This is a genomic window from Streptomyces sp. NPDC014882, assembly GCF_043081325.1.
GTDB lineage: Bacteria > Actinomycetota > Actinomycetes > Streptomycetales > Streptomycetaceae > Streptomyces.
Map to the genome: position 1 here is coordinate 57,672 of NZ_JBIBWL010000001.1, position 114,409 is coordinate 172,080.

97 protein-coding genes and 1 riboswitch (2 of these 98 only partly in view) are annotated in these 114,409 nt (G+C 72.7%); of the genes, 22 read left to right on the forward strand and 75 right to left on the reverse strand.

Annotation, left to right across the window (positions count from 1 at the left end):
- The 4 genes from ACF09K_RS00225 to ACF09K_RS00240 form a co-directional block, all read right to left on the reverse strand.
- A protein-coding gene (locus ACF09K_RS00225) for a M50 family metallopeptidase (protein WP_392240232.1) crosses the window boundary here: on the reverse strand, positions 1–604 show its beginning. It extends 701 nt beyond the left edge of the window; the window shows 604 of its 1,305 coding nt (coding positions 1–604); the start codon lies at positions 602–604; its stop codon lies off the left edge, out of view.
- Positions 601–1,857 carry a 1-deoxy-D-xylulose-5-phosphate reductoisomerase gene (gene dxr / locus ACF09K_RS00230; protein ID WP_392240233.1) on the reverse strand — a complete coding sequence of 419 codons (1,257 nt, stop codon included), beginning with the start codon at positions 1,855–1,857 and terminating at the stop codon, positions 601–603. The genes ACF09K_RS00225 and dxr overlap by 4 nt, the downstream gene beginning before the upstream one ends.
- A gap of 107 nt (positions 1,858–1,964) precedes the next feature.
- On the reverse strand, positions 1,965–3,899 hold the full coding sequence (locus ACF09K_RS00235; protein ID WP_392240234.1) for an acyl-CoA dehydrogenase family protein: 1,935 nt from the start codon (positions 3,897–3,899) through the stop codon (positions 1,965–1,967).
- Between the two features lie 111 nt (positions 3,900–4,010).
- Entirely contained in the window at positions 4,011–4,820 is an 810-nt protein-coding gene (locus ACF09K_RS00240) for an endo-1,4-beta-glucanase (RefSeq protein WP_392240235.1), read from the reverse strand.
- A gap of 246 nt (positions 4,821–5,066) precedes the next feature.
- On the opposite strand from ACF09K_RS00240, the gene ACF09K_RS00245 reads away from it, so the two are divergent.
- Together ACF09K_RS00245 and ACF09K_RS00250 are read left to right on the forward strand one after the other, a co-directional pair.
- Entirely contained in the window at positions 5,067–6,080 is a 1,014-nt protein-coding gene (locus tag ACF09K_RS00245; RefSeq protein ID WP_392240236.1) for a LacI family DNA-binding transcriptional regulator, read from the forward strand.
- Between the two features lie 252 nt (positions 6,081–6,332).
- Positions 6,333–8,381 carry a TIM-barrel domain-containing protein gene (locus tag ACF09K_RS00250; protein ID WP_392240237.1) on the forward strand — a complete coding sequence of 683 codons (2,049 nt, stop codon included), beginning with the start codon at positions 6,333–6,335 and terminating at the stop codon, positions 8,379–8,381.
- A 106-nt stretch (positions 8,382–8,487) separates the two neighbouring features.
- Here ACF09K_RS00250 and ACF09K_RS00255 read toward each other — a convergent pair whose 3' ends face one another.
- From ACF09K_RS00255 to ACF09K_RS00285, 7 genes are all read right to left on the reverse strand, one after another.
- Positions 8,488–9,201: a hypothetical protein gene (locus ACF09K_RS00255; protein WP_392240238.1), complete on the reverse strand. Its 714-nt coding sequence runs from the start codon at positions 9,199–9,201 to the stop codon at positions 8,488–8,490.
- A gap of 71 nt (positions 9,202–9,272) precedes the next feature.
- Positions 9,273–11,465, reverse strand: coding sequence for a glycoside hydrolase N-terminal domain-containing protein (locus ACF09K_RS00260; RefSeq protein WP_392240239.1), 2,193 nt, complete (start codon positions 11,463–11,465; stop codon positions 9,273–9,275).
- Positions 11,462–13,483, reverse strand: a complete 2,022-nt coding sequence (locus ACF09K_RS00265) for a beta-galactosidase (protein ID WP_392240240.1) — start codon at positions 13,481–13,483, stop codon at positions 11,462–11,464. The genes ACF09K_RS00260 and ACF09K_RS00265 overlap by 4 nt, the downstream gene beginning before the upstream one ends.
- A complete protein-coding gene (locus ACF09K_RS00270; protein ID WP_392240241.1) occupies positions 13,483–15,732 on the reverse strand; it encodes a 1,4-beta-glucanase in 2,250 nt (749 codons plus the stop codon). The genes ACF09K_RS00265 and ACF09K_RS00270 overlap by 1 nt, the downstream gene beginning before the upstream one ends.
- 193 nt (positions 15,733–15,925) lie before the next feature.
- Entirely contained in the window at positions 15,926–16,852 is a 927-nt protein-coding gene (locus ACF09K_RS00275) for a carbohydrate ABC transporter permease (RefSeq protein ID WP_392240242.1), read from the reverse strand.
- A complete protein-coding gene (locus ACF09K_RS00280; RefSeq protein ID WP_392240243.1) occupies positions 16,849–17,928 on the reverse strand; it encodes an ABC transporter permease in 1,080 nt (359 codons plus the stop codon). The genes ACF09K_RS00275 and ACF09K_RS00280 overlap by 4 nt, the downstream gene beginning before the upstream one ends.
- A complete protein-coding gene (locus ACF09K_RS00285; RefSeq protein ID WP_392240244.1) occupies positions 17,928–19,616 on the reverse strand; it encodes an extracellular solute-binding protein in 1,689 nt (562 codons plus the stop codon). Before ACF09K_RS00285 ends, ACF09K_RS00280 begins: the two co-directional genes overlap by 1 nt.
- A gap of 383 nt (positions 19,617–19,999) precedes the next feature.
- On the opposite strand from ACF09K_RS00285, the gene ACF09K_RS00290 reads away from it, so the two are divergent.
- Positions 20,000–22,861: a glycoside hydrolase family 3 C-terminal domain-containing protein gene (locus tag ACF09K_RS00290; protein ID WP_392240245.1), complete on the forward strand. Its 2,862-nt coding sequence runs from the start codon at positions 20,000–20,002 to the stop codon at positions 22,859–22,861.
- A gap of 315 nt (positions 22,862–23,176) precedes the next feature.
- Here the strand turns inward: ACF09K_RS00290 and ACF09K_RS00295 are convergent, their stop codons facing one another.
- The 3 genes from ACF09K_RS00295 to gabT form a co-directional block, all read right to left on the reverse strand.
- Positions 23,177–24,640 carry an aldehyde dehydrogenase family protein gene (locus ACF09K_RS00295; protein WP_392240246.1) on the reverse strand — a complete coding sequence of 488 codons (1,464 nt, stop codon included), beginning with the start codon at positions 24,638–24,640 and terminating at the stop codon, positions 23,177–23,179.
- 361 nt (positions 24,641–25,001) lie between these two features.
- On the reverse strand, positions 25,002–25,670 hold the full coding sequence (locus tag ACF09K_RS00300) for a phosphatase PAP2 family protein (protein ID WP_392240247.1): 669 nt from the start codon (positions 25,668–25,670) through the stop codon (positions 25,002–25,004).
- 685 nt (positions 25,671–26,355) lie between these two features.
- Positions 26,356–27,690, reverse strand: coding sequence for a 4-aminobutyrate--2-oxoglutarate transaminase (gene gabT, locus ACF09K_RS00305; protein ID WP_392240248.1), 1,335 nt, complete (start codon positions 27,688–27,690; stop codon positions 26,356–26,358).
- A 267-nt stretch (positions 27,691–27,957) separates the two neighbouring features.
- On the opposite strand from gabT, the gene ACF09K_RS00310 reads away from it, so the two are divergent.
- Both ACF09K_RS00310 and ACF09K_RS00315 read left to right on the forward strand, forming a co-directional pair.
- On the forward strand, positions 27,958–30,495 hold the full coding sequence (locus tag ACF09K_RS00310; protein ID WP_392240249.1) for an ATP/GTP-binding protein: 2,538 nt from the start codon (positions 27,958–27,960) through the stop codon (positions 30,493–30,495).
- Positions 30,496–30,719: 224 nt separating this feature from the next.
- A complete protein-coding gene (locus ACF09K_RS00315; RefSeq protein ID WP_392240250.1) occupies positions 30,720–32,354 on the forward strand; it encodes a PucR family transcriptional regulator in 1,635 nt (544 codons plus the stop codon).
- A 65-nt stretch (positions 32,355–32,419) separates the two neighbouring features.
- On the opposite strand, the gene ACF09K_RS00320 is transcribed toward ACF09K_RS00315, so the two are convergent.
- The 6 genes from ACF09K_RS00320 to ACF09K_RS00345 all read right to left on the reverse strand — a co-directional run bounded on the left by ACF09K_RS00320 (position 32,420) and on the right by ACF09K_RS00345 (position 39,645).
- On the reverse strand, positions 32,420–33,853 hold the full coding sequence (locus ACF09K_RS00320) for an NAD(P)/FAD-dependent oxidoreductase (protein ID WP_392240251.1): 1,434 nt from the start codon (positions 33,851–33,853) through the stop codon (positions 32,420–32,422).
- Between the two features lie 51 nt (positions 33,854–33,904).
- Positions 33,905–34,705 carry an ABC transporter permease gene (locus ACF09K_RS00325; RefSeq protein ID WP_392240252.1) on the reverse strand — a complete coding sequence of 267 codons (801 nt, stop codon included), beginning with the start codon at positions 34,703–34,705 and terminating at the stop codon, positions 33,905–33,907.
- Positions 34,705–35,634 carry an ABC transporter permease gene (locus tag ACF09K_RS00330; protein ID WP_392240253.1) on the reverse strand — a complete coding sequence of 310 codons (930 nt, stop codon included), beginning with the start codon at positions 35,632–35,634 and terminating at the stop codon, positions 34,705–34,707. The genes ACF09K_RS00325 and ACF09K_RS00330 overlap by 1 nt, the downstream gene beginning before the upstream one ends.
- Position 35,635: 1 nt before the next feature.
- A complete protein-coding gene (locus ACF09K_RS00335; protein ID WP_392240986.1) occupies positions 35,636–36,787 on the reverse strand; it encodes an ABC transporter ATP-binding protein in 1,152 nt (383 codons plus the stop codon).
- A gap of 4 nt (positions 36,788–36,791) precedes the next feature.
- Positions 36,792–38,039: a spermidine/putrescine ABC transporter substrate-binding protein gene (locus tag ACF09K_RS00340; protein WP_392240254.1), complete on the reverse strand. Its 1,248-nt coding sequence runs from the start codon at positions 38,037–38,039 to the stop codon at positions 36,792–36,794.
- A 61-nt stretch (positions 38,040–38,100) separates the two neighbouring features.
- Positions 38,101–39,645 carry a gamma-aminobutyraldehyde dehydrogenase gene (locus ACF09K_RS00345; protein WP_392240255.1) on the reverse strand — a complete coding sequence of 515 codons (1,545 nt, stop codon included), beginning with the start codon at positions 39,643–39,645 and terminating at the stop codon, positions 38,101–38,103.
- 211 nt (positions 39,646–39,856) lie between these two features.
- On the opposite strand from ACF09K_RS00345, the gene ACF09K_RS00350 reads away from it, so the two are divergent.
- Positions 39,857–40,414, forward strand: a complete 558-nt coding sequence (locus ACF09K_RS00350; protein ID WP_392240256.1) for an NADAR family protein — start codon at positions 39,857–39,859, stop codon at positions 40,412–40,414.
- 34 nt (positions 40,415–40,448) lie between these two features.
- Here ACF09K_RS00350 and ACF09K_RS00355 read toward each other — a convergent pair whose 3' ends face one another.
- On the reverse strand, positions 40,449–41,309 hold the full coding sequence (locus tag ACF09K_RS00355) for a DUF4190 domain-containing protein (protein ID WP_392240257.1): 861 nt from the start codon (positions 41,307–41,309) through the stop codon (positions 40,449–40,451).
- A gap of 521 nt (positions 41,310–41,830) precedes the next feature.
- On the opposite strand from ACF09K_RS00355, the gene ACF09K_RS00360 reads away from it, so the two are divergent.
- The 3 genes from ACF09K_RS00360 (at position 41,831) to ACF09K_RS00370 (ending at position 45,153) form a co-directional block, all read left to right on the forward strand.
- Positions 41,831–42,940, forward strand: coding sequence for an adenosine deaminase (locus tag ACF09K_RS00360; RefSeq protein WP_392240258.1), 1,110 nt, complete (start codon positions 41,831–41,833; stop codon positions 42,938–42,940).
- A gap of 38 nt (positions 42,941–42,978) precedes the next feature.
- Positions 42,979–43,665, forward strand: coding sequence for a glycerophosphodiester phosphodiesterase (locus ACF09K_RS00365; RefSeq protein ID WP_392240259.1), 687 nt, complete (start codon positions 42,979–42,981; stop codon positions 43,663–43,665).
- Positions 43,666–43,959: 294 nt separating this feature from the next.
- Complete coding sequence (locus ACF09K_RS00370; RefSeq protein ID WP_392240260.1) at positions 43,960–45,153, forward strand: serine hydrolase domain-containing protein; 1,194 nt, start codon at positions 43,960–43,962, stop codon at positions 45,151–45,153.
- Here ACF09K_RS00370 and ACF09K_RS00375 read toward each other — a convergent pair.
- A complete protein-coding gene (locus ACF09K_RS00375) occupies positions 45,146–45,670 on the reverse strand; it encodes a hypothetical protein (RefSeq protein ID WP_392240261.1) in 525 nt (174 codons plus the stop codon). The two genes, ACF09K_RS00370 and ACF09K_RS00375, sit on opposite strands and share 8 nt — an antisense overlap.
- Positions 45,671–45,841: 171 nt before the next feature.
- Here ACF09K_RS00375 and ACF09K_RS00380 point away from each other — a divergent pair, with 171 nt between their 5' ends.
- Both ACF09K_RS00380 and ACF09K_RS00385 read left to right on the forward strand, forming a co-directional pair.
- Positions 45,842–46,777, forward strand: coding sequence for a hypothetical protein (locus ACF09K_RS00380; protein ID WP_392240262.1), 936 nt, complete (start codon positions 45,842–45,844; stop codon positions 46,775–46,777).
- Positions 46,778–46,883: 106 nt separating this feature from the next.
- Positions 46,884–48,179: an SLC13 family permease gene (locus ACF09K_RS00385; RefSeq protein ID WP_392240263.1), complete on the forward strand. Its 1,296-nt coding sequence runs from the start codon at positions 46,884–46,886 to the stop codon at positions 48,177–48,179.
- Positions 48,180–48,562: 383 nt separating this feature from the next.
- Here ACF09K_RS00385 and ACF09K_RS00390 read toward each other — a convergent pair whose 3' ends face one another.
- From ACF09K_RS00390 to ACF09K_RS00410, 5 genes are all read right to left on the reverse strand, one after another.
- Positions 48,563–49,099, reverse strand: coding sequence for a hypothetical protein (locus tag ACF09K_RS00390; RefSeq protein ID WP_392240264.1), 537 nt, complete (start codon positions 49,097–49,099; stop codon positions 48,563–48,565).
- A complete protein-coding gene (locus ACF09K_RS00395; RefSeq protein ID WP_366059817.1) occupies positions 49,083–49,574 on the reverse strand; it encodes an RNA polymerase sigma factor in 492 nt (163 codons plus the stop codon). The genes ACF09K_RS00390 and ACF09K_RS00395 overlap by 17 nt, the downstream gene beginning before the upstream one ends.
- Positions 49,571–50,194 carry a class F sortase gene (locus ACF09K_RS00400; protein ID WP_392240265.1) on the reverse strand — a complete coding sequence of 208 codons (624 nt, stop codon included), beginning with the start codon at positions 50,192–50,194 and terminating at the stop codon, positions 49,571–49,573. The genes ACF09K_RS00395 and ACF09K_RS00400 overlap by 4 nt, the downstream gene beginning before the upstream one ends.
- On the reverse strand, positions 50,191–50,562 hold the full coding sequence (locus ACF09K_RS00405; RefSeq protein WP_392240266.1) for a sortase-dependent protein: 372 nt from the start codon (positions 50,560–50,562) through the stop codon (positions 50,191–50,193). The genes ACF09K_RS00400 and ACF09K_RS00405 overlap by 4 nt, the downstream gene beginning before the upstream one ends.
- Before the next feature lie 372 nt (positions 50,563–50,934).
- Positions 50,935–52,383, reverse strand: coding sequence for a gamma-aminobutyraldehyde dehydrogenase (locus ACF09K_RS00410; RefSeq protein WP_392240267.1), 1,449 nt, complete (start codon positions 52,381–52,383; stop codon positions 50,935–50,937).
- A 171-nt stretch (positions 52,384–52,554) separates the two neighbouring features.
- Here ACF09K_RS00410 and ACF09K_RS00415 point away from each other — a divergent pair, with 171 nt between their 5' ends.
- The 6 genes from ACF09K_RS00415 (at position 52,555) to ACF09K_RS00440 (ending at position 58,594) form a co-directional block, all read left to right on the forward strand.
- Positions 52,555–53,070, forward strand: a complete 516-nt coding sequence (locus ACF09K_RS00415; protein WP_392240268.1) for an Lrp/AsnC family transcriptional regulator — start codon at positions 52,555–52,557, stop codon at positions 53,068–53,070.
- Between the two features lie 19 nt (positions 53,071–53,089).
- On the forward strand, positions 53,090–54,454 hold the full coding sequence (locus ACF09K_RS00420; RefSeq protein WP_392240269.1) for an aspartate aminotransferase family protein: 1,365 nt from the start codon (positions 53,090–53,092) through the stop codon (positions 54,452–54,454).
- 231 nt (positions 54,455–54,685) lie between these two features.
- Positions 54,686–55,426, forward strand: a complete 741-nt coding sequence (locus ACF09K_RS00425; RefSeq protein WP_392240270.1) for an ABC transporter ATP-binding protein — start codon at positions 54,686–54,688, stop codon at positions 55,424–55,426.
- Entirely contained in the window at positions 55,408–56,832 is a 1,425-nt protein-coding gene (locus ACF09K_RS00430; protein ID WP_392240271.1) for a hypothetical protein, read from the forward strand. The genes ACF09K_RS00425 and ACF09K_RS00430 overlap by 19 nt, the downstream gene beginning before the upstream one ends.
- A gap of 198 nt (positions 56,833–57,030) precedes the next feature.
- Positions 57,031–57,450 (forward strand): VOC family protein, encoded by a 420-nt coding sequence (locus ACF09K_RS00435; protein ID WP_392240988.1) that lies wholly within the window; start codon positions 57,031–57,033, stop codon positions 57,448–57,450.
- Between the two features lie 382 nt (positions 57,451–57,832).
- On the forward strand, positions 57,833–58,594 hold the full coding sequence (locus tag ACF09K_RS00440; protein ID WP_392240272.1) for an LAETG motif-containing sortase-dependent surface protein: 762 nt from the start codon (positions 57,833–57,835) through the stop codon (positions 58,592–58,594).
- Positions 58,595–58,646: 52 nt separating this feature from the next.
- On the opposite strand, the gene ACF09K_RS00445 is transcribed toward ACF09K_RS00440, so the two are convergent.
- The 11 genes from ACF09K_RS00445 to rpsB form a co-directional block, all read right to left on the reverse strand.
- The gene (locus tag ACF09K_RS00445; protein ID WP_392240273.1) at positions 58,647–59,453 is read right to left on the reverse strand and encodes a maleylpyruvate isomerase family mycothiol-dependent enzyme; all 807 of its coding nucleotides are present in this window, start codon (positions 59,451–59,453) and stop codon (positions 58,647–58,649) included.
- A 25-nt stretch (positions 59,454–59,478) separates the two neighbouring features.
- A complete protein-coding gene (locus ACF09K_RS00450) occupies positions 59,479–60,495 on the reverse strand; it encodes an ABC transporter ATP-binding protein (protein WP_392240274.1) in 1,017 nt (338 codons plus the stop codon).
- Positions 60,495–62,132, reverse strand: a complete 1,638-nt coding sequence (locus tag ACF09K_RS00455; RefSeq protein WP_392240275.1) for an ABC transporter permease — start codon at positions 62,130–62,132, stop codon at positions 60,495–60,497. Before ACF09K_RS00455 ends, ACF09K_RS00450 begins: the two co-directional genes overlap by 1 nt.
- A gap of 56 nt (positions 62,133–62,188) precedes the next feature.
- Positions 62,189–63,277 (reverse strand): thiamine ABC transporter substrate binding subunit, encoded by a 1,089-nt coding sequence (locus tag ACF09K_RS00460; RefSeq protein WP_392240276.1) that lies wholly within the window; start codon positions 63,275–63,277, stop codon positions 62,189–62,191.
- A gap of 81 nt (positions 63,278–63,358) precedes the next feature.
- Positions 63,359–63,466: riboswitch (TPP riboswitch) on the reverse strand.
- Between the two features lie 57 nt (positions 63,467–63,523).
- Positions 63,524–64,630 (reverse strand): 23S rRNA (adenine(2503)-C(2))-methyltransferase RlmN, encoded by a 1,107-nt coding sequence (rlmN, locus tag ACF09K_RS00465; protein WP_366059829.1) that lies wholly within the window; start codon positions 64,628–64,630, stop codon positions 63,524–63,526.
- Positions 64,631–64,673: 43 nt separating this feature from the next.
- Positions 64,674–64,850 carry a hypothetical protein gene (locus ACF09K_RS00470; protein ID WP_392240277.1) on the reverse strand — a complete coding sequence of 59 codons (177 nt, stop codon included), beginning with the start codon at positions 64,848–64,850 and terminating at the stop codon, positions 64,674–64,676.
- 96 nt (positions 64,851–64,946) lie between these two features.
- Positions 64,947–66,173, reverse strand: coding sequence for a phosphatidate cytidylyltransferase (locus ACF09K_RS00475; protein WP_392240278.1), 1,227 nt, complete (start codon positions 66,171–66,173; stop codon positions 64,947–64,949).
- Positions 66,173–66,730, reverse strand: coding sequence for a ribosome recycling factor (gene frr, locus ACF09K_RS00480; RefSeq protein ID WP_327318142.1), 558 nt, complete (start codon positions 66,728–66,730; stop codon positions 66,173–66,175). Before frr ends, ACF09K_RS00475 begins: the two co-directional genes overlap by 1 nt.
- Positions 66,731–66,925: 195 nt before the next feature.
- Complete coding sequence (gene pyrH, locus ACF09K_RS00485) at positions 66,926–67,687, reverse strand: UMP kinase (RefSeq protein WP_392240279.1); 762 nt, start codon at positions 67,685–67,687, stop codon at positions 66,926–66,928.
- A gap of 185 nt (positions 67,688–67,872) precedes the next feature.
- Positions 67,873–68,709 (reverse strand): translation elongation factor Ts, encoded by an 837-nt coding sequence (gene tsf, locus ACF09K_RS00490; protein ID WP_392240280.1) that lies wholly within the window; start codon positions 68,707–68,709, stop codon positions 67,873–67,875.
- Between the two features lie 155 nt (positions 68,710–68,864).
- Positions 68,865–69,809 carry a 30S ribosomal protein S2 gene (gene rpsB, locus ACF09K_RS00495; RefSeq protein ID WP_392240281.1) on the reverse strand — a complete coding sequence of 315 codons (945 nt, stop codon included), beginning with the start codon at positions 69,807–69,809 and terminating at the stop codon, positions 68,865–68,867.
- Positions 69,810–70,089: 280 nt separating this feature from the next.
- On the opposite strand from rpsB, the gene ACF09K_RS00500 reads away from it, so the two are divergent.
- Positions 70,090–70,749: a murein hydrolase activator EnvC family protein gene (locus ACF09K_RS00500; protein ID WP_392240282.1), complete on the forward strand. Its 660-nt coding sequence runs from the start codon at positions 70,090–70,092 to the stop codon at positions 70,747–70,749.
- 71 nt (positions 70,750–70,820) lie between these two features.
- On the opposite strand, the gene ACF09K_RS00505 is transcribed toward ACF09K_RS00500, so the two are convergent.
- The 17 genes from ACF09K_RS00505 to ACF09K_RS00585 form a co-directional block, all read right to left on the reverse strand.
- The gene (locus tag ACF09K_RS00505; RefSeq protein ID WP_392240990.1) at positions 70,821–71,411 is read right to left on the reverse strand and encodes a TetR/AcrR family transcriptional regulator; all 591 of its coding nucleotides are present in this window, start codon (positions 71,409–71,411) and stop codon (positions 70,821–70,823) included.
- A gap of 168 nt (positions 71,412–71,579) precedes the next feature.
- Positions 71,580–72,422 carry an RNA polymerase sigma factor WhiG gene (gene whiG, locus ACF09K_RS00510; RefSeq protein WP_392240283.1) on the reverse strand — a complete coding sequence of 281 codons (843 nt, stop codon included), beginning with the start codon at positions 72,420–72,422 and terminating at the stop codon, positions 71,580–71,582.
- 286 nt (positions 72,423–72,708) lie between these two features.
- Positions 72,709–73,869, reverse strand: coding sequence for a DNA-processing protein DprA (gene dprA, locus ACF09K_RS00515; protein ID WP_392240284.1), 1,161 nt, complete (start codon positions 73,867–73,869; stop codon positions 72,709–72,711).
- Complete coding sequence (locus ACF09K_RS00520; RefSeq protein ID WP_392240285.1) at positions 73,866–75,485, reverse strand: YifB family Mg chelatase-like AAA ATPase; 1,620 nt, start codon at positions 75,483–75,485, stop codon at positions 73,866–73,868. The genes dprA and ACF09K_RS00520 overlap by 4 nt, the downstream gene beginning before the upstream one ends.
- A 1-nt stretch (position 75,486) precedes the next feature.
- Positions 75,487–75,888 carry a YraN family protein gene (locus ACF09K_RS00525; RefSeq protein WP_392240286.1) on the reverse strand — a complete coding sequence of 134 codons (402 nt, stop codon included), beginning with the start codon at positions 75,886–75,888 and terminating at the stop codon, positions 75,487–75,489.
- 113 nt (positions 75,889–76,001) lie between these two features.
- Positions 76,002–76,310 (reverse strand): DUF2469 domain-containing protein, encoded by a 309-nt coding sequence (locus ACF09K_RS00530; RefSeq protein ID WP_003965949.1) that lies wholly within the window; start codon positions 76,308–76,310, stop codon positions 76,002–76,004.
- A 56-nt stretch (positions 76,311–76,366) separates the two neighbouring features.
- The gene (locus tag ACF09K_RS00535) at positions 76,367–76,900 is read right to left on the reverse strand and encodes an NUDIX hydrolase (RefSeq protein ID WP_392240287.1); all 534 of its coding nucleotides are present in this window, start codon (positions 76,898–76,900) and stop codon (positions 76,367–76,369) included.
- The gene (gene lepB, locus ACF09K_RS00540; protein WP_392240288.1) at positions 76,890–77,672 is read right to left on the reverse strand and encodes a signal peptidase I; all 783 of its coding nucleotides are present in this window, start codon (positions 77,670–77,672) and stop codon (positions 76,890–76,892) included. The genes ACF09K_RS00535 and lepB (ACF09K_RS00540) overlap by 11 nt, the downstream gene beginning before the upstream one ends.
- 89 nt (positions 77,673–77,761) lie before the next feature.
- Positions 77,762–78,742: a signal peptidase I gene (gene lepB / locus ACF09K_RS00545; RefSeq protein ID WP_392240289.1), complete on the reverse strand. Its 981-nt coding sequence runs from the start codon at positions 78,740–78,742 to the stop codon at positions 77,762–77,764.
- A complete protein-coding gene (lepB, locus tag ACF09K_RS00550) occupies positions 78,630–79,724 on the reverse strand; it encodes a signal peptidase I (protein ID WP_392240290.1) in 1,095 nt (364 codons plus the stop codon). Before lepB (ACF09K_RS00550) ends, lepB (ACF09K_RS00545) begins: the two co-directional genes overlap by 113 nt.
- Positions 79,717–80,451 (reverse strand): signal peptidase I, encoded by a 735-nt coding sequence (lepB, locus tag ACF09K_RS00555; RefSeq protein WP_392240291.1) that lies wholly within the window; start codon positions 80,449–80,451, stop codon positions 79,717–79,719. Before lepB (ACF09K_RS00555) ends, lepB (ACF09K_RS00550) begins: the two co-directional genes overlap by 8 nt.
- Positions 80,452–80,496: 45 nt before the next feature.
- A complete protein-coding gene (gene rplS / locus ACF09K_RS00560; protein ID WP_010353847.1) occupies positions 80,497–80,847 on the reverse strand; it encodes a 50S ribosomal protein L19 in 351 nt (116 codons plus the stop codon).
- Positions 80,848–80,982: 135 nt separating this feature from the next.
- Entirely contained in the window at positions 80,983–81,816 is an 834-nt protein-coding gene (trmD, locus tag ACF09K_RS00565) for a tRNA (guanosine(37)-N1)-methyltransferase TrmD (RefSeq protein ID WP_392240292.1), read from the reverse strand.
- Positions 81,816–82,430 carry a ribosome maturation factor RimM gene (gene rimM, locus ACF09K_RS00570; protein ID WP_392240293.1) on the reverse strand — a complete coding sequence of 205 codons (615 nt, stop codon included), beginning with the start codon at positions 82,428–82,430 and terminating at the stop codon, positions 81,816–81,818. The genes trmD and rimM overlap by 1 nt, the downstream gene beginning before the upstream one ends.
- Before the next feature lie 136 nt (positions 82,431–82,566).
- The gene (locus ACF09K_RS00575) at positions 82,567–82,806 is read right to left on the reverse strand and encodes an RNA-binding protein (protein ID WP_005479813.1); all 240 of its coding nucleotides are present in this window, start codon (positions 82,804–82,806) and stop codon (positions 82,567–82,569) included.
- A 5-nt stretch (positions 82,807–82,811) separates the two neighbouring features.
- A complete protein-coding gene (rpsP, locus tag ACF09K_RS00580) occupies positions 82,812–83,231 on the reverse strand; it encodes a 30S ribosomal protein S16 (RefSeq protein ID WP_392240294.1) in 420 nt (139 codons plus the stop codon).
- A gap of 339 nt (positions 83,232–83,570) precedes the next feature.
- The gene (locus tag ACF09K_RS00585; RefSeq protein WP_392240295.1) at positions 83,571–84,167 is read right to left on the reverse strand and encodes a hypothetical protein; all 597 of its coding nucleotides are present in this window, start codon (positions 84,165–84,167) and stop codon (positions 83,571–83,573) included.
- A 706-nt stretch (positions 84,168–84,873) separates the two neighbouring features.
- On the opposite strand from ACF09K_RS00585, the gene ACF09K_RS00590 reads away from it, so the two are divergent.
- Complete coding sequence (locus ACF09K_RS00590) at positions 84,874–85,776, forward strand: SAM-dependent methyltransferase (RefSeq protein WP_392240296.1); 903 nt, start codon at positions 84,874–84,876, stop codon at positions 85,774–85,776.
- A gap of 102 nt (positions 85,777–85,878) precedes the next feature.
- Here ACF09K_RS00590 and ftsH read toward each other — a convergent pair whose 3' ends face one another.
- The 6 genes from ftsH to ACF09K_RS00620 all read right to left on the reverse strand — a co-directional run bounded on the left by ftsH (position 85,879) and on the right by ACF09K_RS00620 (position 95,857).
- Positions 85,879–87,819, reverse strand: a complete 1,941-nt coding sequence (gene ftsH, locus ACF09K_RS00595) for an ATP-dependent zinc metalloprotease FtsH (protein ID WP_392240297.1) — start codon at positions 87,817–87,819, stop codon at positions 85,879–85,881.
- A 225-nt stretch (positions 87,820–88,044) separates the two neighbouring features.
- Entirely contained in the window at positions 88,045–89,595 is a 1,551-nt protein-coding gene (ffh, locus tag ACF09K_RS00600) for a signal recognition particle protein (RefSeq protein ID WP_392240298.1), read from the reverse strand.
- Between the two features lie 231 nt (positions 89,596–89,826).
- A complete protein-coding gene (locus ACF09K_RS00605) occupies positions 89,827–92,334 on the reverse strand; it encodes a [protein-PII] uridylyltransferase (protein ID WP_392240299.1) in 2,508 nt (835 codons plus the stop codon).
- Between the two features lie 26 nt (positions 92,335–92,360).
- Entirely contained in the window at positions 92,361–92,699 is a 339-nt protein-coding gene (locus ACF09K_RS00610) for a P-II family nitrogen regulator (RefSeq protein ID WP_007493361.1), read from the reverse strand.
- Entirely contained in the window at positions 92,696–94,036 is a 1,341-nt protein-coding gene (locus tag ACF09K_RS00615) for an ammonium transporter (protein WP_392240300.1), read from the reverse strand. The genes ACF09K_RS00610 and ACF09K_RS00615 overlap by 4 nt, the downstream gene beginning before the upstream one ends.
- 327 nt (positions 94,037–94,363) lie before the next feature.
- Positions 94,364–95,857: a hypothetical protein gene (locus ACF09K_RS00620; RefSeq protein WP_392240301.1), complete on the reverse strand. Its 1,494-nt coding sequence runs from the start codon at positions 95,855–95,857 to the stop codon at positions 94,364–94,366.
- 447 nt (positions 95,858–96,304) lie between these two features.
- Here ACF09K_RS00620 and ACF09K_RS00625 point away from each other — a divergent pair, with 447 nt between their 5' ends.
- The gene (locus ACF09K_RS00625) at positions 96,305–96,961 is read left to right on the forward strand and encodes a bifunctional DNA primase/polymerase (protein ID WP_392240302.1); all 657 of its coding nucleotides are present in this window, start codon (positions 96,305–96,307) and stop codon (positions 96,959–96,961) included.
- Positions 96,962–97,166: 205 nt separating this feature from the next.
- On the opposite strand, the gene ftsY is transcribed toward ACF09K_RS00625, so the two are convergent.
- From ftsY to ACF09K_RS00650, 5 genes are all read right to left on the reverse strand, one after another.
- Positions 97,167–98,366 (reverse strand): signal recognition particle-docking protein FtsY, encoded by a 1,200-nt coding sequence (ftsY, locus tag ACF09K_RS00630; protein ID WP_392240303.1) that lies wholly within the window; start codon positions 98,364–98,366, stop codon positions 97,167–97,169.
- Positions 98,367–98,713: 347 nt separating this feature from the next.
- The gene (locus ACF09K_RS00635) at positions 98,714–100,132 is read right to left on the reverse strand and encodes a sugar porter family MFS transporter (RefSeq protein ID WP_392240304.1); all 1,419 of its coding nucleotides are present in this window, start codon (positions 100,130–100,132) and stop codon (positions 98,714–98,716) included.
- Positions 100,133–100,384: 252 nt separating this feature from the next.
- On the reverse strand, positions 100,385–104,032 hold the full coding sequence (locus ACF09K_RS00640) for an AAA family ATPase (RefSeq protein ID WP_392240306.1): 3,648 nt from the start codon (positions 104,030–104,032) through the stop codon (positions 100,385–100,387).
- Positions 104,033–104,255: 223 nt separating this feature from the next.
- The gene (locus tag ACF09K_RS00645; protein ID WP_073491170.1) at positions 104,256–104,459 is read right to left on the reverse strand and encodes a hypothetical protein; all 204 of its coding nucleotides are present in this window, start codon (positions 104,457–104,459) and stop codon (positions 104,256–104,258) included.
- 377 nt (positions 104,460–104,836) lie between these two features.
- The gene (locus ACF09K_RS00650; protein WP_392240307.1) at positions 104,837–105,118 is read right to left on the reverse strand and encodes an acylphosphatase; all 282 of its coding nucleotides are present in this window, start codon (positions 105,116–105,118) and stop codon (positions 104,837–104,839) included.
- Between the two features lie 252 nt (positions 105,119–105,370).
- Here ACF09K_RS00650 and ACF09K_RS00655 point away from each other — a divergent pair, with 252 nt between their 5' ends.
- Positions 105,371–106,531 (forward strand): CAP domain-containing protein, encoded by a 1,161-nt coding sequence (locus tag ACF09K_RS00655; RefSeq protein WP_392240308.1) that lies wholly within the window; start codon positions 105,371–105,373, stop codon positions 106,529–106,531.
- A 136-nt stretch (positions 106,532–106,667) separates the two neighbouring features.
- On the opposite strand, the gene ACF09K_RS00660 is transcribed toward ACF09K_RS00655, so the two are convergent.
- Positions 106,668–107,258: a flavodoxin family protein gene (locus tag ACF09K_RS00660; protein ID WP_392240309.1), complete on the reverse strand. Its 591-nt coding sequence runs from the start codon at positions 107,256–107,258 to the stop codon at positions 106,668–106,670.
- 134 nt (positions 107,259–107,392) lie between these two features.
- Here ACF09K_RS00660 and ACF09K_RS00665 point away from each other — a divergent pair, with 134 nt between their 5' ends.
- Positions 107,393–107,794, forward strand: coding sequence for a winged helix-turn-helix transcriptional regulator (locus tag ACF09K_RS00665; protein ID WP_392240310.1), 402 nt, complete (start codon positions 107,393–107,395; stop codon positions 107,792–107,794).
- Here ACF09K_RS00665 and mutM read toward each other — a convergent pair.
- From mutM to recG, 8 genes are all read right to left on the reverse strand, one after another.
- Positions 107,767–108,651, reverse strand: a complete 885-nt coding sequence (gene mutM, locus ACF09K_RS00670; RefSeq protein WP_392240311.1) for a bifunctional DNA-formamidopyrimidine glycosylase/DNA-(apurinic or apyrimidinic site) lyase — start codon at positions 108,649–108,651, stop codon at positions 107,767–107,769. The genes ACF09K_RS00665 and mutM overlap by 28 nt on opposite strands.
- A gap of 83 nt (positions 108,652–108,734) precedes the next feature.
- The gene (gene rnc, locus ACF09K_RS00675) at positions 108,735–109,559 is read right to left on the reverse strand and encodes a ribonuclease III (protein WP_392240312.1); all 825 of its coding nucleotides are present in this window, start codon (positions 109,557–109,559) and stop codon (positions 108,735–108,737) included.
- 19 nt (positions 109,560–109,578) lie between these two features.
- Positions 109,579–109,752, reverse strand: coding sequence for a 50S ribosomal protein L32 (gene rpmF / locus ACF09K_RS00680; RefSeq protein WP_007493396.1), 174 nt, complete (start codon positions 109,750–109,752; stop codon positions 109,579–109,581).
- A gap of 2 nt (positions 109,753–109,754) precedes the next feature.
- Positions 109,755–110,408, reverse strand: coding sequence for a YceD family protein (locus ACF09K_RS00685; RefSeq protein WP_392240313.1), 654 nt, complete (start codon positions 110,406–110,408; stop codon positions 109,755–109,757).
- A 153-nt stretch (positions 110,409–110,561) separates the two neighbouring features.
- Complete coding sequence (locus ACF09K_RS00690) at positions 110,562–111,650, reverse strand: cell division initiation protein (RefSeq protein ID WP_392240314.1); 1,089 nt, start codon at positions 111,648–111,650, stop codon at positions 110,562–110,564.
- 99 nt (positions 111,651–111,749) lie between these two features.
- Complete coding sequence (gene coaD / locus ACF09K_RS00695) at positions 111,750–112,229, reverse strand: pantetheine-phosphate adenylyltransferase (RefSeq protein WP_392240315.1); 480 nt, start codon at positions 112,227–112,229, stop codon at positions 111,750–111,752.
- A 26-nt stretch (positions 112,230–112,255) separates the two neighbouring features.
- On the reverse strand, positions 112,256–112,843 hold the full coding sequence (gene rsmD, locus ACF09K_RS00700; RefSeq protein WP_392240316.1) for a 16S rRNA (guanine(966)-N(2))-methyltransferase RsmD: 588 nt from the start codon (positions 112,841–112,843) through the stop codon (positions 112,256–112,258).
- A 349-nt stretch (positions 112,844–113,192) separates the two neighbouring features.
- A protein-coding gene (recG, locus tag ACF09K_RS00705) for an ATP-dependent DNA helicase RecG (RefSeq protein WP_392240317.1) crosses the window boundary here: on the reverse strand, positions 113,193–114,409 show its 3' portion. 988 nt of this gene lie beyond the right edge of the window; the window shows 1,217 of its 2,205 coding nt (coding positions 989–2,205); the start codon falls outside the window, past its right edge; it ends in the stop codon at positions 113,193–113,195.

Here is a 114,409-nt window from a genome sequence, read left to right on the forward strand (position 1 = left end):
CGGCGAAGGAGAGGATCCTGTCGCCCTTCCGCATGCCGGCGGCGGCCGCCGGGGAGGCGGGGTCGCCCTTCTCGCAGGTGTCGCGGTTCTCGCTCTGGGAGATGACGCAGGGCGAGACGGAGGCGACGGACGTGGTCTGCTGCTGGATGCCGAAGCCCATCAGGACCGTGAAGAAGAGGGCGACGGCGAGGATCAGGTTCATGAAGGGGCCCGCGAACATCACGATGACCCGCTTCCACGGCTTGCGCGTGTAGAACATGCGCGTCTCGTCGCCGGGCCGCAGTTCCTCGTACGCCGCCGAGCGGGCGTCCTCGATCATGCCGCGCCAGGGCGAGGTGGAGCGGGCCGTGACGCGGCCGTCGTCACCCGGCGGGAACATGCCGATCATGCGGATGTAGCCGCCGAACGGGATCGCCTTGACGCCGTACTCGGTCTCGCCCTTGTGGCGGGACCAGAGGGTGGGGCCGAAGCCGACCATGTACTGCGGGACGCGGATGCCGAAGAGCTTGGCGGTGGACAGGTGCCCCAGCTCGTGCCAGGCGATCGACACCAGCAGTCCGAAGGCGAAGACCACTATGCCGAGGATGAACATCAGGGTCGTCATGCACGGGCCTCCGCCGTCTGTGCCGTCAGTTCCCGGGCCCGGGCGCGCGCCCAGGTCTCCGCTTCGAGGACGTCCGGCACGGTGAGCGAGGTTCCCGCGCGCGGGGTGCCGTGCTCCTCGACGACCCGCGTCACGGTCTCCATGATCCCGTTGAACGGCAGCGCGCCCTCGCGGAACGCCTCCACGCACTCCTCGTTGGCGGCATTGAACACCGCCGGGGCCGTGCCCGCGAGCTCGCCGACGTGCCGGGCGAGGTTCACGGAGGGGAAGGCCTCGTCGTCGAGCGGGAAGAACTCCCACGTCGACGCCTTGCTCCAGTCGAACGCGGGCGCCGCGTCGGGGACCCGCTCGGGCCAGCCGAGGCCGATGGCGATGGGCCCCCGCATGTCGGGGGGCGTCGCCTGCGCCAGCGTCGATCCGTCCGTGAACTCGACCATCGAGTGGACATACGACTGCGGGTGCACGACCACCTCAATGCGGGAGAAGGGAATGTCGTAGAGGAGGTGCGCCTCGATGACCTCCAGGCCCTTGTTGACGAGGGTCGCCGAGTTGATCGTGATGACCGGGCCCATGGCCCAGGTGGGGTGCGCGAGGGCGTCCTCGACGGTGACGTGCGCCAGCTGGTCCCTGGTGCGGCCGCGGAAGGGGCCGCCGGAGGCGGTGACGACGAGCTTGCGGACGTCGGCGCGGGTGCCGGCCGCGAGGGCCTGGAACAGCGCCGCGTGCTCGGAGTCGACCGGGATGATCTGGCCGGGCTCGGCGAGCGCCTTCACCAGCGGGCCGCCGACGATGAGCGACTCCTTGTTGGCGAGCGCGAGGGTGCGGCCCGCCTCCAGGGCGGCGAGGGTGGGCGCGAGGCCGATGGAGCCGGTGATGCCGTTCAGCACGGTGTGGCCGTCGGAGGCGGCGAGGAGGGTGGCCGCGTCCGGTCCGGCGAGGATCTCGGGAAGCGGCTCGCCGGGGCCGTACGCGCTGCTCAGGGCTTCCCGCAGGGCCGGTACGACGTCCTCGCGGGCGACCGCGACGGTCCGCACCCGCAGCCGGTGGGCCTGCTCGGCGAGGAGGGCGACCCGTCCGCCGTTGGCGGACAGGCCGGTCACCCGGAAGCGGTCCGGGTTGCGCAGCACGAGGTCGATGGCCTGCGTGCCGATCGACCCGGTGGACCCGAGGACCACCACGTCCTTGGGGCCGTCGCCCGCCACGGGGTCGTAGACGAGATGCGGGTCGGCGAGTGGGGCTGGACTGTCGCTCATGACCCCATTGTTGCCGCACCGCACGGGCGGACGGACAGGGTGTCCCCCCACGGCCCCCCTCACGAGGGGGCTCGGGGCGGGACACCCGTGGCCCGGTGGGCGCGGTCTCACCCGATCGTGCGGTGGACGTTCTCGTGTTCGGACGGCCCCGCGGTGGTGTCGGCGATCCAGGGGCCCTCGCCCGAGGGGTCGAGGACGCCCTGCTCCAGCCACGCGTAGGTGCCTGTGAGGACGCCCTCGACGACCTTGCGGTCGAGGTCGTCGGTGTTGGACCACAGGCGCGAGAAGAGTTCCTCGACCCGGATGCGGGACTGGCGGCAGAACACGTCGGCGAGCTGGTAGGCCTCGCGGCCGTGCTCACCGCGGGAGCGCAGCAGTTCGGCGCGTACGCAGGCCGCGCTCATCGCGAACAGTTCGGCGCCGATGTCGACGATCCGGCCGAGGAAGTTCTGCTTGGTCTCCATGCGGCCCTGCCAGCGGGACATGGCGTAGAAGGTGGAGCGGGCCAGCCTGCGGGCGTGCCGCTCGACGTACCGCAGGTGCGGGGAGAGGTCGACCTCGTGCCGGAACTCCGTGAAGGAGTTCGGGAGCTGGCCGGGTCCCGTGAGCAGCTTCGGCAGCCACCTGGCGTAGAAGGCGCCGGCGTTCGCGCCCGCCCTCGCCTTGTCCTGGAGGGACGTGTCGGGGTCGATGAGGGCGCCGGCGACCGAGAGGTGGGCGTCGACGGCCTCGCGGGCGATCAGCAGGTGCATGATCTCCGTCGAGCCCTCGAAGATGCGGTTGATGCGCAGGTCGCGCAGGACCTGTTCGGCGGGGACCGCCCGCTCGCCGCGGGCGGCGAGGGAGTCGGCGGTCTCGAAGCCGCGGCCGCCGCGGATCTGGACCAGTTCGTCGGCCATCCGCCAGCCCATCTCGGAGGCGAAGAGCTTGGCCAGGGCGCCCTCGATGCGGATGTCGTTGCGGTTCTCGTCGGCCATCTGCGAGGACAGGTCGAGCACGGCCTCCAGGGCGAAGGTGGTCGCCGCGATGAAGGAGATCTTCGCTCCGACCGCCTCGTGGGCGGCGATGGGCCTGCCCCACTGCTCGCGGGCCGCCGACCACTCGCGGGCGATCTTCAGGCTCCACTTGCCGGCCGCCACGCAGGAGGCGGGCAGCGAGAGCCGGCCGGTGTTGAGGGTGGTCAGTGCGATCTTCAGACCGGCGCCCTCGGGGCCGATGCGGTTCGCGGCGGGGACGCGGACCCGGTGGAAGCGGGTGACGCCGTTCTCGATGCCGCGCAGTCCCATGAAGGAGTTGCGGTTCTCCACGGTGATGCCGGGCGAGTCCGCCTCCACGACGAAGGCGGTGATGCCGCCCGGGTGGCCCTCGCTCCGGGGGACCCGGGCCATGACGACCAGCAGGTCGGCGACGACGCCGTTGGTGGTCCACAGCTTCACGCCGTCGAGGACGTAGTGGTCGCCTTCGGGTACGGCGCTGGTGGCGAGGCGGGCCGGGTCGGAGCCGACGTCCGGCTCGGTGAGGAGGAAGGCGCTGATGTCGGTGCGGGCGCAGCGCGGCAGGAACCGCTGCTTCTGCTCGTCGGTGCCGAACAGTTTGAGCGGCTGCGGCACGCCGATCGACTGGTGTGCCGAGAGCAGCACGCCGACCGCCGGACTGACCGAGCCGACCAGGGCCAGCGCCTTGTTGTAGTACACCTGGGTCAGGCCGAGCCCGCCGTACTTGGGGTCGATCTTCATGCCGAGGGCGCCGAGTTCCTTGAGGCCGGTCACGACCTCGTCGGGGATGCGGGCCTCGCGCTCGATGAGGGCGCCGTCGATCCGCGTCTCGCAGAACTCGCGGAGCTTGGCCAGGAACTGCTCGCCGCGCCGCACGGCCTCGTCGGCGGGGAGGGGGTGGGGGTGGATGAGGTCGAGGCGGAAGCGGCCCAGGAACAGTTCCTTGGCGAAGCTGGGCTTGCGCCAGTCCTGTTCCCGGGCGGCCTCCGCCACCTGCCGGGCCTCACGTTCGGTGACGACGGGCTTCTTGAGGGGTGGTGCGGACATGAGGCTCACCTCGCCGCGAATCGGGGCATCGGACCGCATCGGTTGCCGATGGGTGCTACCCGATCGTTGGTACCCGATCCGGGGCGGACCCACCACCCCTCGCGGGCCCGTTCAGGCGATGGTGACCGCGTACGCCTTCGTGTCCAGGCGGCCCTTGCCCTTGAAGACCTCGGTGCCGGACTCGATCCCGGAGACGTACTTGTCGTCGCCCAGCAGCTTGCGCCGGACGAGTGTCCGGGTGAAGTCGTCGGGGTTCAGCGTGGCCCCGGTGGTGTCGGTGCGGCGGACGAAGGAGTGGACGTTCCAGCCGATGTCGCCCCGGTAGAGGTCCCGCATGGCGCCGCCCAGGCTGACGCTGCCGTACCTGGTGCCCAGCGGGCCCGCGCCGCCCTGGCGGTTGAGCCAGATCATGACCTCGTCGGTGGGCTGGTCCTGCCGGTCGGCGGTGTTCTTGTCGTGCGGCCACAGGTCGTGGGCGACGTTCATGACGCCGGGGTTCGCGGAGACGGAGAAGTCCCAGCTCACGGTGACCTTCCTGCGGTCGCCGACCCGGATCGGCAGCCCGGTGCTCGCCTTGCCGGCCCTCCAGCCCCCGTGCCGGCCGAGGACGGTGCCGACGTAGGACTTCACGCCGTGGTCCTTGCCGGTGGCGCTGTCGGCCCAGTCGTAGGACGTCCCCCGGGAGATGGCCGAGCCGGTCCGGGAGTTGTCCCGGACGCACTGGCCGCCGACGGCCTTCTCCTGGTTCCAGAGGTTGTCGTTCACGTAGTACTCGCCGAGCGTGACGGTGTCGAACGCCGCGCACTTCCCGCTCGGCTCGCCCGCCCGGGCGACGGTGACGCCGGCCGCGGCCGCGAGGGCGACCGAGGCGGCGACGAGGCCCTTCGCCGTCCGGGAGAGGCGGGGTCCGCGGTGTTGCACCGGGGGTCCTTCCGGGGGGACGGTTCGTGTACGTCCTCCCCGTGGTCGCGGCGGGCGTGCGAGGTCGCCGCGGCCCGCGGAATCCGGACCGCGGGACCCTGCCGGGGAAACGCCGGAGAAACCCAGTCGAAGCGCTTCGACAACCTATGGACACCCACTCCCGCTAGAGCTACTGTCAAAGCACCCTCACCCGCCCCTGTTCCCCCTGCGCACTGTCGAAGCGCTTCACACATCTTGGAGAGCTGGATGGTCACCCTCGCCGAGGTCGCCCAGCACGCCGGAGTCTCGGCGAGCACGGTGAGCTATGTCCTCAGCGGCAAGCGGTCCATCTCCGCGACCACCCGGGAGCGGGTGGAGCAGAGCATCCGCCAGCTCGGCTACCACCCGAACGCGGGCGCGCGGGCCCTGGCCAGCAGCCGGTCGAACATCATCGCGCTGATGGTCCCGCTGCGCACCGACATGTACGTGCCCGTGATGATGGAGATCGCCATCGCGGTCGCCACCACGGCCCGCACGCACGGCTACGACGTCCTGCTGCTCACCGGGGAGGAGGGCCCCGACGCGGTGCGCCGGGTCACCGGCAGCGGGCTCGCCGACGCGATGATCCTGATGGACGTCCAGCTCGACGACGAGCGGCTGCCGCTGCTGCGGGGCACTCACCAGCCGTCGGTCCTGATCGGGCTGCCCGCCGACACCACGGGCCTGACCTGCGTGGACCTCGACTGGAGCGCGACCGGCGCGCTGTGCGTGGAGCACCTGGCGACGTTCGGCCACCGCGACGTCGCCGTCATCGGCGAGGCGCCCGCGGTGTACGAGCGGCATACCGGCTTCGCCGAACGCACCCTCGACGGGCTCCGCTCCCGCGCGAAGGAACTGGGCCTGCGCGTGCTGCACCGCCCCTGCGAGAACGGGTACGACGCCATGGCGGTGACGCTGGCCCGGATCCTCGACGAGCGGCCCGGCACGACCGGTTTCGTCGTGCAGAACGAGTCGGCGGTCGAGCCGCTGCTCGCGCTGCTGCGCCAGCAGGGCCGGGCCGTCCCCGAGGACGTGTCGGTGGTCGCCATCTGCCCCGACCAGGTGGCCGTGCAGGCCTCGGTACGGCTGACGTCGGTCGCCGTCCCCGCGCAGGAGATGGGGCGGCGGGCCGTGGAGCGGCTGGTCGCCAAGCTCGACGGCCGGGGCGAGGACGACGTGGTGCTGCTCACCCCCGAGCTGACGGTCCGCGCGAGTTCGGGCCCCGCGCCGGCCGCTTCCTGACCGGGCGGCCGCGGCGCCCCCGCACGCCGCCGTCGGTCCCGCGCGCCCGCCCGACCCGCGCGCCTGCCCGGTACGCCCCGTACGCCCGCCCGACCTGTACACCCCGCACACCCCGTACACCCCGCACGCCTCAGCTCGCCCCGGCGTCCGCCGGCCGCACCGGCGCCGCGTCCGTGGCACCCCCATGCCTTTTCCTCCCCCGTCCCTTCTTCCCCCATGACTCACTCCTCCAGGAGCACAGGAGCACGCCACGTGAATCAGCCCGCCGAAAACCAGCCCCAGGTCAGCCTGGCGCAGTCGTCTCCCACCGTCGGCACCTTCCGCGAGCGGGACGGCGCGCTGGAGTGGAGCGGCCGCCAGGAGACCGTCCGTGTCGAGCCGTGGGGTCCGGACGGGGTCCGGGTCCGTGCGCGGCTGGGCGGTCCCGTCCTCGACGGGCTGCCCGGCGCACTGCTCGCCGAGGCGCCGCCGGCCTCCGCCACGGTGAGGATCGAGGACGGGCGGGGCCGGCTGACGGTCGGCGCGCTCACCGTCGAGGTGGACGCCGAGGGCCTGATCCGGTTCCTGGACACCGCCGACGGCCGGGAACTGCTGGCCGAGGAGCGCGCCCACTTCTGGTGGCCCGGCCCGCGGCTCTACACGGCCGTCGGAGGCGGCCACCACCGCCTGGAGCAGCGGTTCGCCGCCTACGACGACGAGAAGCTCTACGGCCTGGGCCAGCACCAGCACGGGCGGCTCGACCAGAAGGGGCTGGTGCTGGACCTGGTCCAGCGCAACGCCGAGGTCGGCATCCCGGTGCTCACCTCCAGCCGGGGCTACACCCTGCTGTGGAACAACCCGGCGATCGGCCGGGTGGAGCTGGCGCACAACGGCACCCGCTGGGTGGCCGACGCGGCCCGCCAGATCGACTACTGGGTCACCGCGGGCACCCCGGCCGACGCCCAGCGCCGCTACAGCGCGGTGACGGGCCGCACGCCGATGCTGCCGGAGTGGGCGGCCGGCTTCTGGCAGTGCAAGCTGCGCTACCGCACCCAGGACGAACTCCTGTCCGTGGCGAGGGAGTACGAGCGGCGCGGGCTGCCCCTGGACGTCATCGTGTGCGACTTCTTCCACTGGACGCACCTGGGCGAGTGGAAGTTCGACCCCGCGGAGTGGCCGGACCCGGCCGCGATGGTCCGGGAACTGGACGAGCTGGGCGTCAAGCTGGTGGTGAGCGTCTGGCCGTCGGTGTCCCCGCTGTCGGAGAACCATCCGGTGATGGAGCAGCGCGGCTACTTCGTCGGCACCCAGTACGGCCCGATGGCGCACGCCGACTGGCCGGACAAGGAGGTCGCCACCCCGGTCCAGGTCGCCTTCTACGACGCCACCAACCCCGAGGCCCGGGAGTTCGTGTGGTCGCGGATCCGCGACAACTACCTGGCCCCGTACGGGATCACGGCGTTCTGGCTGGACGCCTGCGAGCCGGAGCTGAAGCCGGGCTTTTCGGAGAACCTGCGGTACTGGGCGGGGCCGGGCCTGGAGGTCGGCAACCTGTATCCGGCCGAGAACGCCCGGACCTTCTACGAGGGCCTGCGCGCGTCCGGTCATGGCGACGACGAGATCATCACCCTCAACCGCTCGGCGTGGGCGGGCAGTCAGCGTTACGGCGCCGCCCTGTGGTCGGGTGACATCGGCACCGACTTCGCGACCCTGCGCCGGCAGATCGCGGCGGGCCTCAACACCGCCCTGTCGGGCATCCCGTGGTGGAACACCGACATCGGCGGCTTCCACGGCGGCGACCCGGACGACCCGGAGTACCGCGAGGTGATGGTCCGCTGGTTCCAGTTCGGCGCGCTGTCGCCGCTGATGCGCCTGCACGGCTTCCGCGACCCGGGCATGCCGCTGGGCCCGGAGATGACGGGCGGCCCCAACGAGGTGTGGTCGTACGGGGAGGAGGCCGGGGCCGTCCTGGAGAAGTACCTGCGGCTGCGCGAGCGGCTGAAGCCGTACGTGCTCCACGTCATGCGGGAGGCGCACGAGGAGGGGCTGCCGGTGATGCGGCCGCTGTTCCTGGAGTTCCCCGACGACCGGGCGGCCTGGTCCGTCGACGACTCCTACCTCCTCGGCCGTGACCTGCTGGTCGCCCCGGTGCTGACGGCGGGCGCGACGGTCCGGACGGCCTACCTCCCGGCGGGCGCGCGCTGGACGGACGCCTGGACGGGCGAGACGTACGAGGGCGGTTCGGCCGTGACGGTCGACGCCCCGCTGGACCGGATCCCGCTGTTCCTGCGGGACGGGGCGCGGCTGCCCGTGGCCGGGTAGCCGCGGGGGACGAAGAGGCGCGGCCGGTCCCGGGGAGGAGGGACCGGCCGCGGCGCGGCGGCGGGGCCGGGGCCTCACGGACTCCGTGAGGCCCCGCCCCGCCCGGTCAGCTGCCGGCCACGGTGAGGCTGTTGGCCTGGAAGTTCAGGCCGCCCGCGGACGAGGTGATCTCGAAGCCGAACTGGACGTCGCCGATGGTCTCGTTGCCCATCCAGCCCTTGGTGTCCTTGATCCACTTGAGGACGGGCAGGATGTTCACGGTGCCGGACGACGAGTTCGAGGTGCGGACGAAGGAGAACACCTCGTTGGCGCCGTTGCTGCCCTTGTGGACGTTCCAGGTGTGGCCGCCCAGCGTCACGGTGCCCTGCGAGGTGCCGAGGGGGCCGACGGGCCCGGTCTTGTTGACCCAGAGCATGATCTCGTAGTCGTGGTCGGTGTCCCAGATGTCGTACGAGGAGTTGTGGGCGCCGGACGACGGGACGGTGACGTCGTAGCTGCTGGTGAGGGAGGAGAGTGAGGTGATCGACTTGTTGATCACCTTCTTGGCGTTCGGGTAGGACTTGATGCCGCCGGTGTTCGGGTGGTCGGCCCAGACGCCCCAGTTGGTGCCGGAGTTGGCCCAGACGCACTGGCTGCCGGCGCCGGAGCCCCAGATGTTGTTGTACAGGGTGTAGCCGTCGAGGCCGGTGTTGCCCCACTGGTCGCAGGAGCTCCAGACGGCCGCCTGGGCGGGGGCGGCGGCGAGGCCGACGGTGGCGCCGAGCGCCAGGGCGGGGGCGAGCAGGGCCCTGGTGAGCCTGCCGAGGGTGCGAGGTGCCATGGTGTCCCTTTCCACGGGTGGGGGGATCGCGGGGTAAACCGCGTGGGGAATCACGGGAGTTGCGCGGGGAGCTACCACGTCCCCAGGGTGAGGACGCGGTCTTCTCCGGCGACGAGGTCGAGCGGCTCCGTGCCGGAGGAGGTCAGGACGTCGATGCGGTGCGTGCGGTGCGGCCGCAGGACGGCGCGGGCTCCGTCGGGGCCCCAGGCGAGGTCGAGTTCGGCGCCGAACCGGGTCCGCACGCCCCGCAGTTCGCCCGCCGGCAGGGCCGGGACGGGGGCGGGCAGCAGGACCAGCCGGTCGGGGGTCGACTGGACGAGTGCCTCGATGACGACGGCGGGCAGGGTGTGGGCGGCGTCCGCGTTGTAGACGTCGCGGTGGGGGTAGTGGGCGCTCATCAGGGAGGTGTGGAAGAAGTCGCCCTCCAGCACGCGGGCGAGCGCCTCGCCGACGCGCCGTCCGTCGCGCAGCCGGGCCGCGATCAGCGCGTGGTGGAGGTGGCCGTGCGCGGAGTCGTTCTCGGGGCCGCGCAGTTCGAGCGCGCGGTGGGCGGCGGCCGCGAGCGCGGGCGTGTCGTAGGGGTTGACCTCGTCGAGGGGCCAGACGGCGTACAGGTGGCTGAGGTGGCGGTGGTCGTAGGTGTCGCCGAGGCCGGGCCAGGCCCATTCGGCGAGGGCGCCGTCGGCGTTGGTCCGGTGCGGCGGGAGCCGGTCGGCGAGGGCCCGCAGGCGGTCCGCGCGGTCCGGGTGGTAGGCGGCGGCGGTGCGCAGGGCGTGCCGGGCGGCGGAGAGGTCCATGGCCGCGTTGACCGCGCCCCAGCTGCCGCCCGCGGGCCGGTTCTCCGGTGAGTAGGACGGCACGACGACGAGGTGTCCGCCGGCGTCGGTGCGGGTGAGGAAGTCCTCGTAGAACAGGGCGGTCTCGGCGAGCGCGGCGGCGGTGCGGGGGTCGTGCCCGCCGTGCGTCTCGTCGTGGTCGACGAGCGGCTTGAGCAGCCAGTCGGCGCCGGCCGTCCACAGGTGGAGGGGGTACTCGCGGCTGAAGTGGTAGGTCAGTCCCGACTCGCCGTCGGTGTGCGGCGGGGCGACGATCCCCCGGGCGCCGAAGATCGCGCGGGCGTTCTCCCGCCAGTCGTCGCGCTGGCCGTGGACGAGGGCGGCGAGGGCCGCGGTGACCTCGGGCAGGGCGGCGGCCGCCGCGGACGCCGTCTGGAGGTTGAGGTTGGCGTCGGTGGTGAACGCGCCGGCCCAGGCCGTGTCCCAGTCGCCGGTCCACAGGCCGGTGAGGCGGGGCGGGAGGAGGCCGCTGGCGCTGAGGAGGTGGTAGCGGCCGGCCGCGAAGAGGCGTTCCAGGAGCGCCGTGCCGCCGGGGCGCGCGAGCAGTTCCGAGCCGGGCAGGGCGCGTTCGTCCGGGTCGGCGGCGAGGTCGAGGGCGACCCGCTCGTAGGCGGTGCGGTGGAGTGCCGTGTGGCGGTCGCGGAGGTCGTCGTACGTCCGTCCGGCGAGGACGGCGCGCAGGGCGCGGGTCTCCTCGGTGACGTCGAGGTCGCCGGTGTGGCGGCGGACGCGGGTCAGGAGCAGGACGGAGCCGGCGCCCTCGACGCGGGCGCCCGGGGCGGCGAGGGAGAGCCGGCCGCCGGTCACCGCGACGAGCGTGACGCCGGTGTACCGGCGGTCGCTGTCCGGGTAGCGGGCGCGGAGGCTGAGGACGGCGCCCTCCGGGGTGAGGAGCGCGCCGTGGCCGACGCCCAGGCGGGCGGGCGCGTTCGGGAGCCGGTGGTCCAGGGTGATGTCGAGGGTGAGTGCCGGGCCGGTGACGTGCTGGACGATGACGTCGTCCGCGCGGGAGACGAGGACGCGGCTGGTCCAGTCGGCGGTGGCGGTGGTGACCTCGCCGGTGCGGAAGTCGACGGCACGGCGGTAGTCGCGGGCGTCGGCGTCCGGCCGCCGGAGCCGGAGCTGGAAGGCGGGGTGGAAGGGCTGCACCCATTGCAGGGGGCGTCCGTCGGTGAAGTCCTCGGCCGCCGTGAGGTCCCCGGCGAGCAACCGGTCCTGGAGGCCGGGGAGTTCGGCGGCGAGTCGCGGGGGTGCGGCGTGTTCGGCGCCGTTGGGGCGGACGAGGGTGTGGTGGGTGACGACGACGCGCTCGTCGTCCTGGGCGCCGAACACGAGGGCGCCGTGGTGGCCGTTGCCGCTGAGGAAGCCGTCCTCCCAGCGGGCGGCCGGGCGCGGCTCCCAGGTGCCGTGGACGGGGCCGGCGGTCATGACGAGAGCACCGCGACGCCGTAACGGCCGAGGGTGATCCGGTCCGTCACCTCGGCGCCGGTACCGGTGCCGGTGCCGGTGCCGGTGCCGGTGTCGGTGTCGGTGTCGGTGTCGGCCAGGAGGTTCCGGTGGGTGCCGGGCACCTCGACGGTCACGGCCTCGCGCCCGTGGTTGAGCAGGAACAGCAGGTCGCCGCGGCGGACGGCCTCGACCCGGGCGGGCAGGTCCGCGAGCACCGGGGCGGCTCCCGCGCCGGCCGCGATCCGGGCGAGCAGTTCGCGCAGGGAGCCGGGTTCGGGGAGCGTCGAGACGTACCAGGCGCGGTCCCTGCGGAGCACGGCGGGCAGGCCGTCGAGGTCCCCGCCCCGGTAGGAGGCCTCGACCACGGCGTCGTCGGTCTCCTCGATCTCCTCCGACCACAGGGTGCCGCGGAAGCCGTCGCACGCGGCGTGCTCCCCGGGGTCCAGCGGCCACCACTCGTGCAGGGTGCGGATGCCGAACAGTTCGCGCAGCCGGGCGTCCATGCCGCCGGGACGGACCCGGTCGTCCTCGTCGGCGACGCCGGTCAGGAAGCCGCTGACGAGGGTGCCGCCACCGCGGACGTAGGCGAGGAGGTTGTCGATCGCGGTGTCGGTGAGGAGGTAGAGCTGCGGGACGACGACCAGCTTGTACCCGGCGAGGTCGTGTTCGGGATGGGCGACGTCGGTGGTGAGGTGGGACTCCCACAGGGCGCGGTGCCAGGCGTGCAGGACGTCCGCGTGCTCGACGTGGGCGGAGGGCCGGGCCTCCTGGGAGCTCGCCCACCAGGCGTGCCAGTCGTGCAGGACCGCGATGTCGTTGACCGTGTGCCGGCCGGCCACCCGCGCGGAGATCCTGGCGAGGTCGGCGCCGAGCCGCTTGACCTCCTGGTAGGTGCGGCCCTCCTCCCCCGCGTGGCCGACCATGCCGGAGTGGAACTTCTCCGCGCCCTGGCGGGACTGGCGCCACTGGAAGTAGCAGACGGCGTCGGCGCCGCGGGCCACGGCCTGCAGGGACCACAGGCGGTTGAGGCCGCGCGGCTTGGGGTGGTTCACCCCGCGCCAGTTGACCGGGCCGGCCGCCTGCTCCATCAGCATCCAGGGACCGCGGGCCTGCGAGCGGGTCATGTCCTGGACGAGGGCGCCGTGCTGGGCGCCGAGCGGGTCGCGCGGGTCGGGGTAGAGGTCGACGGAGACGACGTCCTCCTCCGCCGCCCAGCGCCAGGCGTCCTGGCCGGCCCACAGCGGCATGAAGTTGCTGGTCACGGGGAGGTGCGGGGTGGCCCGGCGGACGATGTCCCGTTCGGCGGTGAAGCACTCCAGGAGCATGTCGGAGGTGAACCGCTTGAAGTCCAGCACCTGGGTGGGGTTCTTCAGGTAGTGGGCGCGGCGGGGCGTGTGGACCTCGGCCCAGTCGCCGTAGCCCTGGCTCCAGAAGGCGGTGCCCCAGGCCTCGTTGAGGGCGTCGAGGGTGCCGTACCGGGCCCGGAGCCAGTGGCGGAAGCGGGCGGCGGCCTCGTCGCCCCAGTCGTAGGTGCAGTACTCGTTGTTGATGTGCCACATGGTCAGGGCCGGGTGGCCGCCGTAGCGGGCGGCGAGGTCCTCGGTGATCGCGGCGGCGAGGCGTCGGTAGGTGGCGCTGGAGTGCGAGAAGTGCTGGCGCCCGCCCCACCACTCGGTGCGCCCGTCCTGGTCGACGGGGAGGGTGTCCGGGTGGAGGTGGCCGACCCAGGGCGGCGGAGAGGCGGTCGGGGTGGCCAGGACGACGCCGACGCCGTGGGCGTGCATCACGTCCATGAGCCGGTCGAGCCAGCCGAACTCGCGTGCTCCCGGCTGCGGTTCGATCCTCGACCAGGAGAAGACGCCGAGGGTGACGGAGTTGACGCCGGCGTCCTTCATCAGCCGGACGTCCTCCCGCCACGTCTCCTCGGGCCACTGCTCGGGGTTGTAGTCGCCGCCGAAGAGGATGCGGCCGTTCGTCACCGTGTCCAGGCCGGGCATCAGACGGGCTCCCCGTACTGGATGCCGCGCCCGTTGGTGGCGAGGTAGACCCGGCCGTACACCCGCGGGTCGCCGGTGATCGTCTCGCCGGTCCAGCCCCACTGGTGGGCGTCGTCGTTGATCCGCACCCAGCTCCCCGCCTCGTCGTCGGAGCGGTACACGGCGGTGATCGCCCCGACGGCTCCGACCAGGTAGACCGCCGGGTAGGCAGCGCCGTCGGCCGCCTTGCCGAAGCCGAGGGTGTACGAGGCCCAGGGGCCGGCGACCTTCGAGAAGGCCGCGCCGCCGTCCGTGGACCGGTACAGCCCGTTCCCCTTGGTGCTCAGCCACAGGTCGCCGGACCGGCCGGGCGCCGCCACCAGCTCGAACTGGCTGTCGCCGGAGGGCAGTCCGGTGGCGCGCGGGGTGAAGGTCAGACCGCCGTCGGTGCTGGCGAAGAGCGTCCCGGTGTCGGTGTCGTACGCGTAGAAGCGGGTGGGGTCGGCCGGGTCGGCGACCGGTGTGGCGCCCTGGGGGAAGGAGGGCACCTCGGACCAGGTGGCGCCGCGGTCGGCGGAGCGGTGGGCGGGGTACCTGGTGCCGTCCCAGTGCACGAACACCCACAGCAGCACGCCGCCGTCGGTGCTGACGGCGATCGGGCCCGGCGCGTCCCTGCCGAGGGCGGGCTGGGCCGCGAAGGGCGTCCAGGTCCGCCCGCCGTCGTCGGAGTGGGCGCCGTTGCCGTGGTCCCCCCAGCCGGTGCGCACGACGTACGACGGTCTGGCCGCGGCCAGCGCCAGTCCCGTGGCCGTGCCGAAGACGGGGTTCGCGGCCATGCCGCGGGAGGGCGAGGCGGTGAGCCGGTCGTGGTACAGCACGCCGACGTCCCCGCAGCCGCTGATCAGGTGCGCCCGCCCGGCCGGGGGCGAGATCAGGTGGCGCACGGACGTCTCCTCCAGGCCGCGGATCCGCGGGGCCCAGTGCTTCAGGTCCCGGGTGCCGTAGAGGGTCGCGCCGGTGCCGTACACGAGGTTCCGCGAGTCGTACGGGTCGACGGCGACGGTCTGGATCCACCAGCCGAACTTGGGCTCCGCCTCCCCCCACTTCAGGTAGGGGGTCTCCGACACGTCGAGGACGGCGGTGTCCTTGAGGGAGGTCCAGGTGCGGCCGCCGTCGGTGCTGCGGTACAGGGTGTCGACCGCCGCCCAGCGGTTGTTGGTGGAGACGACGACGGTGCCGGGGCGGCGGGCGTCCACGGCGACCCCGCCGTAGCCGAAGCGGTCGGCCGAGCCGTCGCCGGTGCTCCCGCCGGGCCTCACCGGCGTGACCTCGGTCCAGCGGCCGCTCGCCGTGGCCAGCTTGTGCACGCTGCCGTCGGACTGGCCGTTGGGGCCGGGGGCGTCGGCGTACGTCACGTACAGCTCACGCGCGTGCCGGTCGTACGCGGCCCGGACCGGGACCTTGGCGGCGGTGCCGGCGGGCTGTCCGGGGACGGGCTCCCAGGTGGTGCCGTCGGCGGTGCGGAAGAGGTTGGGCGTCGTGCCGTCGGAGTCGCCCCAGCCGGCGTAGAGGGCGCGGCCGGCCGCGACGAGGAGGGTGACGCCCTGCCCGGTGGGGCTCGCGGTCGCCGGGAAGGCGTCCGCCGTCTCCCAGGTGGCGCCCCGGTCCGTGGACCTCAGGAGGCCGTCGTGCCGGGTTCCCAGCCAGAGGGTGTCGCTGTCGCGCGGGTCCACCAGGAGGCGCTCGCCCGTGCCCCGGCCGTCCTCGTTGGCGCCGAGCTTCACGGTGAGGTCGGTGCGCGTCCAGGTGGCGCCGCGGTCCTCGGAGCGCAGGACCGCGCCGTTGCCGGCCCAGGGCTGGGCGTAGGTGCCGAGGGCGAGGTAGAGGCGGTCCGGGTGCGCCGGGTCGACGGCCAGGGCCTCGACGCCGAGGAGGTTCCAGTCGTCCCAGCCGAGGTGGTCGGTGAGGGGGGTCCAGCGGGCGGTGCGGTCGTCCCACCGGTAGGCGCCGCCGATGTCGGTGCGGGCGTAGGCGAGGCCCTCGACGGCGGGGTGGAAGAGGACGCCCGTCACGAAGCCGGTGCCGCCGACGACGGCGGTGCGCCAGCGGTAGGCGGGGGCGGGCGGTCGCGCTCGCTCCGCCGCGCGGGTGCCCTGTTCCGCCGCGCGGGCAGGGCCCTGGAGGGCCGGGGCGGCGGTGAGGGCCGCCGCGGCCGCCGTCCCGGCGAGGACGGTGCGGCGGGAGAGGGGGGAGGGCCGGGAAGCGGACATGGGTGACCTCGCGGGGGCTGGGGAGGTGGCCGGGTGCGGACGGGGCGTGCGACGGGCGTCCGGAGCTGGACGACGGGGGGTGAGGCGCTCGCCGGGGGCGCGGGGAACCGCGCGACCGGCCGGCGGCGGGCCGAGGGCGGCTGCCTGCCGCGGGCGGCGGGGCTCGCGACCCGCGCGGCCGGCGGAGCCGCTCTCAGCCCTTCACCGCGCCCGTCAGCATCCCCTTCTTGAAGTGCCGCTGGACGAAGGGGGAGGCGACCGCTACGGGGATCAGGGCCAGGACCATGACGGCCATCTGGAGTCCCAGGGCGGACAACTCGCCGGTACGGACCGCCTGCTGGAGGCCTGTGGGCGCCTCGCTGTTCTTCTGGACCAACTGGATGAGCACGTTCTGCAGCGGCATCATCTGCTGGTCGGAGAGGTAGATGGAGGCGTTGAACCAGGCGCTCCAGTAACCGACCGCGTAGAACAGCGAGATGACGGCCAGCACCGCCCGTGACAGCGGCATGACGATGGTCAGCAGGATGCGCAGGTCGCCGGCCCCGTCGATGCGGGCGGACTCCGTGAGTTCGGGTGAGATCCCCATGAAGAAGGCGCGCAGGACGAGGATGTTGAAGACGCTGACGGCGCTCGGCAGGACCAGGGACAGGTAGGTGTCGGTGAGGCCCAGCGTCTGCACCAGGAGGTACGTCGGAATGAGGCCGGCCCCGAAGAACATGGTCGCCATCATGGTCATGAGGAAGAACCGGTGCCCCAGGCTGCCCGGCCGGGACAGGCCGTAGGCCGCGAGCACGGACACCGTCATCGAGAACAGCGTGCCGAAGAGCGTGACCCCGACGGAGACCATGATGGCCCGGCTCACCTGGCCGCCGCTGAGCAGTTCCGTGTAGTTGACGAAGGTGATGCCCTGGGGGATCACGACGAGGCCGCCGACCCGGTCGATCACGGGTTTCGGGGAGAGGCTGGTGACGATCACGATCCACAGCGGACCGAGGACCGCCAGGCAGCACAGGACCAGGAAGCCGCCCTTCGCGGTGAGTCCGGCCCTGCCGGGCGGCTCCTCCCACACGGGGCGGGCGGGAGCCTTGAGGCTGCGGACGAGCTGCGTGTTGAGGCTCACTTCTTGTACACCCCCTGCTCGCCGAGCAGGTGCGCGAACTTGTTCGCGCCCAGGACGAGGCAGATGCCGATGGCTCCCTTGACGAGGCCGACCGCGGCCGCGTAGCTGAAGTCGCCGTTCTGGATACCCATGTTCCACACGTAGGTGTCGAGGACCTCGCTGGCCCCGACGCCGACCGCGTCCCGCTGGAGCAGGAACTGCTCGAAGCCGACGCTCAGCGCGTCGCCCACCCGCAGGACCAGCAGCAGCGCGATCACCGGGCGCAGCGCCGGCAGCGTCACGTGCCACATGCGGCGCCAGCGTCCCGCGCCGTCCATCGCCGCGGCCTCGTACAGGTCGGTGCTGACGGCGGCCAGCGCGGCGAGGAAGACGATGATCCCCCAGCCCGCGTCCTTCCACACGGCCTGCGCGGTGACCAGGTACTTGAACAGGTCCGCGTCGGTCATCAGGTCGAAGCCGCTCCACCCGTGGTCCTCGAGGGTCTGCGCGATGATGCCCGCGCCTCCGAAGATCTGCTGGAAGACGGTGACCACGAGGACCCACGAGAAGAAGTGCGGCAGGTACATGATCGCCTGCGCGACGGCCCGGACCCGGGGCCGGATCACGCTGTTGATGAGCAGCGCGAGGGCGACGGGGATCGGGAAGTAGAGCACCAGTTGCAGCAGGAACAGCACGATGGTGTTCTTCGTGGCGTCCCAGAACAGCGGGTCGTCGACCATCCGCGAGAACTGCTCCGCACCGACCCACGGGCTGTGGAAGATCGCCGTGACGCCGTTGCTGGAGACGTACGGGTCGTAGTCCTGGAAGGCGACGACGTTGCCGAGCAGCGGGACGTAGTTGAAGATCAGGAGCAGGACGATGACGGGGAGCGTCATCAGGATGAGCGTGCGGTCGCGGCGCAGCCGGATCCGCCAGGGGACCTTGCCCGCCCTGCCCGCCTTGCCGGTCCCGTCCGCCCTGCCGGTCCTGCCCGGCACCCGGCGCTTCGCCACCGCGGTGGCGACCGCGGCCGCCGGCTCCTCGACGGCCGCGGGGGGACGAGTCCCGTCGGGCCTGCTCCCGGCCGTGAGAGACATCAGTTGCCGCTGCCGTTCTTGTCGATGAGCTCCTTGTACCAGTCGCGCAGCTTGTCGCCGCCGGAGGACTTCCACGTGGAGATGGCCTGCTGGACGTCGGACAGCTTCTTGTTGCCGCGGACGTAGTCGATCTCCAGCTGCTCGAACTGGCTGGAGAGGTTCGCGTAGCGGGAGGGCTCCACGATGTTCATGCCGTACGTGGACGTCTTCTTCGCGAAGGCGCCCATCCGCTGCTGCCACTCGACCTGCTTGCGGGCGATGTCGGGGTGGTCGGGGTGGGCGAAGTAGGCGGCGGGCGCCGCCAGCATCACCCAGGCGTTGATGACCTCGGAGTTGCCCTGGTCGGTCTTGACCGGGACGCCGCCCTCGACCGAGTAGTGGGTGCCCTCGACGCCGTAGTCGACGAGCATGCGCTCCTTGGTGCCGTAGGGGGCGGCGGCGAAGTCGGCGGCGGCCAGCGCGTTCTCCACGGTGGTCTTCGAGGCGCCCTTGCGGATCAGCGACCAGATGTTGGCCGGCTGGGAGGCGTGCAGCTTCGGGGCGCCGCCGTCGGGGCCGAAGATGTCCATGGCGTCGAGCTCGAAGTCCGGGTTCGCCGCGGCCTGTTCGGCGGTCTTGCCGTACCAGGCGGACATGTCGTTGTTGTAGACCAGGATCTGTCCGGCGGTGAACCGCTGGCCCGCGTCACCCGAGCGCGCCCTGTCGTCGGGGTGCACCACACCGGCGTCGAACAGCTTGCGGGTCCATTCCAGGGCCTCGAGGTACTCGGGCTGCTCGATGCGGTAGGTCACCTTGCCGTCCGCCCCCATGTCCCAGCCGAGCGCCCCGGAGGAGCGGACGCCGAAGACGTTGAAGGCGGTCCAGGACATGTCGCCGCAGGCGTACACCTTCGCCTTGGCGCTGGTGGCCTCCTTGGCCCAGCCGAGGAACTCGTCGGGCGACTTCGGTACGGAGTAGCCCTTCTTGTCGAAGAGGTCCTTGCGGTAGTAGGGCACGATGAAGGTCGCGTCGGCGGTGGGCATCGGGATGCCGCGCAGCGCGCCGCCGAAGATGCCCATGCGCCAGGCGTCGGAGGGGATGGCGGCCAGGTTCGGGTACTTCTTGACCTTGTCGCCCGCCAGGTAGGGGCCGAGGTCCATGAACTTCGCGGTGACCGCGTTCGCGATCTTGCCGACCAGCTCCCAGCCGGGCACGACCACCATGTCGGGTATGGAGCTGGAGGCGAGGACGGCGCCGAGCTTCTGGCCGTAGGTGTTGCCGTCCTGGTTCTGCCAGGTGACCTTGGTGCCCGCCGCGGCGTCGAGCGCCTTGTAGTAGGCGCAGTCGGGCTTCGGCGGAGAGCCCCAGAACGGCGACATGATCTTGATGGGCGCGCCGGTGCCGAGCTTCTCCGGGACCGACGTGGCGAGCGCCGTGAGGTCGACCTTGCCGGTGTAGCCGGCCGCCGAACCGTTCTTCGACGGCAGGTCCGGCCTGGCGACCGTGCTGGCGACGAACGCCGGGAGCAGCTTGTCCGCGGCCTTCCCCGAGGTGGCGCCCTCCTTCGAGCCGCTGTCCGACCCGCCGCAGGCTGCGAGCAGCGGCATCCCTCCGGCCACCGCCGCTGTGGCGACCGCCGTGGAGGCGAGGAAGCTTCTCCGGCTGGGTCCGGAAGGACCTGAGGAGGGGGAAGCGGCGTTCGGCGTCATTGCGTCAACCCTTCATGGCGCACCAGGACACCCGGCGGTGGCCGTCGGCTGCGGTGTCTCGAGTGGAACTGGCTGAGCTGAAGCGCCCCGTTCCCCGGTCGTCGGAGGGCTGTCCGCCCGGGAGCGGTGGCTCCGCACCGTCGAAGAATCGTCGAAGCGCTTCGATGTTGCAGTGAGGTTAAGTGAAGGCATGGGGGCGCACAAGGGTCGCTCCCAAGATTCCTCCGAGCCGTCCGGGATCGGTCCGCGCTCATACCCGGCTTGAAATGACGACCACGAGTCCCACTTGTTGCCGCCGGGTCCCTTGACACCCGCCCCGGGGCCGAATGAGCATCGAAGCGCTTCGAAAGCGTCTTCCCGCTCCATCGCAAAGGGAACCCCACGTGACCGCATCCACGCCGCCCGCCCCGCCGTTCCGCGACTCGCGCCTGCCGTTCGCGAAGCGCATCGACGATCTGCTGTCGCGCCTGACCCTCCAGGAGAAGATCTCCTTCCTGCACCAGTTCGCACCCGCCGTGGAACGGCTCGGCATCGGTGCCTTCCGCACCGGCCAGGAGGCGCTGCACGGGGTGGCGTGGATGGGCCCGGCGACGGTGTTCCCGCAGGCCGTGGGGCTGGGCGCGACCTGGAACGAGGACCTGGTGCGGCGGGTGGGCGAGGCGGTGTCCCAGGAGGTCCGCGCGATGCGCGCCCGCGACGAGCGGATCGGCCTCAACGTCTGGGCACCCACCGTCAACCTGCTGCGCCACCCCCTGTGGGGCCGCAACGAGGAGGGCTACTCCGAGGACCCGCGGCTCACCTCCGCCGTCGCCACCGCCTACACCCGCGGCCTGCGCGGCGACCATCCGGTCTACTGGCGCACGGCCCCGGTGCTCAAGCACTGGCTGGCCCACAACAACGAGACGGGCCGGGACGTCACCTCGTCCTCGGTCCGCCCGCGCGTGCTGCACGAGTACGACCTGCGGGCCTTCCGCGACACGGTCGAGGCGGGCGCGGTGGCCGGGGTGATGCCCGCGTACAACCTGGTCAACGGGCGTCCCAACCACGTCTCGCCGTATCTGCGCGAGCAGTTGCGGGCCTGGACCGAGCAGGAGCTGCTGGTCTGCTCGGACGCGGGCGCACCCTCCAACCTGGTCGACTCCGAGCACTACTTCGACACCCACGAGGAGGCGACGGCGGCCTCGCTGACCGCCGGCGTGGACAGCTTCACTGACCACGGCACCGACGGCTCGAAGATCGTCGAGCGGGTCACGGGCGCGTACGAGCGGGGGCTGCTGACCGAGGCGGACATCGACGCGGCGGTCCGCCGCCAGCTCTCGGTGCGGTTCCGGCTGGGCGAGTTCGACCCGGAGTACGACCCGCACGCGGGCACCGGCGCGTTCGACACCCCGGCCCACCGCGCCCTCGCCCGGGAGGCCGCCGAGCAGGCGGTGGTGCTGCTGCGCAACGACGGGGTGCTGCCGCTGGCGGCGGACACCCGGATCGCGGTGGTCGGCCTGCTCGCCGACGAGTGCAAGCTCGACTGGTACAGCGGCACCCTGATCCACCGCTCCACTCCCCTGGACGGGCTGTACGAGCGGTTCGGCGCGGAGCGGGTGGAGTTCGCGGAGGGCGTGGACCGGGTCCGGCTGCGGACCGCCGCCGGAACGTTCCTCACCGTGCCGGACGCCCCCGGGTCCGCCACCGGGACGCGCGGCGCCGAGGGCGCCCTGGACCCGGCGCTGCTCGCGGGCCGCACCGACCTGCCCCCGCTCACCGCCGGCCCCGAGGGCACCGAGTTCGCCCTGGTCGACTGGGGCGGGGACGTGCTCACCCTGCGCGCCCCCGACGGCCACTACCTCTCGGTCGCCGAGGACGGCTTCCTGCGCGCCTCCGCGGAGCAGCCCGGCGGCTGGGTGGTGCAGGAGACGTTCCGCCTGGAACCCCATGGCGACGGTCACCTCCTGCGGCATCTCGGCACGGGTCGCCACGTCCGGGTCGCCGCCGACGGCGTCAAGGTTGCCGACGCCGCCGACGGGGATCCCGAGGTGTTCGGCCTGGTCGTCACCGAGCGCGGCGCGGAGGCGGTGGCGCGGGCGGCGGCCGCGGCGGACGTGGTCGTGGTGGTGGCGGGCAACGACCCGCACATCAACGGCCGCGAGACCGAGGACCGCGCGACGCTGCGGCTGCCCGCCCACCAGGAGCGGCTGCTGGAGGCGGCCCGGACCGCGAACCCGCGGACGGTGCTGGCGCTGGTCTCGGCGTACCCGTACGCGATCGAGCCGGAGGACCTCTCCGCGGTGCTGTGGACGGCGCACGGCGGGCAGGCCGCGGGCACCGCCCTGGCCCGGGTGCTGGCCGGTGACGTCTCCCCCGCCGGCCGGCTCCCGCAGACCTGGTACGCGGACGACGCGGACCTGCCCGACCTGCTGGACTACGACGTGATCGGCGCCCGCCAGACGTACCTCTACTTCGAGGGCACCCCCTTGTTCCCGTTCGGGCACGGCCTGTCGTACGCCTCGTTCGGGTACGACGGCCTGGCGGTGCGGGCCGGGGAGGAATCGGTGCGGGTCTCCTTCACCGTGACCAACACCGGCGAGGTGACCGCCGACGAGGTGGCCCAGCTCTACGCACGAGCGGTGGACCCGTCGGTCACCCGCCCCCGGCGCGAGCTGCTGGCCCACCGCCGGGTCACGCTGGAGCCCGGCGCGCGGACGGAGCTGTCCTTCGAGGTCCCGCTGTCCGCGTTCGCGTTCTGGGACGTGGCGCGGGGCGGCTGGCGCCGCGAACCGGGGGCGTACGAGCTGCTGGCCGGCGCGTCCAGCGAGGACGTGCGGCTGCGGACGACGGTGACACTGGACGGCGACGCGGCCGCCCCCCGCCCGGTCCTGCGCGACGGGCTGGCCGCCGTCGACTTCGACGAGCAGAGCGGCGCGGAGATCGTGGACCGCACGAAGGCGGCGGGCGACGCGGTGACGCCCGCGGCGGACGGTACGGCCGAACTGCTCTACCGTGCCTGCGACTTCGGCGACGGCGTCACGGGCGTCACGCTGGAGGTGGCGGGCGCCGGCACGGTGGAGGTCTCACCGGCCGGCGGACCGCCGGTGACGCTGGCCCTCGGCACGCCCACGCCGGGGCCGTACGCCTACACCACGCTGGACGCCCCCTTCACCGCCGAGGGCGTCCACGACCTGCGCATCGGGCTGCGCGGCCCGCTGCGGCTCGCGCTCGTCGGCTTCTCCGGTCGAGGGTCCGGGGACGGCTGACGCGACCAGGGCCTGTCCGGCGGATCAAGTCGGAGGAAACCTACGGCGCCTTGGAGCCGAGGTGAGTGGGGTCCGGTGCGTTCGGCTGCAAGGCGGAGGAGGGCGTCGACGCGATGGAGGTCCCCCCGCGCGAACGCAGCCGAGCGTGGGGGAGTCGGCAACCGACGACAACGCCGCTGGGGGCACCCCTCTGGGGGAGGGCGTGCCGGACCCCGCGTCTCCGACATGATCCGCCGGGCAGGTCCTGAGGGGCCCGGCACCGACGGGGATCGGTGCCGGGCCCCTTCCGGAACACGTCAGAGCCTGCCGAGCACGTCAGAGGGCGAGACCGGTGAGGACCAGCACGCGCTCGTAGGTGTAGTCGTCCATCGCGAACCGCACGCCCTCGCGGCCCACGCCGGACTGCTTGGCGCCGCCGTACGGCATCTGGTCGGCGCGGTAGGAGGGTACGTCGCCGATGATCACGCCGCCGACCTCCAGCGCCCGGTGGGCGCGGAAGGCGGCCTGGAGGTCGTGCGTGAACACGCCCGCCTGGAGGCCGTACTTGGAGTCGTTGACGGCGGCGAAGGCCTCGGCCTCGCCGTCCACCTTGCGCACGGTGAGGACCGGTCCGAAGACCTCCTCGCAGGCGAGGGTGGTGTCCGCCGGCACGTCGGCGAGGACGGTCGGCGCGTAGGAGGCGCCCTCGCGCTTGCCGCCCGCGAGGAGGGCGGCACCCGCCGCGACCGCCTCGTCCACCCAGGTCTCGACGCGCTTGGCCGCCTCCTCGCTGACCAGCGGGCCGACGTCGGTCCGGTCGTCGGAGGGGTCACCGGTGACCTGGGCCTCGACGGCGGCGACGATGCGCGGCAGCAGCCGGTCGTACACGGAGGCGTCGGCGATGACCCGCTGCACCGAGATGCAGGACTGGCCGCCCTGGTAGTTGGAGAAGGTGGCGATGCGGGTCGCGGCCCGGTCGAGGTCGGCGTCGCTCGCGAAGTCGCCGAGGACGACGGCCGCGCCGTTGCCGCCCAGCTCCAGGGTGCAGTGCTTGCGCGGCACCGAGTCCATGATCGCGTAGCCGACCTTCTCGGAGCCGGTGAAGGAGATCACCGGCAGCCGCTCGTCCTGGACGAGGGCGGACATGCGGTCGTTGGAGACCGGCAGGATGCTCCACGAGCCGGCGGGCAGGCCGGTCTCGGCGAGCAGCTCACCGAGGATCAGGCCGGAGAGCGGGGTGGCCGGGGCCGGCTTCAGGATGATCGGCGCGCCGGCCGCGATGGCCGGGGCGACCTTGTGGGCGCACAGGTTCAGCGGGAAGTTGAACGGCGCGATGCCGAGCACGACCCCCTTGGGGAAGCGCCGGGTGAGGGCGAGGCGGCCCTCACCGCCGGCGTCGGTGTCGAGCCGCTGGGCCTCGCCGCCGTTGAACCGGCGGGCCTCCTCGGCGGCGAACCGGAACACGGACACCGCCCGGCCGACCTCGCCCCGCGCCCACTTGATCGGCTTGCCGTTCTCGCCGGAGATCAGCCGGGCGATCTCCTCGGTGCGCTCGGCGAGCCGCTTGCTGACGTGATCGAGGGCGGCGGCGCGGACGTGCGCCGGGGTGGCGGCGAACTCGTCCCGCACGGCGTACGCGGCGGCCACGGCCTCCTCGACCTGCGCGTCGGTCGGCACGCTGACCCTGCCGACGAGACGGCCGTCCCACGGGGAGGCGACGTCGAAGCTGTCCTCGCCGGTGACCTGGCGACCGGCGAGCCAGAAGGCGTGGGTGACCCCCGCGTTCTTTTCCTGGGGCATGTGAGTCCCGGCCCTTCCGCGTAATGAGGTGTGCTGGCTTTTCCCGGTCCACGGTAGGGGCGCGGGGGCAAGGGGTCGCTTGTCCGAGTCGTAGTGGTGGGGGCCGCGGGTACGCCTCTTTGGCGAGGTCGGCACGGGTCGGACGGGATCCGGCGGCGATCCGGCCGTGGTCCGGCACGGCCCACTAGGGCGTGTTGCGAAAGTAGCGTCGTCTGCCCGAAGGGCAGGCCCGGCGGCGTCTGGTGCGTGCGATCGCAAGGCGGAGGGTCGCCCCGATACTGGTTGTATCGGGGTGATCCCGACAACGCGGCGAGCGTGCGTGCCAGGCGTCGCCGGGCAGACGGGACTTTCGAAACACGCCCTAGCGCGCGATCCGCCGCAGGGCCAGCCACAGCGCCCCCAGCAGCAGCACGCCCAGGCACCAGCTCGCCACCACGTCCAGGGGCCAGTGGTAGCCCCGCCGCACCAGGCCGAAGGAGACGGCCGCGACCAGGACGACGGCCGTGGCGGCGACCGTCCGGCGGGCCGGCCGGGAGACGAGCCGGGGCAGCAGGACGAGCACGGCCGCGCCGTAGGCCACGGCCGCCGTCGCGGTGTGCCCGGAGGGGTAGTACCCGGTGGCCGGCGGCACCGCGGGCGTGCCCGGCCGGTCCGTCCACTCCTTCAGCGGTACGACGACCAGCGGCACCAGCACCATCAGCAGCGCCCCGGCGAGGGACGGCAGCCACCACCGCGGCACGCCCGCGGACCGCGCCCGCCGGGCGGCGTACCCGGCGACCAGCACCAGCACCGGCACCGCGACCCGCACGTCGCCCAGGTCGGCCAGCAATTCGGCGGCCCGGTCGGGGTGGACGAGAGCCCGGCTCAGGCGCGCGTCCAGGTCCAGCAGGGGGCCCTCGGCGGCGACCTGCCAGGTGATCAGGGCGAGCAGGAGCGCGGGCAGGCCGAACAGCAGCGTGCCCCGGGCGGCGCGTCCGGGGGCCGGCGGCGCCGCGGCGCCCTCGGCCCCGGGGCGGGAGCGGGTCGACATGGGCCCCAGCTTGTCAGGGCGGGCGCCGGTCCGGTGCGGCCGCCGGATCCGGGGCGGGGCGGAGGAGGGGCGGAACGGAAGAGGGGCGGAAAAAGGACCCCGGGCGTGCACCGGGGTCCATGCTCGGGGTCGACGCCCGGAGGCTCTCCGCCCGAGAAGTCAGAGATGTCAGAGATGTCAGAGAGGTTCAGAGATCCGAGACTTACCCGTAGTCGGGAAAGTCGGGGAAGTCCGGGAAGGAGGTCGGCCACCCCGGAACGGGGGGGATGGTTCCGGGGTGGCCGTCCGGATCGGGATGCCGCGCGCCCCGGGGGGTCTGGGGCGGGCGACCGTCCGATCGGTGAGGAGATCCGAAGCGCGAGGCTCCGGTCGTGTGCGCGAGGCACGACCAGGTCGAAGCCGGGGAGGCCCCGTCCCGGGTTCGCCCACAGTCCCCTGTGGGCGGGGTGTATCTCTCATCTGGGGAGAACCTACGGCAGTGACCGGCGGGGCGACAGACGGATCCCCCTCCCGCCATCCACCTCGCACACCTTCTTCACACGCTCTGCCCGGCCCGGAATTCCGTGGCTCCCGGACCGGACGCACAGGACCCGCCCGGACACGGGCGGCGGCCCTCCCGGACGGGGGCGGAAGCCCTCCCGGACGGGGGCGGAAGCCCTCCCGGACGGGGAGGGCGGCGGGCCGATCAGACGCCGGCGAAGGCCTGCTCGATGATGTCGAGGCCCTCGTTCAGCAGGTCCTCGCCGATCACCAGCGGCGGCAGGAAGCGCAGCACGTTGCCGTAGGTGCCGCAGGTCAGGACCAGCAGGCCCTCCTGGTGGCAGGCCTTGGCGAGCGCGGCGGTCGCCTCGGGGTCCGGCTCCTTCGTCGTGCGGTCCTTGACCAGCTCGACGGCGATCATCGCGCCGCGGCCGCGCACGTCGCCGATGACGTCGAACTTCTCCTGCATGGCGGTCAGGCGGCCCTTCATGACCTCCTCGATCCGCTTCGCCCTCGCGTTGAGGTCCAGCTCCTTCATCGTCTCGATGGAGCCGAGCGCGCCGGCGCAGGCGACCGGGTTGCCGCCGTAGGTGCCGCCGAGGCCACCCGCGTGGGCGGCGTCCATGATCTCGGCACGGCCGGTGACGGCGGCGAGCGGCAGACCGCCGGCGATGCCCTTGGCGGTGGTGATCAGGTCGGGGACGATGCCCTCGTCCTCGCAGGCGAACCACTGGCCGGTGCGGCAGAAGCCGGACTGGATCTCGTCGGCGACGAAGACGATGCCGTTGTCGGCGGCGAACTGGCGGATCGCGGGCAGGAAGCCCTTCGCGGGCTCGATGAAACCGCCCTCGCCGAGCACCGGCTCGATGATGATGGCGGCCACGTTGTCCGCGCCGACCTGCTTGGAGATCTGGTCGACGGCCTGCGCGGCGGCCTCGGGGCCGGCGTTCTCGGCACCGGTCGGCCAGCGGTAGCCGTAGGCCACCGGCACCCGGTAGACCTCGGGCGCGAACGGGCCGAAGCCGTGCTTGTACGGCATGTTCTTCGCGGTCAGCGCCATCGTCAGGTTGGTGCGGCCGTGGTAGCCGTGGTCGAAGACGACGACCGCCTGGCGCCTGGTGTACGCGCGGGCGATCTTGACGGCGTTCTCGACGGCCTCGGCGCCGCTGTTGAACAGCGCGGACTTCTTGGCGTGGTCGCCCGGGGTCAGCTCGGCGAGGGCCTCGGCGACCTCGACGTAGCCCTCGTAGGGGGTGACCATGAAACAGGTGTGGGTGAAGTCGGCGAGCTGCGCGGCGGCCCGGCGCACGACGGCCTCGGCGGAGGCGCCGACGCTGGTCACCGCGATACCGGAGCCGAAGTCGATCAGGCGGTTGCCGTCGACGTCCTCGATGATGCCGCCGCCCGCGCGCGCGGTGAACACCGGCAGCACGGAGCCCACGCCCTGCGCGACCGTGGCCACGCGACGGGCCTGAAGCTCCTGCGACTTCGGGCCGGGGATGGCGGTGACGACGCGGCGCTCCTGCGGAAGTGCGGTCATGGGGGGCTCCCTGATGATCTTGCGTACCGGGCGTACCGGGGTGCGTCCGCACGGACGCACAGGTCCTTTTCCCGCAGGTTAGGCCGGGCAGGGGGGTGCGGGCATGCTCCATGTGGGCGTTGTCGGCAGCTCCCGTTGTCCGCCGTGGACATAGCCGCTCGGGGGTCCGCCGCCGGCGCCCGGCCGCGTGAGCGGTGAACTCCCCAGGCGGGGGCGTTAGATTGACCGGCGATGGTGGACGCGGCGGCCGGTCAGGGGGCAGGGGCGATGGACAGCGACGGGACCCACGACACGCGGGGCACGCACGCGCGTCCCGTACCGCACCCGGCGGTACCGCCGGAGCGACCCGCCGGTCCCCCCGGTGTGCCGGAGCGCCCCGCCGCTCCTCCCGGTGTGCCGGCGCCGCCCCGGCCGGGCGAGGCACCGCCGCTGCCCGCCGGCGCTCCCCCCCTGCCCGCCGCCGGACCGCCGGTGCCGCACGCCGAGGGGCCGGGCGCTGGAGGGCCGGGCACCGGGACGCCGGGCGCCGGGCCCGCCTCCGCGGTCGCGGCGTGGCTGGACGAGCCCCGGGCGGCCGCCCGGCCGGGCATCTGGCGGTTCGGGTACCGGCTGCCGAAGGGCGCGCGGGCGAGCGAGCGGCTCGCGCCCGTCACCGTCGTCGGCCTGCTGATCCCGCTCGTGGTGGCGCTGGTGCTGTGGTCGCTGTGGCGCCGGGGCGGCCTGCCGTACCAGTTCGCGCCGTTGCGGCTGTTCACCCCGGACGACTGGTGGTGGGGCGGCACGCTCGCCTCGCCGAAGACCATGGAGGGCGCCGAGGCCCGGGTGGTGTACGACGGCGTGTTCTTCGCCGTCCTGGTGTACGCCATGGGGCGGCTGGGCAGCTGGCCCGACGTCGTGCGCCACTTCGTCGGCCGTCGGCCGCAGCCCGCGCGGGCGCTGCTCGGTCTGCTGGGCGCCCTGGTCGCGCTGAGCTTCGTGTTCCCGAGCGCCTTCCCGGGAGTGGGCTGGGACGCGCTGCCCGTCGTCGACCCGTTGTTCTCCCTGGTCGCCCTGATCGCCGGCGGCTACGACCTGTTCGCCTCCCGGCTGTTCACCGACACGCTGTACGCCGTGATCACCCTGCTCGTGGTGTGGCCGTTCGCGCGGGTCGGCGGCTGGTGGCCGTACGCGAAGGAACGCCTCGCCGCCCGGCGCGCGGCCGCCGGCCCCCGGGCGCCCGTTCCCGTCGAACGGCCGCGTGCCGAGTGGCCCGGGCTGCGGGACGCCGGGCAGCACGAGGCGGCCGACGTGCTGACCGCCGAGGTCGCGGCCGGGCGGATGAACGACGTCGACTGCGCGCGCGTCACGCGCGCGTGGACGACGGGCCGTCCGGACTTCCGCGAGACCGTGCTGCGGCAGGCCGGGGCCGCCTGGACCCACCCCTCCGGCTCCCGCGACCTGCCGCGGCGCACCGGCCGCCACGACCTGCTCGCGCACCAGGTGCGCATCGGGCGGTGGGTGGCCGCCGAGCGCGCCCCGGCGGCCTACCACGACGCGGGCGCCGCGCTCGGCCCGGACGTGCTGGGCACCTCGCTGCTCGCGGTCGGCCCGTCCGGCTCGGGCAAGACGCGGACGCTGGTGGAGCCGGTCGTCGAGGCGCTGGCACTCCAGGCGCTCACCGGGTCGTGCGCGCTCGTCGCCGTCTCCTCGGCCGGGAGCCCGCTCGCCGTGGACTCCGCCTTCGACGTGATCGTCCGGATCGGGGACCCCGCGTCGGTGCACGACCTCGACCCGTACGCGGAGTCCGACGACGCCGACGAGGCCGCCGCCGTCCTCGCCGAGGCGCTGGTGGGCGACCTCGACACGGTGGCCGCCCAGGGCGCGGCCACCGCCCTCGCCCAGCTCCTCGGCCCCTACCGGGCCGTGCACGGCCGCTTCCCCGCACTGCCGGTCCTGCGCGAGCTGCTGGAGGGCGAGCCGACGGCGCTGTCCGCGCTGCGCGAGGCCGTGGCCGGGGACGAGGTCATGCGCCGCGAGCTGGACGCGCGCGTCCGGCAGGCGGGCGCGCCCGGCGACCCGGGCCGGGCCCTCGCCGACCGGCTGGCGCTGCTGAACCGGCCGGTGTTCGCCGGGTTCCTCGGCGGGAGCGGCGAGGCGGGCGGGGCCGGTGGGGCGGGGAGCGGGTCGCACCGGGCGTTCTCCCTGCGGGCCGTCGCCCACCATCCGCTGCGGGTGCGCGTGGACCTGCCCGAGCGCGGCCACGAGGAGGCCGGCCGGCTGATCACGCGGCTGGTCCTCGCCCAGTTCCACGCGGTCGTGCGGGAGGCGGGGCGCACGCACTTCGCCGCCCTGGTCCTCGACGACGCGACGGGCGCGGTGACCGCCGGGTCGGTGCGCCGCATCCAGCGGCTGCGCTCGCAGAACGCGGGCGTGCTGCTGTCGCTGCGCACGGTCGCCGACGTCCCGGAGGCCCTGCACGGCCCGCTGTACGGGGCCGTCGGCTGCCGGATGGCGTTCTGCGGGATCACCACCTGGGACGGCAGCCGGTTCGCGCAGGCCTGGGGCACCGAGTGGGTGGAGACGACGGAGGTCGCCCGGCACACCGTCTTCGCCGACCAGCCGATGACCCGGGCCCTGCACGCCCTGCGGAAGCTGGTCACCGGCAAGGCCGTGACCACGGACGCGGTGACCGTGCGCCAGGTGGAACGGGAGCGGTGGTCGGCGTCGCAGCTGGCGCACGAGGTGCCGCCGGGGCACGCGGTGCTGTCCCTGACCACCGTCGGGGGTGAGCACGCGCCGCCGCTGCTGGTGGACCTGCGCGGCTGAGCCGGTCCGCGCGGCCGGGCGGGCCGGTACGGCCGGACGGATCCGCGCGGCCGAGCAGGTCCGCACGGCCGAGCAGGTGCACGCGGCCGAGCAGGTGCACGCGGCCGGAAGGAGGCGCGGGACACCCCTCCAGTGAGGCAGAATCGACATGACCGCTTCATACGAAGCGGCCAAGAGATCACCCGGTCGACCGCCCCCGCGTCCGCCCCAGACCTGAAGGTCCCATGCCGCCCACGCTCGCCTCGCTCGTCCACCACTCCGCGCTGAAACTGACCGTGCGGGCGGGCGGGGACCGCCTGGACGTACCGGTGCGCTGGGCGCACGTCAGCGAACTCGCCGACCCCGTGCCGTACATGGAGGGCGGGGAGCTGCTGCTGATCACCGCGCTGAAGCTGGACGCGGAGGATCCGGAGGCGATGCGGCGCTACGTGCGGCGGCTGGCCGGGGCCGGGGTGGTCGGGCTCGGCTTCGCCGTCGGCGTCAACTACGAGGAGATCCCGAAGGCTCTCGTGGACGCGGCCGAGGAGGAGGGGCTGCCCCTGCTGGAGGTGCCCCGGCGCACGCCGTTCCTCGCCATCAGCAAGGAGGTGTCGGCGGCGATGGCGGCCGACCAGTACCGCGCGGTGACGGCCGGTTTCGCGGCCCAGCGGGAGCTGACCCGGCAGGCGCTGACGGACGGCCCGGAGGGGCTGCTCGCCGCGCTCGCCTCCCAGGTCGACGGCTGGGCCGCGCTCTACGACGCCTCGGGGGCCGTCGTCGCGAGCGCGCCGGAGTGGGCGGGGCGGCGGGCCGCGCGGTTCACGGCGGACGTGGAGCGGCTGCGGGAGCGGCCGGCGCCGGCCTCGGCGGTGGTCGGCGGGCCCGGGCACTCCGACCACGACGACCGGGTCGAACTGCACTCCCTGGGCACCGGCCGCCGCCCGCGGGCCTCCCTCGCGGTCGGCACGGCGTCGACGCTCGGCACGGCGGAGCGTTACGCGGTCCACTCGGCGATCGCCCTGCTGACCCTCACCACGGAACGCTCCCGCTCGTTCCAGGCGGCGGAGCAGCGGATCGGGGTGGCGGTGCTGCGCATGCTGCTGGCGGGCGAGCCGGACCACGCGCGGGCCGTCGCCGGTGACCTGTACGGCGGCCTGCTGGACGCTCCGTTCCGGGTCCTGGTGGCCGACGAGCCGGCGTCGGCGCGGGCCCACGCCGACGCGTCCCCGCACGCGCGCGCGTCCGGCGCCGCCGACCGGGCCGGGGACCCGCTGGGCCGGCTCGTCGAGGTCGTGGAGACGGCGGCCGCCCGCTCCGGGGAGACCGTGCTGGTGGTGCCCGAGGGCGAGCGGCTGGTGGTGCTGGCCGCCGACGGGGGCGCGGCGGTCGCGGCCGCCGTCTCGTACGGGACGGCGCTGGAGGACGCGCGCGCCTCCGGGTCGGAGGGCGAGGAGGACGACCTGGTCGTCGGCCTGTCCGCACCGGCCGGTCCGATCGCCGCGGCGGCCGCGTACAAGCAGGCCGAGCAGGCGCTGTCGGTGGCGCGGCGCCGGGGGCGGGTCCTCGTGGAGCACGAGCGGCTCGCGGCGGGCTCGGTCCTGCCGCTCCTCGCGGACGACGCGGTGAAGGCCTTCGCCGACGGTCTGCTGCGGGCCCTGCACGAGCACGACGCGACGGGCCGGGGCGACCTGGTGGCCTCCCTGCGCGCCTGGCTCTCCCGCCACGGCCAGTGGGACGCCGCGGCGGCCGACCTGGGCGTCCACCGCCACACCCTCCGCTACCGCATGCGCCGCGTCGAGGAGATCCTGGGCCGCTCCCTGGACGACCCGGACGTACGGATGGAGCTGTGGCTGGCCCTCAAGGCGACCGCACCGGAGTAGCGGCGGGCGGCACGGGCGGCCGGCGTGAGGGCGCGGGCGGACACGCACGGCGGCCGGCGGGACCGTCAGCTGTCGAAGCCGAGCCCGAGCCGGTCCATGGTCCGCAGCCACAGGTTGCGCCGGCCACCGTGCGTGTCCGCCCGCGCCAGCGACCACTTGGTGAGCGCGATGCCGGTCCAGGCGAACGGTTCGGGCGGGAAGGGCAGCGGCTTCCTGCGGACCATCTCCAGCGAGGTCAGCTCGGTGGGCTCGCCCGCCAGCAGGTCGAGCATCACCTCGGCGCCGAACCGGGTCGCGCCCACGCCGAGCCCGGTGTAGCCGGCGGCGTACGCCACCCTGCCGTGGTGGGCCGTGCCGAAGAACGCCGAGAAGCGCGAGCAGGTGTCGATCGCGCCGCCCCACGCGTGCGTGAAGCGCAGCCCCTCCAGCTGGGGGAAGCAGGTGAAGAAGTGTCCGGCGAGTTTGGCGTACGTCTGCGGCCGGTCGTCGTACTCGGCGCGCACCCGGCCGCCGTACGGGTAGATCGCGTCGTAGCCGCCCCACAGGACGCGGTTGTCGGCGGAGAGCCGGAAGTAGTGGAACTGGTTGGCGCTGTCGCCGAGGCCCTGCCGGTTCTTCCAGCCGATCGCGTCGAGCTGACCGGCGCTCAGCGGTTCGGTCATCAGCGCGTAGTCGTAGACGGGCACGGTGTAGGCGCGGACCCGTCTGACCAGGCTGGGGAAGACGTTCGTGCCGAGCGCGACCTGCCGCGCGCGGACCCGCCCGTACGGGGTGCGGACGGCCATCCCCGCGCCGTACGGCTTCAGCGTCAGCGCGGGGGTGTGCTCGTGGACGCGGACGCCGAGGCGCAGGCACGCCCGCTTCAGGCCCCACGCGAGTTTGGCCGGGTGGAGCATGGCCACGCCGCGGCGGTCGTACAGGCCCGCCCGGAAGGTGGGCGAGGCGACCTGCTCGCGCACGGCGTCGCCGTCGAGGAACTCGATGCCGTCGGCGAGGCCCCGGCCCTCGATCTCCTCGTACCAGTCGCGCAGTTCGCGCGCCTGGTACGGCTCGGTCGCCACGTCGATCTCGCCGGTGCGCTCGAAGTCGCAGTCGATGCCGTACCGGGCGATCGCCGCCTCGATCTCGTCGAGGTTGTGCGCGCCCAGTTCCTCGAGCCGGTGGATCTCGTCCGGCCAGCGGGTCAGCCCGTTGGCCAGGCCGTGGGTGAGGGAGGCCGCGCAGAAGCCCCCGTTGCGGCCGGAGGCGGCCCAGCCCACCTCGCGGCCCTCCAGCAGCACCACGTCCCGCTGCGGTTCGCGCTCCTTGGCGACCAGCGCGGTCCACAGTCCGCTGTACCCGCCGCCGACGACCAGCAGGTCGCAGGTCGTGGCGCCGGTGAGGGCGGGCTCGGGACGGGGCCTGCCCGGATCCTCCAGCCAGTACGGGACCGGCCTCGCCTGCGCGAGCGATGCCGTCCAGTGGTGCTCTCCGTCACGGCTCATGGCGCTCGGGGCCATGATGTCAACTCCCTACGGGGGTGTTCGGCGGATACGGGAGGCAGGCGGGGTTCAGGCCTTCTGCCTCTTGCGGCGGTTGGTGACGACCATGGAGGTCAGCACGAGCAGGACGGCGACGAGGAACATGGCCGTGCCGACGACGTTGATCTGGACGGGCGTCCCGCGCTGTGCCGAGCCCCAGACGAACATGGGGAAGGTGACGGTCGAGCCCGCGTTGAAGTTGGTGATGATGAAGTCGTCGAAGGAGAGCGCGAAGGCGAGCAGCGCGCCCGCGGCGATGCCCGGCGCGGCGATCGGCAGGGTGACCCGCAGGAAGGTCTGCAGCGGGCCGGCGTACAGGTCCTGGGCCGCCTGTTCCAGCCTCGGGTCCATCGACATGACGCGGGCCTTGACGGCCGTCACGACGAAGCTGAGGCAGAACATGATGTGGGCGATGAGGACCGTCCAGAATCCCAGCCGCGCCCCCATGTTGAGGAACAGGGTGAGCAGCGAGGCCGCCATGACGACCTCGGGCATGGCCATGGGCAGGAAGATCAGCGAGTTCACGGCGCCGCGCGCGCGGAAGCGGTAGCGGACGAGCGCGAAGGCGATGGCCGTGCCGAGCGCGGTCGCGCCGAGCGTCGCCCAGAACGCGATCTGGAGGCTGAGCGACAGCGATCCGCAGAGTCCGGAGACCCCGCACGGGTCCTTCCAGGCGTCCGTGGAGAACTGCTGCCACGCGTAGTTGAAGCGCCCCTTCGGCTTGTTGAACGAGAACACCGTGACGACGACGTTGGGCAGCAGCAGGTAGGCGAGCGTCAGCAGGCCCGCGATGACGACGAGATTCCTCTTGAACCAGTGGACGAAGGGCATCAGACCAGGTCCTCCGTCCCCGACCGGCGGATGTAGAAGGTGACCATGAGCAGGATCGCGGCCATGAGGAGGAAGGAGAGGGCCGCGGCCGTCGGATAGTCCAGCACCCGCAGGAACTGCGTCTGGATGACGTTGCCGATCATGCGGGTGTCGGTGGAGCCGAGGAGTTCGGCGTTGACGTAGTCGCCGGACGCCGGGATGAAGGTCAGCAGCGTGCCGGAGACCACGCCCGGCATCGACAGCGGGAAGGTGACCTTGCGGAAGACGGTGACGGGCCTGGCGTACAGGTCGCCGGCCGCCTCGTGCAGCCGTCCGTCGATGCGCTCCAGCGAGGTGTAGAGCGGCAGGATCATGAACGGCAGGAAGTTGTACGTCAGGCCGCAGACCACGGCCAGCGGCGTGGCCAGCACCCGGTCCCCCGAGGTCCAGCCGAGCCAGCTCGTCACGTCGAGCACGTGCAGCGCGTCGAGGGCGCCGACGACGGGCCCGCCGTCCGAGAGGATCGTCTTCCAGGCGAGGGTGCGGATCAGGAAGCTGGTGAAGAACGGCGCGATCACCAGGACCATGATCAGGTTGCGCCAGCGGCCGGCGCGGAAGGCGATCAGGTAGGCCAGCGGGTAGCCCAGCACCAGGCACATCACCGTCGCGGCGGCCGCGTAGAGGACCGAGCGCAGGAACTGCGGCCAGTAGTCGCCCAGGGCGTCCCAGTAGGTCGCGAAGTGCCAGGTGACCTTGTAGCCCTCTTCGAGGGAGCCCGTCTGCACGGACGTGGAGGCCTGGTAGACCATCGGCAGCGCGAAGAAGACCAGCAGCCAGAGCATGCCGGGCAGCAGCAGCCAGTACGGCGTCAGGCGGCCGCGCCTGCGGGGCGGCTTCTTCCCGGGCGCCGTCGGGGAGAGAGGCGGTGGCGCCTCGGTGAGCGTCGCCATGTCAGACCGCCGCCTCTTCCTGGATGCCGGCCTCGATGTCCTGCGCGGCGTCCAGGCCGAAGGTGTGGGCCGGGCTCCAGTGCAGGACGACCTCGGCGCCGGGGACCAGCCGGGGGTCGCGGTCGACGTTCTGGACGTAGACCTCGAGGCCGGGGCAGACGGCGCTGTCGACGACGTACTGCGTGGAGACCCCGATGAACGAGCCGGCGGCGATCGTGCCGGTGACGCGGTTGCGGCCCTCCGGGATCCCGCCCGCGTCGTCGGCGTGGGTGAGGGAGATCTTCTCGGGGCGGACGCCGACCAGCACCTTGCCGCCGGTGGTGGCCGGCGCGGCGCAGCGGGCCGCGGGCAGCACGAGCTTGCCGCCGCCGGCCCTCAGCACGATGTCCGCGCCGCCGGCGGAGTCGACCTCGGCCTCGATGAGGTTGGAGGTGCCGAGGAAGTTCGCGACGAACGTGCTGCGCGGGTTCTCGTACAGGTCGGCGGGCGGGCCGAGCTGCTCGACGCGGCCCGCGTTCATCACGGCGACCGTGTCGGCCATGGTCATGGCCTCCTCCTGGTCGTGCGTGACGTGCACGAAGGTGATCCCGACCTCGGTCTGGATGCGTTTGAGCTCCAGCTGCATCTGGCGGCGCAGCTTGAGGTCGAGGGCGCCGAGGGGCTCGTCGAGGAGGAGCACCTCGGGGTGGTTGATGAGGGCGCGGGCCACGGCGACGCGCTGCTGCTGGCCGCCGGAGAGCTGGTGCGGTTTCTTGCGGGCCTGCTCGCCGAGCTGGACCAGTTCCAGCATCTCCTCGACCTGCTTCTTCACGCTCTTGATGCCGCGCCGGCGCAGGCCGAAGGCGACGTTCTCGAAGATGTCGAGGTGCGGGAAGAGGGCGTAGGACTGGAAGACGGTGTTCACGGGCCGCTTGTGGGGCGGGAGGGCCGTGACGTCCTGGTCGCCGAGGTGGACGGTCCCGGAGGTGGGCTCCTCCAGGCCGGCGATCATGCGCAGGGTGGTGGTCTTGCCGCAGCCGGAGGCGCCGAGCAGGGCGAAGAACGAGCCCCGGGGGACGGTCAGGTCGAGCGGGTGGACGGCGGTGAAGGAGCCGTAGGTCTTGCTGATGCCGGTGAGGCGGACGTCGCCGCCGGCGTTGGTCGTCGTCTTCATCTCGTCACGCCCCAGTGAGCTTCGCGAACTGCGCTTCATAAGCCGTCTCTTCCTTCGCGCTCAGCGAGCGGAAGGCGTGCGACTTGGCCTGCATGGCCTTGTCGGGGATGATCAGCGGGTTGTTCGCCGCGTCCTCGTCGATCTTCGCCAGTTCGTCCTTCACGCCGTCGACGGGACAGACGTAGTTGATGTAGGCGGCGAGTTCGGCGGCCGGCCGCGGCTCGTAGTAGTAGTCGATGAGCCGCTCGGCGTTCGTCTTGTGACGTGCCTTGTTGGGGATCAGCATGTTGTCGCTGGACGTGATGTAGCCGCTGTCCGGGATCAGGAAGTCGATGTCCGGGCTGTCGGCCTTGAGCTGGACGACGTCACCGGCCCAGGCGATGCAGGCGGCGAAGTCGCCGCTGGTGATGTCCGAGGTGTAGTCGTTGCCGGTGAAGCGGCGGATCTGGCCGCTGTCGACGCCCTTCTGGAGCCGGGCGATCGCCGCCGCGTAGTCGTCGTCGGTGAACTTCCCCGGGTCCTTGCCCATGTCCAGCAGGGTCATGCCGATGCTGTCGCGCATCTCGGTGAGGAACCCGACGCGCCCCTTGAGCCTGGGGTTGTCGAGCAGGTCGGAGACGGACTTCACCTCGATGCCGTCGAGCGCCTTCTTGTTGTAGGCGATGACCGTGGAGATGCCCTGCCAGGGGTAGGAGTAGGCCCGTCCGGGATCCCAGTCGGGGCTGCGGAACTGGCTCGACAGGTTGGCGTAGGCGTGCGGCAGGTGGGAGGGGTCCAGTTTCTGGACCCACCCGAGGCGGATGAGGCGGGCGGCCAGCCAGTCGGTGAGGACGACGATGTCGCGGCCGGTGTCCTGGCCCGCGGCGAGCTGCGGCTTGACCTTGCCGAAGAACTCGTTGTTGTCGTTGATGTCCTCGGTGTACTCGACCTTGATCCCGGTCCGCTTCGTGAACGCGTCGAGCGTCGGGTGGTGCTTGCCCGCCTCGTCGACGTCCATGTACTCGGTCCAGTTGGAGAAGCTGACGGTCTTCTCCCGTTCCGAGTGGTCCTCGGCGGACGTGCCGCCCTCGGTCCTGCCGGCCGCGGGGATCCCGCAGGCGCTCAGCGCCCCGAGGCCGCCCAGGGCCAGGGCGCCGCCCGCCGAGGCGCGCAGCAGCGACCTGCGGGTCATGGCAGCCCTGCCGCTCCGGAGGCTGCGTCGTATGGCGGCCGCCTGGGGCGGGGTCAGGCGGTCTGGCTCGTACTGCTCCATGCGCGTGGTGCCCTTTCGGGAGGGTTCGGCCTGGTCGGCGGCCGGATGCGTGACTAGGTGACTAGCGGTCCCCGAAGACGGTGCGGTGCCAGTCCTTGCGGACCACCGCGGTGTTGTCGAACATGACGTGCTTGATCTGGGTGTACTCCTCGAACGAGTACGCGGACATGTCCTTGCCGAAGCCGGACGCCTTGTACCCGCCGTGGGGCATCTCGCTGATGATCGGGATGTGGTCGTTGACCCACACGCACCCGGCCTTGATCTCGCGCGTCGCCCGGTTCGCCCGGTAGACGTCCCGGCTCCACGCCGAGGCGGCCAGGCCGTACGGCGTGTCGTTGGCGAGCGCGATGCCTTCGTCGTCGCTGTCGAAGGGGAGGACCACGAGGACCGGCCCGAAGATCTCGGACTGGACGATCTCGCTGTCCTGCGCGGCGTCCGCGACCAGGGTGGGGAGATAGTACGCGCCGTTCTTGAGATCTCCCTGGGGGACCTCGCCGCCGGTCACCACGCGCGCGTAGCCGCGTGCCCGGTCCACGAAGGCGGCGACCCGGTCGCGCTGGACGTGCGAGACCAGCGGTCCGAGGTCGGTGCCCGCGGCGAAGGGGTCGCCGAGCCGGACGGTCTCCATGAGGGCCGCCGTCCTCTCGACGAACGCCTCGTAGAGGGGCCGCTGCACGTACGCGCGCGTGGCAGCCGTGCAGTCCTGCCCGGTGTTGATGAGCGAGCCGGCGACCGCGCCCTGCACGGCGGCGTCCAGGTCGGCGTCGTCGAAGACGACGAAGGGCGCCTTGCCGCCCAGTTCCAGGTGCAGCCGCTTCACGGTGGCGGTGGCGATCTCCGCGACCCGCCGGCCGACGGCCGTGGAGCCGGTGAAGGAGGTCATGGCCACGTCGGGGTGGCCGACGAGGCGCTCGCCCGCCTCCCGCCCGGTCCCGGTGACGATGTTGACCACGCCGTCGGGGATGCCCGCCGCGGTCGCCGCCTGTGCGAAGAGGAGGCTGGTGAGCGGGGTGAGTTCGGCGGGCTTGAGCACGATGGTGTTGCCCGCGGCGATCGCCGGGAGGATCTTCCAGGCGGCCATCTGGAGGGGGTAGTTCCAGGGGGCGATCGAGCCGACGACCCCGACGGGCTCGCGCCGCACGTACGAGGTGTGGTCGCCGGAGTACTCGCCGGCCGACCGGCCCTGCAGGTGCCGGGCGGCTCCCGCGAAGAAGGCGGTGTTGTCGATGGTCCCGGGGACGTCGAACTCGCGGGTCAGCTTCAGCGGTTTGCCGCACTGGAGGGACTCGGCGCGGGCGAGGTCCTCGGCGTGGTCGGCGAGGACGGCGGCGAAGCGGTGCAGGGCGTCGGAGCGCTCGCCGGGGGTGGCGCCCGCCCAGGCCGGGAAGGCGGCCCGGGCGGCGGCCACGGCCGCGTCGACGTCGTCCGCCCCGGCCAGCTCGTAGGTGAGGACCTCTTCCCCGGTGGCCGGGTCGGTCACGGCGTGCGCGCGGCCGGACGTCCCCTCGCGGAGGCGGCCCGCGATGTACTGGGCGCCGTCCGCGAAACGTTCCCGTGCGGGAAACCGGCCGACCGGGTCCGGGGTGGTGCTTCCCGGGTTCTGCATGTCGCTCTCCTCCGCCTTCGCCCCGATGTCCACGGGGGCGGGTGACGTAGCTCCAGCCTGATTTGAGTGCCGATCCTGACAGAGCAATAGGACTCCAACAAGTGATTCCGTTGTTGCCTTTTGGTTACGCGACGGAATCTGTCGACCAGGTGTCGAGTCGAGCCGGAAAAGGCGAGACGCACTGTCAGTGGCGCGTGCCACAGTGGAATGCATGGCGAAGATCGATTCCCGGGAAGCCCTGATCAAGGAGGTCCGCACGGGGGCGAGAATCAAGTATCTGCATTTCTGGGGCCACCGTGCGCGGCCCGACGGGCGGGTGGGTGCGAGCTGCCTGAGCCAGTGGTGGCCGTCCCCCTTCACCGTGGCCGGTGTGGAGTACCGCACGGCCGAGCACTGGATGATGGCCAGCAAGGCACGTCTGTTCGGTGACGCGGAGGCGGAGCGGCGGGTGCTGGCCGCCGGCCACCCCTCCGAGGCCAAGAAGGCCGGGCGGCTGGTGCGCGGCTTCGACGAGGCGGTGTGGGAGCGGGAGCGGTTCCGGATCGTGGTCGAAGGCAGCGTCCACAAGTTCGGCGCGCACCCGGAGCTGCGGGGTTACCTGCTGGGCACGGGCGAGCGCGTGCTGGTGGAGGCCAGCCCCGTGGACCGCGTCTGGGGCATCGGTCTCGCCGCGGACGACGCGGCCGCGGCGGACCCGGAGCGCTGGAGGGGCCTCAACCTGCTGGGTTTCGCGCTGATGGAGGCGAGACCGCTGCTGCGGGAGGCCTGAGCGGGCCGGAGCGGGACGGGAGGGGGTGCCGGTCCTACGGTCCCACGATGATCAGGACGGCCAGACCCACCCCGAGGACCAGCCCGACGGCCCCGCAGATGATGCCGGCCAGGGCCTGCCCGGGGTTCGTGGCCTCGCCCCGGTTGGCCTTGCTCCTGCCGATCAGTCCGAAGATCAGGGCGAGGACGCCCACGACGATCGCGACCGGCCAGAGGCAGAAGCCCACGGCGGCGACGATGCCGAGGACCATCGCCGTGATCCCCATGCCGTTGCTCGGGGCCGGCGGCATGCCGGGCCACCCGTAGGGGGCGGGACCGCCGTGGCTCGGGGTGGCGCCGTAGCCGGGCGGGCCCGGGGGGCCGTAGCCGCCGGGGTAGCCGTAGGGAACCTGTCCGGGGCCGTCGGGGGATATCGGCGGGGGCGGGACAGCACCGTCGGCGGGCGGGGCGAAGGGGCCGGGGGCCGTCCCGCCGGGCGACGCGGTACCGGGGCGGGGCGGCGGGAAGGACGCGAACGGGGCGTCGCCCGGTGCGGTGCCGGCCGCGGGGGCCGGTGTCACGCCGGGCAGCGAGGTCATCGTCTGCTGGTCGTGGACGGAGGGCGGCGCGTGCTCCTGCGGCGTGGGCACCTCACCGGCGGCGATGGTGACGCCGGAGCCGTGGGCCGGGGTTGGGGCGGGAGCGGGCCAGAGGCCGGCCGTGGGGACGGGGCCGGACGCGGTCGTGGCCTGCGCGGCCGGGCCGTCGGACGCACTCCCCCCGGCCGGCGCGGCCGGCTTGTCCAGGGGCACGTGGGCGTACTGCGGCCCTTCCGTCCCCTCGGGCACGGAGCCCGGCGCGGTCCACGGGTCGTGGGACGGGTTGCCGGCCGGACCACCGGGTGCGTCGTCGGACATGCGCGGGACCCCCTCTGTCATGCGTCCCGCCATGCTAGGGCCTGTCCGGCGCGCCCCGTCGTCCGGCCCGGGGCGGAGAGGACGGTGCGGAGCGGGGCAGACAGGGTGGTGCGGACAGGGCGGACGGTGCGAGGCGGGGAGGTTCTGTGCGGGGTGGTGCGAGACGGACAGGGCGGATGGCCGGACAGGCCGGATGGCCGGACAGGCCGCGAGGCGGGGGCGTCCCGACGCCCCGGGCGCCGACGGCCCAGGGTCTGGGACCGCAAGATCTGGGATCACAAGGCCTGGGAGCACAAGGCCTGGAGCCGCAGGGCCTGGCACCACCGAACCGACGGGGCAGGTTCCGACGCCGCACGGGTCCCGACGGCACGGGGCCCGACACCGCACGGGTCCCGACGGCATGGGGCCCGACACCGCATGGGTCCCGACACCGCACGGGCCTGCCGCCGCGGGTCCGCCCGGACCGGTGGCCCGGCCTCGTCCGCGGGCGCCCTCGTTCCTCCCGGACCCGTCCGCCTACGATGATGCCGTCCCACCGATCAGCCGATCACCCGCACCCCGCCGGCCCACGTGGCCCGGGGTGCCGTCCCGGGGAGGACCCCTTGACCCTGAACGCCTTCGTCGCCGGCCTGCCCAAGGCCGAACTGCACGTCCACCACGTCGGATCGGCCTCCCCGCGGATCGTCTCCGAACTCGCCGCCCGCCACCCCGACTCCAGGGTCCCCACCGACCCGGAGGCGCTGGCCGACTACTTCACGTTCACCGACTTCGCGCACTTCATCGACGTCTACCTCTCGGTCGTGGACCTGATCCGCACCCCGGAGGACGTCCGGCTGCTGACGTACGAGGTGGCCCGCGACCTGGCCCGCCAGCAGGTGCGCTACGCCGAGCTGACCATCACCCCCTTCTCCTCCACCCGCCGCGGCATCGACGAGCGTGCCTTCATGGACGCGATCGAGGACGCCCGCAAGTCGGCCGAGGCGGAGTTCGGCACGATCCTGCGCTGGTGTTTCGACATCCCCGGCGAGGCCGGCCTGGAGTCCGCCGAGGAGACGACGCGACTGGCCACCGACGACCGGCTGCGCCCCGAGGGGCTGGTCTCCTTCGGCCTCGGCGGTCCCGAGATCGGCGTGCCGCGCCCGCAGTTCAAGCCCTACTTCGACCGGGCGATCGCGGCCGGGCTGCGGTCCGTGCCGCACGCCGGGGAGACCACCGGACCGGAGACGGTGTGGGACGCCCTGACCCACCTGCGCGCCGAGCGCATCGGGCACGGCACCAGTTCCGCGCGGGACGAGAAGCTCCTCGCCCACCTCGCCGAGCACCGCGTCGCGCTCGAGGTGTGCCCGACGTCCAACATCGCCACCCGCGCGGTCCGCACCCTCGACGAGCACCCGCTCCGGGACTTCGTCGCGGCGGGCGTCCTGGTGACGATCAACTCCGACGACCCGCCCATGTTCGGCACCGATCTGAACAGCGAGTACGGGGTCGCCGCCCGCCTCCTCGACCTGGACGAGCGCGGGCTGGCCGACCTCGCGAAGAACGCCGTCGAGGCGTCCTTCCTCGACGGGCCGGGCAAGGCGCGGATCGCCGCCGAGATCGACAGGTACACCGCGGAGTGGCTGGCACCCTGACGCCCGCCCCGCTCCCCGGCCGGCACCACAATGGGCCCATGCAGACCGTGACTGCCGTGGCCCACCGCGGCGACCCCTACCGCGTCCGTGAGAACACCCTCGACTCGCTGCGTTCCGCGCTCGACCGGGGCGCGGACGCCGTCGAGATCGACGTACGGCTCACCCGGGACGGCGTGCCCGTGCTGCTGCACGACGAGACGCTGAAGCGGCTGTGGGGGCAGGACCGGCCGCTGCTGTCGCTGTCGGCGGCCGAGGTCCGCGGGCTGACCGGGGGCGGGGTGCCGACGCTGGCGGAGGCGCTGGCGGCGACCGGGGACAGCCGGGTGATGATCGACCTGCCGGGCACCCGGGAGGTGCGGACGGCGCGCCGGGTGGTGGACGCAGTCCGCGAGGCCGGGGCCGCGGAGCGCGTCTACTACTGCGCCGGCGCCGGGGCGATGCTCGCCGTCCGGGCCGCCGACCCGTCCGCCGAGATCGCCCTGACCTGCACGAGCCTGGCACCGCCGCGGCCCGCCCTGCTCGCGGCGGTCGAGCCCCGCTGGCTCAACTACCGCTTCCCCCTCGTCGACCGCGATCTGGTCGACCGGATCCACCGGGACGGCCTGCTGCTGTCCGTGTGGACCCCGGACACCCGCCGCTCCATGCGCCGGCTCATCGGCCTCGGCGTCGACTCGATCACCACCAACCGCATCGACCTCCTGCGCGCCCTCCGCGACGAGGGCTGACCGACGGCGGAGCGGGAGCGGGCCGGCGACGGAGCGGGAGCGGGCCGGCGGCGGACGGACCGGCTGCGGGAGCGGGCCGGCCTCAGGAGCGAGCAGACGGCGGGCGAGCCGCCTGCGGGAGCGGGCCGACTGCCGGTCCCCTTAGGGGCGGCCCCCGACAACACCCCTGCCACATCGGCCACTTGCTCCGGGACAGACCGGGGTCGGATGCCCTCCCAGGTGACGATCCGGCCGCCACCGGGAGGCCGCAGGATGATCACGCATCCGTCGCCGATCCCCCAGGAGCCTCCCCGCATGAGCGCTCGCCGCCGTACCGTCGCCCTCACCACCTCCCTGGTGCTCGCCCTGGGGGCGGGCCCGCTGGCCGTCCCCGCCGTCGCCTCGCCCGCCCCGGCCGCGTCCGCTCAGACCTCGCCCCCTCCGGCCGCGTCCACCCCGGCCGAACCGCGTCCCGACGGCCTCGACGCGCGGGCCCTGCGCGAGGCGGTCGCCGGGCTGCCGGACGCGGACGCGACGGCGGCCCTGGTCCGGGTCGGCGGCACCGCCGGCACCTGGCGGGGCAGCGCCGGCGTGCACGACCTGGCGAGCGGCCGTCCCGCCGACCCGCACGCCCGTTTCCGGGCCGGCTCGGTGACGAAGGTGGTGACCGCGGCGGCCGTGCTGAAGCTCGCGGCGCGCGGTGAGATCGACCTGAACCGGCCCGTCCAGCACTATCTGCCCGGTCTCCTCGGCGGGGACTTCCGGCCGGTCGCCGTACGGCAGTTGCTGAACCACACCAGCGGCATCCCGGCCGGCGACGGTCTCGGCGACACCTTCGCCGAGCTGTACGCCCACCGCTTCGACACGCTCACCCCGCAGACGGTCGTGGCGTCGGCGGCGGCGAAGGGACCGGAGTTCCGGCCCGGCCGGAAGCAGCACTACCTCAACATCAACTACACGATCCTCGGCCTGCTGATCGAGAAGGTGACCGGGCGGCCGTACGCCTCCGCGGCCACCGCGCTGGTGCTGGCGCCCGCCGAGATGCGCGACACGTACTTCCCCGGCACCGACCCGCGCATCGCCGGCCCGCACAACCGCGGCTATCAGGTCGTCAGGAAGGCCGACGGGAGCACCGGGTTCGTCGACGTCACCGAGTGGAACCAGGCGGACCGGTTCGCGGCCGGGGACATGATCTCCACGACCGCCGACCTGGAGCGCCTGCTCACCTCCCTGTTCGGGGGACGGATCGTGCCCCGGCCCCAACTGCGCGAGATGTTCACGCTGCCGGCGCGCGTCGAGGGGGCCACCTACAGCGCCGGGCTCCAGCGGTTCGAGTACGGCGGCCGGGTCTACTGGCTCAAGACGGGCGGCCGGTACGGCTACAACGCGATCGTCGCCGGGACCCGGGACCTGAGCCGGACCCTCGTCCACTCGGTCAATGCGACGGACGCGAAGGGCGAGGGGATGAACCCGGTGGCCGAGCGCATCGCCCTCGCCGCACTCATGTAGTCGCCGGGGTCCGGGTGCCGGGGCCGGTGAGTGCCTCCAGCAGCTTGATCTTCCGCCGCACGACGTACAGGGGGATCACTCCGAAGACGCCGAACGACATGTCCAGCACGCTCCACCAGAAGGGGATGCCGCGGATCGGCCCGCAGATCAGGGCCAGCGGAATGATCCCGGCGCAGGCGATCATCGCGAACTCGACGACCCAGACGTTGCGGACCGGGTCCCGGTAGGGGCCGTAGAAGGCGACCGCGATGACGAGGTGCGCGAAGGCCAGCCAGTCGGTGCCGTAGAGCACGAAGGGGTACTCGGCGTCGACGACGTCGAGCCCCTGCCGCACCCGCACGATCCAGTCCATGAGGGCGGGCAGGTGCTCCGGCACGGACAGGGCCCGCAACAGGTCCTCGGTCCAGCGCAGTTCGTGCACCAGGGGGAAGGCCGTGGCGCCGCTGAGCACCAGGCAGACGACGAAGACGGCAAGCCAGACTCGGATGCCCCGGAGAAGGGCGGCTCTGTCGCTCATGCGGGCAGCGTACGCCGATGAGTTGAACATGTTCAAAAAACGTCGGCATTCGTCGCGGTACCGCCGCGCCGACCCGCCTTCCCGTCATACCCATGGGGGGTATAAGCTGCGTCATGGATACCCCCCGTGGGTATCCATGACAGGCGAAGAGAGACGAGTCGGGAGCCCGGTATGAACCCCCTGCAGAAGATCGGCGCGTTCACGGCGGCGCTGGCCGCGGCCTTCGGCACCGCCTACGGGGTCGGCACGGCGCTCGGTCCGGCCGACCCGCGGACGACGACCGCCGGACACGCCGAGAGCCACAGCCCGGAGCCGGCCGCGAAGCCCCCGTCCGGGGACCTCCTCCCGGCCGGCCTCCAGGTCTCCCAGGACGGCTACTCCCTGGACCTGGAGACCACCGCCGTACCGGCGGGGAAGAGCAGCCTGCGCTTCGTCGTCCGGGACGCCGACGGCGACCCCGTCACCCGCTACGAGACCGCGCACGGCAAGCAGTTGCACCTGATCGTCGCCTCACGCGAGCTGACGACGTACCGCCACCTGCATCCCGTCCGGGCCGCCGACGGCACCTGGAGCACGCCGGTGGACCTGCCCGCCGCGGGCGGCTACCGCGTCTTCGCGGACTTCGTGCCGGCCGCCGGGAGCGAGGGCCTCACCCTCGGCTCCGACCTGTCGGTCACCGGGCCGTACCGGGCGAGCCCGGCGCCGGCGCCCGCGGCGACCACCACCGTCGACGGCTACACCGTCACCCTGGAGGGCACGCTCGCCGCGGGCGGCGAGAGCGACCTGGCCTTCACCGTGCGCCGGGACGGCCGGCCGGTCACCGGCCTGGAGCCCTACCTCGGCGCCTACGGCCACCTGGTCGCCCTGCGCTCCGGCGACCTGGCCTACCTGCACGTCCACCCGCACGAGGAGGCCGAGGGCGACGGGACGTCCGGGCCCGAGGTCTCGTTCGCGGCCACTGCGCCCAGCACCGGCACCTACCGGCTGTTCCTCGACTTCAAGGTCGACGGGACGGTCCGCACCGCGGCGTTCACGGTACGGGCGGGCGCCGCACCGGCGGCCGGGACCGGCTCCGGCGCCCACGAGGAGACCCCGCACGGCCACTGAGCCCGCCCGGCACGCTCCTCCCCCGCGTGCCGCCCGAGGCCGCTGGTCCGTCCGCCGCCGGGCACCTCCGGCACCGGCGGGGCACGGATGTGCGACCCTTTCGGGCGTGTTCGGTTTGCGACGTCTTCATGTACTGGACCGGGTGGCGATCGGCCTCCTGGCGACCGGACTGGTCTGCGTGGCCACCGGGCTGCTCCCCACCGGTTCGGCCGCGGACGCGACGACCCGTGTCGCCCCGCTGGTGGCGTTCCTCGGCACGGTGATCGTGCTGGCCGAGCTGACCACCCGTGCCGAGGTCTTCGACGTGGTCGCGGCCCGGATCGCCCGCGCCGGCCGGGGCCGGTACCCGCTCCTCTTCGCGCTCTGCGTGGCGTTCGCGTCCGTCACCACCATCGCCCTGAACCTCGACACCACGGCGGTCCTCCTCACCCCGGTGATGCTGGCGATGGCCGCCCGCGTCGGGATCGCGCCCCTCCCCCTGGCGATGACCACGGTCTGGCTCGCCAACACGGCGAGCCTGCTGCTGCCCGTCTCCAACCTGACGAACCTGCTGGCGGCGGACCGGGTCGCGCTGTCCCCGCTGGGGCTGGCGGGCCGCATGTGGGCCCCGCAGCTCGCGGCGATCGCGGTGACGGCGGCCTGCCTGTGGGGGTTCCACTGGCGGCGGGGACGACGGGGCGCCCCGGAACCCGGCGGGACGGCCCCGGGCACCGGCCCGGGCGCGGCGCTCGCGGCGGACGTACGGCCCGGGGCCGGTCCGGACGCGCGGGGCGCGGACCGCTCCCCGGACCGCTATGCGCCGCCCGGTCCGCACCGGCCCGCCGACCCGGTGCTGTTCCGCGCCTGCGCGCTGGCCTGCGGCGGGTTCCTGCTGGCGATCCTGGTCGCGGACGTGGAGCTGTGGCTGGCCTCGGCGACGGCCGCCGCGGTCGTCGTGGCGGCCTTCGCGGTGCGCGACCGCGCCGCGCTGCGGCTCTCCCTGATCCCGTGGCGGCTGCTGGTGATGGTCCCCGGCATGTTCCTGGTCGTGGAGACGGTGAACGCCAACGGCCTGCACGCCCTGCTGGCCTCCGCGATCGGTGACGACGACGGCCTCGTGGGCATGTTCCGCGCGGCGGCGGTCGGCGCGGGCCTGTCCAACGCCCTCAACAACCTCCCCGTCTACCTGGCGGGCGAGGCGGCCGTCCCCCTGGCCGACCACGACCAGTTGCTGGCCCTGCTGGTCGGCACCAACGCCGGCCCGCTGATCACCCCGTGGGCCTCCCTGGCGACCCTGCTCTGGTACGAACGCTGCCACGCGTACGGCGTGCGGGTGCCCCTGGGCCGCCTGATGGGAACGGGCGCGGTCCTCTCGGTGGCGGCGGTGACGGCGTCGGTGGGGGCACTGGCGCTCACCCGATGAGGGACATCGGGCAACCCGCCCCGGGCTGTACGCCACCCGGGCCGGACCGGGGCCGGGGCCGGGCCGAGGCCGCGCCTCGCCGCACCAGACCGGGACTCACCGCACCGCGCCAGACCGGGACGGACCGTATTGGGCCGGGGCCGAGGCCGGGGCCGGGCCTGACCGGGCCGGACCGCGTCGGGACCGCCCCCTCCCCCGGCTGCACCTGAGCCCTTCGCACCGGCACCGCCCCGACACGGCCCCCACCTCCGGCCGCCCCTCGGCGCCGTCCTCGCCTCCGCCCGCCCGTGACCGTTGTGCGCCGCGATACCGCCCCGTCCCGCCCCTCCCTCGGCGGTGACCTCCCCGGAAGCGGAAGGCCCGGCCGCCGTGCGGAGGCGGGCTCACCGGCGCGTGGCGGGCTCCGAGGGCGTGCGCGACGAGGTGGTCGGCTCGGTGGACGGCGACGGGGTGGGCCGCTGCCGCTCCTCGGACGGCGACGCCGTGGCCCCCTGCCGCCACTCGAAGGGCGACGTCGTGGCTCCCTGCCGCACCCCGGTGCGACCGGGGTCGGGCGTGGGCGGCGCGGTGGCGGGGGCCCGGGTCCCGGAGGCGGGGGCCGGGGCGGGCACCGGTGACGTCGACGGGGTCGGCACGACCGACGGGCTGCCCGCGGGGGGCGGGGCCATCGGCGCCGTCGGGGCGGCCGGCGCGTCCGGTCCGCCGGGGCGCAGCGGCAGGACGACGAGCGTGGCGACCGCGCAGGTCGCGCCCACCCCCACCGCGGTCCGCAGCAGCCGGCGGCGGACCGCGCCGCGACGGACCGCCTCGTAGCGGCCGGGCGGCGGGGCGAGGTGGCCGGAGGGAGGCCGCAGGACGACGGTCAGCGGGTCGTCGGGGGCGCGCGTGCCGTCGTCGGCGTCGTCAGCGTGCGTGATCAAGGCTTCTCCCCAGGTGTGCGCGGAGCAGTTCGCGGGCCGCGTGCAGATCGGCCTTGACGGTCCCTTCCTTGCGCCCGGTGAGCACGGAGACCTCCCGGATCGGCATGTCAGCGTAGTAGTGCAGCAGGATCGGCACCCGCAGCCGGTCGGGCAGCGACTGCACGAGCAGCCGGACCGACGGGTCGGCGGGCGGGGCGGGCGGGTTCACCGCGGCCTCCACGGTCGCCCGGCGCACGGCCCGGCGTTCGCGTTCGAGCTTGCGCCAGTGGTCGCGGACCAGGTTGGCCGCGGTGACGTAGAGGAAGCCCTGGGGTTCGGCGACCGCCGTCCAGCGCGCCCAGAGCCGGGTGAACGCCTCCGAGGCGATCTCGTGGGCGGTCTCGTCGTCGTCGACGAGACGGCGGCACCAGCCGGCCAGGCGCGGGTAGAGGGCGGCGAAGAGTTCGGCCGCCGCCCTCTCACGGGACCGTTTCACCGCTCTCCCGCCGGGGTCAGGACCGCGAACACGATCACGTTGTCGCGGTACCCGTCCTCGGTGACCGGCCCGCCGCAGGTGATGAGACGCAGCTCGGGCCGGTCCACGTTCCCGTAGACGTCGGCGGTGGGGAACTCCGCCTTGCCCACGGTCCGTACGGCGGTGACGGCGAAGTCCGCACTCGTGCCGTTCTCCAGGCGCGCCGTGACCCCGTCGCCGGGCCGCAGCCGGTGGAGCCGGCGGAAGACGCCGTCCCCGTACTTCCCGACCGTGGCATGGCCGAGGATCACCGACGGCCCCCTCTGGCCGGGCGTCGGCGAGTACCGGTACCAGCCGGCCCGGTCGTCGGCCGTGACGGCGGGCACCTCCACGCTGCCGTCGGCCTGAAGGCCCAGCCGCACGAGCCGGGTGTCGACCCCGATGGCCGGGATCCGCAGGGCGACGGGCGCCGAACGTCCGAGCGGACGTGCCGCCCCTGGCCGGCGGTCCGGCGCCGGGGAGGTGACCGGTGCGGCGGGCCGTGCGTCCGGGGCCCGGTCGGCCGGGTGGGCGCCCGCGCAGCCGGCGAGCAGGCCGGCGCCGGCCGCGGCGAGGAAGGCGCGCCTGGAGGACGGGCTCATGCGCCGGTCGTCCTCCGGCGCCGCAGGACGTACGTTCCGGCGCCGCCCACGGCGAGGGCCGCGGCGATCCCGCCGCCGATCATCGCGTCGGTACCGGACGACGGCGCGGCCGTCGCGGCCTCACCGGTGTCGGCGGCGCCGCGGGGGACGACGGGCACCTGACTGCGGGCGTCCGGCATCACGGTGGGCTCGGGCACCGGCGTCGTCTCGGCGGGCGCACGGGTGGGAGCAGGGGTGGTGGCGGTCGCGGGGACGGACGGGACGGGCGTGGGCGTCCCCCCGTCGGCGAGCGCCGGGCCCGCGCCGATCAGCAGGGCGGTGCCCGCGACTGCCAGGGCGCTGAGGCCGGTTCGGCGTACGAATCGCATGTGTCGCTCTCCTTCGTCGGTCCGCACGGGCTGCGTGACGGATCGAGCGGAGAGACGAGACAGCGGGAGCACGGGTTGTAAAGAGTCGGCAAAGTCGGGCGGCGTCGCGGAGACACGGCGCCGCCCCGGACGGGACCCCCGTCCGGGGCGGCGAGACGCGACGACCGGACCGCCGTGGGCGGTCGAGCCGGTACGGCAGCCCGGATCGGGCCGGAACGCCGCGGGCGGGACCCGACGGCCGGGGAGGCACGGTGCGGGCGGGACCCGCCGGCCGGACCGCCGCGAACCGGCCCGACCCACGGGGTCTGCCCGGCGCCCGGCCCGGCCCGGACCCGGAGCGACCCGGCCCGGCCCGGCGCGCCCCCCGGAGGCCTACGCGTCCAGCGACGTCATCACGTGCTTGATCCGCGTGTAGTCCTCGAAGCCGTAACCCGACAGGTCCTTGCCGTAGCCGGACTTCTTGAAGCCGCCGTGGGGCATCTCGGCGACGAGCGGGATGTGGGTGTTGATCCACACGCAGCCGAAGTCGAGCTTCTTGGACATGCGCATCGCGCGGCCGTGGTCCTTGGTCCACACCGAGGAGGCGAGGGCGTACTCGACGCCGTTGGCGTACGTGACGGCCTGGTCCTCGTCGGTGAAGGACTGGACGGTGATGACCGGGCCGAAGACCTCGTTCTGGACGATCTCGTCGTCCTGCTTGAGGCCGGAGACGACGGTCGGGGCGTAGAAGTAGCCCTTGTCGCCGACCCGGTGGCCGCCCGCCTCGACCTTGGCGTGGGCGGGGAGGCGCTCGATGAAGCCGGTGACCTGCTGGAGCTGGTGGGGGTTGTTCAGCGGGCCGAAGAGCACGTCCTCGTCGTCCGGCTGCCCGGTCTTCGTCTCGGCCGCGGCCTTGGCCAGCGCCGCCACGAACTCGTCGTGGATCGCCTCCTGGACGAGGACGCGGGTGGCCGCCGTGCAGTCCTGGCCGGCGTTGAAGAAGCCCGCCACGGAGATGTCCTCGACGGCCTTGGCGATGTCGGTGTCCTCGAACACGACGACCGGCGCCTTGCCGCCCAGCTCCAGGTGGACGCGCTTGAGGTCCTTCGAGGCGGTCTCGGCGACGGACATGCCGGCGCGCACCGAGCCGGTGATGGACGCCATCGCCGGGACCGGGTGCTCCACCATCAGCCGGCCGGTGTCGCGGTCGCCGGTGACGACGTTGAAGACGCCCTTGGGCAGGATCGAGCCGACGATCTCGGCGATCAGGACCGTGGAGGCCGGGGTGGTGTCCGACGGCTTGAGGACGACCGTGTTGCCGGCCGCGATCGCCGGGGCGAACTTCCACACGGCCATCATCATCGGGTAGTTCCACGGCGCGACCTGCGCGCAGACGCCGACCGGCTCGCGGCGGACGATCGAGGTCATGCCGTCCATGTACTCGCCGGCCGAGCGCCCCTCGAGCATCCGGGCCGCGCCCGCGAAGAAGCGGATCTGGTCGACCATCGGCGGGATCTCCTCGGACCGCGTGAGGCCGATCGGCTTGCCGGTGTTCTCCACCTCGGCGGCGATCAGGTCCTCGGCGCGCTCCTCGAACGCGTCCGCGATCTTCAGCAGGGCCTTCTGGCGCTCGGCGGGGGTGGTGTCGCGCCACGCCGGGAAGGCGGCCGCGGCGGCCTCCATGGCCGCGTCCACGTCCGCCGGGCCGGACAGCGGTGCCGTCGCGTACGCCTCGCCCGTCACGGGGTTGACCACCTCGGTGGTGCGTCCGTCGGCGGCGTCCCGGAACTCACCGGCGATGTAATTCCGTAGGGCGCGCAGCCCCCGCAGCTCCGTGCTCACTGCCGGCCTCCTGTGTCAGGGTCGAACTGTCCAATCACTGAGACACCCACCCTAATCGGCGCACTGACGTTTTCAACACCCCCGATCGCGCCACTACTGCGAAATCCGCAAGTCTCCGTCGCGTAAACAACGAATTTCATCGCCCGCGCCTTGCGCAACTGTCGATACGTCGTGCAGAGTGACCCCGTGGCCAGTCGAAGCGCAGAGCACCGGGACTCCCGCGAGTCCAAGAACGGCACCCCGCACCTGGATGCCGTCAGCCTCGGCATCATCGAGCAGCTCCAGGAGGACGGCCGCCGGCCGTACGCCGCGATCGGCAAGGCCGTCGGCCTGTCGGAGGCGGCCGTGCGCCAGCGCGTCCAGAAGCTGCTCGACCAGGGCGTGATGCAGATCGTCGCCGTCACGGACCCGCTCACCGTGGGATTCCGCAGGCAGGCGATGGTCGGGGTCAACGTCGAGGGCGACCCCGAGGCGATCGCCGACGCGCTGACCGACATGGCGGAGGTCGAGTACGTGGTGATGACCGCGGGCTCGTTCGACGTCCTCGCCGAGATCGTCTGCGAGGACGACGACCACCTGCTCGACGTCATCAACAAGCGCATCCGCGCCCTGCCCGGCGTGCGTTCCACCGAGAGCTTCGTCTACCTGAAGCTCAAGAAGCAGACCTACATGTGGGGAACCCGATAACCGTGAGGACCCGATAACCGTGAGCTCCAAGGACCTCAGCCGCACCGCGTACGACCACCTGTGGATGCACTTCACCCGCATGTCCTCGTACGAGAACGCCCCCGTACCGACGATCGTCCGGGGCGAGGGCACCCACATCTACGACGACAAGGGCAAGCGCTACCTCGACGGTCTCGCGGGCCTGTTCGTGGTGCAGGCCGGTCACGGCCGCACGGAACTGGCCGAGACCGCCTTCAAGCAGGCGCAGGAGCTGGCGTTCTTCCCGGTGTGGTCCTACGCCCACCCCAAGGCCGTGGAGCTGGCGGAACGCCTCGCCCACCACGCGCCCGGCGACCTGAACAAGGTCTTCTTCACCACCGGCGGCGGCGAGGCGGTCGAGACCGCCTGGAAGCTCGCCAAGCAGTACTTCAAGCTGACCGGCAAGCCGACCAAGTACAAGGTCATCTCGCGCGCGGTCGCCTACCACGGCACCCCGCAGGGCGCCCTGTCGATCACCGGCCTGCCGGCCCTCAAGGCCCCCTTCGAGCCGCTCGTCCCGGGCGCGCACAAGGTGCCGAACACCAACATCTACCGCGCCCCGATCTTCGGCGACGACCCGGAGGCCTTCGGCCGCTGGGCGGCCGACCAGATCGAGCAGCAGATCCTCTTCGAGGGCCCGGACACCGTCGCCGCGGTCTTCCTGGAGCCGGTCCAGAACGCGGGCGGCTGCTTCCCGCCCCCGCCCGGCTACTTCCAGCGGGTCCGCGAGATATGCGACCGGTACGACGTGCTGCTCGTGTCGGACGAGGTCATCTGCGCCTTCGGCCGCCTCGGCACGATGTTCGCCTGCGACAAGTTCGACTACGTGCCGGACATGATCACCTGCGCCAAGGGCATGACCTCGGGCTACTCCCCGATCGGCGCCTGCATCGTCTCCGACCGCCTGGCCGAGCCGTTCTACAAGGGCGACAACACCTTCCTGCACGGCTACACCTTCGGCGGTCACCCGGTCTCCGCGGCCGTGGGCCTCGCCAACCTCGACCTGTTCGAGCGCGAGAACCTCAACCAGCACGTCCTCGACAACGAGGGCGCCTTCCGCGCCACCCTGGAGAAGCTGCACGACCTGCCGATCGTCGGCGACGTCCGCGGCAACGGCTTCTTCTACGGCATCGAGCTGGTCAAGGACAAGGCGACGAAGGAGTCCTTCACCGACGAGGAGACCGAGCGCGTCCTGTACGGCTTCCTGTCCAAGGCGCTCTTCGACAACGGCCTGTACTGCCGTGCCGACGACCGCGGCGACCCGGTCGTCCAGCTCGCCCCGCCGCTGATCTCGAACCAGGAGACCTTCGACGAGATCGAGCAGATCCTGCGCGCCACGCTCACGGAGGCGTGGACGAAGCTCTGAGCCCCCTGGGGGTCCCCGATCCCCGGCCGAACCGTGGGGATCTTCCTCTGAGGTGATCAACACCGGCCCCGGTGCCGTCCGTTCGAGTGAGAAACGGCGGTCCGGGGCCGTGTGCTGTCCGGATGCCCGACCCGGGCTGCCTAGCGTGCCAGTGACCGATCGGCCCCGCCTTCGTTCCCCCGGACGGGGGAACGACACGGGAACTACGGATCTGAACGAAGGTGTACGCCCATGGAGGCCCCGCCGGACAACGACGTGCTGTGGGCACACGCCCTGCACTACACGCACCCCGACGGCTCCCTCGCGCTGGGCGGCGTGTCGCTCGGCGTGCGGGAGGGCGAGATCCTCGCCGTCACCGGCCCGCGCGGCAGCGGCAAGACGGCCCTGCTGCACTGCCTGTCCGGGCTGGCCCGGGGTCAGCGCGGCGAGGTGTGGTTCAACAGCGTCCCCGTGCACACCATGGGTCCGGCGGCCCGCGAACGGCTCCGCCGCGACCGCTTCGGCTGGATCGACCCGGCGCCGGTGCTCGTCCCGGAGCTGAACGTCTGGGAGAACGCGGCCCTGCCCCTGATGCTGCGCGGCACCGGCCGCCGCCGGGCCAAGGCCGCCGCCCTGGAGTGGCTGGAACGCCTGGACGTCGGCGACAAGTGCCGCCTGCGGCCCCACGAGCTGACCCAGGCGGAACGCCAGCGCGTGTGCATCACCCGCGCCCTCGCCCCGGCCCCGGCCGTCCTCTTCGCGGACGAACCGACGGCCCCCCTGCACCGGGCGGACCGCGGCCACGTGCTGCGCACGCTGACCACGGCGGCCCGCTCGCACGGCATCACCGTCGTCCTGGCCACCCACGACGCCGAGACCGCCGCCCTCGCCGACCGCACGGTCCCGCTCCTGGACGGACGCCGGGTGCGCACCGTCCACCTGCCGCCGGTCACCGAGTCGGAAGGCCGGGCGACGTGCTCGCTCTCCGCCTGACGCGCGGCGCCCGGCCGGCCGTCCACCTGCGCCGTCTGCTCGTCGCGACGGCCTCGGCCGGTACCGGCTTCCTCCTGCTGTGCACCCTCGGCCACGCCCTGAGCCACCCCGGCGCCCCGGCGGGCGCCGCGCTCCGGCTGGCCTGGTGCGCGGTCCCGCTGGCCGCCACCGTCCACTTCGCCCTCGCGGTCGCCCGCACCGACCCGGGCACCCGGCCCCGCCCCGGCCTGGCGGCGATCGGGCTGGGCCCCGCCCGCCTGATGGCGGTCTCGGCGACCACGACGGCCCTGTCCACCGTGCTCGGCTCGATGCCGGCCCTGCTCCTCTTCCTCCACCTCCGAGGCGACCTCACGGGCACGCCCTTCGACGGAGCGGCGGCATCGTTCCTGGCGGCCGGCGTCCCGCTCCCCCTGCCCGCCGCCCTCACCCTGCTGGCCCTGACCCCCGCGGCGGCCTCGCTGACGGTGGCCCTGGCGCTCCGTCCCCGGGACGCCCGGCCCGCCGGGACCGCCCGGGGCACGGGCCCGGCCCTGCGCCGCTTCACCCCCGCCACGGGCGTCCAGGAGACGTTCGGCGCGTACGGCAGGTTCGGCGCGAGGCGGGCCGGCCGGGGCGTGACCGCGCCGGCCCCGGACGGTGACGGCGACACCCGGCACCCCGGTCACACCCTGACCGCGCCGGCCCCGGACGGCGGCGTCCGGCCCCCGCGGCACTCCGCGGCCACGGCCGCCCCGGACGGGAACGGGGACGGCACGGCCCGGGACACCCCGGTCCACGCCCCCGGCAACCCCCCGCACGACCCTCCGCGCCCCGACCCCACCGGCCTGCCCTGGGGCGCGGCCCTCCTCGCCGCCGGCCTCGCCGTCGAGGCGTACGCCGGCCGCAGCCCCGGCCACCAGCTCGCCCTCCCCGGCGGCCCCACCGGCCCCGCCGCGGTCCTGCTCGGCTGGACGCTCACCGCGATCGGCCTCGCCGTGGCCGGTCCCAGCCTCACCCATCTCTGCGGCCGCCTCCTGCAGTCGGCCCGTCCCGGCGCCCTCCGCCTCCTCGCCGGCCGCGGCCTGATGGAGGAGGCGTCCCGCATCGGCGCGCCCCTGGGCGTCCTGTGCGCGGTCGCCTCCGGCGCGTACAGCCTGGCCGTGCTGCACGACGCCGACCCGTCCTCCGGCCCGCTCACCGCCCTCGGCGCGGCCCTGGTCGCCGGCTGCGCCCTCGCCACGCTCCTCACGGCCGCCGTCGAGGCCCGCCAGGCCCGCGCCGGCACGACGGCCGCCCTGCTCCGCCTCGGCGCCCCGTCCAGGGTGCTGCGCGGCGCGGCGGCGCTCCGGGCCGGCGCCCTCGCCGCGCTGTTCGTCCCGCTCACGCTGACCGTGGCGGCGCTCGCCGCCCTCCCGCTGACCCCCTGAGCCGCCCCGGGGCACGCGGCTCCGTACGGTGATCCGTCCGGTGGTCCGCGCGAGGAAAACCCCCGGCCACCGATGACTTCCGCCCGGCTCCCGGGTCTGACCCACCGGAAGAACACGCACGACACCGCACGCGAGCGGCACGAGCACCGCAAGCCGCACGAGCACCACGAGCGGCACGACCCGATGGGAGACACCCCGATGAGCACCCCCGCCTACCAGCAGATGGTCTTCGTCAACCTGCCCGTGAACGACCTGGACGCCTCCAAGAAGTTCTTCACGGACCTGGGCTACTCGATCAACCCCCAGTTCAGTGACGACAACGCGTCCTCCGTGGTGATCAGCGACACCATCGTCGCGATGCTGCTCACCAAGCCGTTCTACTCGACCTTCACCAAGAAGGAGATCGCGGACGCCACCAGGACCAGCCAGGTCATGATCGCGCTGAGCGCCGAGAGCCGCGAGAAGGTCGACGAACTGGTCGACCGCGCCCTGGCGGCGGGTGGTTCGCCGGCCAACGAGACGCAGGACCTCGGCTTCATGTACGGCCGTTCCTTCGACGACCTCGACGGCCACACCTGGGAGGTCGTCTGGATGGACCCGTCGGCGGTCCAGGGCTGATCCACCCCGACGGGGCACGCCCGGCACGGGGCGGGTGCACACGGCGCGCGGCACCCGCCCGGCCGCCCGGCTGTACGGCGGCCCGTCGGCCCGATCGTCAACCGCCGGCGCCGTGTTCCTGCCGGGCGCCGCCGGGGCCGTACGGGAGACCCCCGACGACACGACGGCCGGCCACCAGGGGGCGGGGGCGCGAGGCGACGCGCCGAAACGTCCCGGCGGTTGACGATCGGACAAAGCCAAGGGGTCGGAACCGTCCACGCATTGACACTTCTTATGGAACGCTTATAGACCTGTGGGACTCCCGGGGAGGCTGTCGCCGCCGCATCGAGGGCGGCATCACCCCCTCCGCTCACCGCAGTTGCACATCACGTAAAGGACAAACGTGTCCCCATCCCTCCGTACCGCCGCCCGTTCGGTGCGCATGCCCGCTCTCGTCGCCGCCTCGGCCGCCCTTGTCCTCGGCGCCTCCGGCTCCGCGCTGGCCACCGATCCCGTCAGCATCGACCAGTTCTCGGCGGCGGCCTCCTGCGACGGCTCGAAGGGCGTCATCACCGTCACCGGCACGGAGGTGACGGACACCCCCGCGGTCGTCAGCGTCTTCCTCCAGAACAACAACGCCGACCTGAAGCGGGTCGGCAAGCCCACGCGGGTCAAGGACTCGGCCGAGGGCGCCACCGCCGTCTTCGCCGAGCAGTGGGAGCCGGACGCCGAGTACCGGATCCACATCAAGATCGGCAAGTTCGAAGCCGACATCGATCAGAACCTGACCACCCCGGCCAAGGCCTGCCAGGCGGACGCCACCCCCAGCACGCCCGGCACGCCCGGCGCCCCCACCACGCCGTCGACCCCTTCGGCCTCGTCGACGCCCCCCTCCGACACCGCCTCACCCCCGGCGACGTCGGCGGCCCCGGCCCCGTCGCACCCCTCGACCCCGTCGGCCCCGTCGGCCTCTGTGAGTGACGGCACCGTGCCCGCCGACACCGCGAGCAACGCCCCGTCGCCCGCCGCCCAGGAGTCCCACCTCGCCGAGACCGGCGCCAGTTCCCGCACCGGCCTGATCGTCGGCGTCGCGGCCGTCCTGGTCCTCGTCGGCGGCGGCGCGGTCTTCCTCGGCATGCGCCGCAAGGGAACCGGCAACCGCTGACCGTCCGAGCGGCCCGTCCCGCCCCGGTCCGGCGGGCGGGGCGCTCGCCGGCTCAGCCGAAGGCCGTCTTCTCCAGCCAGAACTCCAGCAGTTCACGCTCACCGAGGATCTCCAGCTCCGGCGCCTCCAGGGGCAGCCTGCGGTAGAAGGCGAGCAGGACCGAGGTGAGCGGGCCGCGCAGCGTCACGGACGCCTTCCCGTGCCCACGCCGCCAGGCGATTTCGCCTTCGGCCAGCTCCACCCACCACTCGGCGTCCAGCCCCGCCGGCGCGTCGGTGGCGTGCAGATGGATGCTGCGGCCCCGGTGTTCTGCGGCGCACAGCTCGGCGGGCGCCCGGTGCGGCAGGTTCCGCTGCACCCACTCCACGAGGTACAGCCGCTCGTCCAGGGCGTCGGCGGCGACCTCCGGCGCCACCTCGTAGGGCAGCCCGGCGGTGAGCGCGGCGTCGGCGCGGTGCACGGTGATCTCGTGGGTCATCCGGCGGGCCCAGAACCGGGTGTCGCCCTCCCCCGCCCAGCCCCACACCCTGGTGTCCGGCCCGGCCTCCCGCAACGCGGCGACGACGCCCTCGCCGGTCTCCGCGAGCCAGGCGTCCAGCGCGGCCGGGTCGGCCCGGGCCTGCGGACCGCCGTGCGAGGGGACCCGCTCGTCCCGGACGTTCTCCTGCGCCCGGGTCCGCACCAGCAGTTCCACCCAGCGCAGGGCCCCGCCCGTGTGCCGGACGAGCTGCTCCAAGGACCAGTCGGGGCAGGTCGGCACGGTGGCCGACAGATCGGTCCCGGAGGTCACGACGGACCTCAACTGCTCCACCTGGCGGGCGATTTCGTCGCAGTACCGGTCATGCGCGAGAAGACTCATGCTCCCCACCGTACGGACGACCCGGTCAGTCGAGCACGACGATTTCGGCCGCGTCGAACTCCACCCCGACCGTGTCCCCGGTCTCCGGTGCCAGCCGCAGCGGGCAGGCGGCCTCCAGTCGCGGGGCGTCCCGCGGCTGGAGGTGGACGGCGACGTGGGTGCCCTTGAAGGTGCGGGCGGTGACCGTGCAGGGCAGGCCCTGCCCGGCGTCGGCCAGCAGCACCCCGGCCGGCCGCACCAGCAGCGTGCGGGCGCCCTGCGGGGAGCCGGCCGGCACCGGCACCTTGCCCCACGGGGTGTCCGCGGCCTCCCCGGTGACGCTCGCCTCCACCACGTTGTCGAAGCCGAGGAAGCGCGCCACGAACGCGTCCGTCGGCCGCTGCCACACCTGGAGCGGCGTGCCGGACTGGGCGATCCGTCCGTCCCGCATCACCACGACCCGGTCGGCCAGCGCGAACGCCTCGCCCTGGTCGTGGGTGACCGCGAGCACCGTGGTACCCAACCGGCCGAAGAGTTCGCGCAGTTCGACGACCAGCCGCTCCCGCAGCGACCGGTCGAGCTGTCCGAGCGGTTCGTCCAGCATCAGCAGCCGCGGGCTGGGCGCGAGCGCGCGGGCCAGCGCCACCCGCTGCTGCTCGCCGCCGGAGAGCGCGGCGACGGCCCGCCCGGCCGCGCCCGGCAGCCCCACCAGATCGAGCAACTCCCCGATCCGTTCGCGCTGCCGTCCCCGGTCGACGCCGCGCATGCGCAGTCCGAAGGCCACGTTGCCGCCGACGTCGCGCTGCGGGAACAGCTGATGGTCCTGGAACATCAGCCCCAGCCCGCGCCGGTGCGCGGGCACCCCCGTCTGGTCCCGTCCGTCCAGCACCACCCGTCCGGCGTCCAGTGGTTGCAGCCCGGCCACCGCCCGCAGCAGCGTCGACTTGCCGCTGCCGCTGGGCCCGAGCACGCACACCACCTCGTGCTCGACGACGGTGAGATCGACGGCGTCCAGCACCGCCCGGTCCCCGAACCGCACGGTCACGCCTTCGAGCCGCAGCATCAGAACTCCCCGGTACGGTCGACGGGGGTGCCCCCGGTCGAGCCTGTTCGAGACTGGGGGCGGATCCGCTCCAACAGCAGCAGGGCGATCGCGCACACCAGCATCAGGATCGTCGAAAGGGCCATGGCCTGGCCGTAGTTCAGCTCGCCGGCCCGCCCCAGCAGCCGTGCCACGGCGACCGGCAGGGTCGGGTTGTCGGGCCGCGCGATGAACACCGTCGCGCCGAACTCCCCCAGCGACACGGCGAAGGCGAACCCGGCCGCGACCAGCAGTGCCCGCCGCACCATCGGCAGGTCCACCTCCCGCCACACCCGCCACGGTGACGCCCCGAGCACGGCCGCGGCCTCCCGCAGCCGCTCGTCCACGGCCCGCAGCACCGGCAGCATGGTCCGCACGACGAAGGGGACGCCGACCAGCGCCTGCGCGAGCGGTACCAGGATCCAGGTGGCCCGCAGGTCCAGCGGGGGTTCGTCGAGCGCGATCAGGAAGCCGAAGCCGACGGTCACCGCGGAGACGCCCAGCGGCAGCATCAGCAGCGCGTCGAACCCGCGGACCAGGCGCCCGGCGTCCCGCCGGGTCAGGGCCGCGGCCGCGAGACCGCCGATCGTCACCGCGATCGCGGTGGCGGCCAGGGCGTACTGCAGCGAGTTCCCGACCGCCTCGATCGGCGGCACCAGGAACACGTTGCCGTCGTCGCTCGTCAGCGCCCGGTAGTAGGCGAAGCCGGGGGCGTCGAGGGAGCGCTGCACCAGCACGGCCGGCGGCAGTACGAGCAGCAGCGCGACCGTGCCGAGCACCGCGGCCAGCAGCGCCCACTGCCCCGCCCCGCGCGGTCGCCGTGCCGTCCCCGCCGCGTCCACGAGCCGCAGCGCGCTCTCCCGCCGCCGTACGGTCCAGGCGTGCACGGCGAGGATCGCGCCGACGGCGGCGAACTGGACGATCGTGAGGACGGCGGCCGTCGACAGGTCGAAGATCTCCGAGGTCTGCCGGTAGATCTCGACCTCCAGCGTGGAGAACGTCGGCCCGCCGAGGATCTGCACCACGCCGAAGGAGGTGAAGGTGAAGAGGAACACCATGAGCGCGGCGGCGGCCACGGCCGGCGCCAGGGCCGGCAGGGTCACCTGCCGCCAGGCCCGCAGGGGCGAGGCGCCCAGCACGCGCGCGGCCTCCTCCTGCCGCGGGTCGAGCTGCGCCCACAGCCCGCCGACCGTCCGCACGACCACGGCGTAGTTGAAGAAGACGTGGGCCAGCAGGATCGCCCACACGGTGGTGTCCAGCCGTACGCCCCACAGGTCGTCGAGGAGGCCGCCGCGCCCGACCAGCGCCAGGAACGCCGTCCCGACGACGACGGTCGGCAGGACGAACGGGACGGTCACGACGGCCCGCAGGACCTGCTTGCCGGGGAAGGAGAAGCGGGCGAAGACGTAGGCGGCGGGCAGCGCGACCAGCAGGGTGAGCACGGTGGAGGCGAGCGCCTGCCAGGTGGTGAACCACAGGACGTGCCGGATGTCGGGCTGCCCGAGCACGTCGAGCAGGCGCCCGAAGTGCCAGCCGTCGCCGGAGCGCAGTCCCCGTGCGGTGATCGCGGCGACCGGGTAGGCGAAGAACAGCCCGAAGAACGCGACGGGCAGGGCCATCAGCCCGAGCCGCGCCGCGCTCCCGGTACGCCGACGGCGGGTGACCGCCCGCCGGTCTACTTCAGTACGAGCGAGGTCCACGACTTGACCCACTGGTCGCGGTCCGCGGCGATCTTCGCCGGGGCCATCGTCTCGGGAGCCGCGGCGGCGGGACCGTACGCGGTGAACTCGGCGGGCACGGCGGCGCCCTTCACCACCGGGTAGACGAACATGTTGAGCGGCATGTCCTCCTGGAACTCCTTCGAGATCAGGAAGTCGATCAGCGCCTTGCCGCCCTCGCTGTTCTTCGCGTTGTCCAGCAGCCCGGCGAACTCGACCTGCCGGAAGCAGGTGCCGGTCGCGACGCCGGTCGGCGCGGTCGCCGGCTTCGGGTCGCCGTAGATCACCTCGGCGGGGGGCGAGGAGGCGTAGGAGACGACGAGCGGCCGGTCCGCCCCGGCCTTCCTGCCGCCGGCCGACCCGGAGAACTCCTCGTTGTAGGCCTGCTCCCAGCCGTCGACGACCTTCACGCCGTTGGCCTTGAGCTTCTTCCAGTAGCCTTGCCAGCCCTCGTCGCCGTACTCCGCCGCGGTGCCCAGCAGGAATCCGAGACCGGGCGAGGAGGTGGCGGCGTTCTCGGTGACGAGGAGGTCCTTGTACGCCGGCTTCACCAGGTCGTCGAAGCCGGCGGGCGGCGCCAGCTTGTGGTCGGCGAAGTACTGCTTGTCGTAGTTGACGCAGACGTCGCCGTGGTCGACGGGCGTGACCCGGTGCTTGCCTGCGTCCAGCTGGTACTGCCCGTCGACCTGGTCGAGCCCCTTCGCCTCGTACGGCTGGAAGAGGCCGTTGTCGAGCGCGCGGGAGAGCAGGGTGTTGTCGACGCCGAAGAAGACGTCGCCCTGGGGGTTGTCCTTGGTGAGGATCGCCTTGTTGACGGCCTGCCCGGCGTCGCCGTCCTTGAGGACCTTGACCCGGTAGCCGGACCGCTTCTCGAAGTCGGCGAGCACGCTCTTGGAGACGGCCCACGAGTCGTGGCTGACGAGGGTGACGGTCTTGCTCCCGCCCTGCGCGGATCCGCCGTCGTCCGACGATCCGCAGGCGGACAGGGTGACGAGGCCGAGGCCGACGGCCGCGGCCACGAGTGTCCTGGTGTGCGTGGTGTGCACGGGTATTCCTCCTGGAGGTGACCAGGAAGAGACGCGGCCCCGCCCGGGACCCGCGAGGGGATCCCGGGCAGGGCGCAACAGCTCGAGTGATGACCGAACTTCCTACCCAGAATGACCTGGGCGAGGTTCAGAGGGTCTGCGGCCCGGTTGCCGCACTCTCAGCGCTGTGGCGCTCCCCTGTCGGAATATGAAGATGTCTGGTTCGTCGCACTGTCCGAAAACATGACCGTGCCGACGTCGGCCAGACTACCGCTCGGTGGCGGCGAGCTGACCACACGCCCCGTCGATCTCCTGACCGCGGGTGTCCCGGACGGTGACGGGCACCCCGTGCGCCGCGATGGCCTCGACGAACGCCTTCTCGTCCTCGGGCCGGGAGGCGGTCCACTTGGAGCCCGGCGTCGGGTTCAGCGGGATCAGGTTCACGTGCACGGGCCGGCCCTTGAGCATGCGCCCGAGCCGGTCACCCCGCCAGGCCTGGTCGTTGATGTCGCGGATCAGCGCGTACTCGATGGACAGCCGGCGTCCGGACTTCTCGGCGTACTCGAACCCGGCGTCGAGCACCTCGCGCACCTTCCACCGCGTGTTCACGGGGACGAGGGTGTCGCGCAGCTCGTCGTCGGGGGCGTGCAGCGAGATCGCGAGCCGGCACTTGAAGCCCTCGTCGGAGAACCGGTTGATGGCCGGCACCAGCCCGACCGTCGACACGGTGATCCCGCGCTGCGAGAGCCCCAGCCCGTCGGGCGCGGGGTCGGTGAGCGCACGGATCGCGCCGACGACCCGCTTGTAGTTGGCGAGCGGCTCGCCCATGCCCATGAACACGATGTTGGACAGCCGGGCCGGCCCTCCGGGGACCTCCCCGTCGCGCAGCGCCCGCATCCCGTCCACGATCTGGTGGACGATCTCGGCGGTGGACAGATTCCGGTCCAGCCCGGCCTGCCCGGTCGCGCAGAAGGGACAGTTCATCCCGCAGCCGGCCTGCGAACTGATGCACATGGTGACCCGGTCCGGGTACCGCATCAGCACCGACTCCACGAGCGTGCCGTCGAACAGCCGCCAGAGCGTCTTGCGGGTGGTCCCCTGATCCGTGGACAGGTGCCGGACGACCGTCATCAGCTCGGGCAGCAGCGCCTCGCGCAGCTTCTCGCGGGCCCCGGCGGGGATGTCCGTCCACTCGGCCGGGTCGTGCGCGAACCGCGCGAAGTAGTGCTGGGACAGCTGCTTCGCACGAAACGGCTTCTCCCCGATCCCCGCCACCGCCTCCTTCCGCTCGGCGGGCGAGAGGTCGGCGAGATGCCGCGGCGGCTTCTTGGCTCCGCGGGGGGCGACGAAAGTGAGTTCTCCGGGTGCAGGCATAACCCTTCCAGTGTCGCAGATCCACTCGGATGCCCCGGTCGGCTCAGAACAGCCCGGCGATCACCGTGGCGCACCACCCGACGTACGCCTTGGTCCGGTGCCATCCGCCGCAGTACAGCTTCGGTCTGCGCCGCCCGTTCTGCGCGAGGAGCGCGTCGCACCACCGGCACTGCAGGTCACCGTGGTAACTGCCGTCTTCCTCACGTCTTGCCCGCCCCATGCGGGAACACTATTGGTTCGTCCGCCGGCCGGTCCATGCCACGAGCCCCCGTCCACAGGGGACGGGGGCTCGTTCCGGACACCGGACGGAGACCGCTCAGCCGGAGCCGACGAACAGCACCAGCAGCAGCCACACCACCGGGGCGGTGGGCAGCAGGGAGTCCAGGCGGTCCATGATGCCGCCGTGGCCGGGGAGCAGGGTGCCCATGTCCTTGATGCCGAGGTCCCGCTTGATCATGGACTCGCCGAGGTCGCCGAGCGTCGCGCTGGCCGCGACCGCCAGGCCGAGCAGCAGGCCCTGCCACCAGGCGCCGTCCTCGATCAGGAACTGCATGCACAGCGCGCCCGCGACCATGGCGAACGCCACCGCACCGAGCAGGCCCTCGCGGGTCTTGCCGGGGCTGATGCGCGGAGCGAGCTTGCGCTTGCCGAAGCGCCAGCCGACGGCGTACGCCCCGGTGTCGCTGACGACGGTCAGGAGCAGGAACGTCAGGACGCGGCGCGCCCCGTCGTCAGCGGTGAGCATCATGGCGACGAACGTGGCCAGGAACGGGACGTAGAAGGCCGCGAAGACACCGGCCGTGACGTCCCTGAGGTAGCCCTCCGGCGGTTCCGTCATCCGCCAGACCAGGACCGCCAGCGCGGTCAGGGCCATGGCGACCCAGGCGCCCTCGGCACCCCGGACGTAGCCGGCGACGACCATGGCGGCGCCGCCGACCGCGAGCGGCACCAGCGGCGCCTTGATGCCCTTGCGCTCCTGGAGCCGGCTGGTCAGTTCCCACAGGCCGACGACCACGGCGACGGCGACCACGCCGACGAACACGGCCTTGACGACGAACAGCGACGCGACGATCACCGCGCCGAGCCCGACGCCGACGCCTATGGCCGCAGTCAGGTCCCGGCCCGCGCTCTTCTTCTGCGGGACGGGTGCCGGCTGTGGTGCGTCGGGCATGGGCTCCGGATTCTGCGGCACCGCCGCAGGGGGCAGCACCGACGGGGTCTCGTCACGGAACGTCCCCGGCGGGGGCGTCTCGTCGCGGAACGTCCCGCCGCGGGGCGCCCCGTCGCGGAACGTCTCGTCTCGGAACAAGGGGCCGCCCAGCCGAGCGGCCCCCCGGTCGTCATCCTGGTTTCCGCCATGAGCGGGTACGTCGGGGACGATGGGCATGGGGCGAGTCTGCTGCGCCTCAGGCGCATCGTACGCGGGACCCGCCGCGGCAGCCCCCTGGACGGGTCCGTGCGGGACGGCCCCGTGATCGTTGGGCCCCCAGTACCCGGCCTGTGAACCGGCACGTGGCGGAGCGCCCCAGGAAGAGTCGTTCATCAGACCTCGAGCAGCTCCGCTTCCTTGTGCTTCAGGAGCTCGTCCACCTGCGCGACGTACTTCGCGGTGGTGTCGTCGAGTTCCTTCTCCGCACGGCGGCCCTCGTCCTCCCCGACCTCGCCGTCCTTGACGAGCTTGTCGATGGCGTCCTTGGCCTTGCGGCGCACGGCGCGGATGGACACCTTGGCGTCCTCGCCCTTGCCCTTGGCGACCTTGATGTAGTCGCGGCGGCGCTCCTCGGTCAGTTCGGGGAACACCACCCGGATGATGTTGCCGTCGTTGCTCGGGTTGACACCGAGGTCCGAGTCCCGGATCGCCTGCTCGATGTTGCGCAGCGCGCTCTTGTCGAACGGGGTCACGACCGCCATGCGCGGCTCCGGCACGGAGAACGAAGCCAGCTGGTTGATCGGCGTCGGCGCGCCGTAGTAGTCGGCCACGATCTTGTTGAACATCGCCGGGTGCGCACGGCCGGTGCGGATCGCGGCGAAGTCCTCCTTGGCGACCACGACGGCCTTCTCCATCTTCTCCTCGGCCTCGAGGAGGGTCTCTTCGATCACCACTTGCTCCTGCGTGTCTTGAGTAGGCCCGGCTGCGGCTCCTCGCGGAGGCGGCGGCCGGCTGCGTCGCGTCTTCTTCCTGCACGGTTCCCGACCGGCAGGACATTGTCCATCCTCCGGCCGGGGTCCGTAGCCCGGTCAGGCTCTGTCGTACGAACCGGGGTTCCTACGGGCCGGACCCGGGAGTTCCCCCGGTCAGGTCCGGCTGCCTTGCTCACTCACCAGCGTGCCGATCTTCTCACCCTTGACGGCCCGCGCGATATTGCCCTCGGCCAGAAGCTCGAAGACGAGGATCGGGAGCTTGTTGTCGCGGCACAGCGTGATGGCGGTGGCGTCGGCGACCTTCAGGTCGCGGGTGATGACCTCGCCGTAGCCGAGGGCGTCGAACTTGACGGCCCCGGGGTTGGTCTTCGGGTCGGAGTCGTAGACGCCGTCCACGCCGTTCTTGCCCATGAGGAGGGCTTCGGCGTCGATCTCCAGGGCGCGCTGGGCGGCGGTGGTGTCGGTGGAGAAGTACGGCATGCCCATACCGGCGCCGAAGATGACCACGCGGCCCTTCTCCAGGTGGCGCACGGCGCGCAGCGGGATGTACGGCTCGGCGACCTGGCCCATGGTGATGGCGGTCTGGACGCGGCTGTCGATGCCCTCCTTCTCCAGGAAGTCCTGGAGGGCGAGGCAGTTCATGACCGTGCCGAGCATGCCCATGTAGTCCGAACGGGCCCGGTCCATGCCGCGTACCTGGAGTTCGGCGCCGCGGAAGAAGTTGCCGCCGCCGATGACCACCGCGATCTGCGCCCCGTCACGCACGACGGCCGCGATCTCGCGGGCGATCTTGTGCACCACGTCGGGGTCCACACCCAGGCTGCCGCCACCGGCGAAAGCCTCTCCGGACAGCTTCAGCAGAAACCGTCCGCTCACTTCGCCGTCGTCGCTCTTCTGGGCCTTGGTGGTGGTCATGGGAGATCCCGCCTCTTTCACGTGGTGCACATACGAAGAAGGCCACTGCCGGTGGGGTGTTCACAACCCATGCGCGGCAATGGCCTCCTCGTCAGATCTGCTGTCGTCCCCACACGCCGGATGACGGCGTCCACGGACGACTGCTGCCGACCCTACCGGGGCCGGCCGTCCGTCGCGGTACGGACTCAGATGCCGACCTTGATGCGCGCGAAGCGCTTCAGGGTGACACCGGCCTCGTCCAGGACCTTCTGCACGGACTTCTTGTTGTCCAGGGCGTACGGCTGGCCGAGGACCGTGGCGTCCTTGAAGAAGCCGTTGAGGCGACCCTCGACGATCTTGGCGATCGCGGCCTCGGGCTTGCCCTCGGCGCGGGTGGTCTCCTCGGCGATACGACGCTCCGACTCGACGACCTCGGCCGGCACGTCCTCCTTGGAGAGGTACTTCGGCGCGAAGGCGGCGATGTGCTGGGCGATGCCCTTGGCGACCTCGGCGTTGGGCTTGTCCAGCTCGACGAGGACACCGATCTGCGGCGGCAGGTCGGGCATCGTGCGGTGCATGTAGACGGAGACGTAGCCGTCCGCGAACTGCGCGAAGCGGTCCAGGACGATCTTCTCGCCCAGGTTGGCGTTGGCCTCGTCCACGAACGCCTGGACGGTCTTGCCGGGCTCGATCTCGGAGGCGAGCAGCGCCTCGATGTCGGCCGGGGAGGTCTTGGCGACGTGCTCGGCGATCGTCTTGGCGACGGTCTGGAACTTCTCGCCCTTGGCAACGAAGTCCGTCTCGCACTTCAGCTCGACCAGGACACCGGAGGAGTTGTCGTCGGCGACGATGGAGACCACGGCGCCGTTCTCGGCGGAGCGGCCCTCGCGCTTGGCGACGCCCTTCTGGCCCTTGATGCGGAGCGCCTCGACGGCCTTGTCGACGTTGCCCTCGGCCTCGTCCAGGGCCTTCTTGCAGTCCATCATGCCGGCGCCGGTGAGCTCGCGGAGCTTCTTGACGTCGGCGGCGGTGTAGTTCGCCATGAGTCTGTGAGTCTTTCTCGAAGTCTGGAAGATCGGAGATCTACGGGGTCTGCGGCCCCCACGTGACCGTGGGGCCGCGACCCACCGCTGGCCTACGGGTGAACGGCGGGAGCGGACGTGATGTCACCGCTCCCGCCGTCGCACGTCCCGACGGGTCAGGCCTGCTCGCCCTCGGCGGCCGGGGTCTCGGCGACCGGGGCTTCCTCGGCCGGAGCCTCCGCAGCCGGGGCCTCGTCGGCGGCGGGCGCCTCGGCAGCGGCCTCGGCCGGCTTCTCGGCAGCCTCGTCCGTGCTCTCGGCGGTCCCGGCGGCCTCGGCGTCCGCCTTCTTCTCGCCCTCGAGCAGGTCGCGCTCCCACGCGGCCAGCGGCTCGCCGGCGGCCTTGTCGCCCTTGCCCTCGGTGGCGACACCGGAGCGGGAGATGAGGCCCTCGGCCACGGCGTCGGCGATCACGCGGGTGAGCAGGGTGACGGAGCGGATCGCGTCGTCGTTGCCCGGGATCTTGTAGTCGACCTCGTCGGGGTCGCAGTTGGTGTCGAGGATGGCGACGACCGGGATGTTGAGCTTCCGGGCCTCGCCGACCGCGATGTGCTCCTTCTTGGTGTCCACGATCCAGACGGCGCTGGGAACCTTGGACATCTCGCGGATACCACCGAGGGTCTTCTCGAGCTTGGCCTTCTCACGCGAGAGGACCAGGAGCTCCTTCTTCGTCAGACCCGACGCGGCGACGTCCTCGAAGTCGATCTGCTCGAGCTCCTTGAGGCGCTGCAGACGCTTGTAGACGGTCGAGAAGTTGGTGAGCATGCCGCCCAGCCAGCGCTGGTTGACGTAGGGCATGCCGACGCGGGTGGCCTGCTCGGCGATGGCCTCCTGCGCCTGCTTCTTCGTGCCGACGAACATGACCGTGCCGCCGTGGGCGACGGTCTCCTTGACGAACTCGTAGGCGCGGTCGATGTACGACAGCGACTGGAGCAGGTCGATGATGTAGATGCCGTTGCGCTCGGTGAAGATGAAGCGCTTCATCTTCGGGTTCCAGCGACGGGTCTGGTGACCGAAGTGGACGCCGCTCTCCAGCAGCTCCCGCATCGTGACGACGGCCATGGCCGTTCTCCTTGTTTTTCTCGGTTGTGCCGCGGGTACCGGACGGCTCCCGCGCCTGACGCCCGCGATGCGCCGAGCCACGAAGGACCGAGGGGCGCAGATACCGGAATCCGACCACTGCCGGGACCCCGGTACCGGGGCGTGCGAAGTCGATCCGGTGACCCGGATCGCCAGAAGAAGTGTACGGGACCCGCGAGGTACCGGGTGACGCCGCTGTCCACAACCGGGGAGTGATCCACAGGTCCGGCGCCGTCGGCCCACGGGCGGGGACCGTACTCCCATGCACGTCGAGCGACTCCTGACCGTCCTGCACGGCAAGCGACTCCCGCCCCTGCTGCTGGGCCTCCTGCTCACCACGACGGCCTCGGCGGCCGGCGCCGCACCCGATCCGGTCCGGACTCCGGTTCCGGTCCGGTCATCGGCCCCGCCACCTGTCCGGCCATCGGCACCGGCACCGGATCCTGCGCCCGCGCCTGCGCCCGTTCCGGTGATCGCACGGTCCTGGCCGGTGGGCGTCCGCCCCGTGGTGGTGCGCGGCTGGGACCCCCCGGCCACCCCGTACGCCCGCGGCCACCGCGGTGTCGACCTGGCGGCCCCCGCCGGCGCCCCGGTCCGGGCGGTGGCAGCGGGCCGGGTGCTGTTCGCGGGCCAGGTGGCGGGCCGGGGCGTGGTCTCACTGGAACTGGCGGGCACGGGCACCCCGCCCCTGCGCACGACCTACACGCCGGTGCGCCCCTCGGTCTCCGAGGGCGACGAGGTCACCCCGTCCCAGCCGGTCGGCACCCTCGCCGCCACGCCCTCCCACTGCGCCGTCCCGTGCCTGCACTGGGGCCTGCGCAGGGACCAGGCCTACCTGAACCCGCTGTCACTGCTGCCGGCATGGCTGAGCGCGAGGACCCCGGCGCGGCTGCTGCCCGTCCTGGGCGTGCCGCTCCCGTAGTCCGGTGACCTGCGGCGGCCGTGCCGCCCGGAGGGGCTCCCGGGCGCCCCGGGCCGGCCGGGCCGCACGGCTCACCCACCACCGACGGCGGACCCGGGGCTCGGGATCTGTCCCCGGACCCCCCGCACCACCATCGCCACCGCCGCCTCCGTCACCACGGAGGCCTCCTCCACGCCCAGCTCGATCCTGCGCACGGCCGCGTCCACGACGCCCTGGACGAGCATGGCCGCCAACCGCGGCTCCGCGTGTCCCGTCTCCGCCACCGCTTCGACGATCATCGCCACGAGGCCTCCGTGCGCGGCCCTGATCTTCTCCCGCGCCCCCGCGTCCAGCTCGCTCGCCGAGATCGCCACGACGGCCCGGTGCCGCCGGTCCCCGACCAGCGCCAGCTGCCGGCGCACGTACGCCTCGACCTTGGCCTCCGGCCCTTCCGCCACGGCCATCGCCGCCTCGACCTCGGCCGCCCAGACGGGGAAGTCGACCTCGCACAGCTCCTCGACCACGGCGGCCCGGGACCGGAAGTACTCGTACACGGAGGAGCGCGCGAGCCCCGTCCGCTCGGCGAGAGCGGGGAAGGTCAGCGCCTCCGTACCGCCCTCGGACAACAGCGAACGGGCCGCGTCCAGCAGGGCGGCTCGCTGCATCGACCGGTGCTCGGCCACGGAGGCCGCTCGAATCCTTGGCACGTCGTCCACTCTACGGACGCCGCCCCCGCATGGGGAGTGGCTCCGGCCGCACGACGCGGCGCGACCCGCAGACGCGGCGCGACCCGCACCACGGCCGTGGGCCCACCGCCCGTCACCGCCCCGCCCCGGTCCGGGGCGGCCGGGTCAACGGCCGAAGCCGGCCAGTTTCGCGCGCAGCTGGAGCACGGATTTGGTGTGGATCTGGCTGACCCGGCTCTCGGTGACCCCCAGCACGTTGCCGATCTCGGCGAGGGTCAGCCCTTCGTAGTAGTACAGCGTCACGACCGTCTTCTCCCGCTCGGGCAGGGTGTTGATGGCCCGCGCCAGGAATCGCCGCAGTTCACGGTCCTCGGCCACCTCCACGGGGTTGTCCGCGGCGGTGTCCTCCAGGGTGTCCATGACGCTGAGGCCGTCCCCGCCCTCGCCGCCGACGTGCAGCAGCTCCTCCAGGGCCACCACGTTGGCCAGTGACAACTGGCTGAACACCGCGTGCAGGTCGTCCACCGCGATGCCCAGCTCGGCGGCCACCTCGACCTCCGACGGGGTCCGTCTGAGCCGTGCCTCCAGGGTGGCGTAGGCCCGTTCCACGTTCCGCGCCTTCTGCCGGACCGACCGGGGGATCCAGTCCAGCGCGCGCAGTTCGTCGATCATCGCGCCCCGGATCCGGGTGATCGCGTACGTCTCGAACTTGATCTCCCGTTCGATGTCGAACTTCTCGATCGCGTCGATCAGCCCGAACACCCCCGAGGACACGAAGTCGGCCTGCTCCACGTTGGGGGGCAGGCCCACGCTCACCCGGCCCGCCACGTACTTCACGAGCGGCGAGTAGTGCAGGATCAGCTGCTCCCGCAGCCGCTCGTCCCCCGTCGCCTTGTACGACCGCCACAGCTCGTCGAGTGTCGAGGGAGCGGGCGGGCGCACGCTGCCACCGTCACGGGCGGCTGGGGGGATCGCCGCCCGGTCGGACCCGGAGGTGTGCTGGGGCATTCGTCGCCTTGTGTCGTTCTGCAGTGATGCGCGTGCGGGGGTCTGGGGTGAGCCGTCGGTCTGGTGCCGGGGGGTGCTGAGTGGCCGGTCTGTACGGGAATCCTCGTGAGCGTAGCGTGACTGGGGTGTCGCGGTGTGCGAACAGCGTGCCCCGCGCCGCCCGCGGACATGTTCCGCCGGGTGCCCCGGCGGGGCGCGGCGGTCGCCCTGGGTGACCGCCGGACCGCGTCAACTGCGGTCAATCTCAAGGGCTTCGGCGTTCCCTCGGACGGCCGAACCCCCTCGGTCAACACGAGCCTCGCCCCGCTCGCGCGGCGATCATCGCCTGGCGTGTCAACTTCCAGTCGTCGCCGTGTCGTTCGACATGGCCGAGTGCCCTGAGTTCGTACAGCCTCGCGATCGCGTCGTCCTTGGTGGTGCCGCCCTCCCGGGCGATCTCGTCGACCGTCGCCGCCCGTCGGCCGGGAAGCGCGGCCAGGATGCGCCGGGCGTCCGGCTCCAGCAGGTCGTGGGGCAGCACCGGGCCGCGCCGCTCCGGGGCCAGTTCTCCGATGCCGCCGACCAGTTCGACGATCTCCGCGGCATCGGTGACCAGCACGGCCTCCGCGCGCAGGAGTTCGTGGACCCCCGCCGAGAGTCCGCTGGTGGCGGGGCCGGGGACGCCCATGGTGTGCCGGCCCAGCCGTTGCGCCGCCCGCGCGGTGACGAGGGAGCCGCTGCGGTAGGCCGCCTCGACCACCACCGTGCCGCCGGTGAGCGCGGCGATGACCCGGTTGCGCAGGATGAACCTGCTCTGCGTGGGATGGTCGCCGGGCGGAAGCTCGCCCACGACCAGCCCCTGTTCCGCGATCCTGTCGATCAGCCCCGCGTGTCCGCGCGGATAGGGCCGGTCCACCCCGCACGCGAGCACGGCGACGGTGGCACCGCCCGCGGCGAGCGCGCCCCGGTGCGCGGCGCCGTCGACGCCGTAGGCGCCGCCGGAGACCACCACCCAGCCGCGCTCGGCGAGACCGGCGGAGAGGGTGGCCGCCATGTGCGCGCCGTACTCGGTGCAGGCGCGGGCGCCGACGACCGCGACCGACCTGAGCGCCCACATCCGCAGGCTGGGTCGGCCGCGGACCCACAGGCCCAGCGGCCGGGCGTCCCCGAGGTCGTCCAGCGGGCCGGGCCACTCGGTGTCCCCCGGGCACACGAACCGCACCCCGGCCTCCCGGGCGGCGGCCAGGTCCCGTTCCGGCTCGGCCCGGGCGGCCCGTGCCAGGAGCCCGGCCCATCGCTGCCCGGTGACCCCGGGCAGTGCCTCCCGGCCGGCGCGCAGCCGTCGTACCACCTCCCCGGCACCGTGCTCGCGCACCCAGCCGCCGCCGACCTCGTCCCCGGGTTCGAGGACCCTGGTGAGGAAGGCCCGCGCGAGCCGCTCCCCGCCCGGCCCGCCGGTGCCGCTCACGTCAGCGCTCCGAGCGCCATCGGCACGCCGCGCGGGACCCCTGTGCGCAGTTGCAGGGCCAGGGCGACGTCCCCCGCGTCGGGCCGGTCGTGTCCGACCAGGTCGGCGACGGTCCAGGCGACGCGCAGGACGCGGTCCAGGCCGCGGGCGGTGAGCACCCCGCGCTCCAGGCTCCGCTCGGCCTCCTCCATCGCGCCGGTCGCGGGGTGCCACCGGCTGCGCAGCTCCCGTCCGGGCACCTCGCTGTTGGTCCGCCAGGGGGTGCCGGCCAGTCGGGCCCCCGCGCGCTCGCGTGCGGCCCGGACCCGGTCGGCGACGGTCGCCGTGGAGTCGCCGCCGGGGCCGCGGTGGGCCAGTTCGGCCCTGCCGACCGGGTCGACCTCCACCCGCAGGTCCACCCGGTCGAGCAGGGGCCCGGAGAGCCGGGCCTGGTAGCGGCGGATCGCCGAGGGCGGGCATTCGCACAGGCTGTCGCGCTGGGAGAACCGGCCGCACGGGCACGGATTCGCCGCCAGCACCATGAGGAACCGCGCGGGAAACCGCACCACGCCGGCGCTGCGCGCGATCACGACGTGACCGGCTTCCAGGGGTTGCCGCAGGGCGTCGAGGGCGTGCGGGCTGAATTCCGGGGTCTCGTCCAGAAAGAGAATGCCGCGGTGCGCCATCGACACGGCTCCGGGCCGGGCGACGTGGGGTCCGCCTCCCACGAGCGCCTGCATGGTGGCCGAGTGGTGCGGGGCGCAGTACGGGGGGACGTCGATCAGCGGTTTGCCCGTCGGCAGCAGGCCGGCGACCGAGTGGACGGCCGTGACCTCGAGGGACTCCTGCCGGTCGAGCCGGGGCAGCACGGCCGGCATGCGCTCCGCGAGCATGGTCTTGCCGGCGCCCGGCGGGCCTTCCAGGAACAGGTGGTGCCCGCCCGCCGCGGACACCTCGACGGCCGTGCGCGCCGAGCGCTGTCCCACGACGTCCGCGAGGTCGTGCCCCGGGTCGTGCGGGGCGGTGCCGAGGCGGTGTGCCCCGGTGCCCGTGCCGGGCATCCGCAGACCGGCCATGAGCGGGTCGGGTCGGCCCGGGTCGTCCGGTTCCTCGTCGGGCACCGGTTCGTCGGCGAGGACGGCGATCAGCTGGCGCAGGCTGCGCACGCCGAGCACGGAGACGCCCGGGACCAGTGAGGCCTCGGCGGCGGCGCACTCGGGGACGACCACCTGTTCGTAGCCGGCGTCCGCCGCCGCCAGTACCGCGGGGAGGATGCCGCGGACCGGGCGGACCCGTCCGTCGAGACCCAGCTCGCCGATCATCACGATGTCGGCGAGCACCCGCGGGTCGATCCGCTCGGCCGCGCCGAGCACGGCACTGGCGATGGCGAGGTCGAAGCCGCTGCCGGCCTTGGGCACGGAGGCGGGGCTGAGGCCGACGGTGAGCTTCTTCTGCGGCCATTCGCCGCCCGAGTTGACCACCGCCGCCCGGACCCGGTCCCGGCTCTCGCTCAGGCTCTTGTCGGGCAGTCCCACCAGGGTGAACGCCGCCACTCCGGGTTCCAGGTCGGCCTGGACCTCGACGACGACGCCTTCGACGCCCACCAGCGCCACCGAGCAGGTGCGCGCGAACCCCATCTCAGGCCACCCCCCGCACGTGCTCGACGCGGGCGGCCCCGCGGCGGGGCAGGAGGACGCCGACCAGGTCGATGCGGGCGCCGCCCGGCGGGGCTCCCCCGTGCGTCTGGATCCACCGCTCGGCGAGTCCGCGCAGCCGCTCCGCCTTCTCGGGCGTCACCCCGGCCATGGGGTGCTGGAAGCCACCGCCGCGGCGGGTCTTGACCTCGCAGACGACCAGCACGTCGCCGTCCCGCGCGACGATGTCGATCTCACCGGTCCTGCCGCAGCGCCAGTTGCGCTCCAGGATCGTCATCCCGGCCTCTGCCAGCCGCCGCGCGGCCAGCTCCTCGCCGTACCTGCCGAGTGCCCCGCGGGCCAGATCCGTCTTCATGTCGGCACCACCTCCGGCGCCCACGTTCACGCATCAGCGGAAGCCGGAAGGATCTTGGTGCACGACTCGACGACTGTGGACAACTCCGTCACCCGCGAGAACGACGGTCACCGCGGGAGTGGCGGTCACCGCGGGAGTGGCGGTCATCCGCCCGGAAGCTCCAGGTCGCTCTTGTTCAGCTCCTCGATGTTCACGTCCTTGAACGTGAGCACCCGCACCTGCTTCACGAACCGGGCCGGCCGGTACATGTCCCACACCCAGGCGTCCGCCATCGACACCTCGAAGAACACCTCACCCTGGACCGAGTGCACCTGCATCTCGTAATCGTTGGTCAGGTAGAAACGCCGCTCGGTCTCGATCACGTATTTGAACAGACCGACGACGTCGCGGTACTCCCGGTAGAGCTTCAGCTCCATCTCGGTCTCGTACTTCTCGAGGTCCTCGGCGCTCATGGCATGTTCCCCTTCAGCCGTGCGATCCCCCCATTGTGCGCCAGTCCCGAGGGCCGCTAGACGATTTCCGTGTCAAGGGTTACGGGCCGGGCCGGGGGGCCTTCGTCGAGCAGCCTGCTCAGCAGCCCTGCGAGTCTGGTCGGATACACCGTCTCATGGGCCCGGGTCAGTTCCCGACACGTCCACCAGCGCGCTCCGGAAACGCTGCGCCGCTCCAGTTCGGTGAGGGTCGTCGCCCGGGGCTCCGTCCCGGACGCATCGGCCGTACGGGCCAGGTAGTACCACTCGTCCTGGTCCCAGCGGCGGCCGGCGAACGGGAAGGAGCACCTGCGCCGCCACAGCACCGGACCGAGTTCGACGTCGGTGATGCCGGTCTCCTCGGCGAGTTCCCGCAGTGCGGCCTCTTCCCGGGTCTCGTCGCCCTCCACGCCGCCGCCGGGCGTGAACCACCAGTCGTCGGCCGGGTCGTCCGGCTCGTGGCCGTGCAGCAGCAGGATGCGGTCCTCGGGATCGAGCAGCACCACCCGGGCGACCCTGCGCAGCCCGCCCTCGTGCGCGCCGCCGCCCGTGTCCGTCGTCTCAGCGGGCACCGGCGGACTCCGGACGGCTGCCGGCGCGGCCCCGGGCGGCACGCCTGGCGATCGGTCCGTAGGCGCCGCCGCCGAGGACGAGCACCGCACCGGCCACGATCAGCAGGCCGATCGTGCGCAGCGGCCCCGGCTCGGAGAGCGTGCCCAGCGCCTCGAAGCCGGTGGGGCGCTTGAGCATGCCGTCCATGGGCCATACGACGGCGTCCACGCGGGCCTTGACCGACCCGCGGGCGACCGTGCCACTGGCGGCGTCGGTGAGGTGGGCGGTGGAGTCCAGGGAACCCTGGCGTTCGTCGCCGAGCAGGAAGAGGCGGCCGTCGGGGACCTTCACCGTCGGGAAGTTCGTGATCTCGGCGAGGCTGCCCTCGGGCAGGTACGGTTCCTCGATCTGCTCGCCGTTGACGGTCAGCTTGCCGTCGGTGCAGCAGGAGACGGTGTCGCCGCCGACCGCGACGACCCGCTTGACGACGGGCGCGTTGCTCGCCCATGTCTTGTCGGTGAAGACGACGACGTCCCCGCGGCGGACCTCGTCGCCGTCCACGACCTGGGCGAGGACCCGGTCGCCGGCGGTGATGGTCGGCGACATGGAGCTGGTGGGCACGGTGTACGGCCGGTAGACGAGCGCCGCCCAGCCGAATCCGCCCAGGAACAGCGCGAGGCCCAGCGCGACGGCCACACCGGACAGCACGTGTCCGGTCCGCCCGCCCACCGGGCCACTGCTGGTGCCACCGCCGCCGTGCGGGGCCGTACGCGTCGTGCTCTCGCCACCCATGGATCGGCACCCTACCCGGCGGTACGAGTCCGGGTCAGCCCCTCGCTCCCGGCCGGGGGCGGGGCTTGGGAAAGGGTTTGCCGAGCGGGTCAGCGGGTCCCGGCCACCCCGGCGCGCCGACGGCGCCAGAGCACGACGGGCACGGCACCGGCCAGCGCGACGCCCTGCGGGGCGACGGTGAGAGCGGCCGAGGGGGCCGGGCCGGCCTGGAGACCCTGCTGGTCGAAGGTGTCCGGCACCGGCAGCGTGCCCCAGCGGTTGATCGGCCAGGCCTTGACGACGGCACGTCCGACGACCTGGTCGACGGGGACCATGCCGTGGTTCTTGTCGGACTGGTTGTAGCGGGAGTCGCGCGAGTTCTGGCGGTGGTCGCCCATCACCCAGATGAAGCCCTCGGGCACCTTCACCGTGAACTGGCCGCCCTGGTCGTCCATGCTGCAGGGGGTGTTGCCCGGGTACACGTACGGCTCGTTCAGCGCCTTGCCGTTGACCCTCAGCGGGCCGGTCTTGTTGCAGGAGACGGTGTCGCCGCCGACCCCGATCACCCGCTTGATCAGGTCCTTCTCCTCCACCGACGGCATCAGGCCGATCCAGCTGAGGAAGGTCTGGATCGCGTTCGGCTCGGCGGTGGGCTCGCCCGCGAGCCAGGCGTCCGGGTCGTGGAAGACGACGACCTCGCCGCGCTCGGGCTCGGAGCCGAACCACGGGGTGAGCTTGTCGACCAGGACGCGGTCGCCCTCCTGCAGGGTGTTCTGCATCGAGTCGGAGGGGATCGAGAACGCCTGCACCAGGAACGTCTTGATCAGCAGCGCGAGGACGAGCGCGATGCCGATCAGGATCGGCAGTTCCTTCCAGAACGAGCGCGGCTTCTTCGCCCTGGGGGCCCCGTCGCCGGAGCCCTGCCCCGTCCCGGGGGGCTGCCCGTCGCCGGGCCCGTCGTCCCCGGCCGCCGGGGAGTCACTCCCGGGGGTCACAGCGCCGTCCGCGGCCGGGCCGGCCTCGTCCACGGGGTGTCCGCGGTGCTCCTCGCCGTCGTGCCCGGACCGTGCGCCAACCGCCACATCCCCCACGCCAACTCCTCACTCTGTGCCGCTGCCTGCCCCACGTGCGGTGCAGGCCCACCACTCCCATAACGAGCGGGAGTTCCGCAGGGCTCGGGAGTCGGATCGTTCCGTTCGGATCCTCGTGGGCAACCCTATGCGACCCGTCGGACCGTGCGGCGGCCCCGGACGCCGAGTCGGTCACGGAGGAAAAGGTTTGCGGTTCCTTGAGGGAGTTCCAGTGGCCCAGCGGCCAGGCGATCACCATGGCGCGCCCCACCACGCCGTCCTCGGACACCGTGCCGCCGTAGTCCGTGTCCTGGTGGGACCGGGAGTCCGCGGAGTTCTCCCGGTGGTCGCCCATCACCCACAGGCGTCCTTCGGGAACGGTGATGTCGAAGGGCGTGAGCGAGGGGGCGTTGGCGGGGTGGAGGTAGTCCGCCTCGTTCAGGGGGACGCCGTTGACGGTGACGCGCCCTTGCGCGTCACAGCACTGGACGTGGTCGCCGCCCACGCCGACGACCCGCTTGATGAGGTCCTTCTCGTCGTCGGACGGCAGCAGACCGATGAAGGTGAGCCCTTCCTTGATCTGCTTGACGACGACGGGGTCGTCCTTCTTCGTGGTGGTCTGCTCGTCCTGCAGCCAGCCGCCGGGGTCCTTGAAGACGACGACGTCCCCGCGCTGCGGCTTGGAGCCGAACCACGGGGTGAACTTGTCGACCAGGACCCGGTCGCCGATCTGGATCGTCTGTTCCATGGAGCCGGACGGGATCACGAAGGCCTGCACCAGGAACGTCTTCAGGACGAGCGCGATCAGGACGGCGACCCCGACGAGCAGGGGGATCTCCCGGACGGCGCTGCGTCTGCGCTTGCGCTTGACCTTGCGCTGGAGCTTGCGCCGCTCGGCGCGCGTGCGGCCGCCGGCCGCGCCGGCGGCGCGCCGGACGCCGGTGGGCAGGAGGTTGTCCGCGGCGCTGTCGGACGCGCCGCGGGGCTTGCCGCGGTTACCCATGCGCGCCCGCCGGGTCCGGCTCGGTGCTCGCCTCCGGCACGCGCGCGTAGCCGCTCGGACGGTGCAGGCGGGTGAGGTGGGCGAAGGGCCAGGCGATCCAGTCGGCACGGCCGATCACGACGTCCACGGGGACCATGCCGCCGCCCGGCGAGCCGAGGTGGTCGCGGGAGTCGCGGGAGTCGCTGCGGTGGTCGCCGAGGACGAACAGGGTGCCCTCGGGCACGACCACGTCGAAGGGCACCGTGGACGGGCTGTCACCCGGGTACAGGAACGTCGACTCGTCGACCGGCCGGCCGTTCACCTGGATCCTCCCCTCCTCGTCGCAGCAGACCACGCGGTCTTCCCCCACACCCACAACGCGCTTGATGTAGTCGGCGTGCCCGAAGTACCCGGTGCCGTCGAACACGACGACGTCGCCGCGTCGCGGCTCGGCACCGAAACGGTACGCCAACCTATTTACGAGAACGCGGTCGCCGATCCTCAATCCGTTCTCCATGGATCCGCTGGGAATCTGGAACGGTTTCACCACGAAGAAGTTGAGGAGCAGCAGGAACAGCAGGCAGATCACCAGCGTGAGACTGATCCGGCCGCCCGGCAGCCAGTCCGCCGTGCGCCCCGTGAACGCGAAACGCGACCGGCCCTCCGGTCCCTCCGGGTCCGGGATCGCTCCGGGATCGGAAGGGCGGGAGGAGCGGTCGCGCTCCGTCGGCTGAGCTTCGGTGTCCATCGGAGCCAGATGTTATCCGGCCCCGTCATGAACTCCTGAAGGCGCTCAGTTGTCGCGCTTCTCCTTGATCTTCGCGGCCTTGCCGCGCAGCTCACGGAGGTAGTAGAGCTTGGCGCGACGCACGTCACCGCGGGTGACCAGCTCGATCTTCTCGACGATCGGGGTGTGCACCGGGAAGGTGCGCTCGACGCCGACGGAGAAGGAGACCTTGCGGACCGTGAAGGTCTCGCGGACACCGGCGCCCTGGCGGCGGATGACCACGCCCTTGAACTGCTGCACACGGGAGCGGTTGCCCTCGATGACGCGGACGTGGACGTTGACGGTGTCACCCGGGCGGAAGGCCGGGACGTCGCTGCGCAGCGACGCGGAGTCGACGGTGTCGAGCAGGTGAGACATTTCGTCTGCTTTCCTCGTTGATGCCACAGGTCATCAACGGAAACTAGGAGTTCTGAAAGGGGAGTGGCACGCGTCGGGGCGGGCGTCGTGTCCCCCCGTGGCAGGGGCGCACACCGGACTGCGCACAACAGCGACCTATTGTTCCACGCCGTCGGTCCTGCGCCAAAATCGGCCGTACGGCTCGCCCTCGGGGTCGGGTGACCAGCCGAGGATGGAGAGCATCTCGCGGTCCTTCTTGTCGAAGGCCCGGGGATCGCAGCGCGCGATCAGGTCGGGCCGGTTGGCCGTCGTGCGCCGCAGTGCCTCGTCCCGGCGCCAGCGCGCGATCTTTCCGTGGTGGCCGCTGAGGAGCACCTCGGGGATCTCCCGGCCGCGCCAGGCGGGCGGCTTGGTGTAGACGGGGCCTTCCAGGAGGGAGGCCATGGCGCCGGGCGCGAAGGAGTCGTCGCGGTGGGACTCGGCGTTGCCCAGCACACCGGGGAGCAGCCTGGCCACGGCCTCCGTGACGACCAGGACGGCCGCCTCGCCGCCGGCCAGCACGTAGTCGCCGATGGAGACCTCGTAGACGGGGATCCGGGTGGCGTACTCGTCGATGACGCGCCGGTCGATGCCCTCGTAGCGGGCCGGGGTGAAGATCAGCCAGGGCCGCTCGGAGAGTTCGACGGCGAGTTCCTGGGTGAAGGGGCGGCCGCTCGGGGTGGGGACGACGAGCGCGGGGGCGTGCGCGCCCCGCTCGTAGCCGTCGGCGAGGACGGTGTCGAGTGCGTCACCCCACGGCTCGGTCTTCATGACCATGCCGGGGCCGCCGCCGTAAGGGGTGTCGTCGACGGTGTTGTGGCGGTCGTACGTCCACTGCCGCAGGTCGTGCACCTGGACGTTCAGCTGTCCACGCGCGCGTGCCTTGCCGACCAGGGAGACGTTCAGCGGGTCGAGGTACTCGGGGAAGATCGTGACGACGTCGAGGCGCATCAGGAGCCGTCCCCGGCCCCGTCGGCGTTCCCCGGCGCCTTTTCGTCCGCGTCCGTGTTCCCGTCCGCGTCCGTGTTCCCGTCCCGTGCGGAGGCGATCTCGGCGCGGTCGTCGATCAGGCCGGGCGGCGGGTCGATGACCGCCCGCTGCTCCTCCAGGTCGATCTCGACGACGATCGCCTCGACGAAGGGGATCATCACCTCGCTCCCGTCGGCCCGCTCGACGATGAAGAGGTCCTGGGAGGGCAGGTGCGAGATCTCCGTGATGCGGCCGACCTCGACGCCGTCCTTCGTCACCACGTCCAGGTCCATGAGCTGGTGGTCGTAGTACTCGTCCTCCTCCTCGGGGAGCTCGCCGGGGTCCACCTCGGCGATCAGGAGGACGTTGCGCAGGGCCTCGGCCGCCGTGCGGTCGGCGACCCCCGCGAAGCGCAGGAGGAGACGGCCGCTGTGCACCCGGCCGGTCTCGATCGTGAGCGGACCCTTGGCGGCGGGGTCCGTCGCCAGTACGGCACCGGGGGCGAGCCGCAGTTCCGGCTCGTCGGTGCGGACCTCCACGGTGACCTCGCCCTTGATGCCGTGGGCGCGGCCGATCCGTGCGACTACGAGCTGCACTGTCGAAGATCTCCTGTCGTACCTGTCGTGCCTGTCGTGCCTGTCATGCCCGGCGTTCGTGTGCGCCCGCCGTAACGACTGCGGGCCGGGGACGGCCCAGTGGCCCTCCCCGGCCCGAGCCGGTGCTGCTGATGCGTCAGCGGACGTGGTCGACGTCGACGAGGTCGACGCGGACACCGCGGCCGCCGATGGCGCCCACGACGGTGCGCAGGGCGCGTGCGGTGCGGCCGTTGCGGCCGATCACCTTGCCGAGGTCGTCCGGGTGGACCCGGACCTCGAGCACCCGCCCGCGGCGCAGGTCGCGCGAGGCGACCTGCACGTCGTCAGGGTTGTCGACGATGCCCTTCACGAGGTGCTCAAGCGCCTCTTCGAGCATGCTGCTCAGGCCTCGGTCGACTCGGACTCAGCCGCGGCCTCGTCCTTCTTCTCAGCCTTCTTCTTCTGGGTGATGGCCTCACCCTTGCCCGTGTCGTCGCCACCGAGGGACTCGAACGACGGACGCGCCTTCTTCGGCTCGGCGACGAGCAGCGGAGCCGGGGCGGGCTCGCCCTTGAACTTCTGCCAGTCGCCGGTCTTCTTCAGGATGGCGAGGACGGGCTCGGTCGGCTGCGCGCCGACACCCAGCCAGTAGGCCACGCGGTCGGCGTCGACCTCGATGACCGACGGGTGGTACGTCGGGTGGTACTTGCCGATCTCCTCGATCGCACGACCGTCACGACGGGTACGGGAGTCGGCGACGACGATGCGGTAGTGAGGCGCACGGATCTTGCCCAGACGCTTCAGCTTGATCTTGACTGCCACGGGAGTGAGTTCTCCTGGATTGACGTGGTTGGGCACGGCGAGACTGCCGCGTGGGGTTGCGGTACCCGAGTGCCCGACGGACGCGTCAGCCGGAGGAGAGAGGGGTCCTGTGCGGCTGTCGAGTACAGCTGACCATTCTGCCACACCTCGCGGGCCCTCCTGAGCCGCGGGTGCGCCGGGGCATGCCGCAGGAGCACCCGGCGCGGCGCCTCGGCCGCCGTACGGCGGCCCTGCGCCGGATGTGCGTGGGGGCCCGCGGGGGAGCCGTCGGATGACGGCTCCCCCGCGGACGCCCGTCGAACCGGCAGCCACGAGATGCCGGTGCGTCCGCGCCCGCGGTTACGCCGCGCCCATGACCTCCGGGATGCGGAACGGCTTGCCGCAGCCGCCGCACACGATCGGGGCCTGGGCCAGGACCGACGGAACGACCCGGACGTTGCGTCCGCAGTCGCAGACGGCCTTGACGCGGACGCCGCCGCCGGAGGAGCCGTGCCGGGCGGCCGGGCCGCGGAAGGCACGGGTCGTCTCGGCGGTGGTGGCGGCCACGTGGGCCTTGAGGGCCCGCTGGAGGCGCTCGATCGTCGGGCGGTAGCGCCGCTTGGCCTCGGGATTGAGGACCACCAGCGAGAAGCCGCTGCTGGGATGCGGTTCCTCCGGATGGTCCAGGCCCAGCTCCTCGGCGATCGCGAGGAACCGGCGGTTGTGGTAGCGGCCGGCGCGGGAGGTGTCGCGAACCCCGCGGGCGGCGGCGATGCCGTGGACTGCCTCATGGAGCAGTCGCTCGAAGGAGAGCTCGTGACCGCAGGCGGACGACGACTCCCCGATCAGTGACTCTGGCGCGGCAAGGTCCGGCAGTTCGGGGTGGTACCGCTGAATGTCGGCCCACGCCTGTGCCAGCTCTGCGGCGAGAACAGGTGGTGTCTGTGTCGTGCTCACGTAATGACAACGAGCGGGGGTGCCGCTGTGTTCCGATTACGGGGCATCCCAAATAATTTGCACGTACCCGTCAGTTGCCCCTGATGCGCCCCGACGAGGGCGGGTGCGTCGATCTGCGGAGAAGCCTCACAGCTCCTACCAAGCCGGTGCGTAGCCCCACGTACGCCCCTCATCCGCTGTCATGTCCACGGTTGAGGGGGTGTCCGGTCGGGCGCAGGAGACGTTTCGGTCGTTCCCGGGGCGGAGGGCGCCGGTTCGGCGGGCGCGGGTGACGACGGCGACGTTACCGGGCGCGCCCCCGGCCCCGGGCACCGGCCCGCCCCTTGTGACCGGACGCCGTACGGTCACCGCGGGATCCTCCGGCTCCCCGCCGTCGCGGGTCGTCCCGGCCGGATCACCGTGGCGCCGCGCACCGGCCCGCCGTCGGCCGGCCCTCCTCGGCGACCGGCCCCTGGCACCGGCGGGGGATCGTCCTCCCGCGGAGCGAGGACGGGTGCCTCCGCCATGGCGCGATGGTACGGGTCCACGTTGCCGGGACGTGAAATCCCGCCACCCGCGCGGGCGGCGCGCAAGCGGGCCTCCGCGACCCCTGGACGCGGGGGCGAGTCGGGAGTTACCTGGCACACGGGAGGGAGTGCGGGCGCACTGACGGGGGCCACCCGAACGAGTACTGCGGCAAACTCTCGGCGGATTGGGGCACTTATCCATGACACCTACGCTCGTGCGGGAGCATCTGCCTCAGGCGGGGCCCGCGCTCCGCGTCGACCGCGGTGCACGCGCGCGTGACTGGTCCGAGATCCAGGAGCGGATGCTGGTTCCGCTCTACGAGGCCGTCTACGAGCGACTGGGAGTGGGGTCCGGCACCCGTCTCCTGGGCCTCGGCTGCGGTTCCGGGCTGGCCCTGCTGATGGCGGCCTCCAGGGGCGCGGTCCTCACCGGCGTCGAGAGCCGGTCCCCGGAGCGGCTGGCCCTCGCCCGGCAGCGGCTGACTCCGGAGGCGGGCAGCACGCGCGCGGGGGACGGTACGCGCGCGGTGGAGGGTACGCGCGCGGTGGAGGGCACACGGCTCGTGGCCGGCCCGCCCGGCGACGCGGTCGGCCCGGCCGACGCGCAGCGGCCCCCGTACAACCTGGTGACCGCCTTCGAGCCCGTCGGATGCCTCGCGGGCGACGCGGAGGGGCTCGGCGAACTGCTCGCGGCCGCCACGCCGCTGGCCGAGCGCGGGGCGCCCGTGGTGCTGGTGGGCTGGGGTCCGCCGGAGCGCTGCGCGACCTCGTCCGTGCTGCGGGTCGCCACCAGGCTGGCCGATCCGCTGCGGGCGGCGGGCAGCTGGCGCCCGGCGCTGCGCGACGACCTGGAGGAGGTCGCCCAGCGGGCCGGGCTGCGGCCCGACGGCTCCGGCCGGGTGGCCTGCCCGTTCGGGTACGCGGGCGTGGACAGCGCGCTCAAGGGCCTGTTGTCCACGGGCCTGTTCGACGCGGCGGTCTCCGCGACGGACCGGGCGCAGGTGGACAAGGAGGTGACGGAGGCGCTCCATCCCTACCGGCGCGCGGACGGCACGGTGTGGATGCCGAACGTGTTCCGGTACCTGATCGCCCGGGTCGTCTGAGACGCCGCGTCCCGGGTCCCGCGCCCGAGACCTCGCTCCTGAGGCCCCGATCCTGAGGCCCCGCCTCCGCCGGACGCGCGGGCCCCCCGCGGGCGCCGGGCGCTACGTCTCGGTGTCCTTGGCCGGCCTGGTGATGCCCGCGATGCGGTACGCGTCCGCCTCGTCCAGCGTCTCGTTCTCCAGCAGCGCCCGGGCGAGGGCGTCCAACTGGCCCCGGTGGTCGCGGAGTTTGCGGCAGGCCTCCTCGTAGCACTCGTCGACGACGCGCCGCATCTCGTCGTCGATGGAGTCGAGGGTCTGCGGTGCGGCGGAGAGCCCGTAGGCCTGCTGGGCGTCGCCGGGCAGGGCCGACATGCGGCCGACGCGCTCGCTCATGCCCCAGCGGCCGACCATGCCGCGCACGATGTTGGTGACCTGTTCCAGGTCGTTCTCGGAACCGGTCGTGATCATGTCGTAGACGACGTGCTCGGCCGCCATGCCGCCGAGCGCGCCGATGACCCGGCCGCGCAGGTACTCCTCCGTGTACGCGTACCGGTCGGCGTCCGGCGTCGACAGGGTCACGCCGAGGGCGCGGCCGCGCGGCACGATGGTGATCTTGCGTACCGGGTCGGCGCCGGGCTGGAGCATTCCCAGCAGGGCGTGCCCGCTCTCGTGGTACGCCGTCCTGCGCCGCTCCTCCTCGGGCATCACCAGGGAGCGTTCCGCGCCGAGCTGCACCTTCTCCAGCGCCTCCGACAGGTCGCTCCGGGTCACCCGGTCCTGTCCCCGCTTGACGGCGAGCAGCGCCGCCTCGTTGGCGAGGTTGGCCAGTTCGGCGCCGGTCATGCCCGGGGTCGTACGGGCCACCTGGGCGAGGTCGACGTCCCCGGCGAGCGGGATCTCCCGGGTGTGGATCGCGAGGATCGCCTCACGGCCGCCGCGGTCGGGGGGCGAGACGTTGACGATCCGGTCGAAGCGGCCCGGCCGGGTCAGGGCCGGGTCCAGGATGTCGGCGCGGTTGGTGGCGGCGAGGACGATCACGCCCTCGGAGCCGGAGAAGCCGTCCATCTCGGTCAGGATCTGGTTGAGGGTCTGCTCGCGCTCGTCGTGACCGCCCATGGCCGAGCCGCCGCCGCGGGCCCGCCCGATGGTGTCGATCTCGTCGATGAAGATGATCGACGGGGCGACCTTGCGGGCCTCCGCGAACAGCTCCCGCACCCGGGAGGCGCCGACGCCCACGATCATCTCGATGAACTCGGACGCGGACGCGGAGAAGAACGGCACCCCCGCCTCCCCGGCCACCGCCCGCGCGAGCAGTGTCTTGCCGGTGCCGGGCGGGCCGGCGAGCAGCACGCCGCGGGGCATCTTGGCGCCCATCCTGCGGTAGGCGTCGGGGTTCTTCAGGAAGTCGACGACATCGCTCAGCTCGCCCGCGACCTCGTCGATGCCGGCCACGTCGTCGAAGGTCGTCCGCTCCTGCCCCGGCTCCAGTTCGACCGGCCGGGGCGGTGCCTTGCGGCCCAGCATGCCGCCCGCCCCGCCGAAGCCCGAGCGCATCCGCCGGGCGATGAACACCCACACGGCGACGAGCAGCACCATCGGGGCGAGCGCGATCAGCAGATTGGCCAGAAGACTGCGCTGGCGGACGACCGGCTCGGCGGTGACGGTGACGTCGTTCTCGGTCAGGTGTTCCCAGAGCCGGTCGTCCGCGAAGGTCGGACGCTCGGTGCGGAACTTGGTGTACGTGCCGTCACCCTCCGGTTTGTCCCGCCCCTTCCTGAGCTGTCCCTGGATCGCGTCGCCCTTGGCGTAGATCTTGCTGACGTTGCCGGCGTCGACCTGCTTGCTGAACTCGGTGTAGGAGATCGTCGGCTCGTCGCCCTTGTTGTAGAGGGAGAGCACGAGCAGCGCGATCAGGAAGACGACCAGCGCGGCGAGGATCAGGCTCCACCAGCCGCCGCGCACCCGTCGTCCGCCCGGCGGCGGCTTCGGCTGCTCCTCCGGGGCGCCCTCGGTGCGCCAGGGCTTGTCGGACGACTTCCGTGGCGGGGCGGAGTTGGTCATATCGGGACGTTACGACACGCCGGACCCGTCAGCACCCGCGGAGGACGCGAACCCGCGGAGAACACGGACCGGAACGACGGGAGCGACTGGAGCGACGGGAACGACGAGGCCGACGAGGCCGACGAGAACACGGAGGAGAACGTGAAGGGGCGCCCGCCCCGGCACGAGGGGCACGCGAAGGGGGCACCCCCAAGGAGGGGTGCCCCCGACGTCGTACGGCCGTGATCAGCCCATGAACTTCTTGAACTCGTCGGGGAGCTCGAAGTCCTGGCCGGCCTGCTGGCCCGGCAGGCCGAGGGCGCCGCCCTGGGCCCCGGCGGCCCTGCGGGCGGCCTCCTCCTGCTCCTGCTGCCTGCGCTTCATCGGGTTGCCGGAGCGCTGCTTGCCCTTGGCCTTCTTGGGCTGCTTCCGGGCGCGGCCGGGACCGCCGCCCATGCCCGGCATCCCCGGCATGCCCGGCATCCCGCCGCCCTGGGCCATGCGGGACATCATCTTGCGGGCCTCGAAGAACCGCTCGACCAGCCCCTTCACGGCGCTGACCTCGACACCGGAGCCCTTGGCGATACGGGCGCGGCGCGAGCCGTTGATGATCGTCGGGTCCTGGCGCTCGCCCGGCGTCATGGACTTGATGATCGCGGCCGTACGGTCGACGTCGCGCTCGTCGATGTTCTGGATCTGGTCCTTGATCTGGCCCATGCCCGGCAGCATGCCGAGCAGCTTGGAGATCGACCCCATCTTCCTGACCTGTTCCATCTGGGACAGGAAGTCGTCCAGGGTGAAGTCCTGGCCCTTCTTGGACGCCAGCTTGGAGGCCATCTTCTCGGCCTCTTCCTGGCTGAACGTCTTCTCCGCCTGCTCGATCAGGGTGAGCAGGTCACCCATGTCGAGGATGCGGGAGGCCATCCGGTCAGGGTGGAACGCGTCGAAGTCGTCGAGCTTCTCGCCGTTCGACGCGAACATGATCGGCTTGCCGGTGATCTGCCGGATCGACAGGGCGGCACCACCGCGGGCGTCGCCGTCGAGCTTGGAGAGCACCACGCCGTCGAAGCCGACGCCGTCGCGGAAGGCCTCGGCGGTGTTGACGGCGTCCTGGCCGATCATCGCGTCGACGACGAAGAGGATCTCGTCGGGCGAGACCGCGTCGCGGATGTCCGCCGCCTGCTGCATCAGCTCGGCGTCGATGCCGAGGCGGCCGGCGGTGTCCACGATCACGATGTCGTGGACCTTGGACTTCGCGAAGTCGATGGAGTCCTTGGCGACCTGGACCGGATCGCCGACGCCGTTGCCCGGCTGCGGCGCGTAGACGGCCACGCCGGCCCGCTCGGCGACGACGCTGAGCTGGTTGACGGCGTTGGGGCGCTGGAGGTCGGCGGCGACGAGCAGCGGCGAGTGCCCCTGCTCCTTCAGCCAGCGGCCGAGCTTGCCCGCCAGGGTGGTCTTGCCCGCGCCCTGGAGGCCGGCCAGCATGATCACGGTGGGCGGGTTCTTGGCGAAGCGCAGGCGCCGGGTCTCACCGCCGAGAATGGTGACGAGCTCGTCGTTGACGATCTTGAGAACCTGCTGGGCGGGGTTCAGCGCCTTGGAGACCTCGGCGCCGAGGGCCCTTTCCTTGACGTTCTTGATGAACGACCGGACGACCGGCAGGGCCACGTCGGCTTCAAGGAGCGCGATACGGATCTCGCGCGCCGTGGCGTCGATGTCCGCCTCGGACAACCTGCCTTTGCCGCGGAGGTTTTTGAAAGTCGCGCTGAGGCGGTCGGAGAGGGTATCGAACACGGTGGCGTCGGTCCTCGGAGTCGTGGGCGGATCTGGGCTGCCCTCCAGAGTATCCGGCCCGGCGGGCAAACCGCCCCCGCCCACCGCGGCGAGCGGACGGGGGCGGATCCCCGCGTCGGCGGGAGTGACCGGAGACCGTGACAAGTCGGTCGTTCGCGATCGGCCCCTCCCCCGGGCCGTCCTCGCGTCGACGGGGAACGCACCCGGTCGACGCGCCGAACGGCCACGGGGTCACCCCCGCAACGTCTCCTCCAGCTTCCGGGCCACGGCCACCGCCTCGTCGCCCGGCAGAGGCACCCCGTGCGCCTGCGTCACGTAGAAGGCGTCCACCGCGTTCGCGCCCAGCGTGCTGACGTGCGCGCTGCGCACCCGCACGCCCGCGTCCTCCAGGGCCCGCCCGATGCGGAACAGCAGGCCCGGCGCGTCCTGCGCGCGCACCTCGATCACGGTGGCCAGCCGGGAGGCCGCCGAGGCGACGGTCACGCGCGGCGGGGGCGCGACCACGCCCCGGCGCCGGGGGTAGGCCGCGTCGCGTTCCGCGAGCCGGCCCGCGATGTCCAGGGAGCCGTTCAGGGCGCGCACCAGGTCGGCGCGGAGCCGGGCGGCCTGGGGCAGCGAGCCGTACTCCGCGGCGACCCGCCAGTTCAGCAGCAGGACGGAGCCCTCGACGCCGGACGGCAGCTCCAGCGCCCGCAGCTCCGCCGTGCGCACGGTCAGCCGGTGCAGGGCGAGCACCCCGGCCACCGCGGGCAGCACGCCCGGCTGGTCGGGTACGGCGATGAGCAGTTCCACGCCGAGCGGCTCGGGATCGCCGGCCGGCCGCTCGACGGGGCCGGCCGGGGGTTCGGTCTGGGCGCGCAGCGACAGGACGGGGCCGCCGGTGGCGACCGCCTCGAGGGCGAGCCGTTCCTGTTCGGCGGTGGCCGCGGCGGCCTCGGGCTCCTCGGGGGTGTCCCCGGCGAGCACCGCCGAGACGCGTCCGACCAGGTCGGTCACGAGCGAGCCGCGCCAGGTGGACCAGGCGGCCGGGCCGGTGGCCAGCGCGTCGGCCTCGGTCAGCGCGTGCAGCAGTTCCAGGGTGCCCTGGGAGCCGACCGCCTCGGCGACCGAGCGGACGGTGGCGGGGTCCTCCAGGTCGCGGCGGGTGGCCGTCTCGACGAGGAGCAGGTGGTGGCGTACGAGGGTGGACAGGACGGCCACGTCGGTGCGGTCGAAGCCGATGCGGGCGGCCACGTCCTTGACGATGATCTCGCCGGCCACGGAGTGGTCGCCGGGCCAGCCCTTGCCGATGTCGTGCAGCAGGGCGGCGACCAGCAGCAGGTCGGGGCGGCTGACGCGGCGGGTGAACTCGGAGGCGCGTACGGCGGTCTCGATGAGGTGCCGGTCGACGGTCCAGATGTGCACGGCGTTGCGCTGGGGGCGGCAGCGCACCCGTTCCCAGTCGGGCAGCAGCCGGGTGATCAGGCCCTCGGCCTCCAGCGCCTCCCAGACCTCGACGGTGGGCTGTCCCGAGCCGAGCAGGGTGACGAGCTGTTCGCGGGCCTCGGCGGGCCAGGGCGTGGGCAGCGGGCGCACGGTCGCGGCGAGGCGCCGCACGGCGTGCAGGGAGAGGGGCAGGCCGGCCTGGGCGGCGGCGGCCGCGGCGCGCAGGGGCAGGACGGGGTCGCGTTCGGGGCGCGCGGCGCGGGCGAGCACCACCTCGCCGTCCTGCTCGACGACCCCTTCGGCCAGCGGGGAGCGCTCGGCGACCGGTTTGCCGCCGCCCGGCGCCCGCCCGTCGCCCGCCACCGCCCTTCTGAGGAAGTCGCTTCGCTCCCTCGCCAGTTTGCGCAGCCGGGGCCGCGTCGAGCGCGACCGGAGCACGCGCCCCACCTCGCGCCAGGTGACGTCGCCGGCGTACGAGATGACGCGTGCGGCCTCGTACACCTGGCGCAGCAGGGTGTCGGCGTCGAGGAGGCCGAGTTCGGCGGCTACCTGGTCCTGTTCCTGCAGGGCCAGCCGGTCGGTGGCGCGGCCGGTCGCCAGGTGCAGGGCGTCGCGGACGTCGAGGAGCCGGCGCCGGGCGTCGTCGAGTCCCTCGCGGGGCGCGTCGGCGAGCCAGGAGGCGGCGACGGCGCGCAGGGCGGTGGCGTCGCGCAGGCCGCCGCGGGCCTCCTTGAGGTCGGGTTCCAGCAGGTACTGCAGCTCGCCCTGGCGTTCGGCGCGCTCGGCGCACAGCTCCTGGAGCTCGGGCAGCCGCTTGGGCGCCTGGTTGCGCCAGTCGGCCAGGACGGCCGTCCGCAGTCCCGCCGTCAGTCCCGGATCGCCCGCGAGGTGGCGGGCGTCGAGCAGGCCGAGCTGGACCTTGAGGTCCTCGCCGGCGGTCCTGCAGGCCTCGGCCGGGGTGCGGACGGAGTGGTCGAGGGCGAGGCCGAGGTCCCAGACGGGGTACCAGAGGCGGTCGGCGAGGGCGGCGACCGCCTGCGCGTCGGTGCCGTCGTGCAGCAGGAGGAGGTCGAGGTCGCTGCGCGGGGACAGCTCGCCGCGGCCGTAGCCGCCGACGGCGACCAGGGAGACGCCCCGCGGTTCCCCGCTGCCGGCGGTGAACAGGCCGGCCAGCCAGTCGTCGGTCAGTCGGGAGAGGGCGGAACGGCGCGGCGGCCCGGACCGCGCCTCCTCGGTGAGGAGGCGCAGCCGGGCCGCCGCGTAGCCGCTGGGTCCCGAGTCCTCTGCATCCTTGCGCGTGTCCGTACTCGTCACCCAGGGGCTCCTGTTCCGTCGTGCTGTCAGAGCGCGTCCGGGCCGCGCTCGCCGGTGCGGACCCGCACGGCGGTCTCGACCGGGAGGGACCAGACCTTGCCGTCACCGATCTTGCCGGTGCGGGCCGCCTTGACGACGACGTCGATCAGCTGTTCGGCGTCGTCGTCCTCGACCAGCACCTCGATGCGGATCTTGGGGACGAGGTCGACCGTGTACTCGGCGCCGCGGTAGACCTCGGTGTGTCCCCGCTGCCGACCGTAGCCGCTGGCCTCGGTGACCGTGAGGCCGTGGACGCCGAAGGCCTGGAGGGCTTCCTTGATCTCGTCGAGCCGGTGCGGCTTCACGACGGCGGTGATGAGCTTCATGCGTCCACCTTCTTGCTGGCAGTGGCGGCCACCGGGCCTGTGACGTCGGTCCGGGCGGCGCCGCCGCCCGCACCGCTGAAGTCGTACGCGGTCTCGGCGTGCTCGGCCTGGTCGATGCCCGCCACCTCGTCGTCCTCGGGGACCCGCATGCCGATGGTCCGGTCGAGCAGGAAGGCGAGGACCGCGGAGACCACCAGCGAGTAGCCGAGGACCGCGAAGACGCCGGCGCACTGCTTCCAGAACTGGTCGAGACCGCCGCCGTAGAAGAGGCCCTGGACGTCGGACTGGCCCTTGCCGCTGGCGAAGAAGCCGATCAGCAGGGAGCCGACGACTCCGCCGACCAGGTGAACGCCGACCACGTCGAGCGAGTCGTCGTAGCCGAACCTGTACTTCAGGCCGACGGCCATGGCGCACAGGACGCCGGCGACGGCGCCGACGGCGATCGCGCCGAGCGGGGAGACCGCGCCGCCGGAGGGCGTGATGGCGACCAGGCCGGCGACGGCGCCGGAGGCGGCGCCCAGCGTGGTGAACGCGCCGTGGCGGATCTTCTCGTAGATCAGCCAGGCCAGCATGGCGGCGGCGGTGGCGACCTGCGTGTTGACGAACATCAGCGCGCCGACGCCGTCGTCGTTGCCGAGCCACGAGCCGGCGTTGAAGCCGAACCAGCCGAACCAGAGCAGACCGGCGCCGAGCATGACCAGCGGGAGGCTGTGCGGGCGCATCGGGTCCTTCTTGAAGCCGACGCGCTTGCCGATGACCAGGATCACGCCGAGGGCCGCGGCACCGGCGTTGATGTGCACGGCCGTACCGCCGGCGAAGTCGATCACGCCGAGTTCGAAGGCCCAGCCGCCGGCGCCCCACACCCAGTGGGCGACCGGGAAGTACACGATCGTGGCCCACAGGGTGATGAACAGGGCCCAGGCGGAGAACTTCACGCGGTCCGCGAGCGCTCCGCTTATCAGGGCGGGCGTGATGATGGCGAACATCAGCTGGAAGACCAGGAAGACGAAGACCGGGATGGTGTAGCCGTCCCACAGCTGGGTCAGGCCGATGTCGCTGAGGCCGACCCAGTCGGAGTTCCAGCCGATGAGCGATCCGGAGTCGGTGCCGAAGGCGAGGGAGAAGCCGTAGAGCACCCACAGGATCGTGACGATCCCCAGGCTGATGAAGCTCATCATCAGCATGTTCAGGGTGCTCTTGACGCGGACCATGCCTCCGTAGAAGAAGGCCAGGCCCGGGGTCATGAGCATCACCAGGGCGGAACAGATGAGCATGAAGCCTGTGTTCGCGGACGACAGTGTGGGTGCGTCCGCGGCAAGCGTGATGGCTGGTGCCATCGGCGTCTCCTCGTCGTTGGTACGGCCCCGTGCGGGCGAAGCCAGAGCGGGCTGTGAGGGGTGGGCCGGTTATGCGCCATGAGATTGACGCAGCGCCGTTTCGGTGGACGCCCCTCGTTGTTTCGCCGCCGTGACGAAGGCATCTCGCGCGTTACGCCTCGATGAACTGGCTCATGCTCCCCGGACGGATCGTCGTCGTGGCGCGGCCTTCCGCGGGGCGACGCGAACCGGCCGCGGTCGGCCTTCCGACGACCTGGCATGGGGGGAGCCGAGTCGGGCGGTTCGGGAAGGCCGGCCGCGGCCGGGGTCCAGGGGTTTCGCCGGGTCTCAGACCGCTTCCGCGGTCTCCGGGAGTTCCACGGCGAGCCGGTCGGTGAGATCGACGACCTCGCTGAGGTCCCCGAAGTCGCGGACGGCCGTGTCGACGGTTTTTCGGATACGAGTGTTGACCCGCTCGGAGCGCACCTTTTTCGCCGCCCGCATGGCCTGTTCGGCCAGCACGGCGCTCTGCTCGGGTTCCCGGCGCAGCAGGTGCACGGTGGCCAGGCCGATGAGGTTGAGCGCGTAGGACCGCTGGTGCTCGTCGTCCTTCGCGAAGAGGTCCACGGCCCTCTGCATCAGCGGCTCGGCCAGCGAGGCGTAGGCGGGGCTGCGGCCGGCCACGTAGGCCAGGTCGCGATAGGAGTGGGAGTTCTCGCCGTACAGCTCGGCCTCGGAGAAGAAGCGGATCCAGTCGGGGTCGGGCTCGTCCCAGTCGTCGACGTCGGCGAAGGTCTCCTCGGCCATCCTGACGGCCCGCTTGCACCGGCCGGGCTGGCCCATGTTGGCGTAGGCGCGGGCCTCCATCGCATACAGCATCGACTGGGTGCGCGGACTCGCGCAGTCCCGGCTGCCGTACTGCGCGAGGTGGATCAGCTCCAGGGCGTCCTCGGGCCGGCCGAGGTGGATCATCTGCCGGCTCATGCTGGACAGGACGTACGAGCCGAGGGGGCGGTCACCGGCCTCCTTGGCGGCGTGGAGCGCGAGGACGAAGTACTTCTGCGCGGTGGGCTGGAGTCCCACGTCGTACGACATCCACCCGGCCAGTTCGGCCAGTTCGGCGGCGACCTTGAAGAGCTTCCTGCTGGTGGCCCCGGGCTGCGGTTCCTGGAGGAGTTCCGTCACCTCGTGGAGCTGGCCGACGACCGCTTTGCGGCGCAGTCCGCCGCCGCACTGGGCGTCCCACTGGCGGAACATGGCGGTGGTGGACTCCAGCAGTTCCAGTTCGGGCCGGGAGAGCCGGCCGCGGGCCCGGCTGGTCGGGAGGGAGTCGGTGTCCTCGTACGCGGTGGGCGGGGAGGGGACGAGCCAGCGCTGCATGGGCTCGATGAGGGTGGGGCCCGCGGACAGGGTCAGCGAGGATCCGAGGAAGCCGCGGCGCGCCAGCATCAGGTCGCTGCGCGAGAACTCGCTGAGCAGGGCCACCGTCTGCGGGCCCGTCCAGGGCAGGTCGACGCCGGTCGCGGAGGGTGCCTGGCGCGCGGTGCGCAGGCCGAGATCCTCGACGGAGACGACGCAGCCGAACCGCTCGGAGAAGAGGTCGGACAGGATGCGGGGGATCGGCTCGCGGGGGTTCTCGCCGTCCAGCCAGCGGCGCACGCGCGACGTGTCGGTGGAGATGTGGTTGGCGCCCAGCTGGCGTGCCCGGCGGTTGACCTGGCGGGCGAGCTCGCCCTTCGACCAGCCGCTGCGCACGAACCAGGAAGCGAGCAGGTCGTTCGGGCGCTTGTCCGCGTGCACGGCGCTCCCCGCGCTCGCCCCGCCCTCGCCGTTGCCGCTCACTGGAACGCCCCCATCCCTGAGACCACTTGTCGCTCTGATGCGCCAAGCCTTATCAGAATGCCGGTGAACGGGGCCCGCCGTCCGGCGGTTCTCACCCCTCGAACGGGGGGCCGACTTGCCTCCGGCATACCCGCGAAGGCATGTGCCTCCGGGCCTCGCACACTCAACGTAGTCCCACGATCACGCCTCCAGCCACGGCGATCCCGGAAACGCCACCATTCGCCACCCCTACGAATGAACTCACGGCGACGCACAGGCGATTCACTTGACAGAGGACGGTCGAGGCGGGTGGAACGGCGCACTCAGGGGCGCGCGCCACCCGCCGCACCACCCCGGACGCTTCCGGACGCCGCCTGCGACGGATGGCGAAGAAAGGGCGTCGGCACACACAGTCACATGACGCGTCCGCTACGTAACCATCGGTGCGTCGGACCCGTTGGAGGGGGCATGGGCTTCACGATCGGCGGCATCCGCGAGATCCGCTCCGGCACGCGCAGGCGCGGTCGCTCGTCCGAGTGCACCGCGGTCGCCGAGTTCACCGGACTGTGGGGCTGGGACGTGGTGCCGGGCGCGCGCGCCGCGGCCGGCGCCTGCTCCTGCGGCCGCGGTGACTGCCGTCGGCCCGGCGCGCACCCCCTGGACCTCGCGCCCCGGGTGCCGGCCGGCGCCACCCTCGACGACGTGACGAGGACCTGGGCGGACTTCCCCGGCGCCGCCGTGATGCTGCCGGTCGGCCGCGCCTTCGACGTGATCGAGGTGGCCGAGCCGGCCGGGCGCCGCGCACTGGCGCGCCTGGAACGCATGGGTCTCCCGCTCGGACCGGTGACGGCCACCCCCGAGGGCCGCGCCCAGTTCCTGGTCGCCCCCGGCGCCGCCGCCGGCCTGTCCGGCCTGCTCTACCGCATGGGCTGGGACGACCCGGCCTCCCTCGACCTGCGCGGCCTCGGTCCCGGTACGTACATCACGGCGCCGCCCTCCGACCGCGGCGGCCTCGGCCCGGTGCGCTGGCTGCGCCCGCCGGCGCTGGACTCGGCGACCGGGCCCCCGGCGGCCCGGCTGCTGCTGGGCACGCTGGCGTACGTGGCCCACCGGTCACGCGCGTAGCCCCGGCTCGGCGGCCTGGCCGGGGCCCAGGAGCGGGCTCGGGCTCGGATCGAAGATCACGCTCCGGATCGGGCTCGGGATCCGGCTCACGTTCCGGATCCGCTCGCGCCCGGGCTCACGGCGTACACGGCGAAGCGCCCGTCCCCCGACTGCACCTCGGGGGGCGGGCGCTTCTTCGTCGCCGGTTGTCGTCTCGGGTTCCCGGTCACCCGCCGACGAGGGCGTCGACGAACGCCTCCGGCTCGAACGGCGCCAGGTCGTCCGCGCCCTCACCGAGCCCGATGAGCTTGACCGGCACGCCCAGTTCGCGCTGGACGGCGATCACGATGCCGCCCTTGGCCGTGCCGTCGAGCTTGGTCAGCACGATGCCGGTGATGTCGACGACCTCGGCGAACACCCGGGCCTGCACGAGGCCGTTCTGCCCGGTGGTGGCGTCGAGGACGAGGAGCACCTCGTCGAGCGGGGCGTGCTTCTCCACGACCCGCTTGACCTTGCCCAGCTCGTCCATGAGGCCGGTCTTGGTGTGGAGCCGGCCGGCGGTGTCGATGAGGACCACGTCGACCCCCATCTCCTTGCCCTCCTTGACCGCGTCGAAGGCGACGGAGGCGGGGTCGCCGGCCTCGGGGCCGCGCACGGTGTGGGCACCGACGCGCTCGCCCCAGGTCTGGAGCTGGTCGGCGGCGGCGGCCCGGAAGGTGTCGGCGGCGCCCAGGACGACCGTACGGCCGTCGGCGACGAGCACGCGCGCGAGCTTGCCGGTGGTGGTGGTCTTGCCGGTGCCGTTGACGCCGACGACCATCACGATGCCGGGCTTGCGGCCCTCGGGCTCGGTCCGCACCGTGCGGTCGACCTCGGTGCCGACCAGTTTGAGCAGTTCGTCGCGCAGCAGGCCGCGCAGTTCGTCGGGCGTGCGGGTGCCGAGCACCTTCACGCGCTCACGCAGCCGTTCGACCAGCTCCTGGGTGGGCATGACGCCGACGTCGGCGGTGAGGAGGGTGTCCTCGATCTCCTCCCAGGTGTCCTCGTCGAGGTGCTCGCGCGCGAGCAGCGTGAGCAGGCCCTGGCCGAGGGCGTTCTGGGAGCGGGAGAGGCGGGCTCGGAGGCGGACCAGCCGCCCCGCGGTGGGCTCCGGGATCTCGATCCGGGGAGCCTCGACAACGGGAGGCTCCTCGACGGCGGTGGGTGCGCCGCCACCGAGGTCCACCTCCTCGATCGTGCGGCGTGGTTCTTCGCGCGGCGTCTCGGCCTCGTCGCCGACGTGCGGCTCGGCCGGAGGCGCCGTGATGTCGGGCGCGGTCGGGGGCGGCGGCGGCAGCGGCTTCTTCCGCCGGCTGCCGACGAGGAGCCCGCCGAGCGCCACGAGCACGACCACGGCGATGACTACAGCAAGGATGACGGTTTCCATAACGCGTCCAGTATGGCGTGGCCTCCCGCCCGGACGTTCGTTGTCCACGCGGGGCACCGCCGCCCGACGGGCCGGTCCGGCCCGCCCCTCCGGCGCTTCGCCGCCGGGAAGCCCCGGGGACGGCGAGCACTTCCCGCGCGGCCCCGTCCCTGCGCGTCCTGCCCGGGCGTCCCGGCGGCGCGTTCCGGCGGCGCGTCCCGGCGGCGCGTCCCGGCGGCGGTTGTTCCACGACAGCGTGCCGCCCCGGCTCATCGTGTGAACCGGGGCGGCACGCCTCACGGGTGTCGAGGAGAAGGGCAGCGGGGACTTGGCCCGTCTCCTCGAGTACAGGGGCCTCGGTACGAGGCTCAGCCCATCTCCTCCAGTGCCTTGCCCTTCGTCTCCTTGACGTACTTGAGGACGAAGGGGATGGAGAGCGCGGCGAAGACGGTGTAGATCACGTAGGTCGCGGAGAGGTTCCAGTCGGCCAGGGACGGGAAGCTCGCGGTGATGGCCCAGTTGGCGATCCACTGGGCGGCGGCGGCCACGCCCAGGGCGGCGGCGCGGAGCTTGTTGGGGAACATCTCGCCGAGGAAGACCCACACGACCACGCCCCACGACAGGGCGAAGAAGAGGACGAAGACGTGGGCGGCGATCAGGGCGATCCAGCCCTGGGTGGCGGGCAGCTTGCCGTCGACCAGGTCGAAGGAGAACGCCCAGGCCTCCAGCGCCAGGCCGATCACCATGCCGACGGAGCCGATGAGGGCGAGCGGCTTGCGGCCGACGCGGTCCACGAAGATCATCGCGATCACGGTGCCGAGGATGTTGATGATCGACGTGGTGAAGGAGTAGAAGAACGAGTCCGTGGGGTCGACGCCGACCGACTGCCACAGCGTCGAGGAGTAGTAGAACGCGACGTTGATGCCGACGAACTGCTGGAAGACCGACAGGCCGATGCCGATCCAGATGATCGGCTTGAAGAAGAAGGAGCCGCCGAGCAGGTCCTTGAAGCTGGACTTGTGCTCGCTGTTCATGGCGTGCTCGATCTCGGCGATCCGGGCGTCGAAGTCGACGTCCTTGCCCTCGACCTCCATGAGGATCTCGCGGGCCCGCTCGCGCTTGCCCACGGAGATCAGGAAGCGCGGGGACTCGGGGATGGCGAAGGAGAGCAGGCCGTACAGGACGGCCGGGACCACCATGACGCCGAGCATGACCTGCCAGGCCTCCAGCCCCATGATCTCGCCGCGCTGGTCGCCGCCGGCGGCGTTGAGCAGACCCCAGTTGACCAGCTGCGACACGGCGATGCCGACGACGATGGCGGCCTGCTGGAAGGAGCCGAGGCGGCCGCGGTAGGCGGGCGGGGCGACCTCGGCGATGTAGGCCGGGCCGATGACCGAGGCCATGCCGATGGCGAAGCCGCCGACGACCCGCCAGAAGGCCAGGTCCCACAGCGAGAAGGGCAGCGCCGAGCCGACGGCGCTGATCGTGAACAGCGCGGCGGATATCTGCATGCAGCGGATGCGGCCGATGCGGTCCGCCATGCGGCCGGCGGTCGCCGCGCCGACGGCGCAGCCGATCAGGGCGATGGCGATGACCTGGGCCAGGGCCGCGGAACCGACGTCGTAACGGTCCCGGACGGCTTCCACGGCACCGTTGATGACGGAGCTGTCGTAGCCGAAGAGGAAGCCGCCCATCGCGGCCGCCGCGGCGATGAAGATGACGTGCCCGAGATGATCGGGGTGAGCCGTCCTGGTTCCTGGCTGAGGTGCCTGCGCTGTGCTGGTCACGTGTTCTCCTCGGGCCACCCGGCAGCGCTGCCGGGCGTGGGGGCGAGCCGTTTCAGGTGAGGGTTCCCGTGGCATGCGAATCAACACCACTGACACCTGAAGGTAAAAGCAACGTTGCAGAGACTATGCCTTCAAGTTTCGAAGTCAATAGTTCGACAGTCATGAGCTTTCCCCCACCCGGCCGGAGAGTTGTGTTTACTTCTTGAAGATTTGAAAAGACGCTGGTCACACCGATGGAGACCGCGCGGTGATTCAGCGCAGACGCTGCGAGATGACCTTCGACACACCGTCGCCCTGCATGGACACCCCGTAGAGCACGTCGGCGACCTCCATCGTGCGCTTCTGGTGCGTGATCACGATCAGCTGCGAGGACTCCTGGAGCTCCTGCATGATCCGGATCAGCCGCTGGAGGTTGGTGTCGTCGAGGGCGGCCTCGACCTCGTCCATGACGTAGAAGGGGCTGGGCCGGGCCTTGAAGATCGACACGAGCATCGCGACCGCGGTCAGCGACCGCTCGCCGCCCGAGAGCAGGCTGAGCCGCTTGACCTTCTTGCCGGGCGGCCGGGCCTCGACCTCCACACCCGTGGTGAGCATGTGGTCGGGGTCGGTCAGGATCAGCCGCCCCTCGCCACCGGGGAACAGGCGGCTGAACACGCCCTCGAACTCACGGGCGGTGTCGCGGAACGCCTCGGTGAAGACCTGCTCGACGCGCTCGTCGACCTCCTTCACCACCTGAAGAAGGTCGGCGCGCGTCTTCCTCAGGTCCTCCAACTGCTCGCTGAGGAACTGGTGGCGCTCCTCCAGCGCGGCGAACTCCTCCAGGGCGAGCGGATTCACCTTGCCGAGCTGCTGGTACGCGCGCTCGGCCGCCCTCAGCCGTTTCTCCTGCTCCGCCCGGACGAAGGGCCGGGGCTGGTTGCGCGGGTCCTCCGGGTCCTCCGGCAGCGCCTCGCCCTCGGCGGGTGGCGAGGGCGGCACCGGCAGGTGCGGACCGTACTCGGAGACCAGTGCCGCCGGCTCGACGCCCAGCTCCTCGAGCGCCTTCGTCTCCACCTGCTCGATCCGCAGCCGCTTCTCCGCGCCGAGCACCTCTCCCCGGTGCACCGAGTCCGTCAGCTTGTCGAGTTCGGCCTTGAGGTCGCGCCCGGCGGCCCGTGCGGCGGCCAGCTCCTGCTCCCGCCGCGCCTTGGCGGCGTCGGCGGCGGTCCGCTCCCGCTCGGCCCGGCCGAGCGACACCTCGACGTGCGCGAGCAGCTGCCGCGCACCGGCGGCGACGGCCTCCGCGACGGCGGCCTCGTGCCGCAGCCGGGCCCGGCGCTGCTCGGCACGCGCGCGTGCCTCACGTTCCGCCCGCGCGGCCCGGTCCAGCGAGTCCGCCCGCCCGGCGAGCCCCTTGACCCGCTCCTCGTGCGTGCGGACCTGGAGACGCGCCTCCATCTCGGTCTGCCGCGCGTTCGCCCCGTCGGCCGCGAGCCGGTCCCGCACGGAGGTGTCGGGCTCCTCCTCCACCGGCGTCTCCTCGGCGACGGCCAGCCGCTCGGCCAGTTCCTCGGCCTCCGCCACGGCCCGGTCGAGCGCGTCCTGCGCACGGGCGGCCGCGGCGGCTGACCTGTCGGCCTCCCCGGCGGCACCGCGGGCCTGCCCGGCGAGCCGCCCGAGCTGCTGGGCGACGGCCGACTTCTCCCGGTCGGCGGCCCGTCGCCGTTCCCCCAGCTCCTCGACCAGGGCGGCGCACTCCCGGCGCCGCCCGTCCGCCGCCCGCTGCGCCCCGGCCAGCTCCTCGCACCGCACCGCCAGCTCCTCCAGCTCGGCCGCGGCCTCGTCGACGGAGGCCTGCACCTCCAGCAGACTGGGCGCCCCGGCGGACCCGCCCTGCGCGAAGTGCGCGCCGAGCAGATCACCCTCGGCGGTGACGGCGGTCAGTTCGGGCCACGCGTGGACCAGCTCCTCGGCGTCCTCCAGCGTCCCGACGACGACCACGCCCCGCAGCAGCCGCCGTACGGCGGGCACCAGTACGGCGGGGGCACGGACCAGGTCGGCGGCGAAGAGGGGGCCGGGCGCGGCGGGCCCCACGGTCCCGGGGGCCGTGGCTCCTGCCGGGACCGGCGTGCTGCCGGCGGGTCCGGCTCCGGCATGTTCCGCCGGGCCGGCGGCCACGGGCGCCGCGGACGGTTCCTGCGGTGTGCCCGCCAGCAGGAGGGCCGCCCGGCCCGCGTCCTGTTTACGCAGGAGGCGGATGGCCTCGGCGGCGGCGGACGGGGTGGTGACGGCGAGGGCGTCCGCGGCGGCGCCGAGAGCCGCGGCGAGCGGAACCTCGTGTCCGGGGGCGACGGTGAGGAGTTCCGCGGCGGGGCCGAGCAGGCCGCTGAGCCGGTCCTTCGCGTCGAGGAGCGCGCCCGTGCCGTCCTTGCGGCGCAGGCCCGTGGCGAGGGCCTCGTGGCGGGCCTGGGTGGCCGCGTGCCGGCGTTCGGCCGCGGTGCGCGCGTCACGGGCGGCGCTCTGGGCGGCCTCGGCCTCGGCGAGCCGGCGCCTGGCCTCGTCGTGCCGCTCGCCCAGTTCCTGATCGCCCGCGTCCAGCCCGTCGACCTCCGCCCTCAGGGCCTCGTACTCCTCCTGCGCCGTGACCGCCCGTTCCCGCGCCTCGTCGCGGGCGGCGGCCAGGCGGTCGATCTCGGCCTGGGCGGAGGTGGCGCGGGAACGGGCGGCGTGGGCCTGGCCGTGCAGCCGGGCGAGTCCCTCGCGCCGGTCGGCGATCGCGCGGGCGACGTCCTTCAGGCGCCGTTCCTCGGCGGCCAGTTCCCGCTCCAGATCGGCGCGGTGGGAGACGGTGTCGTCGAGGGCGTGCTGGGCCGCTTCGAGAGCGGCCTCCAGTTCCGCCTCCTGCTCGCGGACGCGGGCGGCCTCGCGCTCCAGGTCCTCGGGGTCGCGGCCGCGCCGCTCGTCGACCGGCGCGGAGGTGGCGCTCTTCACGCGGGCGTCGGCCAGCGAGACGGTGCCGCGGACGCGTTCGGCGAGCTGGGACAGCTCGTACCAGGTCTGCTGGGCCCCCTGGAGCCGGGGAGCGAGCCGCCGGACCTCGTCCTCCAGCAGGGCCTCGTGCCGGAGGGCCTCGCGCAGCTCCCGCTCGGCGGCGTCCTTGCGCTCCTTGAGGGCGGCCTCGTCGGCGATCTCCGCGGTGAGCGCCTCGCGCAGCCGTACGAGGTCGTCGGCGAGGAGGCGCAGGCGGGCGTCGCGCAGGTCGGCCTGGATGACGGCGGCGCGGCGGGCGACGGCGGCCTGCCGGCCCAGCGGCTTGAGCTGTCTGCGCAGTTCGTCCGTCAGGTCCTGCACGCGCGCGAGGTTGGCCCGCATCGCGTCCAGTTTCCGGAGCGCCTTCTCCTTGCGCTTGCGGTGCTTGAGGACGCCGGCGGCCTCCTCGATGAAGGCGCGGCGGCCCATCGGGTCGGCGTGCAGCACGGAGTCGAGCTGGCCCTGGCCGACGATGACGTGCATCTCGCGGCCGATCCCGGAGTCGGACAGCAGGTCCTGGATGTCGAGGAGCCGGCAGGTGTCGCCGTTGATCTGGTACTCGCTGCCGCCGTTGCGGAACATGATCCGCGTGATGGTGACCTCGGCGTACTCGATGGGCAGGGCCCCGTCGGAGTTGTCGATGGTGAGGGACACCTCCGCGCGGCCCAGCGGGGGGCGGCCGGTGGTGCCGGCGAAGATGACGTCCTCCATCTTGCCGCCGCGCAGCGACTTGGCGCCCTGCTCCCCCATGACCCAGCTGAGCGCGTCCACGACGTTGGACTTGCCCGAGCCGTTGGGCCCGACGACACACGTGATGCCCGGTTCGAACCGGAGTGTGGTCGCGGAGGCGAACGACTTGAACCCTCGGAGGGTCAGGGCCTTGAGGTGCACGCCGCTGGATTTTACCGCCCGGTGATGTCTCACTCCATGAACCAGCGGTTTCACCCGGGAGGACGCAGGGCAGACCAGACGTGGAGAGCGGTGGAACGATGCCCGGGGGGAAAGAAAGAAGGGACGCCGAAGCGTCCCTTGCAGACTCTGCAGACTCAGCGGTCCGACGCGGTTTCATGAGCCGCCCGGCCACTGCGTTCGCTGTTGTGGAGCAGTGCAGCGGTCAGGTGAGTGCAGGCTCCGCCTGGTGTGCGTCGATGCTCTCCATGAACCTGTCGTGAGACGCGGCAGCCGTCAGAGCGTCGTTCTCGGCCTGGATCCGTCCGAGCTCGTTTTCCAGGTCCTGGACGCGCTGCTGGAGCCGTCGCATCTCGGCGAGGAGCCGCGGGTCGGAGCCGCCGACGTAACCGAGAAGCGCCTTTGCCATGATGGATGGTCCTCCACAATGAGTGACCGACCGAAGCGGTGTGGGTCGTGAGGGATTCGCACCCGCGGTGTTGACCGGATCTTGCTGGTGTTGCCGTTCATCCATGCCAAACAGCTAGGTGCGCGGGGTGCTTTCAGCGTCTCACCAAAAAGTTTGACGGTCAACACGATCACGCCCCGTATCGGCGGGCAACCCTGGCGTGCGCGGCACGGAACGGCGGCGCGACGGCTCCTCGGGACCCTCGGGGCGTGGCGATCATCCTTGCGTGCGGAGCCTGCCGACGCAAGCGATTCTCGGCACCACCTGCTCCTTTCTCCCGGGCACGGTTGCCGGTGGCGCCCCTTCCGCTTCCGTGGTGCGGTTTCCGCGCGCGATCGTCAGCGGATCGCGAAGCCGTCGTAACCGCCGCGGGGTGTGTCCCATATCTCTGTGACTCCGTCCACGTGTCCGGGCGTGTCGTCACCCTGGAGCCAGTCGAGCAGCCCCTCGCAGCCCTTCCGGGAGCCCTCGGCGACCACCTGGACCCGTCCGTCGGCCAAATTGAGAGCAAAACCACTCAGGCCGCCGATCTCCAGCGCCTTCGCCCGCGTGAACCAGCGGAAACCCACACCCTGGACGCGTCCGCGCACCCAGGCGACCAGCCGTACATCCTCGCTCATGAAGGCAACCTAACCAGGCGATGTCACTCGGGACACTTCCGCTCCCAGCGGCATGCGGTACCGTCCCCACCCAATGAATCTCATATGAAACTCACTCGATCGAGTGAGTCAGGTTGACCATGAGGAGTCATGCGCCCCATCGGCGCCGGTCGACCACGGGAGCCCCGCGGACACCGGCGGACGCCAGGAGACCGGGGACTCCCCCCGGACCGGGCACTCCGCCCGGACCAGTTGGACGAGGAAGGCCAGGACATGGGACGCCACCGACGCTCCGCCGCCGGCCGCGCGACGGCGGCCGGCCACACCGACGGCCCGTACCCGGAAGGCCGTTCGCGGCGAAACCTGTACGGCGGCGACCACCCCACCATGGGCATCGCGCCCTACCTGAACCCGGAGGCGTACGCCGAGACGGTCGCCCGGAGCCAGGAGTACCTGTTCGCCCCGGACGACGACCGCGCGGCCGCAGAGGACACCGCGGTCCTCGCTCCTGACGGGTTCACGTCGGACGGCTTCGCGGCCGACGGCTTCACGCCGGGCCGCGGCCCGGCGCGCGGTGCCGGTGGTCCCGGCGGTGCGGGCCGCCGCCGCAGGCGGAAGGCCGTGACGCCGGTCAAGACCGGCCTGCTCGGGATGTCCGCGGCGGTCGCCCTCGGCACGGTCGCGGTGGCCACGGGCGTGGTGCCCGGCCTCGACAGCTATCGACTGGGCGGGGGCGGCGGCGCCGGCGACCGGGTCCAGGCAGCCGACTCGCCCGCCAACTCGGCCTCCGAGCAGGGCGGCACCTCCGGCGCCGCGGAGACCGGCCGCGACGGTACGTCGACCAGTCGCGACGCCGGCCGGGCCGCCTCGGCCCCGGCCTCGGCCTCGGCCAAGCCCACCACCGAGCCCTCCCCGTCGGCCTCGGCGGCGTCACCGAGCGCGTCGACGACCACCGAGAAGCCGAAGGCCACGCCGACGAAGGAGCCGAAGGCCCCCGCCGGGGCGGCCACGAAGGCGCCGCCGAAGTCGTCCTCGTCACCGGTGGCGGTCTCGGCGGAGATCCAGGCCGCGGCCGAGGTGCTGAAGCTCGTCAACGAGGAGCGCTCCAAGGTCGGCTGCAGCCCCGTCTCCGCGAACAGTTCGCTGGCCGGCCTCGCGCAGAGGTTCAGCGAGGACATGGCGGCACGCGGCTACTTCGACCACACCGACCCGGACGGCGCGACCCCGTGGGACCGCGCCGGGAAGGCCGGCGTGTCCGACCTCGGCGGCGAGAACATAGCCCGCGGCCAGGCCGACGCGGCGGCGGTGATGGAAGCCTGGATGAACAGCCCCGGCCACCGCGCCAACATCCTCAACTGCGACTTCACGACCCTGGGCGTCGGTGTCCACCTGGGCTCCGGCGGCCCTTGGTGGACACAGGACTTCGGCTACTAGGACCCGCCCTGGCCGCGCGCCGGCGGCGACCGGCCGGCTTCGGCGTCGACCGCGGCTGCGGCGCGGGGTCCGGACCGGGTCCGTGCCGACCGCGGCTGTGACTGCGGGACCCGGACCTGGCCGGTGCCGACCGCGGCTAGGCCGCCGGTGTCGCGCGGCCGGTGGCGAGGGTCTTCGCCGTCCGGGCGACCCGGCGGCCGAGGTGTTCCGCGGTGGCGATGTCCGCCTTGTGCACCGCCTCGGGGCCCTCGTCGACGTTCGTCCGGGCGGCCGCGCCGAGGAAGACGCCGAGGCGGTTGAGGTCGTTCTCGGAGGCCGTGCTGCTGTTCCAGCCGGGGAGCAGGCCGAGATTGACCCAGTGCATGCCGAGCTGTGCGGCCAGGATCTGGAAGAACTGCAGGGTGTGCAGTTTGTCGCCGCTCTGGGAACCGGAGTTGGTGAAGCCGGCGGCCACCTTGTCCTTCCAGGCCTGGGTGGCCCAGCGGGCGGAGGTCGCCTCGGCGAAGGCGTGGAAGGCGGCGGACGCGGTGCCCATGTAGGTGGGTGAGCCGAACACGATCGCGTCCGAGCGGTCGAGCACCGCCCACTGGTCCTCGGTGATCGCGTCGACCTCGATCAGGTGCGCCTCGGCACCGGCCTGGACGGCGCCGGAGCGGACGGCCTCCGCGAGGACGGCGGTGTGGCCGTAGCCGGAGTGGTAGGCGATGGAGACAACGGGAGTGATCACGTGCGTCCTCCTGAGGGCAGGTAGAGGGAGTCGGCGGAGCGGGTCAGCAGCTCAGCGCCGATGACGAAAGGAAAGCACTAACTTCTAGTTAGTGCAACCCGCCGGTTAGCGCTGCGTTCGAGTACGCTTGAGCCATGACCGGCATTCAGGAACGCACCCCGGAGCAGGACCTCCCGTACAACGTGTTCGCCAAGGCCTGCCCCTCGCGCGGCACGCTGGAGCACGTGACGGGCCGCTGGGGCGCCCTCACCCTGGGAGCCCTGCACGAGGGCTCGCTGCGCTTCAACGAACTGCGCCGACGCGTCGACGGCGTCAGCGAGAAGATGCTGTCCCAGACGCTGCACGCGCTGGAGCGCGACGGTCTGGTGCACCGCGAGGCCCAGCCGACCAACCCGCCCCGCGTGGACTACGAACTGACTCCTCTGGGCCACGAGGTCGCGGAGCGGCTGCTCGGCCTGATCCACCTGGTGGAGGGGCGGATGGACGAGGTCCTGGCGTCCCGCGGACGCTACGACGAGACGCGCGGCGGCCTCTGACAGCGCGGGCAGAAGTAGCTGGACCTGTTCATCCAGGGGCGCCGACGCATCGGTGTGCCGCAGCGCCTGCACGGCAGTCCCTCACGCCCGTAGGCGTCCAGCGACCGGTCGAAGTAGCCCGACTCGCCGTTGACGTTGACGTACAGGCTGTCGAAGCTGGTGCCGCCGACGGCGAGGGCCGCCGTCATCACGTCCCGGACGTGGCCGAGCAGTTCGAGGGTGCGCGGGCGGGTGAAACCGGCCGTGGGGCGGTCGTAGTGGAGGCGGGAGCGCCACAGCGCCTCGTCGGCGTAGATGTTGCCGACACCGCTGATCAGCGACTGGTCGAGCAGGGCCCGCTTGATGGTGCTGCGCTTGCGCCGCAGGGCCTGGTGGAAGGCCTCGTCGTCGAACAGCGGGTCGAGGGGGTCGCGCGCGATGTGCGCGATGACGTCGGGCAGCCCGTCGGGGGTGGTGTCGTGCAGCGACAGGCCGCCGAAGGTGCGCTGGTCGACGAAGCGCAGCTCGGTGCCCGCCGCGTCGGTGTCCGCCGGTGCCGGGGTGTCGGCGAAGCGGACCCGGATGCGCAGGTGCTTCTCGTCGGGAGCCGTGCGGGGCCGGATCAGGAGCTGGCCGCTCATGCCGAGGTGGGCCAGGATCGCCTGCGGCGTGTCCTCCAGGGGAAGCCACAGGTACTTGCCGCGACGGCTGGGGGCGCCGATGCGGTGGCCCTCGAGACGGTGCGTGAAGTCGTCGGCGCCGGCCAGGTGACGGCGTACGGCACGCGGGTGCAGCACCTCGGCGCCGGCGACCGTGCGATGGGCGACCCACCGCTCCAGACCGCGCCGGACGACCTCGACCTCGGGCAACTCGGGCATGGGATCCCCCGTACGGAACGCCCGCCTCCGGGTGGGGGCGGGCGCTCGTCTCGTACTGCTGGTTGTGCTGTCGTCGGTGTTCGTCAGGCGGAGGCGGACTCGGACTCGGGGTCCGGGCTGCTGCCGTCGGTGGCCCCGACGGCCTGGGCCGTCTTCGCCGCCTCGGCGCGCTCGTCCGCCGCGGCCCGGATGGACCGCCACGCGGACTCGGCGGCCTGCTGCTCCGCCTCCTTCTTGCTGCGGCCGGTGCCGGTGCCGTACGAGACGCCTCCGACGCGGGCAGCAGCAGTGAAGGTCTTCTCGTGATCGGGGCCGGTCTCCGTCACCAGGTACTCGGGCACGCCGAGCCCTTCGGTCGCGGTGAGCTCCTGGAGACTGGTCTTCCAGTCCAGGCCGGCTCCGAGGTTCGAGGACTTCTCGATCAGCGGGTCGAACAGGCGGTGCACCAGTTCGGAGGCCGCGTCGAGGCCCTGGTCGAGATAGACCGCGCCGATCACCGCTTCGAGGGTGTCGGCGAGGATGGACGCCTTGTCCCGGCCGCCCGTGCCCTCTTCACCCCGGCCGAGCCGGATGAAGGAGCCCAGGTCGAGGCCACGACCGACCTCCGCCAGCGCACGCGAGTTGACCACCGCGGCCCGCAGTTTGGCCAGTTGGCCTTCGGGCAGGTCGGGGTGGGTGCGGTACAGCGTGTCCGTGACGACGAGGCCGAGCACGGAGTCCCCGAGGAACTCCAGCCGCTCGTTCGTCGGCAGACCGCCGTTCTCGTACGCGTAGGAACGGTGGGTCAGCGCACGCACCAGAAGGGCGGACTCGAGCTGATAGCCGAGCCGCCCTTCCAGAAGCGTGTGGGACGAGGCCGTGTTCTCCGCCTTTTTCTTGGCGGTCGTGTCCGCCTTGGCGTCAGACATGAAGCCTCTCACCAGCCGCTCAGACCTCGAGGACCTGGCGCTTGTTGTAGGTGCCGCAAGACGGGCACGCGATGTGCTGCAGCTTGGGCTCGTGGCAGCGCTCGCACGCAACCAGGGTGGGGACCGCAGCCTTCCACTGCGACCGGCGGTGGCGCGTGTTGCTGCGCGACATCTTCCGCTTCGGAACAGCCACGGCTACTTCTCCTGCTTCTCGTTGGCGGGCGCCGATCGAGGCGCTTCGCCACTCATCTCGTCCTTCTCGCCGTCTTCGAGTGAACCGGCGAGTCCCTGCAGTGCCGCCCAACGGATGTCGACGGCGTCATGGTGGTGGTCCGGGTCGTCCGCGAGGCGTGCTCCGCACTGGGCGCACAGACCTGGACAGTCGTCCTGGCACACCGGCTGCATCGGCAGTGCGAGCACCACCGCATCACGCAGCACGGGCTCGAGGTCGAACAGGCCGTCCTCGAGAAAGAGCATGTCCTCGTCTTCCTCGGCGTCGTCGGCCGGTTCCGCCTTCACGCGGCCCCGGTCGTCGGCGTCAGGGTACGAGAACATCTCCTGGAAGTCCGCTTCGAGCTCCAGCCCGACCGGCTCCAGACACCTTACGCACTCCCCCTCGGCCCGTGCACGGGCGGTGCCCGTGACGAGCACTCCGTCCATGACCGACTCGAGTCGGAGTTCCAGCTTCACCGGGGCGCCTTGCGGCACTCCGATGACCCCCTGGATCCCGAGGTCCCCGGGGGCTTCGATCTCACGGGACAGGCGCTGGAGCGCGCCAGGACGCCGCCCCAGCTCGTGCGTGTCGAACACGAGAGGGTTGCGGTGGTCGAGGCGGGCGTTCAGAGCCATTCCTGTTTTCGATCTTCCGTGCTGTGGGGGCCGCCGCCCTCAGGTGTTGCGGGCAGCAGCGATCGCGGACGTGCACGCGACCGAAGGGCCAGGATACTGGAGCATTCGCTCACAGCCCAATCCGGTGTCCCCGGCCCCGCCCCGGCCCGGCTCCTACAGGCCGCGGCCCTGTTCGTAGGCGCGCAACTGCTCGGCGCTGATCATGCTGGTGTCGAACAGGCTGGCCTCGTCGAGGGCGTAGCCCTGCTGCTCCTGCGGAGGCTGCTGGGCGGCCTGCTGCGCGGCCTGCTGCGGGTCGTACGGCGCCTGCCGGGAGTCGTAGCCCTGGGCGGGGGCTCCGCCCGCCTGCGCGTAGTCGAACGAGGAGGCGTAGGGGTCGGCCTGCTGGTAGCCGTAGGCGTCCTGCTGCCCGCCGTAGCCCTGCTGCCGGTAGCCGTACGGGTCCGGCTGCTGCTGGTAGGCGTAGGCCTCCTGGGGCTGCTCGTACGACCGCTGCGCGGGCTGCGGGGCCGGGGTCTCCTGCTCGGTGAGGGCGGCGAGGTCGGCGAGGTAGTCGGCGTCGGAGGAGTGCTGGAAGGTCGTGTCGTCGTCGGCGAGGGCGCCGAGGTCGTCGCTGGCGATCCGGCCGTGCAGCTTCTGCCGGCCGCGGCCGACGGCCTCCAGGGTCTTGGCGAGGACCGCCTCGAAGGCGCCCAGCTTGACGTCGACGTAGGCGTCGGCGTCGCGGCGCAGGGTCTCCGGGTCGTGGCTGCGCTCGGGGGCGTCCTCGTCCTCGTACCCCTGCTCGTCGACGCCGGGCCCGGTGCCCAGGAGCTTCTCGCGGCCGCGCCCGACGGAGCCGAGGGTCTTGGTGAGGACGACCTCGAAGTTGGCGAGCTTGGAGTCGACGTAGTCGTCGGCCTCCGCGCGGATGTCCTCGGCCTCCTTGCGGGCCTCGGCCAGGATGCGGTCGGCCTCGGCCTGCGAGCGGCGGGCGATCTCGGTGTCGGAGATCAGGGAGCCGCGCTCGGCGTGCGCGGTGGAGATGATCCGGTCGGCCTCCTGGCGGGCCTGCTCGACCATCTGCTCGCGGCCGCCGATCAGCTCCCGCGCCTGGGCGAGGGAGTCGGGCAGGGCGGCGCGCACCTCTTCGAGGAGGGCGAGCAGTTCGGCGCGGTTGACCACGCACGAGGCCGACATCGGCATCGACCGGGCACTGGAGACCGCCGTGACGATCTCGTCGAGCTTCTTCTGCACGTCCACCGGTTGCTCGCCACTCTCTGCTGCTGTGTTGAAGACGGACGGAACGACTGTACGGCCATGAGGTGTCCGGCGGACAGCGAGTGACGGGCCGTCAGGTCCTCAGTCCTCGCGGAGGCGTCCGGTGAGCGCCTCGAGGACGAGCGGCGGGACCAGGTGGGAGACGTCGCCGCCCCAGGTCGCGACCTCCTTGACCAGGGAGGACGACAGGAAGCTGTAGGTGGGGTTGGTGGGGACGAACAGCGTCTCGACGCCGGAGAGACCGTTGTTCATCTGGGCCATCTGCAGCTCGTAGTCGAAGTCGCTGACGGCGCGCAGGCCCTTGACGATGGCCGGGATCTCGCGCTGCTTGCAGAAGTCGACGAGGAGGCCGTGGAAGGCCTCGACGCGGACGTTGCCGTACTCGGTGGTCACCCGGCGGATCAGGTCGATCCGCTCGTCGATCTCGAACAGGCCCTTCTTGGACTTGTTGATCATCACCGCGACGTAGACCTCGTCGTACAGACGGGACGCGCGGGAAATGATGTCGAGATGTCCGTTGGTGATCGGGTCGAACGACCCGGGACAGACGGCTCGGCGCACTTGAGATCCCTCGCTCTCCGGTCCGGTCATCGTGCGTCTTCGCACGTAGAGGCGGCGCGACCGTACCAAAACGTTCCCTCGCCGTAGCGACGGGACCGGATCGCCTCGAAGCCGTCCGGCCAGTCGAAAACGCCGCCTCTGGTGCTGCGCTCCACGGTGACGAGGGCTTCCGCCGTGAGCCACCCCTCCGAGCGGAGTGTGAGCAGGATCTCCCGAAGATCGTCGTCCGTGACGGCGTACGGGGGGTCGAGGAAGACGAGGTCGTACGGCTGCGCCGGTGGGGTCTGGACGATCTGGCGGGCCTTGCCGGCCCGGACCTCCGCGCCCGGCAGGCCGAGGGTCCTCACGTTCTCCCGGATCGTGCGGGCCGCTCGCGCGTCGGCCTCGACGAGCAGGGTGTGGCCGGCCCCGCGGGAGAGGGCCTCCAGTCCCACGGCGCCGGATCCGGCGTAGAGGTCCAGGACGCGTTCGCCGTCGAGGGGGGTGCCGCCGAGCAGGGACTGCCAGGTGGAGAAGAGGGCCTCGCGCGCGCGGTCGGAGGTGGGGCGGGTGCCGGTCCCTGGCGGGACGGCCAGGCGACGTCCGCCGGCTTTTCCGGCGATCACGCGGGTCATCTCGGGGTCCTTGTTCGGGGGCGTTCGGGGGCTTTACGTGGTCAGTCTGGCAGGCGGAGGTGCGGGGTGCGCGATCACGGTCGGCGGTGCCTGGTGAGGCTCGTGGGGTCGGTGAGGTCGGTGGGGTCGGTGAGGTGCCCCGCTCCGCGCGGGGCGCCCGTCCGCCCCGCCGCACGCGAGCTGCCGTCCGCCCGGCCGGACCCGGTGGGGTCCAGGAAGCTCCCCGCCTTCCGCCGCACCGCGGACGGGGGTCCTCCGCCCGGTCGGGCGCGGGGAGCCGTCCGCTCCGCCGCACGCGGGATCCCTCCGTCCGACCGGGCGCGGGCGTCGCGGCCGGCCGGCCGCGCGCTCAGCCCTTCTCCAGGTACTGCTCCCGCTCCTCGTCCAGGAGGGCGTCCAGGGCGGTGCGCAGGCCGGGGTGGGCGGCCAGTTCCGGGTCGGACGCGACCACCTGGGCCGCCTCCTGCCGCGCCTCCGCGATGACGTCCTCGTCCTCGATGACGGCGAGGACGCGCAGGCTGGAGCGGGCGCCCGACTGGGCCTGGCCCAGGACGTCGCCCTCCCGGCGCTGTTCGAGGTCGATGCGGGACAGCTCGAAGCCGTCGAGGGTGGCGGCGACGGCGCCGAGCCGCTGGCGGGCGGGACTCGCCTCGGGCATCTCGGTGACGAGGAGACAGAGTCCGGGGGCCGAGCCGCGGCCGACCCGGCCGCGCAACTGGTGCAGCTGGGAGACGCCGAAGCGGTCGGCGTCCATGATCACCATCGCGGTGGCGTTCGGCACGTTCACGCCGACCTCGATGACGGTCGTGGCGACCAGGACGTCGGTGTCCCCGGCGGCGAACCGGCGCATGACGGCGTCCTTGTCGTCCGGGGGCATGCGGCCGTGCAGGACCTCGATCCCGAGCCCCTGGAGCGGGCCCTTGGCGAGCTGGTCGGCCACGTCCAGGACGGCGAGCGGCGGGCGCTTCTCGGCCTCGTCCTCCGGGGACCTCTTCCTCGCCTTCCCGGCGCCGTCCTCCTCGTCGCCGATGCGCGGGCAGACCACGTACGCCTGGTGGCCGCCCTCGACCTCCTCGCGGACCCGCTGCCACGCGCGGGCCAGGAAGTGCGGCTTGTCGGCGGCGGGGACGACATGGCTGGCGATGGGCGACCGGCCGGCCGGGAGCTGGTCCAGGACGGAGGTCTCCAGGTCGCCGAAGACGGTCATCGCGACCGTGCGCGGGATGGGCGTGGCGGTCATGACGAGCAGGTGCGGGGGCTGCTTGCCCTTGCCGCGCAGGGCGTCCCGCTGCTCGACGCCGAACCGGTGCTGCTCGTCGACCACGACCAGCCCGAGGTCGTGGAACTGCACCTTGTCCTCGATCAGCGCGTGCGTGCCGATGACGAGGCCGGCCTCGCCGGTGACGAGGTCGAGCAGCGCCTGCCGCCGCCCCGCGGCCCCCATGGACCCGGTGAGCAGCACGACCTTGGTGGCGTGCTCGACGCCGCCCAGCGTCCCGCCCTCGGCGAGGTCCCCCATCATCTCGACGACGGAGCGGTGGTGCTGCTGGGCGAGGACCTCGGTGG

What these genes read in the sequence shown, in the direction of transcription:
- ACF09K_RS00340 (WP_392240254.1), bottom strand. Translation starts at nt 38,039, where the DNA reads ATGGAGCAGTACGAGCCAGACCGCCTGACCCCGCCCCAGGCGGCCGCC.
- ACF09K_RS00270 (WP_392240241.1), bottom strand. Translation starts at nt 15,732, where the DNA reads ATGTCCGCTTCCCGGCCCTCCCCCCTCTCCCGCCGCACCGTCCTCGCC.
- ACF09K_RS00370 (WP_392240260.1), top strand. Translation starts at nt 43,960, where the DNA reads ATGAGCGCTCGCCGCCGTACCGTCGCCCTCACCACCTCCCTGGTGCTC.
- rpsB (WP_392240281.1), bottom strand. Translation starts at nt 69,809, where the DNA reads ATGGCCGTCGTCACGATGCGGGAGCTGCTGGAGAGCGGCGTCCACTTC.
- ACF09K_RS00520 (WP_392240285.1), bottom strand. Translation starts at nt 75,485, where the DNA reads ATGGGGTTCGCGCGCACCTGCTCGGTGGCGCTGGTGGGCGTCGAAGGC.
- gabT (WP_392240248.1), bottom strand. Translation starts at nt 27,690, where the DNA reads ATGACCGCACTTCCGCAGGAGCGCCGCGTCGTCACCGCCATCCCCGGC.
- lepB (WP_392240288.1), bottom strand. Translation starts at nt 77,672, where the DNA reads ATGGGTGGCGAGAGCACGACGCGTACGGCCCCGCACGGCGGCGGTGGC.
- ACF09K_RS00360 (WP_392240258.1), top strand. Translation starts at nt 41,831, where the DNA reads ATGATGCCGTCCCACCGATCAGCCGATCACCCGCACCCCGCCGGCCCA.
- tsf (WP_392240280.1), bottom strand. Translation starts at nt 68,709, where the DNA reads ATGGCGAACTACACCGCCGCCGACGTCAAGAAGCTCCGCGAGCTCACC.
- dxr (WP_392240233.1), bottom strand. Translation starts at nt 1,857, where the DNA reads ATGAGCGACAGTCCAGCCCCACTCGCCGACCCGCATCTCGTCTACGAC.
- ACF09K_RS00330 (WP_392240253.1), bottom strand. Translation starts at nt 35,634, where the DNA reads ATGGCGACGCTCACCGAGGCGCCACCGCCTCTCTCCCCGACGGCGCCC.
- ACF09K_RS00685 (WP_392240313.1), bottom strand. Translation starts at nt 110,408, where the DNA reads ATGGCTCTGAACGCCCGCCTCGACCACCGCAACCCTCTCGTGTTCGAC.
- ACF09K_RS00625 (WP_392240302.1), top strand. Translation starts at nt 96,305, where the DNA reads ATGGGCTTCACGATCGGCGGCATCCGCGAGATCCGCTCCGGCACGCGC.
- ACF09K_RS00365 (WP_392240259.1), top strand. Translation starts at nt 42,979, where the DNA reads ATGCAGACCGTGACTGCCGTGGCCCACCGCGGCGACCCCTACCGCGTC.
- ACF09K_RS00245 (WP_392240236.1), top strand. Translation starts at nt 5,067, where the DNA reads ATGGTCACCCTCGCCGAGGTCGCCCAGCACGCCGGAGTCTCGGCGAGC.
- ACF09K_RS00325 (WP_392240252.1), bottom strand. Translation starts at nt 34,705, where the DNA reads ATGCCCTTCGTCCACTGGTTCAAGAGGAATCTCGTCGTCATCGCGGGC.
- ACF09K_RS00455 (WP_392240275.1), bottom strand. Translation starts at nt 62,132, where the DNA reads ATGGCCCTGCCCGTCGCGTTCTTCGGGCTGTTCTTCGCCTACCCGGTC.
- ACF09K_RS00665 (WP_392240310.1), top strand. Translation starts at nt 107,393, where the DNA reads ATGACCGGCATTCAGGAACGCACCCCGGAGCAGGACCTCCCGTACAAC.
- ACF09K_RS00450 (WP_392240274.1), bottom strand. Translation starts at nt 60,495, where the DNA reads ATGCTGCGGCTCGAAGGCGTGACCGTGCGGTTCGGGGACCGGGCGGTG.
- ACF09K_RS00350 (WP_392240256.1), top strand. Translation starts at nt 39,857, where the DNA reads ATGGCGAAGATCGATTCCCGGGAAGCCCTGATCAAGGAGGTCCGCACG.
- ACF09K_RS00475 (WP_392240278.1), bottom strand. Translation starts at nt 66,173, where the DNA reads ATGAACGACTCTTCCTGGGGCGCTCCGCCACGTGCCGGTTCACAGGCC.
- ACF09K_RS00335 (WP_392240986.1), bottom strand. Translation starts at nt 36,787, where the DNA reads ATGAAGACGACGACCAACGCCGGCGGCGACGTCCGCCTCACCGGCATC.
- mutM (WP_392240311.1), bottom strand. Translation starts at nt 108,651, where the DNA reads ATGCCCGAGTTGCCCGAGGTCGAGGTCGTCCGGCGCGGTCTGGAGCGG.
- ACF09K_RS00265 (WP_392240240.1), bottom strand. Translation starts at nt 13,483, where the DNA reads ATGCCCGGCCTGGACACGGTGACGAACGGCCGCATCCTCTTCGGCGGC.
- ACF09K_RS00375 (WP_392240261.1), bottom strand. Translation starts at nt 45,670, where the DNA reads ATGAGCGACAGAGCCGCCCTTCTCCGGGGCATCCGAGTCTGGCTTGCC.
- ACF09K_RS00655 (WP_392240308.1), top strand. Translation starts at nt 105,371, where the DNA reads ATGGGACGCCACCGACGCTCCGCCGCCGGCCGCGCGACGGCGGCCGGC.
- lepB (WP_392240290.1), bottom strand. Translation starts at nt 79,724, where the DNA reads ATGGGTAACCGCGGCAAGCCCCGCGGCGCGTCCGACAGCGCCGCGGAC.
- ACF09K_RS00295 (WP_392240246.1), bottom strand. Translation starts at nt 24,640, where the DNA reads ATGCCCCAGGAAAAGAACGCGGGGGTCACCCACGCCTTCTGGCTCGCC.
- ACF09K_RS00400 (WP_392240265.1), bottom strand. Translation starts at nt 50,194, where the DNA reads ATGAGCCCGTCCTCCAGGCGCGCCTTCCTCGCCGCGGCCGGCGCCGGC.
- ACF09K_RS00255 (WP_392240238.1), bottom strand. Translation starts at nt 9,201, where the DNA reads ATGGCACCTCGCACCCTCGGCAGGCTCACCAGGGCCCTGCTCGCCCCC.
- ftsY (WP_392240303.1), bottom strand. Translation starts at nt 98,366, where the DNA reads ATGGAAACCGTCATCCTTGCTGTAGTCATCGCCGTGGTCGTGCTCGTG.
- ftsH (WP_392240297.1), bottom strand. Translation starts at nt 87,819, where the DNA reads ATGACCAACTCCGCCCCGCCACGGAAGTCGTCCGACAAGCCCTGGCGC.
- ACF09K_RS00575 (WP_005479813.1), bottom strand. Translation starts at nt 82,806, where the DNA reads ATGCTCGAAGAGGCGCTTGAGCACCTCGTGAAGGGCATCGTCGACAAC.
- pyrH (WP_392240279.1), bottom strand. Translation starts at nt 67,687, where the DNA reads ATGACCACCACCAAGGCCCAGAAGAGCGACGACGGCGAAGTGAGCGGA.
- ACF09K_RS00470 (WP_392240277.1), bottom strand. Translation starts at nt 64,850, where the DNA reads ATGGGGCGGGCAAGACGTGAGGAAGACGGCAGTTACCACGGTGACCTG.
- lepB (WP_392240291.1), bottom strand. Translation starts at nt 80,451, where the DNA reads ATGGACACCGAAGCTCAGCCGACGGAGCGCGACCGCTCCTCCCGCCCT.
- ACF09K_RS00610 (WP_007493361.1), bottom strand. Translation starts at nt 92,699, where the DNA reads ATGAAGCTCATCACCGCCGTCGTGAAGCCGCACCGGCTCGACGAGATC.
- ACF09K_RS00285 (WP_392240244.1), bottom strand. Translation starts at nt 19,616, where the DNA reads ATGACGCCGAACGCCGCTTCCCCCTCCTCAGGTCCTTCCGGACCCAGC.
- ACF09K_RS00500 (WP_392240282.1), top strand. Translation starts at nt 70,090, where the DNA reads ATGCACGTCGAGCGACTCCTGACCGTCCTGCACGGCAAGCGACTCCCG.
- ACF09K_RS00280 (WP_392240243.1), bottom strand. Translation starts at nt 17,928, where the DNA reads ATGTCTCTCACGGCCGGGAGCAGGCCCGACGGGACTCGTCCCCCCGCG.
- ACF09K_RS00310 (WP_392240249.1), top strand. Translation starts at nt 27,958, where the DNA reads ATGGACAGCGACGGGACCCACGACACGCGGGGCACGCACGCGCGTCCC.
- trmD (WP_392240292.1), bottom strand. Translation starts at nt 81,816, where the DNA reads ATGCGCCTCGACGTCGTCACGATCTTCCCCGAGTACCTCGACCCGCTG.
- ACF09K_RS00320 (WP_392240251.1), bottom strand. Translation starts at nt 33,853, where the DNA reads ATGGCCCCGAGCGCCATGAGCCGTGACGGAGAGCACCACTGGACGGCA.
- ACF09K_RS00235 (WP_392240234.1), bottom strand. Translation starts at nt 3,899, where the DNA reads ATGTCCGCACCACCCCTCAAGAAGCCCGTCGTCACCGAACGTGAGGCC.
- ACF09K_RS00645 (WP_073491170.1), bottom strand. Translation starts at nt 104,459, where the DNA reads ATGGCAAAGGCGCTTCTCGGTTACGTCGGCGGCTCCGACCCGCGGCTC.
- ACF09K_RS00615 (WP_392240300.1), bottom strand. Translation starts at nt 94,036, where the DNA reads ATGGCACCAGCCATCACGCTTGCCGCGGACGCACCCACACTGTCGTCC.
- rsmD (WP_392240316.1), bottom strand. Translation starts at nt 112,843, where the DNA reads ATGACCCGCGTGATCGCCGGAAAAGCCGGCGGACGTCGCCTGGCCGTC.
- rlmN (WP_366059829.1), bottom strand. Translation starts at nt 64,630, where the DNA reads ATGCCTGCACCCGGAGAACTCACTTTCGTCGCCCCCCGCGGAGCCAAG.
- ACF09K_RS00435 (WP_392240988.1), top strand. Translation starts at nt 57,031, where the DNA reads ATGAGCACCCCCGCCTACCAGCAGATGGTCTTCGTCAACCTGCCCGTG.
- ACF09K_RS00315 (WP_392240250.1), top strand. Translation starts at nt 30,720, where the DNA reads ATGCCGCCCACGCTCGCCTCGCTCGTCCACCACTCCGCGCTGAAACTG.
- ACF09K_RS00650 (WP_392240307.1), bottom strand. Translation starts at nt 105,118, where the DNA reads ATGAGCGAGGATGTACGGCTGGTCGCCTGGGTGCGCGGACGCGTCCAG.
- whiG (WP_392240283.1), bottom strand. Translation starts at nt 72,422, where the DNA reads ATGCCCCAGCACACCTCCGGGTCCGACCGGGCGGCGATCCCCCCAGCC.
- rnc (WP_392240312.1), bottom strand. Translation starts at nt 109,559, where the DNA reads ATGTCTGACGCCAAGGCGGACACGACCGCCAAGAAAAAGGCGGAGAAC.
- ACF09K_RS00260 (WP_392240239.1), bottom strand. Translation starts at nt 11,465, where the DNA reads ATGACCGCCGGCCCCGTCCACGGCACCTGGGAGCCGCGCCCGGCCGCC.
- ACF09K_RS00445 (WP_392240273.1), bottom strand. Translation starts at nt 59,453, where the DNA reads ATGAGTCTTCTCGCGCATGACCGGTACTGCGACGAAATCGCCCGCCAG.
- ACF09K_RS00380 (WP_392240262.1), top strand. Translation starts at nt 45,842, where the DNA reads ATGAACCCCCTGCAGAAGATCGGCGCGTTCACGGCGGCGCTGGCCGCG.
- rplS (WP_010353847.1), bottom strand. Translation starts at nt 80,847, where the DNA reads ATGTCTCACCTGCTCGACACCGTCGACTCCGCGTCGCTGCGCAGCGAC.
- ACF09K_RS00425 (WP_392240270.1), top strand. Translation starts at nt 54,686, where the DNA reads ATGGAGGCCCCGCCGGACAACGACGTGCTGTGGGCACACGCCCTGCAC.
- ACF09K_RS00345 (WP_392240255.1), bottom strand. Translation starts at nt 39,645, where the DNA reads ATGCAGAACCCGGGAAGCACCACCCCGGACCCGGTCGGCCGGTTTCCC.
- ACF09K_RS00530 (WP_003965949.1), bottom strand. Translation starts at nt 76,310, where the DNA reads ATGAGCGCCGAGGACCTCGAGAAGTACGAGACCGAGATGGAGCTGAAG.
- ACF09K_RS00590 (WP_392240296.1), top strand. Translation starts at nt 84,874, where the DNA reads ATGACACCTACGCTCGTGCGGGAGCATCTGCCTCAGGCGGGGCCCGCG.
- ACF09K_RS00405 (WP_392240266.1), bottom strand. Translation starts at nt 50,562, where the DNA reads ATGCGATTCGTACGCCGAACCGGCCTCAGCGCCCTGGCAGTCGCGGGC.
- ACF09K_RS00300 (WP_392240247.1), bottom strand. Translation starts at nt 25,670, where the DNA reads ATGTCGACCCGCTCCCGCCCCGGGGCCGAGGGCGCCGCGGCGCCGCCG.
- ACF09K_RS00355 (WP_392240257.1), bottom strand. Translation starts at nt 41,309, where the DNA reads ATGTCCGACGACGCACCCGGTGGTCCGGCCGGCAACCCGTCCCACGAC.